70 protein-coding genes, 1 tRNA gene, 3 rRNA genes and 2 pseudogenes (2 of these 76 cut by a window edge) are annotated in these 115,343 nt (G+C 62.0%); 33 read left to right on the top strand and 43 right to left on the bottom strand.

The window, feature by feature from the left end; all coding sequences use genetic code 11:
* Window positions 1-71, top strand: partial view of an ATP-binding protein gene (locus tag BE0216_RS08060; protein ID WP_094637454.1) — the 3' end only. Its footprint begins 1,276 nt before the window's first position; 71 of the gene's 1,347 nt are visible here — the last part of the coding sequence; its start codon lies beyond the left edge, outside the window; it ends in the stop codon at window positions 69-71.
* A gap of 109 nt (window positions 72-180) precedes the next feature.
* On the opposite strand, the gene BE0216_RS08055 is transcribed toward BE0216_RS08060, so the two are convergent.
* A complete protein-coding gene (locus BE0216_RS08055) occupies window positions 181-2,739 on the bottom strand; it encodes a glycoside hydrolase family 31 protein (RefSeq protein WP_094637453.1) in 2,559 nt (852 codons plus the stop codon).
* A gap of 249 nt (window positions 2,740-2,988) precedes the next feature.
* On the opposite strand from BE0216_RS08055, the gene BE0216_RS08050 reads away from it, so the two are divergent.
* On the top strand, window positions 2,989-4,014 hold the full coding sequence (locus BE0216_RS08050) for a LacI family DNA-binding transcriptional regulator (RefSeq protein WP_094637452.1): 1,026 nt from the start codon (window positions 2,989-2,991) through the stop codon (window positions 4,012-4,014).
* 35 nt (window positions 4,015-4,049) lie between these two features.
* Here the strand turns inward: BE0216_RS08050 and BE0216_RS08045 are convergent, their stop codons facing one another.
* Complete coding sequence (locus BE0216_RS08045; protein WP_226805745.1) at window positions 4,050-4,850, bottom strand: HAD family hydrolase; 801 nt, start codon at window positions 4,848-4,850, stop codon at window positions 4,050-4,052.
* 45 nt (window positions 4,851-4,895) lie between these two features.
* Window positions 4,896-6,581 carry an alpha-amylase family glycosyl hydrolase gene (locus BE0216_RS08040; protein ID WP_094637450.1) on the bottom strand — a complete coding sequence of 562 codons (1,686 nt, stop codon included), beginning with the start codon at window positions 6,579-6,581 and terminating at the stop codon, window positions 4,896-4,898.
* 280 nt (window positions 6,582-6,861) lie between these two features.
* On the opposite strand from BE0216_RS08040, the pseudogene BE0216_RS08035 reads away from it, so the two are divergent.
* The 7 genes and pseudogenes from BE0216_RS08035 to BE0216_RS08005 all read left to right on the top strand — a co-directional run bounded on the left by BE0216_RS08035 (window position 6,862) and on the right by BE0216_RS08005 (window position 16,743).
* A pseudogene (locus BE0216_RS08035) lies at window positions 6,862-8,111 on the top strand (extracellular solute-binding protein).
* 25 nt (window positions 8,112-8,136) lie between these two features.
* A complete protein-coding gene (locus tag BE0216_RS08030; RefSeq protein WP_094637449.1) occupies window positions 8,137-9,537 on the top strand; it encodes a carbohydrate ABC transporter permease in 1,401 nt (466 codons plus the stop codon).
* Entirely contained in the window at window positions 9,534-10,439 is a 906-nt protein-coding gene (locus BE0216_RS08025) for a sugar ABC transporter permease (RefSeq protein WP_094637448.1), read from the top strand. Before BE0216_RS08030 ends, BE0216_RS08025 begins: the two co-directional genes overlap by 4 nt.
* 44 nt (window positions 10,440-10,483) lie before the next feature.
* Window positions 10,484-12,490 (top strand): type I pullulanase, encoded by a 2,007-nt coding sequence (gene pulA / locus BE0216_RS08020; RefSeq protein ID WP_094637447.1) that lies wholly within the window; start codon window positions 10,484-10,486, stop codon window positions 12,488-12,490.
* Between the two features lie 9 nt (window positions 12,491-12,499).
* Window positions 12,500-13,252, top strand: a complete 753-nt coding sequence (locus tag BE0216_RS08015; RefSeq protein ID WP_094637446.1) for a TraX family protein — start codon at window positions 12,500-12,502, stop codon at window positions 13,250-13,252.
* Window positions 13,253-13,431: 179 nt separating this feature from the next.
* Window positions 13,432-15,597 (top strand): 4-alpha-glucanotransferase, encoded by a 2,166-nt coding sequence (gene malQ, locus BE0216_RS08010; RefSeq protein ID WP_094637445.1) that lies wholly within the window; start codon window positions 13,432-13,434, stop codon window positions 15,595-15,597.
* A gap of 120 nt (window positions 15,598-15,717) precedes the next feature.
* Window positions 15,718-16,743: a LacI family DNA-binding transcriptional regulator gene (locus BE0216_RS08005; protein ID WP_094637444.1), complete on the top strand. Its 1,026-nt coding sequence runs from the start codon at window positions 15,718-15,720 to the stop codon at window positions 16,741-16,743.
* A gap of 173 nt (window positions 16,744-16,916) precedes the next feature.
* On the opposite strand, the gene BE0216_RS08000 is transcribed toward BE0216_RS08005, so the two are convergent.
* Complete coding sequence (locus BE0216_RS08000) at window positions 16,917-17,543, bottom strand: DUF624 domain-containing protein (RefSeq protein ID WP_094637443.1); 627 nt, start codon at window positions 17,541-17,543, stop codon at window positions 16,917-16,919.
* Between the two features lie 182 nt (window positions 17,544-17,725).
* Between BE0216_RS08000 and BE0216_RS07995 the strand changes: the two genes are divergently transcribed.
* On the top strand, window positions 17,726-19,498 hold the full coding sequence (locus BE0216_RS07995; protein ID WP_094637442.1) for a glycoside hydrolase family 13 protein: 1,773 nt from the start codon (window positions 17,726-17,728) through the stop codon (window positions 19,496-19,498).
* A gap of 202 nt (window positions 19,499-19,700) precedes the next feature.
* On the opposite strand, the gene BE0216_RS07990 is transcribed toward BE0216_RS07995, so the two are convergent.
* The gene (locus BE0216_RS07990; protein ID WP_094637441.1) at window positions 19,701-20,543 is read right to left on the bottom strand and encodes a carbohydrate ABC transporter permease; all 843 of its coding nucleotides are present in this window, start codon (window positions 20,541-20,543) and stop codon (window positions 19,701-19,703) included.
* Entirely contained in the window at window positions 20,543-21,397 is an 855-nt protein-coding gene (locus BE0216_RS07985) for a carbohydrate ABC transporter permease (RefSeq protein ID WP_094637440.1), read from the bottom strand. Before BE0216_RS07985 ends, BE0216_RS07990 begins: the two co-directional genes overlap by 1 nt.
* Window positions 21,398-21,791: 394 nt before the next feature.
* Here BE0216_RS07985 and BE0216_RS07980 point away from each other — a divergent pair, with 394 nt between their 5' ends.
* Window positions 21,792-22,808 carry a LacI family DNA-binding transcriptional regulator gene (locus BE0216_RS07980; protein ID WP_094637439.1) on the top strand — a complete coding sequence of 339 codons (1,017 nt, stop codon included), beginning with the start codon at window positions 21,792-21,794 and terminating at the stop codon, window positions 22,806-22,808.
* A gap of 275 nt (window positions 22,809-23,083) precedes the next feature.
* Here BE0216_RS07980 and BE0216_RS07975 read toward each other — a convergent pair whose 3' ends face one another.
* Together BE0216_RS07975 and BE0216_RS07970 are read right to left on the bottom strand one after the other, a co-directional pair.
* Window positions 23,084-24,427 carry an ABC transporter substrate-binding protein gene (locus BE0216_RS07975; RefSeq protein WP_169714293.1) on the bottom strand — a complete coding sequence of 448 codons (1,344 nt, stop codon included), beginning with the start codon at window positions 24,425-24,427 and terminating at the stop codon, window positions 23,084-23,086.
* A 406-nt stretch (window positions 24,428-24,833) separates the two neighbouring features.
* On the bottom strand, window positions 24,834-25,532 hold the full coding sequence (locus BE0216_RS07970) for a histidine phosphatase family protein (RefSeq protein WP_169714292.1): 699 nt from the start codon (window positions 25,530-25,532) through the stop codon (window positions 24,834-24,836).
* A 130-nt stretch (window positions 25,533-25,662) separates the two neighbouring features.
* Here BE0216_RS07970 and BE0216_RS07965 point away from each other — a divergent pair, with 130 nt between their 5' ends.
* Window positions 25,663-26,046 carry a DUF4235 domain-containing protein gene (locus BE0216_RS07965; protein WP_094637437.1) on the top strand — a complete coding sequence of 128 codons (384 nt, stop codon included), beginning with the start codon at window positions 25,663-25,665 and terminating at the stop codon, window positions 26,044-26,046.
* A 59-nt stretch (window positions 26,047-26,105) separates the two neighbouring features.
* Window positions 26,106-26,897 (top strand): annotated as a pseudogene (locus BE0216_RS07960) (nitroreductase family protein).
* A gap of 432 nt (window positions 26,898-27,329) precedes the next feature.
* On the opposite strand, the gene rrf reads toward BE0216_RS07960, so the two are convergent.
* The 3 genes from rrf to BE0216_RS07945 all read right to left on the bottom strand — a co-directional run bounded on the left by rrf (window position 27,330) and on the right by BE0216_RS07945 (window position 32,666).
* Window positions 27,330-27,446: ribosomal RNA gene (gene rrf / locus BE0216_RS07955) — 5S ribosomal RNA — on the bottom strand.
* A gap of 165 nt (window positions 27,447-27,611) precedes the next feature.
* Window positions 27,612-30,676: ribosomal RNA gene (locus tag BE0216_RS07950) — 23S ribosomal RNA — on the bottom strand.
* 463 nt (window positions 30,677-31,139) lie between these two features.
* A 16S ribosomal RNA gene (locus tag BE0216_RS07945) occupies window positions 31,140-32,666 on the bottom strand.
* The 16S, 23S and 5S rRNA genes sit together here, the layout of an rRNA operon.
* 690 nt (window positions 32,667-33,356) lie before the next feature.
* Between BE0216_RS07945 and BE0216_RS07940 the strand changes: the two genes are divergently transcribed.
* A complete protein-coding gene (locus BE0216_RS07940; RefSeq protein ID WP_094637774.1) occupies window positions 33,357-34,109 on the top strand; it encodes an SIR2 family NAD-dependent protein deacylase in 753 nt (250 codons plus the stop codon).
* Window positions 34,110-34,169: 60 nt separating this feature from the next.
* On the opposite strand, the gene ilvA is transcribed toward BE0216_RS07940, so the two are convergent.
* The 5 genes from ilvA to BE0216_RS07915 form a co-directional block, all read right to left on the bottom strand.
* Complete coding sequence (ilvA, locus tag BE0216_RS07935; protein ID WP_094637775.1) at window positions 34,170-35,435, bottom strand: threonine ammonia-lyase; 1,266 nt, start codon at window positions 35,433-35,435, stop codon at window positions 34,170-34,172.
* 135 nt (window positions 35,436-35,570) lie between these two features.
* On the bottom strand, window positions 35,571-37,391 hold the full coding sequence (locus tag BE0216_RS07930) for an alpha-glucosidase (RefSeq protein ID WP_094637776.1): 1,821 nt from the start codon (window positions 37,389-37,391) through the stop codon (window positions 35,571-35,573).
* A gap of 154 nt (window positions 37,392-37,545) precedes the next feature.
* Window positions 37,546-38,421, bottom strand: coding sequence for a carbohydrate ABC transporter permease (locus tag BE0216_RS07925; RefSeq protein ID WP_094637777.1), 876 nt, complete (start codon window positions 38,419-38,421; stop codon window positions 37,546-37,548).
* A gap of 18 nt (window positions 38,422-38,439) precedes the next feature.
* Complete coding sequence (locus BE0216_RS07920; RefSeq protein WP_404801811.1) at window positions 38,440-39,348, bottom strand: carbohydrate ABC transporter permease; 909 nt, start codon at window positions 39,346-39,348, stop codon at window positions 38,440-38,442.
* 20 nt (window positions 39,349-39,368) lie between these two features.
* Window positions 39,369-40,661 carry an ABC transporter substrate-binding protein gene (locus BE0216_RS07915; RefSeq protein WP_094637778.1) on the bottom strand — a complete coding sequence of 431 codons (1,293 nt, stop codon included), beginning with the start codon at window positions 40,659-40,661 and terminating at the stop codon, window positions 39,369-39,371.
* Window positions 40,662-40,847: 186 nt separating this feature from the next.
* Here BE0216_RS07915 and BE0216_RS07910 point away from each other — a divergent pair, with 186 nt between their 5' ends.
* A complete protein-coding gene (locus BE0216_RS07910) occupies window positions 40,848-42,056 on the top strand; it encodes an ROK family transcriptional regulator (RefSeq protein ID WP_094637779.1) in 1,209 nt (402 codons plus the stop codon).
* A gap of 12 nt (window positions 42,057-42,068) precedes the next feature.
* On the opposite strand, the gene BE0216_RS07905 is transcribed toward BE0216_RS07910, so the two are convergent.
* On the bottom strand, window positions 42,069-44,342 hold the full coding sequence (locus BE0216_RS07905) for an alpha-galactosidase (protein ID WP_094637780.1): 2,274 nt from the start codon (window positions 44,340-44,342) through the stop codon (window positions 42,069-42,071).
* Between the two features lie 113 nt (window positions 44,343-44,455).
* A complete protein-coding gene (locus tag BE0216_RS07900; RefSeq protein ID WP_094637781.1) occupies window positions 44,456-44,980 on the bottom strand; it encodes a nucleoside deaminase in 525 nt (174 codons plus the stop codon).
* 154 nt (window positions 44,981-45,134) lie between these two features.
* Here BE0216_RS07900 and BE0216_RS07895 point away from each other — a divergent pair, with 154 nt between their 5' ends.
* On the top strand, window positions 45,135-47,213 hold the full coding sequence (locus BE0216_RS07895; protein WP_094637782.1) for a cation:proton antiporter: 2,079 nt from the start codon (window positions 45,135-45,137) through the stop codon (window positions 47,211-47,213).
* A 284-nt stretch (window positions 47,214-47,497) separates the two neighbouring features.
* Here the strand turns inward: BE0216_RS07895 and BE0216_RS07890 are convergent, their stop codons facing one another.
* The 3 genes from BE0216_RS07890 to BE0216_RS07880 all read right to left on the bottom strand — a co-directional run bounded on the left by BE0216_RS07890 (window position 47,498) and on the right by BE0216_RS07880 (window position 50,994).
* Window positions 47,498-48,325: a sulfite exporter TauE/SafE family protein gene (locus BE0216_RS07890; protein ID WP_226805742.1), complete on the bottom strand. Its 828-nt coding sequence runs from the start codon at window positions 48,323-48,325 to the stop codon at window positions 47,498-47,500.
* A 25-nt stretch (window positions 48,326-48,350) separates the two neighbouring features.
* Complete coding sequence (locus tag BE0216_RS07885) at window positions 48,351-49,190, bottom strand: hypothetical protein (protein WP_094637783.1); 840 nt, start codon at window positions 49,188-49,190, stop codon at window positions 48,351-48,353.
* 529 nt (window positions 49,191-49,719) lie between these two features.
* Entirely contained in the window at window positions 49,720-50,994 is a 1,275-nt protein-coding gene (locus tag BE0216_RS07880; protein ID WP_226805655.1) for an integrase catalytic domain-containing protein, read from the bottom strand.
* A 173-nt stretch (window positions 50,995-51,167) separates the two neighbouring features.
* Between BE0216_RS07880 and dcd the strand changes: the two genes are divergently transcribed.
* Entirely contained in the window at window positions 51,168-51,749 is a 582-nt protein-coding gene (dcd, locus tag BE0216_RS07875) for a dCTP deaminase (protein ID WP_094637658.1), read from the top strand.
* 272 nt (window positions 51,750-52,021) lie between these two features.
* Here the strand turns inward: dcd and BE0216_RS07870 are convergent, their stop codons facing one another.
* The 6 genes from BE0216_RS07870 to BE0216_RS07845 all read right to left on the bottom strand — a co-directional run bounded on the left by BE0216_RS07870 (window position 52,022) and on the right by BE0216_RS07845 (window position 62,114).
* Complete coding sequence (locus BE0216_RS07870; RefSeq protein ID WP_094637659.1) at window positions 52,022-55,015, bottom strand: cation-translocating P-type ATPase; 2,994 nt, start codon at window positions 55,013-55,015, stop codon at window positions 52,022-52,024.
* A gap of 277 nt (window positions 55,016-55,292) precedes the next feature.
* Complete coding sequence (locus BE0216_RS07865) at window positions 55,293-55,931, bottom strand: YesL family protein (RefSeq protein WP_094637660.1); 639 nt, start codon at window positions 55,929-55,931, stop codon at window positions 55,293-55,295.
* A 106-nt stretch (window positions 55,932-56,037) separates the two neighbouring features.
* Window positions 56,038-56,988, bottom strand: a complete 951-nt coding sequence (locus BE0216_RS07860) for a carbohydrate ABC transporter permease (RefSeq protein WP_094637673.1) — start codon at window positions 56,986-56,988, stop codon at window positions 56,038-56,040.
* Window positions 56,989-57,064: 76 nt separating this feature from the next.
* Window positions 57,065-57,982 (bottom strand): ABC transporter permease, encoded by a 918-nt coding sequence (locus BE0216_RS07855; RefSeq protein WP_226805821.1) that lies wholly within the window; start codon window positions 57,980-57,982, stop codon window positions 57,065-57,067.
* 251 nt (window positions 57,983-58,233) lie between these two features.
* Window positions 58,234-59,715, bottom strand: coding sequence for an extracellular solute-binding protein (locus tag BE0216_RS07850; RefSeq protein WP_226805741.1), 1,482 nt, complete (start codon window positions 59,713-59,715; stop codon window positions 58,234-58,236).
* A gap of 545 nt (window positions 59,716-60,260) precedes the next feature.
* The gene (locus BE0216_RS07845) at window positions 60,261-62,114 is read right to left on the bottom strand and encodes a beta-L-arabinofuranosidase domain-containing protein (protein WP_094637662.1); all 1,854 of its coding nucleotides are present in this window, start codon (window positions 62,112-62,114) and stop codon (window positions 60,261-60,263) included.
* Window positions 62,115-62,393: 279 nt separating this feature from the next.
* On the opposite strand from BE0216_RS07845, the gene rlmB reads away from it, so the two are divergent.
* On the top strand, window positions 62,394-63,386 hold the full coding sequence (rlmB, locus tag BE0216_RS07840; protein ID WP_094637663.1) for a 23S rRNA (guanosine(2251)-2'-O)-methyltransferase RlmB: 993 nt from the start codon (window positions 62,394-62,396) through the stop codon (window positions 63,384-63,386).
* Window positions 63,387-63,542: 156 nt separating this feature from the next.
* Here the strand turns inward: rlmB and BE0216_RS07835 are convergent, their stop codons facing one another.
* From BE0216_RS07835 to BE0216_RS07810, 6 genes are all read right to left on the bottom strand, one after another.
* Window positions 63,543-64,958: a DUF4032 domain-containing protein gene (locus BE0216_RS07835; protein ID WP_404801829.1), complete on the bottom strand. Its 1,416-nt coding sequence runs from the start codon at window positions 64,956-64,958 to the stop codon at window positions 63,543-63,545.
* A 150-nt stretch (window positions 64,959-65,108) separates the two neighbouring features.
* Window positions 65,109-66,236, bottom strand: coding sequence for an ABC transporter ATP-binding protein (locus BE0216_RS07830; RefSeq protein WP_072727017.1), 1,128 nt, complete (start codon window positions 66,234-66,236; stop codon window positions 65,109-65,111).
* A 304-nt stretch (window positions 66,237-66,540) separates the two neighbouring features.
* Window positions 66,541-67,902: an ATP-binding protein gene (locus BE0216_RS07825; RefSeq protein WP_094637665.1), complete on the bottom strand. Its 1,362-nt coding sequence runs from the start codon at window positions 67,900-67,902 to the stop codon at window positions 66,541-66,543.
* 253 nt (window positions 67,903-68,155) lie between these two features.
* A complete protein-coding gene (locus BE0216_RS07820) occupies window positions 68,156-72,316 on the bottom strand; it encodes a hypothetical protein (protein ID WP_094637666.1) in 4,161 nt (1,386 codons plus the stop codon).
* A gap of 518 nt (window positions 72,317-72,834) precedes the next feature.
* Complete coding sequence (locus BE0216_RS07815) at window positions 72,835-73,389, bottom strand: GtrA family protein (RefSeq protein WP_094637667.1); 555 nt, start codon at window positions 73,387-73,389, stop codon at window positions 72,835-72,837.
* A gap of 131 nt (window positions 73,390-73,520) precedes the next feature.
* Entirely contained in the window at window positions 73,521-75,947 is a 2,427-nt protein-coding gene (locus BE0216_RS07810) for a glycoside hydrolase family 3 C-terminal domain-containing protein (protein WP_094637668.1), read from the bottom strand.
* Window positions 75,948-76,280: 333 nt separating this feature from the next.
* Between BE0216_RS07810 and BE0216_RS07805 the strand changes: the two genes are divergently transcribed.
* The 4 genes from BE0216_RS07805 (at window position 76,281) to BE0216_RS07790 (ending at window position 81,836) form a co-directional block, all read left to right on the top strand.
* Window positions 76,281-77,651, top strand: a complete 1,371-nt coding sequence (locus BE0216_RS07805) for an ATP-binding protein (protein ID WP_094637669.1) — start codon at window positions 76,281-76,283, stop codon at window positions 77,649-77,651.
* Between the two features lie 179 nt (window positions 77,652-77,830).
* Entirely contained in the window at window positions 77,831-79,285 is a 1,455-nt protein-coding gene (locus BE0216_RS07800) for an APC family permease (RefSeq protein WP_083570403.1), read from the top strand.
* Window positions 79,286-79,361: 76 nt separating this feature from the next.
* Window positions 79,362-80,162: an SDR family oxidoreductase UcpA gene (gene ucpA, locus BE0216_RS07795; protein WP_094637670.1), complete on the top strand. Its 801-nt coding sequence runs from the start codon at window positions 79,362-79,364 to the stop codon at window positions 80,160-80,162.
* Between the two features lie 396 nt (window positions 80,163-80,558).
* Window positions 80,559-81,836 (top strand): ATP-binding protein, encoded by a 1,278-nt coding sequence (locus BE0216_RS07790; RefSeq protein WP_094637671.1) that lies wholly within the window; start codon window positions 80,559-80,561, stop codon window positions 81,834-81,836.
* 133 nt (window positions 81,837-81,969) lie between these two features.
* Here the strand turns inward: BE0216_RS07790 and BE0216_RS07785 are convergent, their stop codons facing one another.
* The 8 genes from BE0216_RS07785 to BE0216_RS07750 form a co-directional block, all read right to left on the bottom strand.
* Window positions 81,970-82,122, bottom strand: a complete 153-nt coding sequence (locus BE0216_RS07785) for a hypothetical protein (RefSeq protein WP_158217249.1) — start codon at window positions 82,120-82,122, stop codon at window positions 81,970-81,972.
* A gap of 153 nt (window positions 82,123-82,275) precedes the next feature.
* A complete protein-coding gene (gene istB, locus BE0216_RS07780) occupies window positions 82,276-83,061 on the bottom strand; it encodes an IS21-like element helper ATPase IstB (protein WP_094637804.1) in 786 nt (261 codons plus the stop codon).
* Window positions 83,058-84,527 carry an IS21 family transposase gene (gene istA, locus BE0216_RS07775; protein WP_094637805.1) on the bottom strand — a complete coding sequence of 490 codons (1,470 nt, stop codon included), beginning with the start codon at window positions 84,525-84,527 and terminating at the stop codon, window positions 83,058-83,060. The genes istB and istA overlap by 4 nt, the downstream gene beginning before the upstream one ends.
* A gap of 112 nt (window positions 84,528-84,639) precedes the next feature.
* Window positions 84,640-86,679 carry a bilirubin reductase, long form gene (gene bilR, locus BE0216_RS07770; RefSeq protein WP_193042847.1) on the bottom strand — a complete coding sequence of 680 codons (2,040 nt, stop codon included), beginning with the start codon at window positions 86,677-86,679 and terminating at the stop codon, window positions 84,640-84,642.
* 102 nt (window positions 86,680-86,781) lie between these two features.
* A complete protein-coding gene (locus tag BE0216_RS07765; protein ID WP_226805740.1) occupies window positions 86,782-89,808 on the bottom strand; it encodes a glycoside hydrolase family 3 protein in 3,027 nt (1,008 codons plus the stop codon).
* A 566-nt stretch (window positions 89,809-90,374) separates the two neighbouring features.
* Window positions 90,375-93,269 (bottom strand): glycoside hydrolase family 3 N-terminal domain-containing protein, encoded by a 2,895-nt coding sequence (locus tag BE0216_RS07760; RefSeq protein ID WP_094637474.1) that lies wholly within the window; start codon window positions 93,267-93,269, stop codon window positions 90,375-90,377.
* A gap of 237 nt (window positions 93,270-93,506) precedes the next feature.
* Window positions 93,507-94,814: a sensor histidine kinase gene (locus BE0216_RS07755; protein ID WP_094637475.1), complete on the bottom strand. Its 1,308-nt coding sequence runs from the start codon at window positions 94,812-94,814 to the stop codon at window positions 93,507-93,509.
* A gap of 4 nt (window positions 94,815-94,818) precedes the next feature.
* The gene (locus BE0216_RS07750) at window positions 94,819-95,520 is read right to left on the bottom strand and encodes a LytR/AlgR family response regulator transcription factor (protein WP_143249331.1); all 702 of its coding nucleotides are present in this window, start codon (window positions 95,518-95,520) and stop codon (window positions 94,819-94,821) included.
* Window positions 95,521-96,357: 837 nt separating this feature from the next.
* Here BE0216_RS07750 and BE0216_RS07745 point away from each other — a divergent pair.
* The gene (locus BE0216_RS07745) at window positions 96,358-97,659 is read left to right on the top strand and encodes an ATP-binding protein (protein WP_226805739.1); all 1,302 of its coding nucleotides are present in this window, start codon (window positions 96,358-96,360) and stop codon (window positions 97,657-97,659) included.
* A 306-nt stretch (window positions 97,660-97,965) separates the two neighbouring features.
* Window positions 97,966-99,444 carry an ATP-binding protein gene (locus BE0216_RS07740; protein WP_094637478.1) on the top strand — a complete coding sequence of 493 codons (1,479 nt, stop codon included), beginning with the start codon at window positions 97,966-97,968 and terminating at the stop codon, window positions 99,442-99,444.
* Between the two features lie 392 nt (window positions 99,445-99,836).
* Here the strand turns inward: BE0216_RS07740 and BE0216_RS07735 are convergent, their stop codons facing one another.
* Complete coding sequence (locus BE0216_RS07735; protein WP_094637479.1) at window positions 99,837-102,734, bottom strand: glycoside hydrolase family 3 N-terminal domain-containing protein; 2,898 nt, start codon at window positions 102,732-102,734, stop codon at window positions 99,837-99,839.
* Between the two features lie 309 nt (window positions 102,735-103,043).
* On the opposite strand from BE0216_RS07735, the gene BE0216_RS07730 reads away from it, so the two are divergent.
* The 9 genes from BE0216_RS07730 (at window position 103,044) to BE0216_RS07690 (ending at window position 114,131) form a co-directional block, all read left to right on the top strand.
* A complete protein-coding gene (locus tag BE0216_RS07730) occupies window positions 103,044-103,760 on the top strand; it encodes a LytR/AlgR family response regulator transcription factor (RefSeq protein ID WP_094637480.1) in 717 nt (238 codons plus the stop codon).
* Entirely contained in the window at window positions 103,757-105,094 is a 1,338-nt protein-coding gene (locus BE0216_RS07725; RefSeq protein WP_094637481.1) for an ATP-binding protein, read from the top strand. Before BE0216_RS07730 ends, BE0216_RS07725 begins: the two co-directional genes overlap by 4 nt.
* A gap of 30 nt (window positions 105,095-105,124) precedes the next feature.
* Window positions 105,125-107,095, top strand: coding sequence for a serine/threonine-protein kinase (locus BE0216_RS07720; protein ID WP_094637482.1), 1,971 nt, complete (start codon window positions 105,125-105,127; stop codon window positions 107,093-107,095).
* A gap of 259 nt (window positions 107,096-107,354) precedes the next feature.
* Window positions 107,355-108,329 (top strand): DsbA family protein, encoded by a 975-nt coding sequence (locus BE0216_RS07715; RefSeq protein WP_094637483.1) that lies wholly within the window; start codon window positions 107,355-107,357, stop codon window positions 108,327-108,329.
* A gap of 165 nt (window positions 108,330-108,494) precedes the next feature.
* Window positions 108,495-108,568, top strand: a tRNA-Thr gene (locus BE0216_RS07710).
* A gap of 1,442 nt (window positions 108,569-110,010) precedes the next feature.
* Window positions 110,011-111,582, top strand: a complete 1,572-nt coding sequence (locus tag BE0216_RS07705; RefSeq protein ID WP_094637484.1) for an aggregation-promoting factor C-terminal-like domain-containing protein — start codon at window positions 110,011-110,013, stop codon at window positions 111,580-111,582.
* Window positions 111,583-111,638: 56 nt separating this feature from the next.
* The gene (rsmA, locus tag BE0216_RS07700; protein WP_094637534.1) at window positions 111,639-112,565 is read left to right on the top strand and encodes a 16S rRNA (adenine(1518)-N(6)/adenine(1519)-N(6))-dimethyltransferase RsmA; all 927 of its coding nucleotides are present in this window, start codon (window positions 111,639-111,641) and stop codon (window positions 112,563-112,565) included.
* The gene (locus tag BE0216_RS07695; protein ID WP_094637485.1) at window positions 112,562-113,470 is read left to right on the top strand and encodes a 4-(cytidine 5'-diphospho)-2-C-methyl-D-erythritol kinase; all 909 of its coding nucleotides are present in this window, start codon (window positions 112,562-112,564) and stop codon (window positions 113,468-113,470) included. The genes rsmA and BE0216_RS07695 overlap by 4 nt, the downstream gene beginning before the upstream one ends.
* Before the next feature lie 40 nt (window positions 113,471-113,510).
* Window positions 113,511-114,131: a LytR C-terminal domain-containing protein gene (locus BE0216_RS07690; RefSeq protein WP_094637486.1), complete on the top strand. Its 621-nt coding sequence runs from the start codon at window positions 113,511-113,513 to the stop codon at window positions 114,129-114,131.
* Between the two features lie 258 nt (window positions 114,132-114,389).
* On the opposite strand, the gene BE0216_RS07685 is transcribed toward BE0216_RS07690, so the two are convergent.
* Window positions 114,390-115,343, bottom strand: the 3' portion of a protein-coding gene (locus BE0216_RS07685) for a CCA tRNA nucleotidyltransferase (protein WP_094637487.1). Its footprint extends 465 nt past the window's final position; 954 of the gene's 1,419 nt are visible here — the last part of the coding sequence; its start codon lies beyond the right edge, outside the window; the stop codon is at window positions 114,390-114,392.

The following is a 115,343-nucleotide window of genomic DNA, read 5'->3' as shown; positions in this document are numbered from 1 at the left end:
TCGACGTCGTTTCCGGAACGGACGTGCCGCTCCACAGCCTGCCCCTGTACGCCGCCTTCGCCATCACATAAGGAAAGGCATACGCGACGCTACACCAATACGCCGTGTGGGGCGGTCTTCGATGACGCCCGGTGAACCGAACGAACACCGATGCGTCATCGAATTCCGATTCCGACGCGGCTATGAACGCAGCAGAATCTCCTCAAGAGCGCAGATCACGCCCTCGGGCATATGCGACTGCCAGAAGTCGCCTTCGCCGCGCTTGTCGCGTTCCAAGGCGCGCAGGCCCGCGAGCGCGCCCACACCGAGACGATCGACCATCTCCATGGCCTTGCCTTTGGTGAGGAACAGCATCTGCGCGCTGTTGAGCACTGCGAAAGCGTCGTCATGCACCGGATTGTCGGCCAACAGCGTCGTGCCGCCATCGGCGGGGGTGAACGTGATGACGACGCGCGCGGTGACGGGGATCGCGGGCAGCGTCACGCTGGCGCTCAGCGTCGCGCGATCGTAGAAGACCTCGACGTCGGTGTCGACGCCGTCCACCGCGACCCTGCAGGCCACCGGGGAGACGCCACGCAACACGACGGTCCATTCGCGCTTTTCCGGCACAGATGAGGTTTCGCCACGCACAGGTTCGATGGCGAATGTGCAGCCAGAACCATCCGCGTTCCAAGCCAGACGCATATCGGTTTGGGCGAGGCCCGCTTCGCGTGCGGCGGACTCGAGATCCTCGGCCTTTGTGAAGCGCCCGGCGTCCTCGCATAGCGTGAACGCGCCGTCCGCTCCGGGGAACGCCACCACATGCATGGCATACGGGTTGGCGACATCGTTGCAACGCGTGCCGGCTTCGATCGGGTCGGCCGCACCGCCCAGCGGCTGCATCGGCACGATCGCACCGGCTTTGGCGAACACAGGGATGCGGTCGAGCTCGCGCCATACGGACAGACGGCGACCGTTCTCGTCGGCGGAGACGTATCGGCGGCCGTCGAAGAAGTCGAACCATTCGCCTTGAGGCAGCCATACGTCCGCTTTCGCGCGGCGCACGTCGGCATCGGCGGGGTCCACGATGGGCGCGACCAGCAGTTCGCTGCCGAAGCGGAATTCGTTGCGGTAATCGTAGGCGCTGTCGTTGTTGGGCGCCTCCCAGTACATCGGCTGCACGATGGGTTCGCCTGCGAAGGCCGCGCGCCAGTTCATCGTGTACAGGTACGGGAGCAGCTCGTGGCGCAGGCGCAGGGCCTTGTTCATCGCCTCACGCGTGTTGCCGTCGAAGTTCCACGGCTCCTTGCCGTTGAATGGCGAGTCGGTGGAGTGCAGGCGGTTGATGGGACTGAACACGCCCAGCTGATACCAGCGCGCCTCGAGTTCGTCGTCGCGGTAGCCGAACATATGGCCGCCGATGTCGTGGCTCCACCAGCCGTAGCCGATATTCGAGGCGGTGGCGGTGAACTCGGGCTGGAATTTCAACGATTCCCAGGTCACCACGGTGTCCCCCGAGAAACCGACCGGGTAGCGGTGCGAACCTGGGCCGGCGTAGCGGGAGAAGGTGAGCGGCCAGCGACCGCCGCGCCCGGAATCCAGGTAATGCAGGTGGTTGAGCATCCACAGCGGGTCGAGACCGGGCATGCGGGTCACGCCACCCTGCTGCCAGTCCAGCCACCAGAAGTCGACGCCTTCGCCTTCCAGCCCATGATGCATGGCGAAGTAGGCTTCCATGAACTTCGGGCTGGTCAGATCGAATTCCACCGGCTCGCCCGCCTCGGCGTTCACGCCCATGGCGGCGGCCATGTCGGCGTATGGTTTTTCGAAGGCGCGCACGCCGTCGCGCGGATGCACGTTGAGCGTGGTTTTCATACCGCGACGGCGCAGCTCGCTCAGGAACCGCTCCGGATCGGGGAAGAATTCGGGATTCCATGTGTATCCGGTCCAACCGGAGCCGTACTTGGGGTCGACGGCATCGACCAGGTGCCAGTCCATATCGATGACGGCGGTGGTGAACGGCAGTTTCTCAGCTTCGAAACGGTCCATCAGGTCGAGGTATTCCGTCTCGGTGTAGCGATGGTAGCGGCTCCACCAGTTGCCCAACGCGAAGCGCGGCAACAACGGCGTCGGTCCGGTCAGACGATAGAGATCGCGCACGGCATCCTTGAACCGCAGACCATGGCCGAAGAAGTAGAGATCGGTCTCTTCATGACAGCGCGGCGCGACCCACATCCCGAACGGATTAGGTTCGCCGTTCACCCGTTCTGCGTCCACGACCACGTTCGAGGCGGAGTCGTCGATCACGGCCCACCCGTCGAGAGAGCATACGCCGAGCCCCATGTCGGTGCGGCCGTCGACCTCGTCCAAGGTACGGGCGGTGCCGCCCAGATTGCCGTGAGGTTCATCGCCGTAATGCCAGGTGTTGCGCTGCGAGCGCGGCACGCCTTTGACCACGACGCTCAGGCCCTCCTTGCTGAAAGGCCTGCGATCGTAGGTCAGCCGCAGGGCTTCGGTTTCGACGATAAGCAGTCCGTCTCGCTCGTCGACCGTGAATCGGGGCGCCTCCCCTCCGAAATCACGATTGAACGCCATCTGAGTGGCGTTGTCCTCGAACTCGCCGATGTCGGACCATTCGAGACGCAGCAGCGAGTCGGACAGCACGCCGACGCGCCAATGTTCGCCTTTCAGCGTGGCCGCCTCGTCCATCTTCGGGCGCATGGCGGGAGTGAACGTGGCTGCGGATACGGACGAAGTCATGATATGCCCTTCTAACCAGGAACCGGCCTGAGCGAGCGTCGCGACGCACGGCCGATTCTCAACGTGAACAGTGGATGCCGCCTGGAACATCATCGTAACGGCATCCACTTATCTAGATTATTATTTGCCGGATCCGACGTCACCACCGGCGCGACGCCCGCGAGCCGAACGTCCGCACGACCTTGCGAACGTATGCAGCGGAATGCAGTAGAATGAGCGCAGCATAGACGACGGCGTTCGGGAGGCGATATGGCACGAGCTGACATCCATGAGGTGGCCAAAGCGGCCGGCGTATCCATTTCGACGGTCTCCCGCGCCTTCACGCGGCCGGACATGGTCTCCGAGAAAACCCGGCGCAAGGTGCTCGAAGCAGCGAACCGATTGGAGTTCACGATCTCCCGTTCGGCCGGCTCTCTGAAGACCGGACAGGCGAACCGCGTGGCCCTGCTGATGAACGACACGATCACCAGCTGGTTCAACGTGCAGGTGTTCGCGGGGCTCAACGCGACGCTGCGCGACGAAGGCTACGACATCGCAGTGTACGACCATATCGACACGGCCGAGACCCGTCGCGAGTTCTTCGACACCATGCCCGTGCGGCATAACGTGGACGCGGTGTTCGTGGCCTCGATCGCCATCGACCCGAACGAGGTCGGGCAGCTCAAAAGCATGCATGTGCCGCTGATCGGCATCAACACCTCGGCCTCCGACAGTCTCGACGCCTCGATCCGCATCGACGACGAGGAGGGCATGTTCACGGCCACGCAGCATCTCATCGGTTTGGGGCACCGCCGCATCGTCTACGTGTGCTCCGCGGCCGCCGTCTCGTTGGACGCCAGCGTCGACGCCCGCGGCCGCGGGTTCATCCGCGCCTGCGAGTCGGCGGTGGAGGCGGGCCGCGACTTGGACTGGCAGACGATTACCGTGCCGCGCGGCCCGGAGTTCATCGACTCCGCGCTGGCCGAACTGCTGGCGCTCGACCGCTTTCCCGACGCGATCTGCTGTCAGATGGACATGCTCGCCATCCCTCTGGTCACCAGGCTGGCCCGATACGGGCACCGCGTGCCGCAGGACTATTCGATCATCGGCTTTGACGACATGCAGAACGCGGATTGGGTGAACCTCACCACCATGAGGCAGAATCCGCAGGACATGGGCCGTGACGCCGCGCACAAGGCACTGGCTCTTATGCGCGGCGAGACGCTCGACCAACCGCATGAGATCATCAGGCCGCGCCTGGTGCTGCGCGGCACCGACGCCCCGTTCCCGCGCTGACCGGAGATACCCCGGGCGGCCGCGCCGGCCGAAGCCTAGCCGAGGAGGAAAGCGAGCAGGGCGTCGTAGTCGGGATGATCGAGCGACAGCACGGCCTCCTCGGAACGCTGCGGATCATGTTCGGGCGAGATGCCCGAATTGATGTACACGCCGTCGATGCCGGCGTTCTTCGCGCCGATGATGTCGCACCGCTCGTCGTTGCCGATCATCACCGCACGGTCGGGGGTCGCGCCCACACGTTCCAGCGCTCGGCGGAAGATCTCGGGATGAGGTTTCTTGATGCCTTCCTCGCTGGAGATCACGATGGCGTCGAACAGCACGTCCAGCCCGAGCATCTCCAATTCCGGCACGGTATAGCAGGATTGCGCGTTGGTGACGAGCACCGTGCGCATGCCGGCCCCGCGCAGGTTCCTCAGCATCTCCAGCGCCCCTGGATACAGTCCGATATGACGGGTGCTGGCCTTGCGGAACACCCATGCGGCGCGCAGCGCCATCTCGTCGGCCTGGGCCTGCCAGACGGCGGGGATGCGCCCCTGCGGCGCCGCCACGGCGAACAGCGAGCGATATCCCTCGCCGCGGTTCGGCTCGACGCACTCGTCCGGGCAATCCTCGACGCCGGCCTCGCGCACGCGTTCGGCGGCGCGGCGCTGTTCGAGGATCAGCGCCTGGTCGAGCAGGTCGCGCAGGAACCATTGGTCGTCGTAGTGCACACCCATGCCCGAATCGTTGAGGAACCCGCGGAACTTCTCCCACGCCTTCTTGTCGTATTCGTCGGTGCGGATGTCGACCAGCGTGCCGTAGAGATCGAAGCACGCCACATCGTATCGTCTGTCCATCGTCATCGCCTTTGCCTGCCTGGTGGATGTTGCGTCACGACCGCGTCATTGCAGCCGCCACATCGCGAAGCTTTGCGGCCCCATCGTCGCCGAGCCGCGCTCCATACGGTGTTCGCCAAGTGATGCTAGCACATCGCCGACGACTCCACGCCCATCCGGCAATTCGAAACGCTCCTCGCCACGCCCCGGATTGACCGCGACGAGCACGCGCCCCTCCGATGGCGAGGCGTTATCGAACCGTTCGAAGGCGAACAGCCGCCCATGTTCGGGGGCGGCGATCACGCGCAGGCCGGCGTCGGCGCGCAACGCGGAAACCATGCCGCGCGTGCGCAGCATCGCGCGCACCCAGCACAGCAGCGAGTCGGGGTCGGCGTCCTGCGCGGCGACGGTCGGCGCGTCCGCGGACGGGTCGACCGGCAGATACAGATTCTCCGCGGGCGCGCTCGAAAAGCCGAGGTTGGCGGTCGCGTCCCACTGCATCGGCGTGCGCGAGCCGGTGCGCACATAGCCTCCCTCCTTGGCGGGGATGGGACGGTATCGCATGCCGATCTCGTCGCCGTAATAGAGGAACGGCGTGCCCGGCATCGTGAACAGGGTCGCGTAGGCGAGCTTGAGTTCGCGCTCGGTCAGGCGTTGGGCGGTGCGCAGGGTGTCGTGGTTGCAGGTGATGAGGTCGAAGCAGCCTCCGGCCCGTTCGGCTTCGGCCAGCTGCGGCAGGTATTCGTCGAGGAACGGCTTGATGGACGCGCCGGAATCGGCGTTGAAATAGCTGGAGTCACCCTCGTGGCGAAGCGGGGTGTCCGTGTTGCGCAGCAGCAGGTTGTACCCGTTGGGATTGCCGCCCCAGCGCCAGTCGAGGTAGAAGTCCATGTCGAATCCCGCGGCCATCGATTCACGCGGCCTGCCCCATTCGGAGACGAACGCGGCTTGGGGGAATTCGGAGCGGATGCGCGAGAGCATCCATCGCCAGGTGCGGATGGTGAACGGCTTGCCCTCCTCGTCGTGTTTGACGAGGCTGTCGGCCATATCCACGCGGAACCCGTCCGCCCCGAGGTCCAGCCAGAAGCGCATCACATCGAGCAGCGCCTCGCAGGTGGCGAGCGCGTCGGGGCCGAGCGCGGGCTTCTGCCAACCGTGCTTCGGGTGCGCGAATCCATAGTTGAGCGCGGGCTGGCATTTGAAGAAGTTGAGCACATAGGTGCCGTCGCGTTCGCTCTCCCCGCCGATGAAGGGCAGTCCGTCGGCGCCGGAGATCCACGAATCGGTCCAGAGGTACCGTTCGGAGACGTTCTCGACGCGGCCCGTCCCGCCATCGACGACCGTGCGCGAGTTCGGGTCCGGCCTCGCGCTGGCGAGGAACCAGTCATGCTCCTCGCTGGTGTGCCCGGGCACGAGATCGAGCAGCACATGCATGCCGCGCCGGTGGGCCGCGTCGAACAAGGCGACGAGGTCGTCGTTGGTGCCGTAGCGGGGCGCGACCTTCTTGTAGTCGCGCACGTCGTAGCCGGCGTCTTTGAACGGCGAATCGTAGCAGGGGTTGAGCCATAGGGCGTTGCAGCCGAGGTCCCGCACGTAGTCGAGCCGGGAGATGATGCCGGGGATGTCGCCGATGCCGTCGCCGTCGGAGTCGGCGAAGCTTTGCGGGTAGATCTCATAGAACCGGGCGTCGGCGAGCCACCGCGGGCGCGCGGGGAGTTCGGCCGGTTCGATCGATTCGGTCGCGTTGGTCATGTTCTTCCTCGATTCTTTGACGGACAGCGCGAGATGCTTTGCAGTATACCTGCAAAAAAGTTTTTCTGCGAACGCTGTCAATTCTTCCACATACAGTTTTTTCCCAGACAAGCCAAATATCAATGCTTTCAAGCCGCAACACACCCATCACACCAATTTGCATACGTTCGCAGAAATGCGCTACATTATGAACAGCAATCCGACTCGGACGCGCATGGACGCGCGGGCGGGCCGTATTGGACGCCGACGTCACGCCGGCGTGGAAGAAAGGAAATCAACGATGATTGCACGATGGAGATCAGCCGTCGCCGCACTCGCCACATGCGCTTTGCTCACCGGCGGACTGACCGCCTGCGGCTCCGGCGGCGACGTGACGGCCGGGGACGAAGGCAGGATGACGCTCGTGGTCTGGGCCTCGCAGGAGGACCAGCTCAACGAGGACTCATGGCTGCAGACGATGGAGAAGGAGTTCGAGGAGCTCCACCCCGAATACGACATCACCTGGAACAACCAGGTCGTCTCGTCCGCCGACGCCGCCACCATCGCCAAGCAGGATCCGACCGTGGCCGCGGACGTGTTCATGTATGCGAGCGACCAGCTGGGCACCCTCAAAGAGGCGAACGCCATCGCCGCATGAGCGACGACGCGGTCGAACAGATCGAAACGCAGTACGAGGGCAGCGAGTCGATGATCCAGTCGGTCACAGGCGATGACGGATACCTGTACGGCGCGCCGTTCGGCGGCAACACCTGGTTCATGTACTACCGCAAGAGCAAGTTCACCGAAGAGGACATCACCTCGCTCGACGCGATGCTCGCCAAGGGCAAGGTCTCCTTCCCGTTGACGAACTCGTGGTATCTGCCGGCCTTCTACATGGGCGCGGGCGGCACGCTGTTCGGCGAGGACGGCACCGACGGCGAGGCCGGCGTGCAGTTCGGCGGCGACATCGGCGAGGCCGTGACCAAATATCTGATCGACCTGCGCAACAACCCGAACTTCGTCAACGACTCCAACGGCTCCGGCCTGGCCGGCCTCAAGTCGGGCGCGGTGGACGTGGTGTTCTCCGGCTCCTGGGACGAGCCGACGGTCAAGGAGAACCTCGGCGACGACTACGGCGTGGCCGCCCTGCCGACGTTCAACCTCAACGGCACCCCCACCCAGATGAAGTCCTTCGCCGGCTCCACCGTGGTCGCATGGAACCCGTACACCAAGCATCCGAAGGCCGCGGACCAGTTCGCCGCATTCCTCGCCAGCACCGAGTCGCAGAGGGCCCACTATGAGATGCGCGGCACCATCCCTTCCGACATGACGCTCGCCTCCGAACCCGAAATCGCCGAGAACCTCGTGGCCAAGGCCCAGCTCGACACCATCGCCCGCACCTCCGTGGTGCAGCCCTCCATCCCCGAGATGTCGAATTTCTGGGGCCCGTGCGAGAACTTCGGCAAGTCGATCCTCGGCAACGAGGTGACCCACGACAACGCGCGAGAGCTGACCGACAAATGGATGGCCTCCTACGCCAGCCTGATGTAGGCCGCCAAGAAGAAAGGTTCCCAACATGGAAGCAACAACCAGCGCTCGCCCTGTTCGGTGCGCACTGATCCGCCGCAAAGCGGACTACATCCCGCCGTCGCGATACACCCTGCGCGCGGCCCTCACCGACGGCGACGCCTTCACCCGCCTGTCGTTCCTCATTCTGGGCGCGGGCAACATCGCCCGCAAGCAGATTCTCAAAGGCCTGCTGTTCCTCGCCGTCGAAGTCGCCTACATCGCGTTCATGGTCACCTCCGGCGCGGAGAACCTCGCGATGATCCCCTCGTTGGGCTGGCGCGAGCAGACCGCCGAGAAAATCGACGGATACTGGCACTACACCCCCGGCGACAATTCGGTGATCGTGCTGCTCTATGGCATGGCCACGATCTTCATCACCCTGCTGTTCGTCGTGTTCTGGGCGTACGCGGTGCGCTCCGCCTACAAGGCGCAGCTACTGGCCGCTGAAACCGGTGAGGCCCCGGACTTCATCCAGGATTGGCGCAACATCACCGACCGTGAGGCGCAAGTCTCGCTGATGGCGCTGCCGGTGCTTGGCATCCTCATCTTCTCGATCCTGCCGACGCTGTTCATGATGTGCATGGCGTTCACCAACTACGACTCCGACCATGTGCTGCTGTTCGACTGGGTGGGTCTGAAGAACTTCGGCCAGCTGTTCAGCGCCGACGGCGCCGTCAACGCCAGCCTGTTCGGCGAGGTGCTCGCATGGACTCTGGTGTGGGCGTTCTTCGCCACCTTCCTCAACTTCTTCCTGGGATTGTTCCTGGCGATGATCATCAACCGCCCCACCACCCATCTCAAGGGATTCTATCGCGCGGTGTTCTCGCTGTCGATCGCGGTGCCGCAGTTCGTCTCCCTGTTGGTCATCAACCAGATGCTCCAGCCGGAGGGCGCGATCAACCGCCTGCTGATGAACTGGGGTTGGATCGACGAGGCGCTGCCGTTCTTCACCGACGCCACCTGGGCGCGCGTGACCGTCATCGTCGTGAACCTGTGGATCGGCATCCCGTTCACGATCATGCAGATCACCGGCATCCTGCAGAACATCCCCGCCGAACAGTACGAGGCCGCGCGCATCGACGGCGCGAGTTGGTGGCAGACCTTCACCAGAATCACGATGCCGTACCTGGTGTTCGTGCTCACCCCGTACCTCATCACCACGTTCACGGGCAACGTGAACAACTTCAACGTGATCTACCTGCTGTCCAACGGCAACCCGACGCCGGTGGGCGCCACCGCCGGCAAGACGGACCTGCTGATCACCTGGCTGTACAAGCTCACGGTCGACAAGGGCGACTACAACCTCGGCGCCGTCATCGGCATCTTCACGTTCATCACCCTGGCGATCGTCTCGCTGATCACCTACCGTTCCAGCGCGTCCTACAAGGATGAAGGAGGCTTCCGATGAGCCATGCAATGCAAGCCGCGTCCACCGACTCCGGCAAGATCCCGTTCCTCCACGACCAGCGCAAGCGCCGCATCGTCGGCGATGTGCTGTCGCACCTGCTGCTGGCCGTGCTCGCCGTGGTCTGGGTGATCCCGATCGTGTGGGTGGTGCTGGAAAGCTTCAACAAGAACACTGGCCCCTACAACGAGACGTTCTTCCCCACGGAATACACGCTCGACAACTACGTGCAGCTGTTCACCGACAAGCATGTGCTCGACTTCCCCGCGATGTTCATGCGCACGCTGGTCATCGCCATCGTCGTGTGCGCGATCAACGTGTTCTTCGTGCTGTGCGTGGCGTTCTGCATGAGCCGCCTGCGCTTCCGCTTCCGCAAGACCTTCATGAACGTGGTGCTCATCATGGGCATGTTCCCCGGCATCATGTCGGTCGTCGCGATCTACTTCATCCTCAAGGCCATGGGGCTGACGCAGGGCGTCGGCGTCACCATCGCGCTGATTCTGGTCTATTCGGCCGGCGCGGGCGCGGGCTTCTACGTGATGAAGGGCTACATGGACACCATTCCGATGTCGCTAGACGAGGCCGCGTATCTCGACGGCTGCACCCGCTGGCAGGTGTTCACCAAAATCACGATTCCCGTCTGCAAGCCGATGCTCGTCTACCAGGCGCTCACCGCGTTCCTCGGCCCGTGGCTCGACTTCGTGATGGCCAAGGCGATCTGCCGCACTCAGGACAACTACACGGTGGCGTTGGGTCTGTACCAGATGCTCACGCGTGAGTACCTCAACGACTGGTTCGCCCGCTTCGCCGCCGCGGCCGTGGTCATCTCCATCCCCATCGCGGTTCTCTTCATCGTGATGCAGAAGTACTACCAGGAATCGATGTCCGGCGCGGTCAAGGGCTGACGTCCCGCCCGCCTTCGATTCGCGATACCGAAAGGAACAACGCCGTGTCCGAACCAATCCGCGCGCTGGCCCTGGCCGAGTGGACTCCCGCCGAGCCGGCCCTCCCCTGCCCCGACTATCCGGTCTACGCCGACGACGACCTCGGTGCGATCCCCGATGGCAAAGGAGCCACCTTCCGCGTGTGGGCTCCGACCGCCACCGGCGTCACGCTGCGCCTGTTCGCGGCCGGAAGTCCCGAGGAATGCGCCGACCCGCAGGAATGCCACGAGCTGACCCCGGGAGCGCAGGGCACATGGCTGGTGCGCTGCGACGGCATCGGACACGGCATCTACTACGACTATCTCGTCCGTTTCGCCGACGGCACCACCCACCGCACAGCCGATCCGTGGGCCCGCGCCGCCGGCGTCAACGGCCGGCGGTCCATGGTGGTGAATCTCGCGCTGACCGACCCGCAGGGCTGGTCGCGCGACAGCCGCCCGCACGTCGCCTCCCACGAGCTGGTGATCTGGGAGACCCATATCAACGACTTCAGCCATGACGAGCATTCCGGCGTGCCGGCCGAGCACCGCGGCACCTACCTCGCGTTCACGCACAGCGACACCAGTGTGGATGGCGAGGGGCGGTTCCCCACCTGCGTGGCCTATCTCAAGCGTTTGGGCGTCACCGCGGTGCAGCTGCTGCCCTTCTACGACTACGGTTCGGTGGACGAATCCGTTCCCCTCGGTTCCCCCGACCGCAGCTTCAACTGGGGCTACGATCCGCTCAACTACAACGTTCCCGAAGGCTCGTACTCCACGGATCCCTTCGACGGCGCGACGCGCATCAGGGAATGCAAGCGCATGATCCAATCGCTGCACGCCGCCGGAATCAAGGTCATCATGGACGTGGTCTACAACCACATGTTCTCCACCGACAACTGGTTCGAGCGCATGATTCCGGGCTATGCGCTGCGCCGCCGCGCCGACGGCTCGTTCGCCGACGGTTCCGCCTGCACGAACGATGTGGCCAGCGAGCATCCGATGATGCGCAAATACATCGTCGATTCGGTGACCTATTGGGCGAGCGAATACCACATCGACGGATTCCGTTTCGATCTGATGGGACTGATTGATGTGGACACGATGAACGCGATCCGCACCGCGCTCGACGCGCTGCCCGGAGGCGCGACGATTCTGATGCACGGAGAGCCGTGGGCGGCACGCGAAAGCGCGCTCGACCCGGTCGCGGGCACGATTCTGGCCGACAAGCGCGGCCTGGCCCGCCTCAGCCCCCGCATCGGCGCGTTCTGCGATTCGACGCGGGACGCGGTGCGCGGCCACGTGTTCTACCAGTGGGTGCCGGGCTATCTGACCGGCGCAGCCGGCGATTACGCCGACGACATCCGCTCCGCCGTGGACGCCTGGCGCGGGACCTCTCGCGAACTGGCCAGCGTGGGACAGGTGATCCAGTACGTCTCCGCGCATGACGATCTGACCCTGTGGGACAAGATGTGCGCCGCCACCCGCCGCATGCCCACCGCTGCCGACTACGATGCGCAAGGCGAGGACCGCGCCGACCTCAAAGCGGCGAATCTGCTGGCCGCCGGCATCGTGTTCTCCTCGGCCGGAGTGCCGTTCCTGCTCTCCGGCGAGGAGTTCGCCCGCACCAAACACGGCGTCTCCGACTCGTTCTCCAGTCCGGCCCAGCTCAATCAGCTCGACTGGCGTCGTGCCGAGCGGATGGCCGATTTGGTGGAGCACTACCGCGAACTCATCCGCACCCGACGCGAGAATCCCGCGTATTTCGGAGGGGCCCGCATGGTGATGCCCCGCGAGGACGCGGCGGTGGTGTTCCGCGTCGGCAACGACTGCATCGCCATCAACCCCACCGACGACACGCTCACGCAGCCCACAGAGCCGCTGGAGATCGCCGGTCCGTATGATGAGGTCGCGCAGATAGCGCCCAACGGCTGGGTCTGCGCCTACTGCGCCGGAGCGGAGAGGCCCGCCGCCTCCACCGACCGTCGCATCGTCCTGCCGCCGCACACCTTCGCCATCTGGCGCCGCGCCTAGGAGGAATCCATGAACCAGCAGCAAGCCGCCCACCCCGCGCGTGGGCTGTCCTATCTCCGCCTCAAAATCGTCGGCATCGTTCTCGTGGCGCTGTCGTGCGTGGGTGGGGTCGTGTTCCCCACCGGACTCTCCGGTCTGGACGCGGCCGACGTGGATATGACGAATCTCACCGTCGCCGTGCTGTGCGAGGCGGTCTCATGGGTGGCCGTGCCGGTGTACGCATGGCTGACGGTCGAAGGCTACCGGCATACGCGTGACGTGCGCTGGTATGCCGTGCGGCTGCTCGCGCTGGCCGTCATCTCGGAGGTGCCGTACGATCTGGCCACCACCGGCAAGGCGGTGGATTGGGGTTCGCAGAATCCGGTGTTCGCGTTGGCCATCGTTGTGGTCGCCTTGGCGCTGATCGACGCGTTCCGCGACCGCCCGGCCGTTACCCGCCGCGCCGTCGGCGTCGTCGTCGCGGTGGCCGCGCTGGCTTGGATGCTGCTGGGGCATATCGGACTGCGACAGCAGATCATGAACGAGGGCGTGCTGATTGTGGTATTGGCGCTGATCTTCCGCTACCTGTCCGCGCGGGAGAACACGATGATGATGCTCGCCGCCGCTTGCAGCGCCCTCTTCTGCATTCTGCCGGCGTTCGGCGTGGCCATCCTGCACTACCGCAACGGCAGGCTCGGATACGACCGCGCGAACAAGCCCTGGGTGCAGTGGCTGTTCTACGCGCTGTACCCCGCCGTACTGCTTGTGTTCGCCGCGTTCTGACGCACCTTCCCGCCATCGGCGCGCAACGCACACTCAATCATATTGTTTGCAATCGTTGTCAAAACAATGTATCTTTTAGATACCAAAGCATTCACAAACATCCGACAAGGTCAATGTCGAGGAAAATTGACGGACGTTTGCAACACATGAAGCGATATCAACCAGCATAGGAGCCACACATGGTCGATTCCGTTCCCCTTCTCGAAAACCCCGAGCGTCTCGCTCGCCCGCTTATCCGTTTGGCCAAGGCCTGCGGCGTCTCCACCTCGTACATCGATCAGGTGGGCGACTATGTCGAAAACACCGATGAGGCGCTGGTTGGCGTGCTCAAGGCATTGGGCGTCGACGCATCCTCGCCCGAAAGCATCGACCGGTCTCTGGCCCACGTCGAACAGGCCGCGAGCGAAAGACCGCTCCCGCCGACCATTGTGGCCCACGTCGGCGAGCCGCGGTCCATCACGGTGAACCTCGCCGCCGAGTCCACCATCGTCACGCTCACGCTGGACTCCCCGAACGGAGACGATGCCGTACGCGAGCTGAAGGCGACCGTCGACCCCAGCACCGGCGAAACCCGAATCACCCTGCCCGACGATCTGCCGGCGGGATACCATACGCTTGCCATCGATGCGAACGGAAAGAGCGCCTCTGCGACGGTGATCTGCGCCCCCGCACGCATTCCACTCCCCGCTACCGTGGCCGAGCATCGGCGTTGGGGCTGGATGACGCAGCTGTATTCCGTCCGCTCGCATGATTCGTGGGGCGTGGGGGATTACGGCGACCTGCGCCGACTGGCCGCCGACGCCGCGAAGAACGGCGCGGATTTCATGCTCATCAACCCGATCCACGCCTGCGCCCCCATCACCCCGCTGGAGCCCTCGCCCTATCTGCCTGAGTCGCGTCGATTCCTCAACGCCACCTACATCCGCCCGCAGGATATTCCCGAGTATGACGATCTCGACGAGGCGGAGCGCGCGCAGGTGGACGGCCTGCACGCCGGCATCGCCGCCCGCAACGACGACCCCAATCCCATGGATATCAACGCCGCATGGGATGCCAAACGCCAGGCGTTGCGCGCGATCTTCGACCACCCCCGCTCCCCCGAGAGAGAAGCGGCGTTCACCCAATTCAAGCGCCAGTCCGGCCCCGATCTGGATTCCTTCGCAACATGGTGCGTGGCCTTCGAGGTCTGGGGCGCGCCTTGGGGCGACAATCCTTGGTTCTCGACCATTGCGCCGGATTCCCCCGAGGTCGCCGAACTCGCCCGCGAGCACGCCGACCTGCTGGAGTTCAACCGCTGGCTGCAGTGGATCGCCTGCGAGCAGGTGGATGACGCGCAGCGCGCCGCGAAGGATGCGGGCATGGCGTTGGGCCTGATGCATGACATGGCCGTGGGCGTGCACGATCTCGGCGCGGACGTGTGGGCCAACCCCGAACGTTTCGTCACCGGCGTGACCGTGGGCTGCCCGCCCGATTTCTACAACCAGCAGGGCCAGGATTGGGGCCAGCCGCCGTTCAATCCGAATTACCTGGAGGAGACCGGCTACCTGACCTACCGCGAGATGGTGCGTTCGATTTTTGCCCACGCCGGCGCCGTGCGCATCGACCATGTGCTGGGCTTGTTCCGCCTGTGGTGGATTCCCGCCGGACACACGGCCAAGGACGGCGCCTATGTGACCTACGACCATGACGCGATGCTGTCGGTGCTGGCCATCGAGGCCACACGCGCGAACGGCATGGTCATCGGCGAGGATTTGGGAACCGTGCCGGATTATGTGCGGCAGGTTCTTGCCGAACGCGGCGTGCTGGGCACCGAGGTCGAATGGTTCGCACGCGTGGATAATTCCGGCACCGCGGGAGACCCGTATCTGCCGCCCAGTGACTATCGCCGGCAGGCGTTGGCGTCGGTGACCACGCATGACCTGCCGCCCACCGCGGGCTATTTGGATTTTGAGCACGTGCGCCTGCGTGAGCGGCTGCAGCTGCTCACCGAGCCGGTGGAGGTGTTCCAGCGTTCGGCCACGGCGGAACGCGATGCGATGATGGCACGACTGATGGATGAAGGCCTGATTTCGCCCGACGTCGCGGCCGACGTGAGCGCGCACGAGCAGCAGATCGTCGAGGCCATGCATGCGATGCTCACCAAGACGCCCTCGCTGCTGCTGCAGGCGGCGCTGGTGGATGGCGTGGACGAGCACCGCTCGCAGAACCAGCCGGGCACGTCGTACCAGTATCCGAACTGGCGGATTCCGCTGACCGACGAGCAGGGCCGGGTGGTGCATACGGACGAGGTGTTCTCGCTGCCGCGCATGCGCTCCCTGTGCGCGGTGATGCGCGGCGAGCGCTGACCCTCCGGTGGGCAGACGCGGTTTCCGAGACGCCTCCACTGATGATATCGTTGTCACAGCATGGAACGGCCTTGTCGCCGTTCCTTCTCACGCACAGCATCGGCGTCGAGAGGAGGGATGATGGCGAAAGCAAGCATTCAGGCGGTGGCGCGAGCCGCCGGCGTATCCGTCTCCACGGTGTCGCGCACCTTCGCCAAGCCGGACCTTGTGCTGCCCGACACCCGCGATAAGGTGCTGGCCGCGGCAGAACGGCTTGAATACCGCGTCTCACGTTCGGCGGCGGCGCTCAAATCGGGGCAGACCCTGCGCGTGGCGCTGTTGGCCAGCGAGCGCATCAGCACGTGGTTCAACGCGAATGTGTTCGCCGGCCTCGACGCGGTATTGCGCCCCGCGGGGTATGACATCGCGCCATTCCCCATGAGCAGCGTCGAGGAACGCCAACGCTTCTTCGCGGACTTGCCCGTACGGCGCAATGCGGATGCGGTGATCGTCAGCTCGTTCAACATCGAACCGGACGAGGTGGAGCGGCTCAAGAACATGCGTGTGCCGGTGATCGGCGTGAACATTCCCGCCTCCGAGGGTTTCGACGCGGGTGTGAGCATCGACGACCATGCCGCCTCACGCCGGGCCGCGGAGCATCTCATCGCGCTTGGCCACCGCCATATCGCCTTCGTCGGCGGCACCGCCACGCGCTCGGGGATGCGGTTCAGCGCCGAGGCTCGACTGCAGGGCATTATCGACGCGTGCGCGCGGCATGACGGTGTCGAGGCCGTTCCCCTGATGATCAACCGCAGCGAGCTGGACGTCAACTCCTCGCTGAATGCCGTGCTTTCCGCCTCACCCGAGCTGACCGCGGTCTGTTTTCAGGACGATGAGCTGGCGCTGCCCGTGCTCTACCGGCTGCGCGGCTACGGCAGGCAGGTGCCGCGGGATCTGTCCATCATCGGATTCGACGACATCGACTTGGCCGCGCAGGTGGGCCTGACCACCATCCATCAGGACCCCTTCGCCATGGGGTCGCTGGCCGCGGAGAAGACGCTGGCGGCCATCGCCGACGAGCCGATCGAAACACCCTTCGAAACGCCCGACGCCCCGCTTATTCTGCGCGACACCACCGCCCCACCACCCACCAGCCCGTCATCCTGAGCGGAGCGAACGTCGACACCTTGCAAACGGTGAGGCCCATGCCTCACCGTCATCCTGAGCGGAGGGAACGAGCGTACATCGGCCACCTTGCAGAAGATGACGCTCACACTCCGTCGTCATCCTGAGCGCAGAGAGCGAAGCGAACGCAGTCGAAGGATCTCAAGCCTCTTGCGTCACAAGCTGCTGGACGGACTCTCCTCGCCGGCGGTATAGCGACGCAAAGCGTATTCCAGAATCGGCACATGCAGCATGATGATGGTGCCGTAGCCGAACACCAGCAGCAGGAACAGCCCCTGCGGCATCAGGAACCATGAGGCGACCAACAGCCCGACGAACACGGCGTCGATGGCGGCGAGTGCCAGCGTGTAGCCGATTTTGGAGACGCCGAACACGTAGGCATTGCGCAACGTAACGCCTACGCCGTTCTCGAAGCGCGCCTGCAGGGCGAAGGTCCATTCGAATCCGATCACCCACAGGATGGTGAGCGCGAATTTGGGGATGAGCAGCGGCGTGATCTGCAGCACGACCCATGCGTACGCCAGTCCGACGGCGACAATGAGATACGGCAGCCACAGCAACGTGGCTTTGGGAAGGTTCTCTTTGAACGCCTTGAAGTAGTTGGAGGTCACGTGCCCCTCACCGTCGAGGGAGCGTCGCGCCGCGTCATGTCCGGCGGCGAGCGCCGCGCCGATGGTGACGATGGGAATTGAGGTGACCAGCATCAGGATGTTGATCCATACGGCGTCGACGGCGTCGCTGATTCCTCGCATCAGTCCGGAATCCGGTGATAACCAGCCCATGGTCCTCCTCATGTCGCCCAGCGTTCCGCGTTCCATTCTACCCATGACCAAGTTTGACCAAGAATGACCATAATATGACCACGTTACCATCATGATTTTAGCGTGTTTTTAGTTTCATTATGATTTCGCATGGTATCGTTGTCATCACAACCGCAACACCCGACCACAGGAAAGGAAGCATGATGACCGCCAACAATCTCAACGACGACTGGTGGAAGCAGGCGGTGGTCTACCAGATCTACCCGCGCAGCTTCAAAGACGTCAACGGCGACGGTCTCGGCGACATCGCCGGCGTCACCGAGAAAATCGACTATCTGAAGGATCTCGGCGTCGACGCGATTTGGCTGAGCCCCTTCTATCCTTCCGACCTGGCGGACGGCGGTTACGACGTGATCGACTACCGCAACGTCGACCCGCGGCTGGGCACCATGGACGATTTCGACCGCATGGCCGAAGCCGCGCATGAGGCGGGCATGAAGGTGATCGTCGACATCGTGCCAAACCATACCGCCGACAAGCATGTGTTCTTCCAGGAGGCGCTGGCCGCCGGACGAGGATCCGCCGCACGCGACCGCTACATCTTCCGCGAGGGTCGCGGCGAGAATGGCGAACTGCCGCCCAACGACTGGCAGGGAATGTTCGGCGGCCCGGCGTGGGAACGCGTCGAGGACGGCCAGTGGTATCTGCACCTGTTCGCCAAGGAGCAGCCCGACGTCAACTGGAACAATCCGGACATCCACGAGGAATTCAAAACCACGCTGCGTTTCTGGTCCGACCACGGCACCGATGGCTTCCGCATCGATGTGGCGCACGGCTTGGCCAAGGATCTCGATTCGGCGCCGCTGGAGGAGCTCGGCCGCAAGTATTCCGTGCAGCGGTGCCTGTGCCACGACTTCTCCGACCCGCTGTGGGATCGGCGCGAAGTGCACGACATCTACCGTGAATGGCGTGAGGTGTTCAACGAGTACGATCCGCCGCGTTTCGCGGTGGGCGAGGCGTGGGTGGTGCCCGAGCACCAGCATCTGTACGCCTCCACCGACGAGCTGGGGCAGGTGTTCAACTTCGAGTTCGCCAAGGCCAACTGGTCCGCGGATGAGATGCGCGCCGCCATCGCGGAGGGCTTGGAATCCGCCGCCCAGACCGGCGATTCCACCACTACATGGGTGATGAACAACCATGACGTGCCGCGCAGCCCCTCGCGCTACGGCCTGCCGCAGGTGAAGGCCCCCGCGCATCATCAGCTGGCGCACGATTGGCTGACCCGCAACGGCGAAAGCTACACGGAGGACCGCGAACTCGGCACGCGCCGCGCCCGCGCCGCCGTGGTGATGGAGATGGGCCTGCCCGGCTCGGTGTACGTCTACCAGGGCGAGGAGCTTGGCCTGTTCGAAGTCGCGGATATCCCGTGGGACCGTTTGGAGGATCCAACCGCGTTCAACACGCACCGCAACTACACAGATAAGGGACGCGACGGCTGCCGCGTGCCGATGCCGTGGACCGCCGCCGACCTGCCCGAAGTGGCCGAGTGGAGCCCCTCCGACGAGCATCAGTTCGGCACCGGAGCATCCTTCGGATTCTCCCCCGCCACGCGCGCCGACGGCACGCCGTCCGCCGATCCGCACCTGCCGCAGCCGCTGTGGTATCAGCAGTATGCGGCGGACGTTGAAGACGGAGATCCGGATTCCATGCTCAGCCTCTACCGTGAGGTGATCGCGCTGCGCGCCCGGCTGCTCACCACCACTGGAGACACCACGGCCGAGGTGCTCGACATGGGCGCCGACGCGGTGGCGTACGAACGCGCGAGCGCCGATCCGGACGGCCGCAAGCTGGTCTGCGTGACCAACTTCGGCAAGGAGCCGATCGCCTTGCCGCAAGGCGAGGTCGTACTGGCCTCCGTCGCCTTGGGCGAGGACGGCACACTCCCCACCGACGCCGCCGCCTGGATTCTGAAGTAACAGCTTCCATCCACAAAAGGCCGTCCTCCGCACCCAAGCGGAGGACGGCCTTCTCAGTCGTCACCCCTTGACAGCTCCGTCCTGCAATTATGGACCGCCTCCGGCGGGCTCAATGCTACCTTCGCTCGGCTGCCGCCTCGCTCAGGCGGGAGCCTGTGGACGCCCCACCGGGGCGTCCACCAAAGGTTGACGACGCCAGTCGTCAACCTTTAACGGCTCCCGCCATTACCCCGCTGACGATGTGCTTTTGGCAGATGAGATAGAAGACGATGATGGGGATGATCGCCAGGACGAGGCAGGCCATCATGGCACCCATGTCCACGGAGCCGTAGCCGCCCTTCAGGTATTGGATGGCCACCGAAATGGTTTTGTAGTGACGCAGATCCAGCGTGAGGTAGGGCAGCAGGTAGTCGTTCCAGATCCACATGGCCTGCAGAATCGCCACCGACACGATGGACGGCCGCATAATCGGCACCACCACCTGGAAGAAGATGCGCGGCACGGAGGCGCCGTCGATCATCGCGGCCTCCTCCAATTCGACCGGAATGCCCTTGACCACGCCGGTGAAGATGAACACCGCAAGTCCCGCCCCGAAGCCGAGATACACGAAGCACAATCCCCACGGGGTGTTGAGCCCCAGCATGTCGGCGAGCTTGGAGAGGGTGAACATCACCATCTGGAAGGGCACGATCATATTGAACAGGAACAGTACGTACAGCAGTTTGGCGGCCCAATTGTTCACGCGCACGATCCACCACGCGCACATCGAGGTGCACAGCAGAATCAGCAGCACCGAACCGACGGTGATCATCACGGTCCAGCCGAAACTGGCGAAGAAATCCGTGACCTCGATGCCGCGTGCGTAGTTCTCGAAGCCGACGAAGGCCTTGCCAGCCGGAATCGAAAACGCGTTCTTTGAAATATAAGCCTTCTGCTTGAAGGAGTTGATCACCACCAGCACGATGGGGAACACCCACGCCAGCGAGATCACCGTGAACAGCGCGGTCCATAGTCCGCCGTGCTTGAACTTCTTGCCCTCGTTCATCACGCGGACACCTCCTTGCTTGTCGTGAGCTTGTTCTGGATCAGCGCGACCACGGCCACCAGCACGAAGAACAGCACCGCCTTGGCCTGTCCCACGCCTTCCCAGCCCACACGGCCGTAGAAGGTGCGGGTGATGTTCATGGCCAGGCCTTCCGACATATTGCTCGGCGCGCCGTTGGTCAGTGCGAGGTTCTGGTCGTACAGCTTGAATCCGTTGGTTACGCACAGGAAGGAGCACACGGTGATGCTCGGCATCATGAGCGGGATGATGATGCGGAACATGGTCTGGGTGCCGGACGCGCCGTCCACGGCGGCCGCTTCGAGCACGTCGGTGGGCAGGGACTGCAGGCCGGCGATGTAGATGATCATCATGTAGCCGATCTGCTGCCAGCAGACCAGAATGACCAAACCCCAGAAGCCGTAGGTGGCGGAGTAGGTCAGCGACTTGGCCCAGTGCGCGAGCACGCCGTTGAGCAGCAGCATCCAGATATAGCCCAGGATGATGCCGCCGATGAGGTTGGGCATGAAGAACACCGAACGGAAGATATTCGATCCCCTGATTTTCTTCGTAAGCATGTAGGCCACGGCGAACGCGGCCACATTGATCACGATGGTGGTGACCACGGTCAGGGCGGTCGAGAAGCCGAGCGCATGCACGAACTCACTGTCTTGCAAGGCTTTGGCGTAGTTGCCCAAGCCGATGAATTCGGCGTCGGTCACCGTGGTGAAATCGCAGAAACTCAGGTATACGCCCATGATGAATGGGATGACGAATCCTATGATGAACGCCGCGAATGTGGGAAGCGCGAAAAGCGCCCACCACCTTCGCACCGCTTTGCCGGCCATGCTGATCATTGCGTGCCTTCCTCCTCGTTGAGCCTTGCCACGCACGGCATCGTGCGAGGTGGCGTCCGTACGGTTCGCCCCGCGGCCCACCGGTGATACGGCAGCCGAGGAACAACCGGTTTATGCTCATGCTAGTTGCCTGCAACTCATCTGTCAAACGTTGTCATTTTTTCAGCTGAAAAAATGACAAAACACGATCATTTGACACTGTTGCAATGCGCCAAAATTACCCAAATGACGCGATTTTTTCCCATTATTCGCGTATTGCAAACGTTTGTATATCAATCGTTTTCATATTCAGCGATTCTCGTATTGCCATGTATGCTGGAACAATCCGCTCGCAGGGCCGCCGCACAGCCGCCCGCGAGCGCACCCACCGTTCATACAGCACACAGAGGAATCGATGAGCTCAAGCATTCAGGATGTGGCGAAGGCCGCCGGGGTTTCCATCTCCACCGTCTCCCGCTCCTTCACCAGATCCGATCTGGTGTCGGCACGCACGCGCGAGCGCGTGCTGAGCATCGCCGACGAGCTGCATTTCTCCCTGTCCCGATCCGCCGCCGCGCTCAAATCCGGCCGATCCTTGCGCGTCGCGCTGCTGATGAGCGACCATATCCGCCTGTGGTTCAGCGCTTCGGTGATCGAGGGATTGAATCAGGTGCTGCATGCGAACAGCTACGATATTTCGATTTTTCAGATTTCCAGCATCGAGGAGCGCAAGGAGTTCTTCGAGATGCTTCCCGTGCGCCGCAACGCCGACGCGGTGATCGTCGCCTCGTTCGATATCGACAACAACGAAATCGCCAAGCTTTCGTCCGTGGGAGTGCCGATTGTGGGCATCAACTCGGTGCTGCCCCAAGAGCGCGGGTTCACCGCCGCGGTGAACATCGACGACGTTCAGGGATCCACGCTGGCCGCCCGGCATCTTATCGCGCTCGGCCACCGCAACATCGCCTATGTGCGCACCAACCGCGACGTCTCGCTGCATTTCAGCGTGCAGCAGCGTTTCGACTCCTTTATGGAGGTGTGCGCCAAGGAGGGCATCACACCGCATGTCATCGACGTGCATGAGGGCGAGCACCGCATCGCCAACGCCGTAACGCAACTGATGAGCATGGATTCCATGCCCACCGCCATCGCCTGCCAGGAGGACGGCATCGCCCTGCCGCTGCTGTTCCAGCTGGAGCGCAACGGATTCTCCGTGCCCGGCGACGTGTCGATTATCGGTTACGACGACAGCTTCTACACCGACGACATCGGCCTGACCACCATCCGGCAGGATCCGGTTCTGATGGCCCAGGAGGCGGCACGCACCACGCTCAAGCTCATCGACGGCGAAACTCCGGACACCCCGTTCCGCGTGTTCCCCGCGCAGCTAGTGGTGCGGGCGAGCACCAGCCGAGTCCGCGCAGGAGCATAACTGCGCTCGGGGAAGGTGGCACGCTTCATATTGCCCAGTCGGGTCCGCGCAGGAGCATAGCCGCCGTCACCCTAAAAGGGCGCTCTCTAGCCTCCGCTCGGGGCGACGTCGCCAATGATTGTTCGTCACGCTGCGCGGAGTGCAGCGAAGCCGAAATCTCCACGAGATGACGAGACAAGACGGCCTCATCAAGACGACGAAAGGGGGAGGCGGTTCAGATTGAACCACCTCCCCCTTTTTTAGGCGGGATTCAGCGAATCAGCGGACTCGCTTGATCAGCTGTTGGCGTTGGCGTACTCGGTGGCCCAGTTGTCCACGAAAGCGGATTCCACAGCGCTCCAGTCACCGGTTCCCTGCGCGTATTCGAGCAGTGCGGAACCGAGCTGGTTCTTCCACTCCTCGGACGGCATCATCGTGAAGTTCCAGCTCACCTGGGTCTTGCCGGAAGCCTGATCCTCCACGGCGGCGGCGGTCAGCGGGTTGGCGGTTTCCACGTCGTCAAAGGTCTTGAACGGGGTGGTGAAGCCCATATCCTCGCTCAGCGCCTTCTTGCCGGTGTCGGAGGTGATCACCCAGGCCAGGAAGTCGGCGGTGGCCTTCTGGTCGGCTTCGGAAGCCTTCTCGTTGATGCACCAGTAGTTCTCGGAACCGGTCACAAGACCCTCGTTCGCGTCGTCCACACCGAAGTAGATCGGCATGATGCCCACCTGGTCGGCGGTCATGCCGGCCTTCTCGAGGTCGGTCCACGCCCAGGTGCCGTTCTGGTAGAAGGCGGCCTCGCCGAGCGCGAACTCGGAGTTGGCGTCGTCGCCGGTCTTGGAGCTCAGCTGCGTGGGTTCGGTGGTGGAGTCGGTGATGTACAGGTCGAAGATGTTCTTGTAGTTGTTCAGATACGTGCCCTTGATGGTGGCCGGCTGCTCCGTCACATCATCCTTCTGGAACTCGTAGTACAGCGGCAGGTTGGCCAGATGGGTCTTGAAACGCCAGTCGGAGGAGGAATCGAAGCCGGCCGAGGTGAACGCGCCCTGGATGCCGAGCTCGTCCTTGCGCGACTGCATGTCGTCGGCCACGGCCTTAAGCGCGTCGAAGGAGTCGATGTCCTCGATGGAAGTGGCCTTGGCGCCGTCCAGCGCGAAGTACTTGTTCAGGATGTCCTTGTTGTAGATCAGACCGTAGGTTTCCATCACATACGGAATGCCGACGACCTTGTCGCCGTCGGTGAGCGCCACATCTTGGTTCTGCAGCTGCTTATAGACCTCGGTGTCGCTCATGTCGGCGGTGTAGCCCTTCCAATTCTGGTAGCCGACAGGGCCGTTCACCTGGAAGAGGGTGGGGGCGTCCGTTTTCGCGATCTCCGACTTCAGCGTCTGCTCGTAGGTTCCGGATGCCGCCGTCTGCACTTCCACAGTGACGCCGGTCTCATCGGTGTACGCCTCGGCCAGCGCGGTCCACTGATCGGCGGCCTCCGGTTTGAAGTTCAAGAAGTAGACCTTGCCTTCGGAGTCGCTGGCGGAGCTGCTTCCGCATGCCGCAAGCGCGCCGATGGACATGGCTGTGATCGCGATCATGCTGACCGCCGCTTTGACTGTACGATTCATCGTCGAACCTTTCTCTATCAAGTTGCCCGGCTGTTGCCGGAACCTGGCGCCGAGGCGGCACCATTACAACCCTCGACAGCATCTATTGTGCACCACAATCGACGATTTTGCAAACGATAGCAATAATTTCTGCCCACAAACACAGAACATCGGCACCAGCCCATCCTATTTTCCTTGATTTTTCAACGTTTTTCCAAACATAACCAAATACAAACGTTGGCAAAGATTTCGACGTTTCCCCATCGAATGTCTATAGTCCGCAGCAACCGTTTGTCTTTACCCCACCAGGCGGGACCAGCCCCTTCATCGTCCGATGACGCCAGACCAAATCCGCAGCGCATAAACGAACGGCCGCAAGGCGAGCCGCCCAGCGCGCGATAACGCTGCTGCGGACCGAAATACCCTGCGGCCGTTTCTCGATTTCAGATTAGCTATTCCAACGCTCGATGACGTTGTCGCCCTTGTATTGCCCGAGCACCGAATAATGCGCCGTGTCCAAACGCAGCTGCCGTGCGAACTCGGGTTCCACGCCCAACCATTGCGAAGTGAGGATGCGCAGAATATGCGCATGAGCCACCAACAGCACATCCCGTCCGGATTCGACCAACGGCAGCACTTCGGCGATCGCGCCACGAGCGCGGGCAGCGGCCTCATCCAGAGTCTCCCCCCTGCCATTGTGCACGGCGATCCGCTCGCCGCTGGGCAGCGTCTCCTCCCAATCGCCCTCAAGCGACTCAGGCAGCGCGAGCGAGCCATCACGCCACACATCCCATGCGAAGCCTGCGGCCTCGCTCACCTGTTGGCGAGTACGCCCCTCGGCACGGCCATAATCCCATTCGGCGATGCCGTCCAGCGTGGCGCGCTGCGTGAATCCCGCCAGATCTGCGGTCTGCTGGGCGCGGCGCAGAGGGCTCGCGAACACGCATCCCTGCGCGAACCCGTCGGGAAACGCCTCCCGCAGGCGGTCGCCGGCAGCTATGGCCTGGCGCTCCCCTTCGGAGGTCAACGGGATATTCGTGCGACCGGTATGCTGTCCGGATTCGCTCCAAGCGGTCTGTCCATGGCGCAACAGCACCAGACGACCGGATTTCGCGGCTGCTTTGCCGTCAACGTTCTGTGTTGTCATACGCTCCACTGTAGTCCACTCTCACGCGTCGGCTTATGAGGAACGGCGTGGTGTCGCGTGGTGTCGCGCCTATCAGTGAACACGGGCTCCCTCAAGATGTTTTACGTGCCACGAACTACACTAGGAGTCCATGACTGACGTGTACGCGGATTACCAAGACGACTACGAGGGTTCTTCGGCGGACCGCATCGTCGCCCAGTTCCATGCCATAGACGACAAGGTGAACGCCATGCGAGACCAACGACTCAATGATCCCGATTCCTTGGGCGATAAGCTCATCAAGTTCGCGCTGCCCACACTCGCCGGCCTGGTCGCGGGCAAGGCCTTCCAGCTGCTGTGGGATCGCGGCCCGGGGCGCAAAGGCAAAACCGTCGACGATGCAGCCCAGCAAGGACTGGTGATGAGTCTGGCGTTCGCCGCGGCCTCCGCCGCTTTCGGCGCCATCGTCTCTCAGCTCTCTGATCGCGGCTCCCAAGCGCTGGTCGACCGTAGGCATCGCAAAACCCGCCGCTGACTTTTCCTGATAGCGATATTCGCTTGGCTTTTTCTTCTCGCTCCTGCAACAATTAGCGCATGAGCGAACATATCATTGATAACCCGGTTATCAGCACCCTGCTGAACCGCCGTTCCATCCGCAAGTTCAAGAACGAGGCCATCGACGCCGATACCGTCGCCACGTTGGAAACCGTCGCGCAGCATGCCGCATCCAGCCAGTTCCTCAACGACTGGTCGGCCATCCGCGTCACCGATCCCGAGGTCAAAGCGAAGCTCGCGGCGATCGGCCATCAGCATTACATCGCCTCCGCGCCGCTGCTGTACGTGTTTGTGCTCGACGAGCATCGCAACGCTCGCATCGCCGCCGGTAAAGGCGTGGACGTCGCCGCAGACGAGTACACACTGACCTCCAGCTACCGTTACACGCAGGCCCAGAACGACGCCGTGCTGGCTCTGCATGCGATGGAAACCGCTGCCTACGCCCTCGATTTGGGTTGCGTGATCCTCGGCTCGCTGCTGAACGATGTTCCCGCGCTTATCGAATTGCTTGAGCTGCCTGAGCACACCTACCCGGTGTTGGGCCTGGCCATCGGCAAACCCGATCAGGAGCCGGAGGTCAAGCCTCGCATGCCGCGTTCGATGCAGTTCTTCGAGAACACCTATCCCGCGGACGCCGCGAACGAAGAGTCCTTCCGCACCGACCTCGCCGCCTTCGACGAGACGCTGCACCGCTACTACGATTTGCGCGCGGCGGATCGTCCGGTCGATGCGTTCAGCGATTAGATCGCCGGCGTCGCCAATGACCAGGGCGTGCTGAACAAGCCCGTACTGCCTCCTTCCGAGACCCAAGGCTTCCGTCTGGACCGATAGTTCCATCGGTTAGGTTCCGCAAGGTTCAGCGCATATAACAAACCCTCCGATGAATGGATGCCTCGCTGAGAGCGTCCGTCCATCGGAGGGTTTTGTTGTTGGCGCTGGGATTCCTCGTGTGTTGTTGGTTCTGGGATCCCTCGGCTGCGCTTCGCTGCGCTCGGGATGACGGGGAGAGGCCGTCCCGCAGTCCCCGAACGCGACCCGACGGACCGGACGCGCATCCGTCGTCCCGAGCGGAGTCGAGGGATCCCCGGCGTCTTGGAACAAGGAGGCGGGGTTCCGGTTCGTCGCGGGTCGCGGGTTGGGGCCCGGTTAAAGCGGGCCCCGGGCGTCTTGCGTGGCGGCCGGGATCCCGCCGTGGGTGTTTGTCCGGGGGTATGGCAGGACCCCGGGAGCCGTGGGGCTCGACCGGGGTCCTGTGTTCGTGTAATGCGGCGGCGTGCTACTCTCCCACACCCTGTCGGGTGCAGTACCATCGCCGTGCTGGGCCTTAGCTTCCGGGTTCGGAATGGGACCGGGCGTCTCACCCAGGCCATGGCCGCCGCAAATCTTCTCTTATACCCTCGCGGGGGAGGTTTCCGTCGGTTGTTTGGGAACCGGCTAGCGGACGCGTTGTTTCGTGTTTGATCGCAGTGTCGGACCGGAATAATGCTCCTTGTCGTCCGGCGGTCTGCCGGATCGTTCTCACGGCTCCCTCCCAAGGGGAGGGATGTGATGTTGCCTTTCGCCCGTTAGTACCGGTCAGCTCCACCCCTCGCGGGGCTTCCACATCCGGCCTATCGACCACGTGTTCTGCATGGGGGCTACAGCGGCTCGAAGGCCGCATGGAATCCTAATCTTGGAGCAGGCTTCCCGCTTAGATGCTTTCAGCGGTTATCCCTTCCGAACGTAGCCAACCGGCCGTGCCGCTGGCGCGACAACCGGCATACCAGAGGTTCGTCCACCCAGGTCCTCTCGTACTATGGGCAGGCCTCCTCAAGATTCCAACGAGCGCAGAGGATAGAGACCAAACTGTCTCACGACGTTCTGAACCCAGCTCGCGTGCCGCTTTAATCGGCGAACAGCCGAACCCTTGGGACCTGCTCCAGCCCCAGGATGCGACGAGCCGACATCGAGGTGCCAAACCATCCCGTCGATATGGACTCTTGGGAATGATCAGCCTGTTATCCCCGGGGTACCTTTTATCCGTTGAGCGATGCCGCGTCCGTGCGCCGGCACCGGATCACTAGTTCCGACTTTCGTCCCTGCTCGACCCGTCAGTCTCGCAGTCAAGCTCCCTTGTGCACTTACACTCGCCACCCGATTGCCAACCGGGCTGAGGGAACCTTTGAGCGCCTCCGTTACTCTTTGGGAGGCAACCGCCCCAGTTAAACTACCCGCCAGGCACTGTCCCTGACCAGGATGACTGGTCGAGGTTAGACATCCAATGCGAACAGAGCGGTATTTCAACGACGGCTCCACCACGGCTGGCGCCGTGGTCTCGTAGCCTCCCGCCTATGCTACACAATCCGCACCGAATGCCAATACCAAGGTATAGTAAAGGTCCCGGGGTCTTTTCGTCCTTCTGCGCTTAACGAGCATCTTTACTCGTACTGCAATTTCGCCGAGCTCCTGGTCGAGACAGTGGGGAAGTCGTTACGCCATTCGTGCAGGTCGGAACTTACCCGACAAGGAATTTCGCTACCTTAGGATGGTTATAGTTACCACCGCCGTTTACCGGGGCTTGAATTCACCGCTTCGCAAAAAGCTGACGGATCCTCTTAACCTTCCGGCACCGGGCAGGCGTCAGTGCATATACAGCGACTTACGTCTTCGCATGCACCTGTGTTTTTGGTAAACAGTCGCTACCCCCTGGTCTGTGCCACCCCCCAACGCTCCACGGGCAAGCCGCTTCACGCGAGGGGGTCTCCCTTATACCGAAGGCACGGGAGCAATTTGCCGAGTTCCTTGACCAGGATTCGCTCGATCGCTTTGGTATTCTCTACCTGACCACCAGTGTCGGTTTGGGGTACGGGCGGCCAACAGCCTAACGCCGAAGCTTTTCTCGGCAGCCAGGATCACCGGATTCGGCCCCTTACGGGCCCCATCATCGCGCCTCGCCCTCATGCCCCCCGGATTTGCCTGGGGGACGGGCTGCACGCTTGACCACGGAAAACCACCTCCGCGGCCGGCTACCTCTCTGCGTCACTCCTGCGCTGACCTACTACAAGGATCGGTCCCAGACGAAACGGGCATCCCACCCCCGAAGGGGAAGTAAGCCCGAGACGCAAGGTTAGTACTCCAAGCCTCGGTTTGGGCGGCTGAAAGCCGGTACGGGAATATCGACCCGTTCTTCCATTCGACTACGCCTGTCGGCCTCGCCTTAGGACCCGACTAACCCGGGGACGATGAACGTGGCCCCGGAACCCTTAGTCATCCAGCGGCGGGGATCTTCACCCCGCTTTCGCTACTCATGTCTGCATTCTCACTCCCCTGCAGTCCACGGCGCGTTTGCACGGCCGCTTCGCCCCGCAGGGGACGCTCTCCTACCCAGTGGAATAATCCACTGCCGCGTCTTCGGTGGTGTGCTTGAGCCCCGCTACATTGTCGGCGCGGAACCACTAGACCAGTGATCTGTTACGAACTCTTTTAAGGATGGCTGCTTCTAAGCCAACCTCCTGGCTGTCTATGCGACTCCACATCCTTTCCCACTTAGCACACGCTTAGGGACCTTAGACGACGATCTGGGCTGTTTCCCTTTCGACGACGGAGCTTATCCCCCGCCGACTCACTGCCGGAATACGCATCACGGGTATTCGGAGTTTGGTTGCTATTGGTACCCGATATGGGCCCGCAAGCATCCAGTAGCTCTACCCCCCGGATGTAATCAACCGACGCTGCACCTAAATGCATTTCGGAGAGAACCAGCTATCACGGAATTTGATTGGCCTTTCACCCCTAACCCCAAGTCATCCCCTCAGTTTTCAACCTAAGTGGGTTCGGTCCTCCACGCGGTCTTACCCGCGCCTCAACCTGCTCAGGGCTAGATCATCCCGCTTCGGGTCCAGGGCACGCGACTAACAGACGCCTTATTCAGACTCGCTTTCGCTACGGATCCCCCACGACGGGTTAACCTCGCCACGTACCACTGACTCGCAGACTCATTTTTCGATAGGCACGCCGTCACCCCGAAAGGCTCCGACGGATTGTAGGCGCATGGTTTCAGAGACTGTTTCACTCCCCTCCCGGGGTACTTTTCACCTTTCCCTCACGGTACTCGTTCGCTATCGGTCAGACAGGAATATTTAGGCTTACCCGACGGTCCGGGCAGATTCACACGGGATTCCACGAGGCCCGTGCTACTTGGGAGACGCGGCCGGGAGACCATGCGCGTTCAGGTACGGGGCCATCACCCTCTGCGGCCCGGTATTCAACCCGGTTCCCCTGACACATGGTTTTATCACTCCCGCCGGGCCCGTCGGAGCCCGGAGGCGCGTTCCCGCGACACCGCCCGCGCAACCCCCGACGGGTATCACGCGCGGACGGTTTAGCCTGATCCGCTTTCGCTCGCCACTACTCACGGAATATCCTTTCCTGCAGGTACTGAGATGTTTCACTTCCCTGCGTACCCCCCGCTTGAAAGCGGTGCCAGCCCATGACGGCTGGCGGGTTTCCCCATTCGGAGATCCTCGGATCAAAGCCCAGTCGGCGGCTCCCCGAGGCCTATCGCGGCCCCTGACGTCCTTCATCGGTCCTGTCTGCCAAGGCATCCACCATACGCCCTTGCAAGCAACACCCAACACCCAACAGGACTGTTAGGCGTGCCGCAAGAACACCAGCAAACTCCTAGACAACAAATCATCACACTAAACGATCAACAAAACGATCAAACGAACACCCTCAAACAAAAATTGAGGAGTTCGATCGAAATCAACAGCGAGACGGAACACAACGTGTCCCATACTCGCTCGCGTCCACTATCCAGTTCTCAAACCACCGACGCACACGCCAGACCATCACACGATCCCCCTTTGGGGACGGGACGGACCCGACGGGCGCGGACCCACGCCCACGACATTTCGTCGCGGGTGGCGGTCCGGGAGCCCAAAAGCATGCCCGCACCACAACCCCACGCCCCCGAAAGGACATGGAAGCCAACAATCGTTTCCACACCAGCAAGCCCCCACCCGACGCCACACGCGCCGGAAAGAATGGAGGCGTTCACACCGGCCAGCAGACACTGGCCTGAATTCTCCGTAGAAAGGAGGTGATCCAGCCGCACCTTCCGGTACGGCTACCTTGTTACGACTTAGTCCCAATCACGAGTCTCACCTTAGACGGCTCCCTCCCAAAAAGGGTTGGGCCACCGGCTTCGGGTGCTACCCACTTTCATGACTTGACGGGCGGTGTGTACAAGGCCCGGGAACGCATTCACCGCGACGTTGCTGATTCGCGATTACTAGCGACTCCGCCTTCACGCAGTCGAGTTGCAGACTGCGATCCGAACTGAGACCGGTTTTCAGGGATCCGCTCCATGTCGCCATGTCGCATCCCGTTGTGCCGGCCATTGTAGCATGCGTGAAGCCCTGGACGTAAGGGGCATGATGATCTGACGTCATCCCCACCTTCCTCCGAGTTAACCCCGGCGGTCCCTGATGAGTTCCCGGCACGACCCGCTGGCAACATCAGGCGAGGGTTGCGCTCGTTGCGGGACTTAACCCAACATCTCACGACACGAGCTGACGACGACCATGCACCACCTGTGAACCCGCCCCGAAGGGAAACCCCATCTCTGGGGCGGTCGGGAACATGTCAAGCCCAGGTAAGGTTCTTCGCGTTGCATCGAATTAATCCGCATGCTCCGCCGCTTGTGCGGGCCCCCGTCAATTTCTTTGAGTTTTAGCCTTGCGGCCGTACTCCCCAGGCGGGATGCTTAACGCGTTAGCTCCGACACGGAACCCGTGGAACGGGCCCCACATCCAGCATCCACCGTTTACGGCGTGGACTACCAGGGTATCTAATCCTGTTCGCTCCCCACGCTTTCGCTCCTCAGCGTCAGTAACGGCCCAGAGACCTGCCTTCGCCATTGGTGTTCTTCCCGATATCTACACATTCCACCGTTACACCGGGAATTCCAGTCTCCCCTACCGCACTCCAGCCTGCCCGTACCCGGCGCAGATCCACCGTTAAGCGATGGACTTTCACACCGGACGCGACAAACCGCCTACGAGCTCTTTACGCCCAATAATTCCGGATAACGCTTGCACCCTACGTATTACCGCGGCTGCTGGCACGTAGTTAGCCGGTGCTTATTCGAAAGGTACACTCACTTGCGCTTGCTCCCCAACAAAAGCGGTTTACAACCCGAAGGCCTCCATCCCGCACGCGGCGTCGCTGCATCAGGCTTGCGCCCATTGTGCAATATTCCCCACTGCTGCCTCCCGTAGGAGTCTGGGCCGTATCTCAGTCCCAATGTGGCCGGTCGCCCTCTCAGGCCGGCTACCCGTCGAAGCCATGGTGGGCCGTTACCCCGCCATCAAGCTGATAGGACGCGACCCCATCCCATGCCGCGAAAGCTTTCCCACAATCACATGCGATCATGTGGAACATCCGGCATTACCACCCGTTTCCAGGAGCTATTCCGGTGCATGGGGCAGGTCGGTCACGCATTACTCACCCGTTCGCCACTCTCACCCCGGCAGCAAGCTGCCAGGGATCCCGTTCGACTTGCATGTGTTAAGCACGCCGCCAGCGTTCATCCTGAGCCAGAATCGAACCCTCCACAAAAAAACTAAGCGAAGAGAACCATTAATGACCCTCAAACTATTTTCATAAAAAGAAAATGACGAGAAAATCCTATAAGGAAGGATTACTCTCACAAAAACCTCACCACCCATTAACCGCTCCCGCGGACCCGGCAAAACCGGGCGGGCAATGAACTGGCAATCATTGACTATAAAGAAGTAGTACAAACACGCTCTTGAGTTCTCAAACCACCACCACATCAGCGCTTCGACCAACCCCGAGGAGTTGAGCGCCGTGCTGAGCAGCAAGAGATAAACTTACACGCCTTTGCCCTTTTACGCAAATCGCAAGGCGCAGAAAAGCGAAGAACCGTTGCAATCACACGGTTCTTTCGGCGTGTCACAAAAGGGCTTTTTGCCCGTATTGAGACCAGAATATCGCGGATAAGACGCTCGGAAAGTAATGAAATCAATTCCGATACGGCGTGTCGCGCCTTTCGTCCGCCAATGAACCATCTTTCGCCGCGCTCTCTTGTGAAATGCGACGCGAATGGCGTCGCAATCAACCAGACACAACTGACCCGCATCACTTCACACGCGTCATATGCCTATGCACGCATGGCATCCTCTTCAGACGAAGCGAACATCCACGCGACCGACAGACATCACCCGCACCATATGCAATCCAAACATCCGGTTGTATGAGCAACAGCGGGCGCGTATACCTATAGACATGACGAAAACAATCGCAGTACTGACCGGCGCGGGAATCTCCACCTCCGCAGGTATCCCCGACTTCCGCGGACCGGACGGCGTATGGACCAAACATCCGGAACAAACCAGCGTCTACGACATCGACCTGTTCCTACGCGACCCGCAGGCGCGTGCCTACTCATGGCGATGGCAGAAGGAGTCGCCAGTCTGGAACGCCCAGCCGGGGACCGCGCATGCCGCGCTGGCAAAACTCGAACAGGCGGGCATGCTCAGCCTGCTCGCCACGCAGAATTTCGACGGACTGCATGAGAAGGCGGGTAACAGCGATGAGGTGATCGTGAATCTGCATGGCACCATCGGCACCTCGCATTGCATGAAATGCCATCAGAAATATGACACGGCAGACATCATGGACCGCTTGGACGAGGAGCCCGACCCGCACTGCCGCAGGCGGCTGCCGTATTCCGGCGATATGCCCTGCAATGGTCTGATCAAAACCGACGTGGTGTATTTCGGCGAGATGCTTCCGGAGGGTGCGATGGAGAAATCGTACCGTCTGGCCGCGCGGGCGGATGAACTGTGGGTAATCGGCTCCACGCTGGAGGTGTATCCGGCGGCGAGCATCGTGCCGGTGGCCGCCGAGGCGGGCGTGCCGATCACCATCATGAATATGGGACGCACGCAGTACGACCGACTGGCCACGCGGCTTATCCATGAGGATATCGCCGTCGCCTTGCCGCAGCTGGTTGAGGAGACCCTCGCCTCCGACTGAATTTGCGCCTGAATACGGACTCGCCTCCGCTCAGTGGACTGAACGGAGGCGGGAGGAGGGTCAGTAGATGCGGTTGGGGGTGAAGCCGGCCTCTTTGAGGGCCGCGAGGATGCGGTCGATGTGGTCGGGGCCGTTGGTCTCCACCGTGACGCCGAGCGCCACCGCGTTCGTGTAGTGGCCGGACGCCTTGAACTGGTCGTGGTCCAGGGCGATGACGTTGGCGCGTTCGCGGGCGAGCAGCGTGGCCACCTTGACGAGCTGGCCGGGGGTGTCGGGCAGTTCGACTTCGAAGTTCATGATGCGGCCGCGGGCGATCATACCCTTCTGGATCACGGCACCCATGGTCACGGTGTCGATGTTGCCGCCCGACATGATCGGCACCACCACATGGGGGCCGTGGGCAGAAGCGAACTTGCGCGAACGCAGGTTGAGATGCTCCAGCGCGGCGAGCGACACCGCGCCGGCCGCCTCCACCACCAGCTTGTGCTTTTCGAGCATGAGCAGAATCATCTCGTTGATGTCGCGCTCGGTGACGGTGACGAGGTCGTCGAGGAACTCGTTGAGCAGCGCGAAGGTCAGGTCGCCCGGATGCTTGACGGCGACGCCTTCGGCGGAGGTGACCACCTGATCGGCGGGCACCACGCGGCCCGCGGCGAAGGAGTTCTTGAAGGCGGGGCTTCCCTCGGGGATCGCACCGATCACACGCACCTCAGGTTTGAAGGTTTTGATGGCGAGCGCGACGCCGGCGCCGAGGCCGCCGCCGCCGAGCGGCACGATCACGTCGGTGACGTTCGGCACGTCTTCGAGAATCTCCAGGCCGATGGTGCCCTGTCCGCACAGCACCTCATAGTCGTCGAAGGGCGGCACATAGACCATGCCCTGCTCTTCGGAGAGCTTGGCGGCATAGGCCGCGGATTCGTCGAACACGTCGCCGTGCAGCACGACTTCCGCGCCGTAGGCCTTGGTGGCGTCGACCTTAAGCGGCGGGGTGATGGTCGGCATGCAGATCGTGGCCTTGGCACCACGTTCGCGGGCCGCGTAGGCGACGCCCTGGGCATGGTTGCCTGCGGAGGCGGTGACGATGCCGCGCGCCAGCTCCTCTTCGCTTAAGGAGGCGATTTTGTTGTAGGCTCCGCGAATCTTGAACGACCCGGTGACCTGCAGGTTCTCCGGCTTCAAAATGATCTCGTGGCCGGTCATCTCGGACAGGGCGGGCGACGGAATCGGTTCCGTGCGACGGGCCGTGCCTTTCAATCGCTCGGCGGCGAGCTTCAATTCGGCCGCATGGTCACGCTGCAATGCTTTAAGGACGTCCTTTTGTTCCATAGTGTGCATTGTAAGCGGCGGTCGGCCAAACGGCGGACGAACGCCCGACGGATGGGATGGCCGACCGATATGAAAAGCCCCGCACAGCACGTGTGCGGGGCGAGAGGTCTGCCACAAGCAGACAATCCATGTGGCTTACAGGGCGATGACCACGCCCTCCCAACCGGCCAGCTCGTTGTTGGCGATGGAGACGACGGCGTGAGAGGCGCCGCGCGTGGCGATCACGATCTGGGACTCGTCGACTCCGGCAGCCAGCAGGGCGGCGGATTCGGCGGGCAGATCGACCGGACGGCCGGAGAGATTCACCATCACCAGCAGACGACGTCCGTCAAGCTCGCGTACGAAGGCGTACACATGCTCGTCCGCACCGTCGACCGGATTCCAATCGCCGGCGGAGACGATGGGATTGTCGTGGCGCAGGGCGATGAGCTGCTTGTAGAAGCCGTACACGGAGTCCGGATCGTCGAATTCGGCGGCGGCGTTGATCGCGGCATGGTTCGGGTTCACGCTGATCCACGGCTCGACGTCCGCGTCGGGCGCGGTAAAGCCGGCGTAGACGGAGGCGTCCCACTGCATCGGGGTGCGCGCGTTGTCGCGGCTGATGGCGGCCAGCGACTCCATCATCGACTCCGGGCTCTGAATCTTCGCCTCCTGAACACGCTGGCGGAAGGCGTTGATGGACTCCAAGTCGCGGTATTGGTCGAGCGAGGTGAAATGCGCGTTGGTCATGCCCAGCTCCTCGCCCTGATACACATACGGGGTGCCGCGGTGCATGTGCAGCAGCAGGCCGAACGCCTTGGCCGAACGCACGCGGGCCTCTTCGGTGGAGTCGTCGCCCCAACGGGACACCACACGCGGCTGATCATGGTTGCAGAAGAACAGGCTGGCCCAACCGGCGTTCCTCACCGCGTCCTGCTGGGCCGCAAGCTTGTCGCGCAGCCAGGACGGCTGGAAGGGCACCAGCTCCCACTTGGAGCGGCCCTCGCCCTCGCCGACATGGTCGAAGAGGAAGAGCATATCCAGCTCTTTGTTCGCGGGATTGGTGATGTGCTCGTTGCGTTCGGGGGTGATGCCGGGCGCCTCGCCCACGGTCAGGAAGCCCTCGCGTCCCTCGAACACCTCGCGACGCATCTCGGCGAGGAACTCGTCCTGGCGAGGGCCGTCCGCGCAGAAGGGATTCGGGCTGGAGTAACCCTCCTCACCCACCGGCAGATCCTCGGTCAGGGCGCCGGCGATGCCGGGCAGCTCGCCGTTCGCGTCCACATGCTTGGAGATCAGGGTGATCACGTCCATGCGGAAACCGTCGATGCCGCGATCCATCCACCAGTTCATCATGTCGTACACGGCCTTGCGCACGGCCGGATTCTCCCAGTTGAGGTCGGGCTGCTTCTTCGAGAACTGGTGCAGATAGTATTCGCCGCGCTCGGGGCAGTACTCCCACGCCGAGCCGCCGAAGTAGGAGCCCCACTGGTTCGGTTCCGCGCCGGGAGTGCCGGGCTCGTGGCCGGGCTTGGCCGGGCGCCACCAATACCAGTCGGCATGCGGGTCGGTTTTGTCTTTGGAGGCCTCGAACCACGCGTGCTCGTCGGAGGTGTGGTTCACCACCAGATCCATCACGATCTTCAGGCCACGCTTGTGCGCTTCGGCGAGCAGCTCGTCCATGTCTTCGAGCGTGCCGAACAGCGGGTCGATGTCCTGGTAGTCGGAGATGTCATAGCCGTTGTCGTCTTGCGGGGATTTGAACACCGGGGAGAGCCACAGCACATCCACACCCAGGTCCGCCAGATAGTCGAGACGGGAGGTGATGCCCTTCAGATCGCCGAAACCGTCACCATTGGTGTCTTGGAAGGATCGGGGGTAGATCTGGTACACCACGGCGTTCGACCACCACGGATTCGCAGTCGCGCCGTTGGTGCGCACGGAGTCGGCAAGGGCGGGTCGATTCAAAGAAGTCATCGTCGAGTTCCTTTCTGTGTTCTACGTTTTCGTTGGGCCAATGAGAGGCGGCATCGGATGGATGAGGACACCTTCTTTGGCTTGATGTCTTTATGCTAGAAGCCCGATGGGTTTGTTTCCCATCGGGCTTCTGGATTGGCGCGTCGGAAAGTAATTACTTAACGGCGCCGCGCATTACTCCACCAACGACCCACTTTTGGGCGAAGATGTAGACGACTAGGACGGGGGCCATGGCCATGAGGTAGCTGGAGAACGCCATCGGGTAGTTGGTGGCGAACTGCGAGCTGAACACGTACTGGGCCAGCGGGATCGTCTGGTTGCTTTGGTCGGTGAGCACGATCAACGGCAGCAGGAAGTCGTTCCACGCCCACAGGCAGGTGGTGATCGCGATGGTGGCGTTGATCGGTCCCATCAGCGGGAAGATGATCTGCCAGAAGATGCGCCAGGTGCTGGCGCCGTCCATGCGGGCCGCCTCTTCCAGAGAGACGGGAATCGACTTGATGAAGCCGGTGGCGATGAACAGGTTCGTGCCGAGGCCGAGAATCGTGTACAGCACGATCAAGCCGAGCTGGTTGTCGAGATGCAGGGTGCCCATCTGCTTGGCGATCGGCAGCATCACCACCGAGAACGGCACGAACATGGCGAGGATGAAGAAGTAATACAGGAAGCGGAAGAACCGCTTGTCCTGATTGCGCGCCACGGCGTAGGCCACGAAGGTGTTGGTGATGAGCGTGAGCACCACCGCGGCGACGGTGATGATCGCGGAGTTGAGCGCCGCCTTGGGGTAGTTCACCTTGTTGGAGGCGTCGAGGAAGTTATGCCATTCCCAGCTGGTCGGCAGGGCGAAAGTGCCGGCCTCGGCCGGGGTTTTCAACGCCGTGACGATGGTGAAGTACAGCGGGATCAGAATGGTCAGGGACAGGACGGCCACGACGGCGGTGAGCCACCAGTTGATGTTGCGGTCCTTACGGAATTTGAGGCTTGCCGACTCCGTGGCGGAGGCGACGGAGGTGTTGGTTGCGCTGGTCATAATGCTTACCCTCTACTCTCAGATCTTTTCCTGGCTGTTGGAGATCTTCAGCTGGACGATGGCGATCACGGCCAGCACGACGAAGAACAGCACGGCGTTCGCGGTCTGGTAGGCGTATTCGCCGCCGGTCAGGCCGCCCTTCCAAATGAGATAGGTCACCGTTTCGGTGGAGGAGTTCGGACCGCCTTCGGTCAACGCCACCACCTGGTCGAAGGTGTTAAGCGCGTTCTTGAGGCTGATCACCAGATTGATGGTGAAGAAGGGGCCGATCAGCGGGAAGGTGATCTTCCAGAACTTCTGCCAGGAGTTCACGCCGTCGATCGCGGCCGCCTCGTAGATCTCCTCGTCGATGGTCTGCAGGCCGGCGAGGTAGAGCAGCACCGAATAAGCGACGGACTGCCATACGGCGAGGAACACGATCGGAATCCACGCGAGCTGCTCGTTGGTGAGCAGCGAGCTGGACAGCCACTCGATGCCGAGCGCCTTGCCGAGTTCGGGCAGCGGGTTCATGAAGATGTATTTGAACACGTAGCCGATCACCAGCACCGACAGGGTGTAGGGGATGAAGAAGATCGCGCGGAAGCCGTTCTTGAACGCGATCTTGCCGTTGAGCGCGACCGCGAGGAACATGGCGATGATGTTCACCAGAACGGTGATCACGATGGCGATCGCGAAGGTGAACAGGTAGGCGTGGCCCACGCGATTGTCCTGGAACAGGGCGAAGTAGTTCTTCAGTCCGATGAACTTGTAGTCGCCGTAGCCCTGGGAGTTCGTGAACGAGTAGAACACGCCCTGCAGGAACGGCACGTACAGGAAGATCGCGAAGATGATCGCCGCGGGCACGGCCATCCAATAATAGGCGCGGTCGACCTTGCGGGTGGAGAAGGCGGAGACCTTCTTCTTGGCGGATTTGACGTTGCTCATCATGTCTCTTCTTTCTTCGTCGCTCACTCGAAGGTCCTGGCCTGGACCTTGTCCCATTCGCTCTGCATCTGGTTCAGGAAGCGGTCGGTGTCGCCGCTGGTCACCATGGTCTGCAGGTAGCCGCCGATGTTGATGGACGAGGGGATGTAATGGTCGCAGAAGTCGGCCAGACGGTTCTCCTCGAAGAAGGAACGCACGGTTTCCAGCGCCTCGTTGCCGAAGTGGGTCTCCTTAAGCGGGGTGATGGCGGACTGCGCGTCGGCGTAGGCGTTGAGCTGTTCCTCCTGCATGAGGAATTCGACGAGCTTCATCGCCTCTTCGGGATATTTGGTGTCGGCTCCGATGGTGAGCATCACGTCGTCGCCTGCGGTGAGGATCTGCTCGTCCGGATCGTCGGAGGCGGGCATCTGCGCGAAGCCCAGCTCGATATCGGGGTTGATGAGCAGGATCTGCGGGATGGCGTAGGTGCCGAGCGGGATGATCGCGGCCTCGCCGTTGGCGAAGTTCTGCGTGCCCTGCTGGTAGGTGACGCCTGTGTCCGCGGTGGAGTAGGTGAACAGTTCGGCTTCCTTCTCCACGGCCTCCGTCCAGATCTCCTGGAAGGTGGTCTCGCCGGTTTTCAGGCCCGTGTATTCGCTTTCGGGAACCAGCGTGCCAGCCAGCGAGGCGAGCGGCGCCTGCGTGGTCCATGCGTCGGCGACCGTGCCCTGCAGCGGGTTGATGCCGGCTTCTTGGAAGGTCTCCAACATGACGGTGAACTCGCTCCAAGTGGTCGGCGGATTTTCGGGATCCAGCCCCACCTCGCGCCACAACGCCTTGTTGTAGATGTATCCGGAGGCATTGCCGGCGAACGGCAGGCCGTACAGGCGCTTCTTGGACTGGTCGGTGGTCTGCACGAGGTTCTTGGCGATCTCGACCATGCCGGGGTTGAGCTCATCGACGATCTCCTCGTCGGTGAAGTCGTAGAACACACCGGAGGCGGCGAAGTAGCCGAAGCTGATGTCGCCGTTGAAGGTGATCACATCCGGGATGCGGTTCTTGACGAAGCGGGTGCGCAGGTCGGTCTGCGCGTTGGCGGAGTTGTTGATGGTGACCTTGATGGTCGGGTTCTCCGCTTCGAACTCCTCGATCATCGTTTTGAACTGGTCGGCGGCCTCGGACTTGAACTGGAAGAAATCCAGCGTCACCGTGCCCGCGGTGCTCGAACCGCACCCGGCCAGGCCGACGCCCACGGCGACGGTGCAGGCCACGGCCGCGGCGCTGCGCAGCACGGCATGCAACCGGCGGCTTGTGCGAGTGGGGGAATCCTCTTTCATTCGTTGACTCCTTTGTTCCTATCCTCCGCTTCCGATTGCTGCGGCTTCAATGCCTCAGGAGGGAAGCTCACCCCACCATAACGATTCGCGGTTTTCATTCCCAGCGCTTGCGCGCCCCGTTGCGCTGGCAACTAAAACCGCTGTATTTTTGTACAGCAGGAAACAAAATGTCATCGAAAGGGCGATATGGCCGACGAAAATGCGATTCCGCAATGGTTTTCCGGTTCCGAACACACGCATAAGGTGGCGGCCGCCATTGCGAAATACGGCCCCATCGCCCGCACGACGCTCGCCCAGATGCTGGGGCTGTCGCAAGGCGCACTGTCGCGCATCACCAGCGACCTCATCTACGCCGGCGTGATTGAGGAACTGCCTGCCAGCGCCGACGGGCCCAAAGGCCGACTGCCGGAGGGGTTCACCCCGAAGGAAAGCGCGGATCGACGCGGACGCCCGCAGACCTCGTTGGCCTTATGCGCGAACGCCCGCACGTTTGTGGGATTGAAGGTGCACGGGCATTACGCTGTGGCCGCGGCGGTCAATGCGCATGGCGAGGTGGTGTCGGGGCGTTATGAGGAAACATTCGAGAATCAGTCGCCGGATTGTGTGACCGCGACAATCGCCAAGCTGGTCGCCGGATGCGCCGCCGATGTCGTCGCGTCAGGACTCCCCTCGCCTCTGGCGGTCGGCGTCGCGGTCGGCGGCCATGTGCAGGAGGATTCGGTGGTGACGTTCGCGCCGTTCCTGCATTGGACCGAGGACATCGACCTCGGCAAGATGGTTCATCAGGCCACCGGACTGCCGTGCGGAGTGTTCAACGACATCGACTCGCTGCTGGTGGACGCCTGCTGGTTCGGCCCCGGCGTGGGCTATGAGATGTTCGCCGTGCTCACCATCGGCGTCGGCGTGGGGTATTCGCTGGCCGTGCGCGGCGAGCCGGTCACCTACCCGGACAAAAGCTACGGACTGATCGGGCATATCCTCGTCGACCCCGAAGGGCCGCGCTGCATCTCCGGCCATGTGGGATGCGCGCAATGCTTCACCGACGATTCCATCGCGGAACAGTACTCGGCGATTATCGGACGGGCCGCCTCATTCGAGGATTTCGCCGACGATGCGCGCCGTGGCGTGCCGCAGGCCGCGCAGCTGCTCAACCGCACCTGCTTCCGGTTGGGCACGCTGATCGCCACCATAGCGAATGTGGCGATGCCCGGCATGGTGATGGTCGCCGGAGAGTCGGCGTTCCTCGCCAAAATCGGCATCGATTCGATTCGCGACGGCATCAGCCGGCACCGGCACAATCAGGCGGCACCGGTGAAATTCGTCGTCGCCGACCACGACTGGCAGCTGTGGGCCAAAGCCGCCGCCAGTCGCGTCATCGTCAACCACATCGGCTGAAATCCTTGCGTCTCAGGCCTTAACGACGTAGAACAGGACGGCCTCCTCCGGCTGGATCGCCGGCGGACGGATGCCATAGGTGCGCAGAATCTCTCCGGGCAGCACCACGCCGTTATCATTCCACCAGCCGAGCTCGCTCTGCCCACAGTGGATTTCGGGATTCGACTGCCTACGCGTCCCCAGCGGCAGCACACGGTACGTCTCCCGCGGATCAAGCCCCGGCAGATGCACGGGCGCGGACGGATAGGTCTGGCTTGTGGTCAGCTGCGTGAAGCGATACACGGCGGCCGAACGGTCCGGCTTGACCATGCCGTCGAGACGGACGGACTGGTCGGCGGAATCGGCATGCACGCAGTCACCCTGCGCGAACCAGCCGCGGTGCTTCTTGAACTCGCTCACCCACGCACCCAGCAGGTCGAGGGCCTCCTGCGGCTCCTTGTTCAGGTTCCATTCGATGCCCATATGACCGAAGAACGCCGTCGCCATGCGCATCTCCTGACTGGTGGAACGCTTGGTGGAATGCGCGGGACTGGCGCCCACATGCTCGCCCATCATCATCGGCGGCACCAGCAGCGAGGTGTAGCGCTGGATGTCGGCACGCTCGACCGGATCCACACAATCGGACACCCAGATGCGGCTGGCGTATTCCAGGATGCCGAGGTCCACGCGGCCGCCGCCGGAGGAGCAGCTTTCGATTTCCAGCCCGGGGTGGCGCTGGATCAGTTCGCGGAAGATCTCATACACCGCTTCGGTCTGCTGATGCACGGCCGGGCGGCCCGTACTGCGGGAGGCGGCTTCGGTGACGAGCTTGTTGTGGTCCCACTTGATGTAGTCGATGCCCAGTTCGCCCACCAACTGGTCCATGCATCCGAGAATGTAGTCGAACGCCTCCGGATTGGTCAGATCGAGCACCTGCTGGGTGCGCCCCTGCATGGGCAGGCGGTTCGCGGTCGGCGCGAGCACCCAGTCGGGATGGGCGCGGGCCACGTCGGAATCGGGGTTGATCATCTCGGGCTCGAACCACAGGCCGAACTCCATGCCCTTGCCATGCACGTAGTCGGCGAGCGCCTTCAGCGACTTGTCGCCGTCCGGCCAGACTTCAGGCGAGATCTGCCAGTCGCCGAGGCCGGAGGTGTCGTCGCGGCGGGAGCCGAACCAACCGTCGTCCACCACGAAGCGTTCCACGCCGGATTCAACCGCCTTGTCGGCGAGCGCGGCGAGGGTGTCGAAGTTATGGTCGAAGTAGACGGCCTCCCACGTGTTGAGGATAACCGGACGCGGCTTTTCGATGAGGCGCGGGTGGCGGGAGCGCAGATGGTCGTGAAAGCGGGCGGAGACTTCGTTGAGGCCGTCGCCGTAGGATCCGTAGACCCAGGGGGTGGTGTAGACGTCGTCCGCTCCGCCCAGGACGATTTCGCCGCCGAACAGCAGTTCGCCGCCGCCGATCACGCCTTGCGTGTAGGGCAGGCGTTCCGCGGACAGCACGGAGTTGCCGCTCCAGCCCACATGCACGGAGTAGACCTCGCCATGTTCGAAACCGAAGCCGGGCACGCCGACGCTGAGCAGCAGGCTGGCGTCGAAGTCGGGGCGGCCCACGAGCGAGGACTTGGCGAAGCGGCCGATGGTGAGCGGCTGGCGCTGCGGGGAGCGTTCGCGCAGGTGGCGGCCGGTGGTGGTAAGGATTTCGCTCATCTGCGCGGGCAGCGGGAAGCCGAGTTCCACATGGCCGACTTCCAGCGGCGCGGCTTCTTCGGCGATGTTGCGCACGGCGGCCTGCTGGCGGATTAGACCGCCGGGCAGCAGTTCCATGCGCCATGCGATTTCCACGCCCTGCTCGTCGTCGCGGGCGATGACGCGGACGCCGGGAACGGGCTGCGCCGGGGCGACGTGGCTGCCGTCGGCGTTGAATTCCCAAGGCGCGTCCAACGTGCCCATATCGTCGGCCACGGCGATGTCGGCGACGGTGAACTTGCAGAACATCTCCACTCCGTCGCGACGCAGCACCAGACGCGGCTCCCCGATCCAGGATTCCGCCTGCGTGGGCAGGATGGAGGGCCAGGCGACGTCGTCGAGCGCACCGGAGACGCGCTGCGGTTTGAGTGCGTCATACAGCGCGATCACGGTTTCGGGATCGGCGAGGGGCCGCCCCCAGTGGACGAGGCGCGGCAGTTCGCCGTCGGGCGACACCAGCGCGAACGCGATGTTGGCGTCCGTCTGTTCGACGTAGGCTGCGGTAAGTGCGGTGCCGTTGGATGAAGCGCCTTGGATTCGTGTGATGTGCGACATTGCATACCCCCTGTGACATGGTTGGCTGGCTGATTCCGATGGTACGTGAATCAGGATTAGTTGCCTTGCCGCGGAGTGTCCGCCCAAGCTGGAAAGTAATCCGGAATCTGCGATTACCGGCGCGCGGCGAAGAAGTCGGTGAGCAGCGCGGCGCAATCACGCTCGCTCACACCGCCCACGACCTGCGGGGTGTGGCCGACGTGCGGGTCGCGTGGGATATCCCATATGGAACCGCAGGCTCCCAGCTTGGCATCCCACGCGCCGAATACGATGCGGCCGATATGGGTTTGCAGGCACGCGCCCGCGCACATGGGGCAGGGTTCCAGCGTGACGACCAGCGTGCAGTCGGCGAGATTCCATGCGGTGAGATCCCTCGACTTCGCTTCGCTTCGCTCGGGATGACGAGGGAAGGGCGGCTCGGCCTCGGGCTGACGAAGGGAACGGGACTGGGCGGCTTCTCGCATGGCGAGGATTTCGGCGTGGGCGAGCGGATCGCCTTGCGCCTCGCGGGTGTTGTAGCCGCGGCCGATGATCCGGCCATCCGCATCAAGCACCACCGCGCCGACGGGCACATCGCCGGCGAGCGCGGCCTGCCGGGCGAGGTCCAAAGCCTGTCTCATGGCGTCCTGTGGGGTCATGGGGTCCAGTGTAGTGGACCAGCGGCGCACGGCCGCGCCGCAAACCCGCCCACGTGCGACCCTCCCGTCCCACATGCCGCTATCTCAGCGGCGAGCGTAACGTGAGTTTTCTATAATCGAACAATCGCCATCCAACACCCCCGAGAAGGAACCCATGGAAGTTCTTGAGCTGATTCTGTGCATCGTCGCCGCGGTGGTACTGTCGTCGTTTCTGAGCCGGTTCATCCCCAAGGTATCGACGCCTCTGGTGCAGATCGCTTTGGGTGTGCTCTTCGCGCAGCTGCCGTTCATTCCGGACATCCAGCTCAACCCCGAACTGTTCATGGTGCTGTTCATCGCCCCGCTGCTCTACCTCGAGGCGCATGAGATCGATAAGTCGGCGTTGCTTAAAACGTTGAAACTCAGCCTGAGTCTCGCCATCGGCCTGGCCATCGCCACCATGGTGGCGGTCGGTTTCGCGCTGCACACCGCATGGCCCGCCGTCCCGTTGGCGGCGGCGCTGGCGCTCGGCGCGGCGCTCGGCCCCACCGACGCGGTGGCGGTCAGCTCGCTCGGCAAGGAGGCCTCGCTCACCCAACGTCAACGCAGCGTGCTCAAAGGCGAATCGCTATTCAACGACGCCTCGGGCATCGTCGGCTTCCAGTTCGCCATCGCGGCCGCGGTGACCGGCGATTTCGCCGTCGGCGAGGCGACCGTGGAGTTCATCTTCTCCTTCATCGGAGGCACCGTCTTCGGACTTATTGTCGCCGTCATCGCCAACAAAGTCTTTGAAACCGTGCGCTCGATGGGTTTGGAAACCACCACCACCCGCGTGCTGATGGAACTGTTCCTGCCGTTCCTGCTCTACTTGGGCGCGGAGCAATGCCACGTCTCCGGCATTCTCGCGGTCGTCGCCGCGGGCCTGACCATCCGCTTCGACCGCACCGGCATCGGACCGAATGTGGCGCGCACGAACATCGTCTCATCCAGCGTGTGGGGCGTGCTGTCGTTCAGTCTCAACGGCGCGGTGTTCATCCTGCTCGGCATGCTGCTGCCCGACGCGATGCAGGCCAGTTGGGACGATCCGTACATCAGCAACGGACTGCTTATCGGCATCATTCTTATGGTCACCGGCGTGGTTATCGTGATGCGATTCTGCTGGATCTCCGGCATGCTGCGCATCGCCCGTGACGTGAACACCGGCCTGCGCCGCAAGATGACATTCGAACGCTGGCGAAGCGCGGCGATTATGACCTTCGGCGGGCCCAAGGGCACCATCACCCTCTCGCTGATGTTCACCATCCCCTACGCCATCTCCGGCGGAACCTCGTTCCCCATGCGCGACGAACTCATCTTCATCGCTTCGGGTGTGATCGTCTTCACCCTGCTGCTGGCGAACTTCCTGTTGCCGCTGCTCGCGCCCAACCATAGCGGAGACAAGGCCGCGGAGCTCATCCCCATCACCATCGACGTGCTGCGCGCCACCGTGGAGGAACTCACCGGACGCATCACCCCGGAGAACCGACGCCCGACATTGATGGTCATCGACTCGTACACCAAACGCATCTCCCGTCTCAAGCAGCGCATCGGCGAAGGCGACCCGCAAGGCTTTGAGCGGCTGCAGATCGAGGCGTTGCACTGGGAGAAGGAATTCGTGCGCGACCATCTCGCCGAGATCAAGGCCGACGCTTCGATGGACAAGGCCGAACAGGAGCTCGAGGTGGAAGCCTGCGAGCGTATGCTCGACCAGATCATGAACGCACTGCGGCACGCCTCCACCGACGCCGATGCCAACAGCGGGCACACGGTGTCGCAGGTGCGCGGCCGTCTGCGCATGTTCCAACGCCGCACCGGCACGCTGGCCAAGCGCACGATGAGCAAGATTCGCCATACGACGCCGCTGGTGAGCGAGGATGATATTTTCGCGCGCACCAGGCAGTTGCAGGTGGACGCCATCGAGCATGTGATCGACCGGCTCGAAGAGGAGATGAGCCACGACACGTACGACACCGAGCACTGCTCGGCGCTGATCGTCGAATACCGGCGCGCGGACGGTATGCTTCGCTCGCGCCCGAATATGGAGGGCAGCGCGGCCGCCATCCGGCAGGCGGAGGACGTCAAACGCGAAAGCTACGGCATCGAGCTCGGCATCGTGCAGGATATGCTCGAAAACGGCGACATCACACGCGCCCAAGCGCGAGCGCTGCGACGGAATATCTATGTGATGCAGGTCGATGCCGATTCCGGCATCTAAACCTGCATCCTTCGCGGCACACCAGCAAGAAAGGACCGGCTACGCCGGACCCAACCCACCTCATCGCTGCCGCTCTTCGGCCTCGCCTACAGACAGCCCACCGGGCTGCCTGCTTAACGGCTCAGCCACTCACTTCACCTATGGAAAACCCCTCCGTACGGAGGGGTTTCGAGTTTGGTGTGTCGGGTTTGGCTGACAGGGCCGTTTTTCCACACCGAACTTGCGAATCAATCGTTTTACATGAGCGAGGCTCGAAGAGCCGACACACCAAACTCGCAATCCGTTTAATGGCGGGTGGCTTTGATGGCTACCCAGAGGCTGCGGATAAGCAGCGCTGCGAGATATAGGGTGAAGAGGATCGCTCCCACGCGGGGGCTCACCGCGCCGGCCAGCCACGTGCCGAACGGGGTGATGCAGGCGGCGATCACACCGATGATCAGCGCGGCCTTGACATGCACCATACGACGCTTGACGTTCGCCACCGTGGTGGTGATGGCGTTGGGGAACATCGCCAGCAGCGACGTGCCGCGGGCGATCAAATCGGAGGCGCCGAAGAGAATCGAGAGCGCCGGCACGCAGATCGCGCCGCCGCCGATGCCCAACAATCCCGCGAGAATGCCGGCGACCACGCCGAACGCCACCAGTCCCACGCCGGTGATCGGTGTCAGCACGATCTGCGAGTCACGCGAGGGCACGAACATCATCTGGTTGGCGATCACGAACACCAAAAACACCACGAACGCCCAGCGCAGCACCAGTTCCGGCAGGCGCGAGAGCAGCCACGAACCGATTTGCCCGCCGACGAACATGCCCAGGAACACCAGTAGGGCCGTGATCCAATCCACATTGCCGTTCACCGCATAGGAGATCACGCCGGAGATGGAGGTGGGCACGATGGCCAGCATGGAGGTGGCGGCCGCATGGCGCTGCGTCAGCCCCAGCCACACCAGGGCCGGCACGATCACCGTGCCGCCGCCGATGCCGAACAGACCGGAGAGGATACCGACCGCCACACCAACCGCCGCCAGTATCACCATGCCGCGGGGCGATTCGTCCATTTGATTGTCATCGGCGGGTACCGTCACCTGCGAGCCGTTGCTTTCCTGTGCCATATCACGCTCCTCTATTCGCTACTCATCATTCTGTAGCGGCGGCGGACACCACCGCCGGTTCCAGCGAGCCGCCCCACAATTGCTGCAGCGCTTCCATCTGCGCCGCGTCGCCAAACGCCACCCACTGGGCGCCGCTGAGCAGGCGCCAGTCGCCTTGCGTGCGCTCGTCGTCGGCGTATTGCGCCAGCAAATCAGCGACCCTTGTTTTCAGCAAAGCCTTCGACATCGCGGCGGAGGTCTCCGTGTCGAAGGACACGAACGCCACCCGCGTATCGGCGCACATTTCGATGGTGGTGATGCCGGGATAGCCGCCCGCATCCAGACCGTTCCAACCGGATTCGCAAGTTCCGGCGGCTTGTTCGATGCCGGCTTCCATCTGGCCGTTGCTCGTGATCGGCGCCTCATCGCGCAACCGCGGCTGGATCAGTCCCTGCGGGAACAGCACGCCGACCGATATGCCCAGAATCAGCAGCAGCACCGACAGCACCAGCGTGATGATGCCGGCCGCCGCAACGCCATGGTGGCTTGCCCGACGAGGCAGCGCCTTTCGCGCCGCGATGACCAGTACTACGGTGAGCGCGACCAGCACCGCCGCTGATAAGGCGATGTATCGGCCGGGCACCACGCCGCCGGGGTCGATGATATTCGGCGCGAGTTCGTGCGCGGCGGAGGCGGCACCGACGGCGATGGCGAGAACGCCGGTGCACGCCGCGAAACGTCCGAGAAGCTTCGAACGCGAAGCACTCGCCCGTATTGTTCTTACGCTGTAGCCACTGCTGTGGGCACTCCGTGTGCCGCGCAGTTTCTGAGTACCGACGGCGCGGTTTTCGTCGTCATCGTCGAAAAACCCGAAATCGTCTCCCATCGAGCCCCCTTGGTCTATGCCGTTTCCACCAGTGTAGTCCCCGGCCACCGTGTATGAGCGTTGCCTACGCGGGAAAGCGCACGGGCTCGGCAAAAAAGAACCCCGGCGGGGGAGCCGCCGGGGAGAGAAAGGAGAGAGAAGAAGAAAGGGGTTCAATTGTCGGGAACTGCTGCGGTTCCTGGTCAACTTGTGCTGACAGTTATAGATAACCATGCCATCCTGTGCCTAGTGATAATTTTGTCTGGGAATAACCTGAAAGTCACTGACCAAACGCGGAAAACGGCTGCGTAGCGCGTGCGATCGCGGTTCCATGGGGCCGCACGGAAGATGGAGCCAGCGTGGCGGCACTGGCCGGAGGGGCCCGTAATCGCAAACGGGAGACGGGGCTGAGACGACAGGAATCTCGACCTCCGCCACCGCGGAAAACGGCGGCTTCCTCATTAAGGGGAACGAGGTTCGTCATTAATAAGTGAGCGCGTAATCGTTGTTCGTTTGTCGTAATGGGTGAGCGCGAAACGGTGCCTGCGATCTATTTGTCGTTTTGTCCGGCGTCGGCGCGCATGCGTTCGATCGCCTTTCCCAAGTATCCCATGTCCAGGCCGGCGCGGCGGGCCATCGCCTCGGTGCGGTCCCGGCTGACGCGTTCGAGTTCGTCCTGGATGACGGCGATCTCGCGGTTGAGGCGGGCGGGGTTGGTGGCGGCGATGATCCCCTCGATGCGGCGGCGGGCGTCGTCGACGACGTATCCGCCGCCCCCGGCGGCGCGGTCGGCGGCGTCGTGCTCCAGCACGCGCGCCCACGGGGTGCGGGGCTCGTCGTACACGGTCTTCCTGCGCCCGTCGCGCCCCTGGTCGACGCGCACGGGCTTGCGGGTGGGCGTGAACAGGTTCAGCAGCACGTAGGTCTTCGCCCACAGCCGGTTGAGCAGCTCGCGCTGCTGCGCGGTGTCGTAGCGCCAGTGGAACGCGTATTTCCTGACGACGTGGTTGTTGCGCGACTCGACGGTGGCCTGGTCGTTCTTCCTGTACGGGCGGCTGCGGGTCTGTTCGATGTCCTGTTCGAGCAGCCAGTCGACGAGCTCGTCGTTGATGAACTCGACGCCGTTGTCGGAGTCGAAGCAGGTGACGGGAAACGGGAAGAGCGGCAGGGCGGTGGCGACCGCTGCCTTGATGTTGGATTTGGCATTGTTGCGGGCGGTGACGTTCACGGTCCAGTTCGTCGCGTAGTCCACCATCGTCAGGGTGCGGGCGAACTCGCCCTTCATGCTGGGCCCGCAGTGGGCCACGGTGTCTGCCTCGGCCAGGCCGGGAACGCGGATTGTCTCGTCGGTGCATTTGCGGATCCTGATCGAGTTGCGCATGTGCTCCGCGGCCGGCCGGGTCAGCGACGCGCCCTTCGGCATGGCGGCCTGTTTGAGCGGTCTGAGCCGCCGGTCGATGGTCGACGGACTCATCGCCAGCACCTGGTCCAGCGCGTCGCCGTCGATGCCGTCGAGCTCGCCGTTCGCCAGGAGCGCGGGAATCCACTGGTCGAACATGGCCTTCATGTACGGGCCGCACGGCATGCCCATGAGCAGCCACAGGCGCTCCAGCAGCCGCTGCGCGCCCGCGTCGTACTTCGGCCGCCTGCCCCGCGCCGCGCCTTTCACGGGTTTCTCCCTCTCCGCCTGCGTGAGCAGCCGCCGGGCGGTGGACCTGCCCATCCCGACGGCCTCGAGGCGGTCGAGGATCTCGCCCTTCTGTTTCTTGTCGCCCTTGGCGTACTCCGCCTTGAACCTGTTCGTCAGCCGTTTTCTCGTGGCCATGTCCAGTCTGCCTTCCATAAGGCAAGCATCCCCGCGAACGACGCGGGCCGCGCGGGATTTCGCGCTCATTATTTATGACGAACGGAATCCAATTTCGCGCTCAAACATTACGACGAACGTCGGGAATTTGGCATTAGACTGGCTTGTAGTTAAAACACATACGAGGAGTTGTTATGCTGCTGTCCGACCGCGATATTCTGGCCGCGCAGGCCGAAGGCCATATCTCGCTCGACCCGTGGACCCCTGAAATGGTGCAGCCCGCGTCCATCGACGTGCGTCTTGACCGCTTCTTCCGACTGTTCAACAATCACGCCTACACCTACGTCGATCCGGCGGAGAACCAGGGCGCGCTCACCGAACAGTTCGAAGTGGCGCCGGACGAGCCGTGGATCCTGCATCCGGGCGAGTTCGCGTTGGGCGCCACGTGGGAATACGTGAAGCTCGATCCGACCATCGCCGCGCGTCTTGAGGGCAAAAGCTCGCTGGGCCGCCTCGGCATCCTCACCCATTCGACCGCGGGATTCATCGACCCCGGTTTCGAGGGGCATATCACGTTGGAGCTGAGCAATGTGTCGACGTTGCCGGTCAAGCTGTGGCCCGGCATGAAAATCGGCCAGATGTGCTTCTTCCAGCTCAGCTCACCCGCCGAGCATCCCTACGGCTCGCGGGAAACCGGCTCGCATTATCAGGGCCAGCGCGGCCCGACGCCCAGCCGCTCCTACGAGAACTTCTACCGCGCGCAGATCAACGACTGACGCGGCGTTCCACGAAGAAGCCCCATCCCGTTCTGTCAATGGGATGGGGCTTCTTCGTTCTGAGCGGAGGGTTCTCTGCTCGTCATCCTGAGCGAAGCGGAGCCTCTCACCCGTCATCCTGAGCGAAGCGGAGCGGAGTCGAAGGATTCCTTGGCGAATAACGATAAGAGATCCTTCGACTCCGCACTCCGTGCTCCGCTCAGGATGACGAGAGGAGAGCGCTGCGCCCGTCAGGATGACGAGCACGTCCGCCTATCAGAGTGACGGGAGGGTTAACGCTTCGCGATCGCGCGCAGCACAACCTTGCGCAGTTCGGAGGCGATGAGCACGATCGCGGCGAGGCCGATGCATTCGAGCCAGGCCATCGCGCTCAACGGCGTGGTGCCGAAGGCCGAGTTGAGGAACGGCACGTAGATCACCACAAGCTGCAGCACGATGGACAGGCCGATCGCGCCCCACAGCCACTTGTTCGAGAACAGGCCGACGAATGCGGACTGCAGGTGCGAACGCGAGGCGATCGCGTTGAACAGCTGGGCGAACACGAGAATCGTGAAGCCCATGGTGCGGGCCTCCACCATCTGCGCGTCATGGCCGAGCGCGCTTACGGAACGGTCGGTGAACAGGCCACCGGAGAGGTGCATGTCCATGCCGATCAGCGTGACGACCGCCATGATCAGACCGATGTAGATGATGTCGCCCCACATGGAGGCATCGATCACACGGTCGGTGAGCTTGCGCGGCTTGCGGTTCATCACGTCTTCGGTCTGCGGATCGACGCCCATCGCGAGCGCGGGGGCCGCGTCGGTGAGCAGGTTGATCCACAGCAGCTGCGTGGCGAGCAGCGGCACGGTGACGCCCTGCGTCTCGGGCTGGGTGATGCCGAGGAAGCCGGCGAACACCACGCCGAAGAACACGGTGAACACCTCGCCCACGTTGGAGCTCAGCAGGTAGCGCAGGAACTTGCGGATGTTGTCGAAGATCACGCGGCCTTCGCGCACGGCGGCCACGATGGTGGAGAAGTTGTCGTCCGCGAGGATCATCTTGGCGCTTTGCTTGGTGACCTCGGTGCCGGTGATGCCCATGGCCACGCCGATGTCGGCGGTTTTCACGGCCGGAGCGTCGTTGACGCCGTCGCCGGTCATGGCCACGATATTGCCCTGACGCTGCAGCGACTCGACGATCTTCAGCTTGTGCTCGGGCGCCACGCGCGCGTAGACGGAGACTTCGGAGGTGGCCTTGTCGAGCGCGGCCTCGTCGGTCAGCTGGTCGAGCTGGTCGCCGGTGAGCGCCTTGCCGTCCTTCTCGATGATGCCCAGATCGGAGGCGATGCGGGCGGCGGTGAGCGGGTGGTCGCCGGTGATCATCACGGCGCGGATGCCGGCGCGATGCGCCTCGGCCACCGAATCGCGCACTTCGGTGCGCGGCGGATCGATGATGCCCACCATGCCCGTCCAGATCAGGTCGGTTTCGATGGCGTCGGACTGTTCCGCGATGTCGGAGATCTGCCCGGCGGCGTTGGACTTGATGCCGGGGACTTCGCTCAGGTTCGCGACGCCCAGCGGCCGGTACGCCTGGCCCAGCGTGCGGTAGGCCTCGCTGGAGAGGCGTTCGACGGTGGCGAGGATGTCCTGACGGTCGCCATCGGTGAGCGGACGGACCGCGTCGCCCACGGCGATACGCGAGCAGTAGCCGAGCAGCACGTCGGGAGCGCCCTTGGAGAATACGGTGAGGCTGCCGCCCTCCGCATTGTCTTTGGCGATGATCGACATGCGCTTGCGCTCCGAGGTGAACGGCACTTCGGCCACGCGCTGGAATTGCGCATAGGCCTTGTCGGCGTGGGTTTTGCGGGCGGCGACGATCAGCGAAACCTCGGTCGGATCACCGACGATCTCCCACTTGCCGTTCTCCTGGCGCAGGTCGCCGTCGTTCGCGAGCGCGCCGACGCCCAGAGTGGCGAGCGCTTCGGACTTCAGCGCGGGCTGGTCGGCCAGCGACGAGCCGTCCGCGCCGACCATCTTGCCTTCCGGCGTGTAGCCGGTGCCGGTGATCTCCACTTCGCCGCTGGGGGTGACCACGCGTTCGATGGTCATCTCGTTGCGGGTGAGGGTGCCGGTTTTATCGGAGCAGATCACGGAGGCGGAGCCGAGGGTTTCGACCGAATGCAGCTTCTTGACGATGGCGTTGTGCATGGCCATGCGCTGCACGCCAAGCGCGAGCACCACGGTCAGGATGGCGGCGAGGCCTTCGGGCACGGCGGCCACGGCCAGCGACACGGCGAGCAGCAGCGAGTCGATCACGTCGTGGATGTCGTTGAAGCCTTCCAGAAGGGCGAGCGCCGCGAGCACGATCACCGCGATCACGCATACGGCGATGCCCAGGATCTTGGAGACGTAGTCCATCTCCTTCTGCAGCGGGGTTTTCTCGTCTTCGGTGGCGGAGAGCATGTCGGCGATTTTGCCGACCTGCGTGTTCATGCCGGTGCCGGTGACGATGGCGCGGCCGGTGCCTTGGGTCACGGAGGTGCCGTTGAAGATCATGTTGGAGCGGTCGCCGAGCGCCTTGGCTTCGGCGAGGGTGTCGGGCTTCTTGCCCACGGGCACGCTCTCACCGGTCAGGCTCGCCTCCGCGATGCGCAGGGACGCCGCGGCGAAGAGTCGGCCGTCGGCGGAGACGGAGTCGCCTTCGCCGAGCACGATCACGTCGCCCGGCACCACTTCGGAGGTGTTGATGCGCACGACTTTGCCGTCGCGCAGCACCGAAGTCTGGGGCGCGGTCATCTGGGCGAGCGCCTCGACGGCCTGTTCGGCGCGGGCCTCCTGGATATAGCCGAGCACCGCGTTGACGATGAGGATCAGCACGATAACGATGGCGTCGAAGGGCAGCGCTTCGCCGCCTTCCGCGCCGGGCACCGCGTTGGCGCGTTCGATGAACCATGCGATCACGGAGATCACGGTGGCGGCGAGCAGCAGGTAGACCAGCGGGTCTTGGAACTGCTGGAGGAACTTCTTCCACTTGGGCACGGGGGGCGCGCCCGCGAGCTCGTTGGGGCCGAACTGTTCGAGTCGGCGTTTCGCTTCGGCCGAGCTCAGGCCGGTGTTCGGGTCGACGCCAAGCGCTTCGGCCACTTCGGCCGCGTCGGTCAGGCTTGGATCTGCGTCATGGAGCAGCGCCGACTGGGCCGCGTTCGGGCCGTCGGCGAGGTCGCTCGCGGAATTCGGCGTGGCGCCGTTCACAGGTTTGGATTGATCGGCGTTCTGATCAACCATATTCTCTCCTTGGGAATGCCGCGGAGTAGTCAGCCTTCGCGCCGGCGCGGCGGCGATGTGGTCGCCATTGCCTATGGCGTCCATCGCACGCCCTCGACGATGCGGCAAGACTGCGCGGTTGCGGGCATCGGGGCAAGCCGCGCCCGATGCATACGATTGCCATTATTCCACAGACCCCTTCCCGCAGGGCGTAACGACGGTGTCTAATACCCGCAAATCGGGCGGTTCGCGACCAGTCGCCGCATTTGCGCATAGCATGACGCGCACGTACGTCCGGCTACGTGTTGCGATCGGGCGCAAATCCCGGCAGCTTACCGTACTGCCATACGGCCCATGATGCGACGGCGACAGGAATGGACCAACCGAATGTCATTAGCAGTCCCGGCCACTGCCAATAAGCCGCCAACGCCGCCAACTCACCGCATGCCAGCACCAGAGTCATCACGGGCCGCGCGATGATCATCTGAATCGCCATACGCACAATCCAGATCAACGATTCATTGAAATGGGCATGCAGCACCCACGACACGACGGTCGCCAGCAGCAGGAATACCATCAGAAAAAACAGTATCCCCGCCACGAACGTACCGAACACGGTGGTCACGTGACAGTTGACCACCCAATAATCAAACAGCAATAGACCCCATACCGCGCACTCGGCCCACCCCAATGCGTTGGCGCGACCTAACTCGGAACGCCACAGACCATGGAATAGCAACCATGTTTCTTTGATTGTCCATGTGCGGTCGTCGGCGAGCGCCCAACGGCGAAACACACCGGCCGTGGCCGCAAGAGACGGGAACAAACCGACGACCACGACCCCCAGCAGCGTGTGGGCAATGGATGCCACAAACGTGATGAAAACAACCAACACCAGCCGGGCGGCAGTGACATACCTGATGGCAAATGACGACATAACGGACCTCTCTTGGCGTGCGGATCGGACCACATATGATGATCGGTGGAGAACCGCAAGAAAGTAAGGAGAAAAAACGGCTCTCCACCGATCACATCAACAATGATCAGCCCTTGATGGCACCGATCATCACACCCTTGTTGAAGTACTTCTGGATGAACGGATAAATCACCAGAAGCGGCAGGGTGGAGGCGATGATCACGCCATACTTGATCTGATCCGCGAGCTCCTGGCCGTATCCCGCACCCGCGGTGGATCCGGACCCACCGGCGAAAGCGCTATTGGCCAACAGGATGTCGCGCAGCACCATCTGCAGCGGCTGCTTGTCATAGGTATTGATGTAGATCAAGCCTGTGAAGAAGTCGTTCCAATGCTGCACCAGATAGTACAAGCCGATCACCGCGACGATGGCGGAGCTCAACGGCAACACGATTTTGAGGAAATATCTGAAGTATCCCAGGCCGTCGATTTGGGCCGCGTCATGTAGCTCCTCAGGTATGGAGGTCTCGAAGAACGAGCGGGCGATGATCAGATTGTACACATTGACCGCTGATGGAATCACGAAGACCAACCAGTTATCAATCAGCCCCAACTGCTTGTACAGCAGGTACGTGGGAATCAGACCACCGTTGACGAACATGGTGATGGTGAAAAACAGCATCACCAGGCGACGACCATGGAATTCGTGTCGACTCAACGCGAATGCTGCAGGCAGCGTCACCACAAGGTTGATCAGCGTGCCGACGAGCGAATACACGATGGTGTTCATGTAGCCGTTCCAAATGCGATCATCGGCGAAGATCTGTTCATAGCCGTACCACGAAAAACCTTTGGGCACGATGAAGACCTGACCATTGTTCACCAACGTCTGATTGGAGACGGAGGCGATGATCACGAACCATAGCGGATACATGATGGCCACGATCACGAAGGCGACCAGCAGCCAAATCACAATGTCGACCACCCAATCGGTGGGAGTACGCTGCTCTCGGCGATGCTTGTTCTCGGGGATGTTGGCGCTTCCAGATGCCTGGATCTTGCCGTTGGCGGAACCCATGCCTTTCGCGGCGTTGGGTTGCGGAGTAAATGTGGTAGTGCTCATATCAATCTCACTTTCCTAGATGCCATTCGGATTAGAAGATGCCCGAATTTGACACCTTCCTCGATATCTGGTTCGCGATTACCAGGAACGCGAAATTGATGAGCATGTTGAACAAGCCAATGGCTGTGGAATAACTGAACTGGCTTTGCAGAATGCCTATCTTGTAGGTGTAGGTCGAGATGACCTCAGAAGCATCAAGGTTCAGAGTGTTCTGCATCAGGAATACCTTCTCGAAACCGACATTGAGCACATTGCCCATATTCAGGATCAACAGCACACCACAAGTTGGCATAATCGCCGGTAGATCGACATACCGGATGAGCTGCAGCCGTCCTGCACCATCGATCTTCGCGGCCTCGTACAGCGCGGTGTCCACCGAGCTCAACGCGGCGAGGTAGATGATCGAATTCCAGCCCACATGCTGCCAGACCTCGGTGATCCAGTAGATCGGAGTGAACAGGTTTGGATCGCCCATGAAGTTGTCCGATTGAATACCGATCACTCCAAGCACGCGGGTAAGCACACCAGCATCCGGCTTAAGGAACAGGTTGATCATCGAGACAATGACCACAGTGGAAATGAAATGCGGCAGATAGGTGATGGTCTGAACGAATCCCTTTACCTTGCTTGAACGAATCTGGTTAATCAGAAGCGCCAGAATAATCGGGAAGATGAATCCCATCACCAACGTCCACAGACTGATGCGCACCGTATTCGCCATCAACGTGCCAAACAACGGCGAATCGAAGAATTGTTTGAAATATTTGAGACCAACCCATTCTCCACCAGTCAGTCCCTTGGTGAAATCGAATTCTCGGAACGCCAGCTGGATTCCATACATCGGTCCGTAGTTGAAGATGGCGACAAATACTATAGCGGGAAGCGCCATCGCCCATAGCTGCCAATATCGTTTTACAGTACCGATGAAACCAAGCTTGCGCGGTGCCATCTGCGTCTGCAATACGGCGGCACGCTTCTCTTTCGCCTTTCGTTCCGCACGCTTTGCACGTGAGGACGTGCGAGCGGATTGAGTGGCTACACTCATGGTTATTCCCCTTGCATTGAGCATCATTGCTTCGATAGGATGCGCCGCGCTTGGCAGGACATCTGCCAAGCGCTAGACGCATCCATAACCGCCACCGGAATCATTCTTCCGGCGGCCTGACAGCCGGATCGATAAATCGACTCGGCCTAGCGCCATTACTCCGCCATATACGCGTCGTAGGCTTTCTGGTACAGTTCGATGTTCTCATCGATATTGGCGTCCTTGAGCGTCTGAACATAGTCATCCCACTCATCCTCGACGCCGCCCTTGGTGACCCAGCTTGAGAACTTGGTCATGGCAGTGTTCAGAATCGTGGTGTTGTTCAGCTGGATCGTCTTAAGATCATCCGAGGACAGCTGAAGGAACGCCGGCATGATGTCGTTTTCCGTATCAACGGCATCGAACGCAGACTGCATGGGCACCTCATCCTCTTGAACCTCAATCAGGTCCGCGGGGTACTCGATCTCCGAGTCGGGGCGAATCCAACCCGGGGAATCGTCAGCCAAGGTCTCGGTCCACTTCCACGTAGAGGAGTCCTTGCTGGAATCAGCAGGATCAAGCACCTTGTAGGAGTGATCACCAGTCTTCTCCACGTCGACCCCCAGATCACCCCACAGCAGCTCGACAGACATGTCCTCTCCATAGAACGCATTAGCCACCTTAAGCGCGGCCTCTTTGTTCTTGGTGGTAGCGGAGACCACCAACGCGATAGTGTTGTACGACAGAGAATCCGCAAGGTATTCGCCAACGACGGGCTCCGTCTGATCGGCGGAGGCCTTCAACGGACCGACAGCCACATACTGGTCCGCAAGCTCAGCACCAAACCGGTCGGAGGCAGTCCAACCCCAAGTCACACCCACCTTGGCGGTATCACCATCACCACGCGCGGTCGACTGGGCAGTGGAGTAATCGTGGGTGAAGGCTTCCTTGTTGATCAGGCCAGCGCTCCACAGCTTGTTGAGATATTCGATGACTTCCTTGTATCGCTCGTCAGTAAAGAAATTCTGCACTTCGTTGTCGTCAACAAAATATCCGGTGCCTGACTTATTGCTCAGGGTTAAGCCTAGGCTGCCCAGTAGCAAATGCGGCTCATAGTTGCCGAATCCATCGGTGCTGGGTGCGTGGAAATCGAATGGAATCTCATCGGCCTCACCGTTGCCGTTGGGGTCCTGTTCTTTGAAGGCCACCAGAACATCGTAGAGTTCGTCCCACGTGGTGGGCATATCCATACCGACCGCGTCCAGCCATTGCTGGTTGATGTACAGGTGGCTGACGGTAGTGGGCCACCCTTTCTTGACCGATGGAAGGATATGAATCGAGCCGTCCGTTTCGGTAACGATCTTCTTTGACGTCGGATCAGTCTCAAACATCTCCTTGACATTCGGCATCGCATCAAGATCATCAGACAGATCCTCGAACAACGAACCGTATGTGGCGATGTCGGTCATGTCGATGCCCTTGAGAATCAAGTCGGGGACATCGCCAGACGCAAGCATAGCCTGCTTCTTCTGATCCCAGTCCGAGCTGACCTCCTGCCATTCGATGACACAGTCGCATTCCGCTTCAAGATCGCTGACCCAGTTCATCTCCGACATGTTTTTGGTCAGGGAATGCTTGGATACCGCGATGGTCAGCACAGGCTTACCATCCGCAGTGGTCGCGCTGTCGTCGGCCCCACAACCAGCCACACTGACCAGCATCGCAACGGCTGCGCCCGCGGAGATGGCCGCCCTCAACCTTTTAGAGGCAAAAGAGGAAGCCCCCCCCCCTATGGTGCATTTTCTTCATATTGTTACTCCTCACTGAGTCACTTCGTGGCTGTTTGGAACGGCAATCAGCAACCGCGCCTAATGCCACTGTTATTGTTTACCACCCATGCAGACCAGCGACGACGCCATCCGCTCCTTCACGGTCATCATGAGTGATGCGGCCTACGATATATCACTCTTCCGCACCTCGTCAAGCGACAGAATCTCACAAAAGTTAACATTGCATAAACGTTGCACCCCAACAAAGTTAGCGCTCACAATACTTTTCACCCGCTTATGAAATGTTCTCTTTTACCGCTGTAATTTTTTTGGTTTCCGCGTGTCATACGATAGCGTGTCTAACGATGTAAAGAGTCATCGCCCAACGGGACCGCACCCGAGGGCGATGACACTATCCAAACCGGACAGAAGACTCACCCCATATTGGCGCCGCGCGTCACATCCTTCTCCTCGGCATCGTCGCGATAGATGCGGTGGTACATGAAGTACCACCGGTCCTCCGGATACAGGTAATACGGCTCGAAGGTGCGGCATACGAAATCCAATGCCCCCGTATGGCCCGGCAACGTACGGAAAACCATCGACTCACCTTCAACCGGTATGATCCAGCTCTCAGGATGGTCACGATCCCCCACCAACATCGTCATCTCGCTACTGACCAACACGACAGGCCCGTACATCAAAGCCACCAGATTCCTATTCCGCCTGTCCACCGGCACGAAACGCAATCGCCGAGGAAAATCAAGCTCCACCACATCACCCGAACACCACTCGCGTTCAAGATTCAGCCAAGTGTTCGGCGTGGCCTGCACATCGACCACACGACCATTGATTCGCACCACATTATGGCCGTCGGCCCAGTCAGGCACACGGAACCGCAGGGCGAAGACGCCGGGGATATCGGGGGCCACACGGAATCTGGCCACATTATCGCGCGGCCAGTCGGAGAAGTTCTCCACACGCACTCTTCGACCGTCGATCGAACATTCGACGCTCGACGGCAGGTATTGCGAAACGTACAGCGCCGAGCCGTCCGAGTAGTAGAGCATATTCGCATATTCAGCGACATCCTGCGGGAACGTGCCCGAACAGCATTGCCACTGGAAATTCTGCCCCTCACGCTGCAGACGCCGATCAACCGTGGATTTGATGCCTCCATCGGCGAAATAATTCGAGTAGTACAGCAGCTCACCGTTGGGCTTGATATCCGGCTGCCCACCCACACAGTTGAGCAGCACGCGTTCGGCCCAGACGCCGTATTTCGCCTCACCGGTGAACCGCAGCATATAGTTGCAGAATTTGAATACCGCCCAGGAGCAGCAGGACACCTCACAGCTCCCCCAAGCGTCGCTACGAGCCACCCGCTCCCCCGCGAAGTTCACGAAAGTCGGGTCCTCACCGGCCAAATCCCACGGCGACATCAACATGAAGCCCATATACCCGTCACGATCCACGAACAGGTTCTCACCGGGGCCATAACCGCCGGTCGCGTACGTGTGGTTCGCCAACAACTCGTCATAGGCGATGCGCAACACGTCCAAATCGCGCTCATCGCCATCAACCTCATACGCTCGAGCCAGACTTGATAATGCGTTGACATGGCTGTAGGCATGTCGAGCGCCGATTTTCGAGTCGTGCGCACGTAGCTTGTCCCACAGATAGTCGTAGCGCCACTCATCGGCGTAATTTCTGTATTTCTCGTCGCCATACCGCTCGTAGGCCCTGTACAGATTTTCAGGCAGCGTATACCATTCGATTTGCCCCTTCATGCCGGCGTCCTGCAAACCATCACGCGGAATACCTCTGTCGAAGGTGTCGACCGCCTGATCGGTCAGCCGGGAGATGTAATCCTTTACGCGCCCACACCCCATGAACTCATCCATGTCAAGCAATCCGCCGAGCATCTTCTCGTAGTCGTAGGTGCCAAGCCTAAGCAGTTCGGGGTTCTCATCCACAAGCTCAGCCCAGCGTTCGAACAGATCGATGGCTTTGACCCGGAGCCGGAAGTCGCCGGTGACAGCGTGCAATTTGGCGAAAGAGGCGAGCATCTGTCCGCATGTCCCACCCCAGCCAGGCAGCCCATGCGCCTGCGTATGCACATCAGTGCCACGCAACGCGCTTTTGAGAATATCTTCGTCATCCAGCGACAAATACAGCTCAACAACATAGTCCCGCTGTCGTTTCCAATGCCCGTCCGCGAGTGTGACGTTGGCATAGTCGAAGGCATGCAAACTCAAACGAGCCTGACGCTCAATGGTTGTACTCATGAATCACTCCATACAATTGAAAATGTAGGCATAATCGAATACACGCTTCGGATGGCAGCGCGTTGCCCACCGCAGCAAAGCCGACCAGCCACAGCTTTCGGTGCCGTGACCGCTGATTGAGTACAACGTTGCATTAGGTGCGTGAACCATGCTATCCGATTCCAGTTCGACCCGCAACGCAACACTCCACCATCGAGTGAGATATGCGTCTTTCTCGCGCCCACAGCCCACACACAAGCATTCGACTATTTGGGGCGGGGTGCTGGGACAATGGCGGGTATGGCTATGAAAAAAGGACCGACCAAGGGGTCGGGTGGCAAGCATCGCAATGCCCTGAGGGGCCACGGCCCGACGCCCAAGGCTGAGGACCGCGTGTATCACAAGGCGTATTTCGCCAAGAAGGAGGCCGATAAGCGCAAGGCGGCCGATCCGCGTCTCGCGGCCCGTCGCCGCGCCGACAAGTTCGCGGCCGACGCGACCGACCTGGTGTTCGGCCGCAATTCCGTGCTGGAGGCGCTACGTGTGGGCGTGCCGTCGAACACGCTGTACATCCTTTCGCGTCTCGAGCATGACGACCGCACGCGCGAGATCGTGAAGATCGCCAGCGCGAACGGCCTGCATATGCTGGAGGCCGACCGCTTGGAGATGGATCGCATCGCGCGTTCCGGCAACCATCAGGGCGTGATCCTCAAAGTGCAGCCCTACCAGTATTCCTCGCTGGCCGAGCTCGCCGACCGCGCCGAGAAGAAGGCGCGCGCCATGGAGGCGGCGAATTCCGCAGCCGCGCGTATCAAGGCCCGTCCGCTGTTCATCGCGCTTGACGGCGTGACCGATCCGCAGAACCTTGGCGCGGTGATCCGTTCCGCCGCCGCTTTCGGCGCGAACGGCGTGATTCTGCCCGAGCGTCGTTCCGCTTCGGTGACCGCCGCCGCATGGAAGGTGTCGGCCGGCGCGGCCGCGCATCTGCCGGTGGCCCGCGTGGTGAATCTGACCAAGGCGATCGAAAGCCTGCGCGAACGCGGCTACTACACCGTCGGCCTTGACGGCGGCGGCGACAAGCTCGTGGGCGAGACCGGATTCGAGGCTGATCCGCTGGTGATTGTGCTCGGTTCGGAAGGCAAGGGGTTGAGCCGTTTGGTGCGTGAGGCGTGCGACGCCATCGCCGGCATTCCGATCTCCAGCTCGGTGGAATCGCTGAACGCCTCGGTGGCCGCGGGCATCTCGCTGTACGCCGTCGACCGCGCCCGCCGCGAGGCCGCAGCCAATAGCTGAGCGGAACACCTCTCTCTCCTCGTCATCCTGAGTGGAGGGCGAAGCCGAGGCGCAAGGATCTCCAGGCATCCAACGCTATGAGATGCTTCGACTCCGCTGCGCTCCGCTCAGCATGACAGGAAGGGAACAGCGCTCCGCTCAGGATGACGGAGAGCGCTAGTGGCTCCAGACGGCCGCGTCGGGGTCGTCGTCGGGGTTGTAGCCGTCGTCGTCCGGGTCGTTGTAGGTGTATTCGTCGTCCACCACGCCGGAATCGGCCTCTTCATTCAACGCGTCGACGGCCTTCTGGTCGAGCTTGTACTTCGGCAGGGCGGATTCGATATAGCTTTGCACCGCTTCGGCCATCGGCACGTCATGACCGACCTGTTCGGCCAAATACCACCGATGGGTGAGCACCTCGTGGAAGAACTGCGCGGGTTCGATCTGCGAGCGGTATTCACGCGGAATCATACGCGTGGTGGGTTCGAACACCTCACGCATCCAGTCGGTGGCGACGATTTCGATCTCCTCGCCCTCACGCCATGTGGAGGCGCGGTAGGCGTCCAAATCGTTGAGCAGACGGCGGGCCTGGTTCTCCTGCACGTCCAAGCCTGTCAGGCGCAGCAGCTTACGGGAGGCGTAGCCGGCGTCGACCACGCGGGGGCGTACCAGAATGCGCTTGCCATCCTCCGCGGTTTTCATCTCCAGCTCGTCCACGTCGAAGCCGAGCTCGTTAAGCTTGTTGACGCGCTTCTCGATCTTCCACATCTCGTCCGGATTGAACTTGTCAGTGTCGGTGAGCGCGCTCCACAGCGAGTGGTAGCGGTCGACCAAACGGTTGCCCACCTCGATCTCGTCCACATCGCCCGGCAGCAGCTTGCCGGAGCTCAGATCCATCAGTTCGCCGATGATATTCGTGCGGGCCAGATCGATATCGTATTCGCGCTGGCCTTCGGTCAGCGTCATCTGCAAATCGCCGGTTTCGGCGTCCACCAGGAATGCGGAGAACGCGTCGGCGTCACGCAGGAACAGCACGTTCGACAGGCTCACATCGCCCCAGTAGAAGCCGGCGAGATGCAGGCGCACCATCAGCACTGCCAGCGCGTCGATCAGACGCTCGGCGGTGTCGGGGCGCAGGTTGCGCGCGAACAGGGCGCGGTACGGCAGCGAGAACTTCAGATGCTTGGTGACGAGAATCGCCTCCAGCGGCTCGCCTTCCCGATCATGACGGCCGGTGACGACCGCGATCGGCGTGACGCACGGCAGTTCCAGCTTCTCCAAGCGCCGCAGCATCTCATACTCGCGCTCGGCGACCTGACGGGTGATCTCCTTCATGGCGTACACCTCGTCGCCCACGTGTACGAAACGCACGACGTGGCGGGAGATGCCTCGCGGCAGGTTGGCCAGCAGCTCCTGCGGCCAGGTGGCCAGCGGCATATGCCACGGCAGCGTGAACATCTTCGGATTGGAGCTTGCGGCGGTGATCTTCAACGCCTGGGGCTCGACGTTAGTGGCGCTTTCGTCCAGCGCCTGAACTGAAGTTGCTTTGGCTGCGCGCGGATCCAACTGCGACAAATCCATTCCTGATTGCATCATGTGTACCAATCTACCCGACCGCGCGGTCAGAATACACCGGAAAACGAAGAAAAGCCCCGCAGCAACGCGGGGCTTTTCCAACGAGACGGTTAGAGAGGAAGAGAAACGTCTCGTTTAATGGTTGACAGGACTCTCATCCCGCCAAGCTTAGTTCAGACGCAGCTCGGTCGACGGAGCGAAGAGGTGCATCTTGGCCGGATCGATCTTGATCTTGACCGTCGCGCCGACCTTCGGCAGCGCACGCGGGTTCACGCGAACCGTGGTGAGCTTGTTCTGGTCGGACATGAGCTGGGCTTCCTGGGCGGAGGAACCATCGGTGATGATGTTGCCGTAGATGTAGCCGTCGGAACCCAGATCCTCGACGTTGACGACCTTCAGCGAGAACGCGTTCGGATCATCAGCGGCGGCAAGGTCGGCGTCTTCCGGACGGAAGCCGACGACGATCTGGCCGTTGTCCTCGGCGGTCAGCTTGCTGACGGCCTCGGTGGGCAGCTGGACAGTGTCTTCGCCGATCTGCGCCTTGCCGTCGACCACCGGGTGGGTGTTGAGGTTCATCGACGGGGAGCCGATGAAGCCGGCGACGAAGACGTTGGCCGGGCGATCGTACAGCTCGGTCGGAGCGCCGACCTGCTGCAGGATGCCGAGCTTGATGACGGCGATGCGGTCGCCCATCGTCAGAGCCTCGGTCTGGTCGTGGGTAACGTACAGGGTGGTGACACCCAGCTGACGCTGCAGTGCGGCGATCTGAGTACGGGTCTGCACACGGAGCTTCGCGTCGAGGTTCGACAGAGGCTCATCCATGAGGAACACCTTCGGCTCACGCACGATGGCGCGGCCCATGGCCACGCGCTGACGCTGGCCGCCGGACAGAGCCTTCGGCTTGCGGTCGAGGTATTCGGTGAGGTCGAGGATCTCAGCGGCCTTCTCGACGCGCTTGCGGATCTCTTCCTTCGGGGTGCCGGCGATCTTCAGGGCGAAGCCCATGTTGTCGGCGACGGTCATGTGCGGATACAGCGCGTAGTTCTGGAACACCATGGCGATGTCGCGGTCCTTCGGCTGCATGGTGGTGACATCCTTGCCACCGATGAGGATGCGGCCCTTGTTGACCTCTTCGAGGCCAGCCAACATACGCAGCGTGGTGGACTTACCACAACCGGAGGGACCAACCAGGACGAGGAACTCGCCGTCCTTGATTTCAAGATTCAGATCATCCACAGAGGGCTTATCGTTGCCCGGGTAGACGCGAGTGACGTGGTCGAATACGACTTCTGCCATAATATTTCCTTTCATGAGCAGGTACGTGCTCAACGATCCGTAGTAAAAGGGATTTTTACTGTTTCGGTGCTTCAGCGCATTGCCTACCGCCAACTACATCATCAACGGCATGCCGCAAACTTCGGCGTTTACTTGTCGTGGTTCTCGGAAGAGCTCTCTTCTTTGAGCCACGTTCCACTATACACGCGGATGCGACGTTGGCAAGGGCGTGTCCACGAAATACGGCGAGTCCCTACAACGATGCACTATTTCTTCACGGGCAACACGGTCGTTCGGTTTCATCAGGCGGCCGCCTTGGCTTCGGTCACAGGCATCCGCTCATGTAAAGAGGTAGGCTGATGCGATCCCCATCCACTTGGAGCTGTCTTGGATGCAATACGTATTCCTTGCCCAGCCGTTGGCCGTATGCCTTGCGGAACTTGTTCAGCGAAGACGTTCCATACCGTTTGGTCGACTTCACCTCCACCGGGCTCACGCGCGGTTTCATGGCGGCGTTGTCATACTCGCGTACGATGAGGAAGTCGATTTCCATGGTGTTCGCCGCATCGCCTTTCGCGTAGCGAGAGAAGAAGAACAGGCGCCGGCCGGCGGCTTTGAGCTGCTGGGCCACCGCATTCTCCACAAGCATGCCTTCGTTCAAGGAGAGTTTGTCGAATAGGATATCGCGATAAACCTCATCAGGAGTGGATTGCCGGTCTGCGAACGTCTGAGACACCAGCAGGCCGGTATCCGCCATATAGCATTTGAACGACGCATTGTCCTCGTACAGTCCAAGGCCGACGGTCGGGTCGGTCGAATTGCGGCATATGTTGACCAGCCGAGCGTCGTCCAGCCAGAAGAAGGCGGAATCGTAATCCCGGGAACGCGCGTCGGCGTCGATCGAGGCGAGTGTGAATTTCTTCTCATGCTTGGACAGCTGACCGGGAATCCGCGCAAAGATGTCGCGCACACGCCCCGCGTCGCCGTTCGCAAACTTGCCGATGTCGTCACTGTACAGGCCCAGGATATTGCGCTTGATTCGATCCGCCTCGCCAAAATCCCGGTTCGCCACGTACGCATCCACGACCTGCGGCATGCCTCCGACCAGCATGTATTCTCGCCACATCCTCATCGCGCGCTTATGCAGCGCGTCCGGCAGCGGCTTCAATTTGGTAAAAGCCTCTCGTATCGCATCGGCCAGCAGATCCTCCTCCATCGCCCAACAGAATTCCTCGAAATCCATCGGCCCCATCTGAAGCTTCGACTCCTCGGATGGGATCAGGATGTTTTCGACGTTGCGTTTGATGGAGATCAGCGATCCGGTCTCCACATAGTCATAACGCCCATCCGCCACCAGATGTTTGATCATCTCACGCGCGGGTGGGTACAGCTGAACCTCGTCAAAGATGATCAGGGAGCGCCGCCGCACAAGTTGGGTTCGGTAATAGACGGAAAGCATCATGAAGAACGTATCCAGATCGTCTTTCTGCTCCTCAAAAATCGACCTGACATCTTTAGGGAACCGGGAGAAATCCACGAGAATGGTGGATTCATACTCGCTTCTTCCGAATTCCTGAGCCACAGTGCTTTTCCCCACACGACGGGCCCCTTCAATCAACAACGCCTCTTTGCCATTCGCGCAGTTTTTCCAAGAGACAAGCTCCTGCAACGCTTTTCGCTTCAACATACCGAACCTCTTATCACGATGCCGCCGTGTGGTGATTGCCAGATTTACACGATGCCGCCGTATGAACATACTCAATATTACACGATGCCGCCGCGTGGGGGTGGTCGAATTTACACGATGCCGTCGCGTGGGGATGGGTGGAGGAGCTCCGACACCGACGGACGAGACGGAAGAACAAAGGCCGCGACCTCCGCCCGAAAGCGGTGGGACGCGGCCTCTGCCTGTTGTGATTGATTGGGATGGTAAGTATTACTTATGCGTGGTTGCTCCACAGTTGCGAGCCCTTGCGCCAGCGCAGCCATGCGGCCAGGCCCAGCAGGGCGACCGACACCGCCGGCACGATCACCTGCATCCACCACGGCTTGGTGCCGGTCAGAGGCAGTTGGCTGACGGGCGGCATGCTCGCCTTCCACACACCGAACCAAGTGGCCGACGACGCGGGATCGCTCCCGTTGGCCGCAGTGTACGTGGAGGCGCGTCGCACCGTGCTATTCGGCGTGACCTCAGACCCCTCAGCCGTGGTGGCCGAATCGCCCCAGCCCAGGAAACTGACCGTGCGCGAACTGGTATCTTTGACCACCCACTGCAGCGTCGCGCTCGCATCCAGCGAGGTCTTATCCGCTTCCGCGCTCACCGTGGGCAGACGGTAGTTGTCGAACAGATATCGGCCCGTGTATTCGGGGTACGCCTGCAGCGTCGACGCGATCGACGTCTTGTCCACGTCCGCGCCTCTGCTGTCGGTCAGACTCGCGCTCGACAGCGAGGAGATGTTGTCGTCATAGGAGACCTGCGCCTCGACACGATACACCGCGATACGCAGCGACTGCGAATGAACTGACAAGGTGCCGTCCGCGGCGACCGCGTCGCTATTGTCCGTAGGATTGGCGATAACGCGCGAGCCGATGTCATTGCCCAGGCCGAGGACCTTCGTCACGTTGTCGGCCAACATCACCTCGCCCGACTGGCAATATACCTTCTTCTGGTCGTCGGACACGGAATCGCCCAACAGGCCGGCGCAATTCAGCTCGGAAACCAACGTCAGGGTCACCTCACTCTGCGTGCCGGTGCCGTCCGTCTTCACAGTCGTACCGGTCAGCGTCGCCGGCGCCGCACCGAACGAGTACGTGGTCGCGACCTTGCCACTGTCATACATGTTGGGAACCGGTTGGATGAACTTCGGAGACGTCTCCCGGAACGCCGCCAAGGCGCTCTTGCCGGCCGTGTCGGACACGGCACTCTCATCGAACTCCACCCACGACACGTTCCCGCTCGAGTCAACGTAATAGTAGTATGCCTTACCCAAGGACGTGTCAATCAGCTGCACTGTGTTGTCATCATCCCACTGCGCTTCCAGGATCACGCCGTACGCGCCGTCCGGAATCGTGAACTTGCCCAGTGGAATCACATCACCCGGCTGAAGCAACCTGCCTAGCAAGTTCTCGAGCAGCGTGATCTCATCGCCCGGCGTCGTGCATGCAAGGTTCGTGCACCAGTAGGCTTTCCATCCCTGGAAGTAGTACTGCGTGTTGTTGACCTTGCTGCGCTTGGGCATCTCGCTCTGCACCTCGATGCTCAAATTCGTCTGCGACTGGGAAGCCAGATTGAGCGTGATATCCGACGGCATCGAGCTTGCGTCGACCTGACCATCACTCGTACCCACGCTCACACCCTTGCCTGCGGAAAAGTGCGCCTTGTACACGACTGGGGTCGCCGTGACGTCAATCTTATAAGTGACATTGCCTGTCTTGCTGGAGTTGTCGTATATGTAACAGTACAGATAGGGATCGGTCGTAGAGGCGTAGCCGCACTCGTTCCTATGTTGGCCCCAGACCTGCGAGTGGACGGTTTCGCTACCGTTGTCCGCATTCCAGTCCTTCGTGGACGGCAAGTACTCTCTGTAGTCAGCCATCATCGTCAACTTTTGGTTCACGCCGTTCGAAGTCCTGTAATATATCGCATGGTTCGTGTAGCCCGGTGCCAGTTTCAGTCGTATCAGGAACCCGTTGCCAAATTGTCCGCCGTTCGTAGGCAGGGCAGTCTGGATAGCGTTCGTGTAGGCTCTCCATTCGACACTGGCGGACGAGTTCCACCCCGTCATCGCAGCCCATTCCGATGATCCGGTGGCGTGTTCAAACTGGTTGTTCCTCCACGCTGCCTTATGCAGCGACATTTCCGAGATGCCGACGGCCGAACCCGCAACCAGCAAGGGGTTCAACACCTTCGACCAGTTCAGCCTCACGGTCACGTCCGCCGTCACGCCTTCCAGAACAACGTAGTACGGATGCATCGACTGCAACGACTGATGCTGGGACGAATCGCTCGCGCGATAGTAGCCAGGCGACTCGCACACCGTTACCTTCACCCCTCTGAGGGCACCCTTCGTCAGCTCGATGGTGGAACCGCAGTAATGAACATTAGGCTCCTTGCCGCCGCTGGGTTCAGTGCCGCTAGTAGGGTCACCTCCGCTAACTCCCTGGTACGGAGGGATCTCCACACGCTCCGCAGTCGCATCGCATGCGGCCGTCGCGCACAATGTCACATGCGTCAACACCTGCGACCAGCCAAAGTTGGGCACGCTGCCTCCGACAGAGATGTCGTTGTGTGTCACGATCATCATCGTGCCGCCGTTGTACACACTCAGGCTCTTGTTCTGCAAATCTGTGTACTGAGACTCGCCGTAACGGCCACGACCACCGGATCCCAACCCATATAATTCGGTGTTCTCATACTTACCATCCCTGGTCGTCAGCCAATAGTAGTTGTTCGTCCAGCGCGCGCCAGTTCTATTCACGACCTTTTTGACAGCGTCACGTATCTCTGTTGACGAGTTATATCGTCTCGCTTCCGAGCCGATCGACTCGTTGAGGTTAGTATTATCGGAGGCGTAGCGCAGCATATCCGAGCTGGACACATGGATCTCCCCTCTCTGGTGCTTATTCTGATCCCAGTTATGCGTCGCCGTAACCAGGCCTAGGACCTGCTGACCGTTCGATGTGAGGCTTGCATTATCGATTTCGCCACCCGCCATAAGAGCGGAATGGGAGCTGACCGTCACTGTGTGGTCCGAGCCGGTCAGACCGTCTGCCGCGGTCGTGGTGTTGTTTTTGCTGATGGTTTCCTTCGCGCACAGCACAAAATTGTTCGGATACGCCTGCTTCAACGTCGTGTTACCGGTGGAGGTCAGGGTGAACGTCTGGACGTTCGTGCTCGGGCTGAGAGTCCCCGCATTCAGAGACACATTGGTGGGAAGATTGTTGGAGACGACACCGGTCGAGCTGGAGTATATCCACTTAGAGTCTTCAGTGCAGGTATCCGAATTGCTGGAATACTTGTCGCCCACAAAGATATCCAACTGACTTCCCGCGAACCGCTTCGTCACCTGGAAATTCACCGTGTCGCCGACGCCCTGCGCGAGCGTGTCGCCCTCGATGGCTGTCGCCGCGTTTGTATTGTAGCTACTTTGGCTAAGGCCAGTGTTTGTGCCGTTGAAAGCCAGCGCTTTGTACCCTACCTTGGCCTTATTCGTATTCACGAACGACACCACGACCGTCGCGCCCTCCGGCACCTCGGTCAGCATGCACTTGTTGGCCTCGCTCGTCTCCACCCACGGCTTGCACTGACTGGCTGAATCCTTCTTGTCGTCGTAGGCCAGCACATACCGTTTGTTGTTGACCGTGCCCACCCATGACAGGCGCATGCGCAGCTGGCCCTTGTACTTCAGCCACACGCCGTCATACACATACCCCTCGTTCGCCGGCAGACCGATATTTTTCACATAATACGGGAGGTTGTTGGAATTCGTCGCCCGCTGTCCATCCACACGCCACACATAGGGTGAGTTCTCGAACGTATCAGGGCTCTGAACAGTCCACGATTCACTGCCGAAACAGTTGGACGCCAGAAAATAATAGGCTGCCTTCTGGGTGCTTGCGCCCGCAACCGCCATCAACTCGGTCTCGTTCTGGGCCAGCGTCAGGTTGTGCTTATTGCTCTCAGTCGCCAGATTGGAAATCGAGCACTTGAAATTCGCCTTCACCACGGCTTTACGAGCTTTCTCGCTGGTGACGTCTATTTTTTGGAACCCTAAGCTATAGTCATAGCCACTGTCGGTGGCAACATTGGACGTCGCAGTGGCATCCTGGCCATTCAGCGTGATGCGCATATCCGTCAAACCGCCCTGCACATCGGCCGGATTGTACTCCGTGAATGCCGTTGCGTTCGCCGGATCCCAATCAGCCGTCTGCTGCGCTGTGGACGCATTCGTCTGCGCCGCAGGTTCATTCTCCTCGGCGGATGCGGTGGATGCGGTCACACCCACGCCGACCATCATCGCCAGCGCGCACACGCACGGCAATAATCGCTCCGCCACGGCGCACGCCGTCCTGCCGACGACCTCAAGCCAACGAACAACCATGAGTGGCTTCTCCCATTCAACACATCCGCGGGCCAGCCGGCGGCCCGCATACGCTCTCCACTGTCTTCCAGCCACCCCAGCCGGGCCGCCAAGTCCATACGGACCGGGAACCGGGACGAGCCATCGCGAAATCACGTACACGACCCCTGTAACGGTATGCATGCCGGCGAGGAGGGCATTAGTTCCGTCCATGTTGCCCCCCCCCCGCTCACGAAGTCAAATAACGGGGATTAGGGTGGTTAAAAATGGGCATTTCGGAGGTTATTGGGGAATCGCGTTGACATGGCGTAAAAGAAAAAGGGGACGCGAAGCAGCTTTTCGTGGGGGTTTAGAGGGGGTGCCTTGATATCAGAATAATCGGATTACACAATGCCGCCACGCAACAGGGCATGCGAAACCCGGCATACCCGACCAGCGAACATACGGGCGCATAAGCGAAGCCGCCGCGCGGCTTGTGGCTGCGCGGCGGCTTGCTGTCGAGGAAAGGAGAAAGAGAAGTCGAAAAGGGTTACTCGGGATTACTTGGCGTCGTCCGCCTTGGCGTCCTTGTTCTTGGGCATGATCCAGAACTTGAGCAGCGGGTAGCTCACGATAACCGCGAGCAGCGTGTTCACCACGGAGGCGATGGTTCCGGCGATGCCGGCGCCCATGCCCCAGCCCTGGCACAGCGAGGTGACGTAGCCCGGCAGCACGAGGTTGACGACCACGATGACCACGGCGAGGATCGCGTACTTCCAGGCGGCATCCTTGAAGCTGGAGTCGGACTTGAACACCCACTTCATCTGCACGAAGAAGTTCACGACCTGCGCGATCACTTCGGCGAAGAGGAAGGTGAGGAAGCCGCCCAGACCGTTGCCGGATTCGGGATAGTTGAAGATGAGGAAGTAGAACGGCGTGGTCAGGCCCATGCCCGTGACGAAAATCGCGGTGCCGATCCAGGTGACCACGAAGCGGGAGATCGTGGAGACGTTCGACAGGACGTTGAACAGGATGAACTCCCAGATGGTCGGATGGTCCTTGATCCACTGGCGGATCGGGCCAAGCTGCTTGTTGTCGGCGGTGGTTTCGGTCATGATGCGCTCCTTAGCGTTCTTCAGTTGATCTCGTTGTCTCTCATAGACGTCGGCCGCCCGGCGGCTTGGTCGGCCGGCCGACGCATGTGTTGGTTATCGGGTCGAAGCCTGGGCGGATAGGCGCCCGTCGGTCACGACTCCAGTTCTTTCGCGGTCTTCTTGTTGGCGGACTGGTTGCGGAAGAATCCGGAGATCACCGTGCCGAGCCCGCGGAAGGTATGGCCGTTGGAGATTTTGACGATGCCGTCGACCATGGCCGCGTCGACCATGCCTTGGGTCATCTTGCTCATGGCGCGAGGCGGCATGTTGAGCAGGAACAGCGCGTTGAGGTCCGGCTGGCCGGTCTTCTCGCGAACCTTGCGTTCCTGGTTCTTCAGCGTCTTGGCGACGGTGCGCGCCACGAAGCCCTTCGAATCCTCCCAGGAGGAGATCGGGTCGTTCACGCCGAACGTCGTCGGCTTGCCGGGGGCGACCACGTCGTGACCGAACAGCACCACCATCTCGGCATCGGTCACTTCCTTGACCTTGCCGCTCAGGTAGGCGCCCAGCGCGGGGTTGGACGGCTTCGGTTCCACGGTGCCCGCGACGGCGTGCGTGGTAGTGAGCGCGATATCGTGCGCGTTGGTGCCGACCATCAGCGTCCATTCGCCCGACTCGACCTGCCAGGAGTTGCTCGCCGTCTCGAAGTGACGGAAGGTGTAGCGGTCGAAGTCGATGCGGACGGTCTGGGTCTCATGCGCGTCGAGCTGCACCTTGACGAATCCCTTGAGCTCGTGGTCCGGACGGAGCGTGCCGCCCTGGGGTCCGCGCACGTACAGCTGGGCGACGGTGGCGCCCGGCACGTCGGAATCATTGGTGATGGTGAAGCTCACACCCTGCTCGTCGGCGGTGAGATCGGCGTACACGAAAGTCGAATAGCTCAGACCGTAGCCGAACGGGAAACGCACGGGCACGCCGGCGGTCTCGTAGTAACGGTAGCCGACGAACGGGCCCTCACGGTAGATGGCGTCGCGGCCGATCGCAGGATACCAGCCGGCGCTCGGGCAATCCTCATAGCGGATCGGCCAGCTTTCGGCCAGATGCCCGGAGGGGTTGACCGCACCGGTCAGCGCGCGGGCGGTGGCGGAGGCGCCGGCCTGGCCGGACAGACCGATGTAAAGCACGGCGTCCACGTCGGCAACCCAGTCGGTTTCGACCGGGGAACCGGCGACCAGCACGACGACGATCGGCTTGCCGGCACCCTTGAGCGCCTTGACCAGATCGGTCTGCACATGCGGGATGGCCATGGTGGAGCGGTCGAGGCCCTCGGATTCGCTGCGCTCGTCGAGGCCGATCACGGCGACCACGACATCGGTGTCCTCGCGGGCCGCCAACGCGACCGCATCCTCGATCAGCGCGCGGTTCTCGCCGCCCTGACGCTCGTAGCCCTGCGCGTAGCCGGCCACGGTCACGCCGTCGATGGCGGTGAGCTCGTCGAGGATGTTCTCCTCGCGGGTGGCGTTCACCTTGGAGGAGCCGGAGCCCTGGAAGCGCGGGGTCTTGGCCATGTCGCCGACGACGGCGACGCGGGTGCCGGGCTTGAGCGGCAGCGCGCCGCCCTCGTTCTTGAGCAGCACAGAAGCGTTCTCGGCCACACGACGGGCGACCTCGTGATGGTCGGCGATGACGTCGTCCTTGAGCAGGTCGTTGCGGCCGACGCCGGTGGTCTTGGTGAGCTGCGCGATCTTGGCGACCTCGGCGGCGCGGGCGTTGAGATCGGCCTCGGCGAGGGTGCCGGCGTTCACGGCGCCGACGAGCTCACGCACGGAGGTGAAGCCGGGGCTGGGCATCTCCAGCGTGCCGCCGGCCTTGACCGCGGCGACGGCGGAGTTGGAGCCGCCCCAGTCGGAGACGACCATACCGTCGAATCCCCACTCGTTGCGCAGGATGTCGATGAGCAGATGCGCGTTCTCATGCGCGTACACGCCGTTGATCTCGTTGTAGGCGGTCATGATGGTCCACGGCTTGGCATCGCGCACGGCGATCTCGAAGGCGGTGAGGTAGATCTCGCGCATGGTGCGCTCGTCGATCACGGAGTTCGAGGCCTGACGGCGCAGCTCCTGGCTGTTGACCGCGAAATGCTTGGGGCAGGCGGCGATGCCGTTGGACTGGATGCCCTTGATCAGACCGGAGGCCATACGGCCGGCGACCTGCGGATCCTCGGAATAGTATTCGAAGTTGCGGCCGCACCACGGGTTGCGCTTGATGTTCATGCCCGGGCCGAGCAGCACGTTTACGTCGAGGTCGTGCGCCTCGCGGCCCAGCGCCTTGCCCATGTCTTCGGCGAGCGCGGGATCCCACGAATTGGCCACGGTGGCGGCGGTCGGGAAGCAGGTGGCGGGCTTGGATTCGCCCAGACCCAGATGGTCGCCTTCGCCGAGCTGGCGACGCACGCCGTGGGGGCCGTCGCTCATCACGAAGCTGGGGATGTCGGCACGTTCGATGCCGCGCGAGTCCCATTCGGAAGCGCCGGACAGCAGTGACGCCTTTTCCAGTACTGAGAGGTTTTCGATCTCCATGGTTCTCCCTTGCACTCGAGGTCTTGTCGATGAGTCGAGGTGTGTGCTGCGGCGCACGACCGTCTACGATTCATCGCTAATGTCGATTGAACCAGACCTTGGCCGCGGCATGAGAGCGGTTTTCACAACCTGTCGTTTTCGCCGCACAATCGGTCGGCGATTCAATGCCCGCCCGATACGCGGTCCCTCCGCACTGGCGCGGGCCGTGCACGTCTTCTCTCCCATCAGCATCCACCCACACAAACTTCTCAAAATTTTTGAGAAGTTTGCGGCATAACTTCTCAAAAATTTTGAGAAGTGTATGATGGAAGAAGCTGGGCAGGGAGGTGCGTTATGGTTCCGGAGAATCCACGGGAGACATATGCCGCGCTGGTGCGCGAGGCGATGCGGTTCGACATGCCCACACCCGTACGGCGTGATGAGGCGATACGCGAACTGGCGCAGCCGGCCCCCTTCAATATCGTGCACATCATCACCGGCGTGCGCCGCTGCGGCAAAACCTTCTACCTGTTCCAGAAAATCCACGACCTGCTCGACGCAGGCGTGCCACGGAGCCGCATCTTCTACTTCAATTTCTCCGACGACCGTCTGCGCCCCATGCCAGACGACATCCTCGACGACATCGTCAACGAGTACTGGCGGCAAGAACCCGACGCGAGGGAGGAAGGCACCTACCTCTTTCTCGACGAGGTGCAGGAGTGCGAGAACTGGCAGGGGTTCTGCCAGCGTCTCGCCGAGCGTGAGAAGGTGACGCTGACCATCACCGGATCATCATCCAAACTTTCCAGCGACGAAATCGCCACCACCTTCCGCGGGCGGTCGCACCCCCACGAGATGATGCCGCTCTCCTTCCGCGAATACTGCCTGTTCCACGACCTGGTGACCCCGGATCCAAGCGATGCGAGCGCGGCGTTCTCCCCGCAGGAGACCATCGCCTTCGAAAGCGCCTACGAGCGGTATCTCATCGACGGCGGATTCCCCGCGGTGCAGCACACGCTCGAGCCGGATCGCATCGAACTGCTACAGGGCTACCTGCGCGACGTGGTGGCGCGGGATGTCGCCGAACGCTTCGGCCGGGAGAACATAGCCCTCGCCACACAGACCGCGCTGTACGCCTTGCGTAACACCGCATGCGAACTGTCGGTAAACGGCCTGGTCGAAGCGCTTAAAACCCAAGGCTGGAAAGTCTACTGGGAAAAGATCAACACCCTGCTCGCCCTGTTCAAGCAGGCGTATTTGGTCTACGAATTGCAGGAATACCAGACCGCGCTCAAACCCGACAGCACCTCGGTGCCGAAACTGTACGCGGTGGACCCGGGCATGGCGTACGCGGTGTCGCGGGCCAACCAGCAGGATGTCGGCAAACGATTGGAGACGGCCGTGTTCGGCGAACTGCGCCGCCGCACCTCGGGCAAGCGCACCGAAGCGGTCACCTCATACACCATGCCCACGGTGCGACAGGAGAAAGTGGACTTCCTCGTCGGCGACGCGATGGCCGCCGAGCCTTACGCGCTCTATCAGGTCACCGCCGGCATGGAGGCGGAGAAAACCCGCGCCAGGGAGATCGGCTCGCTTGACGCGGTGATGCGGCGCACCGGATTGACAGAAGGCACCGTCATCACCCTGCGCGAGGAGGGCGTCGAAACCACTGAAGCCGGCCGGATCCGCATCGTTCCGGCATGGAGGTGGGCGCTGCTGGGCTAGTCGCCGTTCCGTCGCCGCGTCCAGACGCCGCAATCTTCGGGGCGAACCCAGTATGCGGCAGAAACGCCATGTCGTTCGCGGTTTTTCCTCTGCGACTCTAGTATCGTGCGTATTGGCGGCAGGAGAGAGACAGCGGAGTCCCCCACCCCGTCATGAACCCAGAGGTTAAGGGGTGATCTATGGCAGATCAGCAACAATCCACAGAACAGACATCCACCACACCGGCGCCGCCGGGGGCGGGCGGAGGTCTGCAGAAAAGCCTGAAACTCGTCTTCGTCTACACGGTGGCCACCGGTTCGATCTTCACGTTCGTGAGCTACTGGGATTCGGTGTTCTTCAGCTATTGCGGCGCGGGCACGTTCCTCGCCTTCGCGCTGATGACGCTGGCGATCCTGCCCGTCGCGCTGGTGTACAGCGAGATATCGCCGCTGTTCAAAACGGCCGGCGGCGAGCTCATCTACAACACGGTCGGATTCAACAAGCACGTCGGATTCCTGGCCTCATGGCTGATCATGGCGGCGTGGATCTCCGTGCCGCCGGCCGTGGTGATGGCCATCGCCACATACATCAGCAAACTGTTCGGCCTGAACCTGAGCTTCGGCACCACCGTGCTGATCGGCGTGGTGATTCTCGTGCTCGTGTTCATCATGAGCCTGCAGGACATCCAGTTCCTCGTCAAGGCGCAGGCCACCTGTCTGTTCGCCAACATCGCCACCACACTGATCACTGCGGTGCTGCTCCTCACCTGCGGGCATTGGAGCATCTCGAATCTCGCGGGCATGTTCTCGTTCTCGTCCATCGATTCCACGTGGGCCATCCCTGGGTGGATCATCGGCATGGCGCTACTCATCACCCCATACTTCGGGTTCGAGACCGTGCCACAGATGGTCGAGGAGGGCGACTTCCCCATCGCGAACACCAAGAAGGCCATCTGCGGGTCGGTGATCACCTGCGGCGTGATCTACACGATCTTCTTCTTCTGCGTGGCCGGTCTCGCGCCCGCGGAGGAGCTGCTCGCCGGGGATTCGGCCAACGGATTCATGACCATCAACGCCATGGAGAACATGCTCGGCTGGCGATTCTGGCCCGTGGTCTACGGCCTCATCTCGATCCTCATGGGCATGACCGCCTCGATTCTGGGCTTCTGGATGTCGACCGTGCGCATGCTGTACTCGATGGGCAAGAAGAACTTCCTGCCTGAGGTGTTCACCAAGGTGAACAAGCACCAGCAGCCGATCCTGCCGAACATCTTCCTGCTCGGCGTGAGTCTGACGTTCATTCTGCTGCAGAACGCGGGCAGTTTCATGAACGACTTCTTCAACCTGATGTCGTTCGGCTGCGCCTGCGCCTACGCGCTGACCATGGTCTCGGCCGTGCGCATCCGGCACAAGCATCCGCAGTGGTATGAGAACAACAAGAACGTGGTGCGCGGCGGCGACGCCCTGCGCATCCTCGCCATGGTGATCATGATCGCGATCGCGTTCTTCTGCACGCTCGGCCAGGGCATCGGCTCGTGGATCTCGTTCGGCGTGTATCTCGGCATCGGCGTGCTCATCTGGGCATGGATGGTGCTGGTGCGCTGGAAGCAATCCACCGTGACGATCGAAACCCCCGACGGCGAGCAGACCTTCTAGCCTGCCCGCGACCTGAACTAACCAATCAACCAACTAACCAGTCCTCACAACAATCCCCAACAATAAGGAGAACATCATGGCAAAGCTTGACGGCAAAGTCGCCCTCATCACCGGCGCGGCGGCCGGACTCGGCGAAGGCATCGCCGAAGTGTACGCCAAATACGGCGCGAAGATCTGCATGGTCGATCTCGACCCGGCCGTGGAGGCCACGGCCGACCGCATCCGCGGCATGTACCCGGACGCGCAGATCATCACCGCGATCGCCAACGTGGCCGACCGCGCCCAGGTCGATGAGGCCGCCGCACGCACCATCGCCGAATTCGGCACCATCGACGTGGCCTGCGCCAACGCCGGCGTGTGCCGCCTCGCGCCATTCGAGGAGATGCCGGACGAGATGCGCGACTTCCATATCGACGTGAACATCAAGGGCGCGTGGAACACCTGCAAGGCGGTGATTCCCGCCATGCTCAAGGCCGGCAAGGGCGCGATCGTGATCGCATCCTCCGTGACCGGCGACATCGTGGCCGACGCTGGCGAAGCCGCCTACGCGATGAGCAAGGCCGCGCTGGTGGGTCTGACCAAGTGCCTGGCGGTGGAGTACGCGGACCGCAACATCCGCGTCAACTGCTCGCAGCTGGGCTACGCGCGCACGCCGATGGTAGAGAAGATGGCGGTCGAATCGAATCCGGACGATCCGGAGTCGGCGATCAACGACATCGCCGTCGGCGTGCCGATGAAGCGCCTGGCCAAGCCGACCGAAGTGGGCGAGCTGTTCGCGTTCCTCGGCTCCGACGAGGCGAGCTACATCACCGGTGAGCAGGTGGTCATCGACGGCGGCAGCACCCTGCCCGAGACGATGAGCATCGGCACCAACTAAACGCGATTCAACGGATACGAAGGGCGTGCGACGGATTCCAGCCGCACGCCCTTCGCTATGTTCCGAGCGGAATGATCCAACCGTCATTCCGAGCGCTCTCACCGTCACTCGTTATTCCGAGTACCCCACCATCACTCGTCATTCCGAGCGTAGTCGAGGAATCTCGGTCTTTGAGATCCCTCGACTCCGCTACGCTCCGCTCGGGATGACGGAAGAAGTGCGTTCCGAGCGGAATGGCGAGAGAACAATATAGCCAAATGAGGAAGTCAAAACCGTCCAAATGAGGAAATGAAAACGGTCCAAATGAGGAAGTAAAATAGGTCCAAATGAGGAAATGAAAACGGTCCAAATGAGGAAATAGCCTCTGTGAGACCTACAAACGTAAGGATTTTCACTATGGCAACATCGTACCTTTCCCGCATCTATGACCACATCATCACCAAACGACTGAAGGCAAAAGGAGCCCTTCTGGTCGAAGGCACCAAATGGTGCGGCAAAACCACCACATGCGAGCAAATCGCCAACAGCACGCTGTATATGGCCGACCCATCCGACCGCGAACAGAATCTGTTTCTTGCGCAGACCCAGCCATCCATCCTCCTCGACGGCCCCACACCTCGTCTTATCGACGAATGGCAGCTGGCACCCAGCTTGTGGGATGCCGTGCGTTTCGAAGTCGACCATCGCGATGAATTCGGGCAGTTCCTGCTCACAGGATCCAGCGTCCCACCGGATTTGAACCAATTGGCCCATACCGGCACCGGACGTATCGCGAGGGTTCGCATGCGCCCGATGAGCCTTTTTGAATCCGAAGATTCCACCGGCAGCACTTCCCTGCAATCCTTGTTCGACGGAGATCGACTGCAACCCGCGAAAGCGGAAGCAACGATTCAGAGCATCGCATTCCTCCTGTGCCGCGGAGGATGGCCGAGAGCAATCAACACCGACCGCGAAATCGCTCTGCAGCAAGCGTTCGACTATGTGGATGCGATTGTGGAATCGGATATCTCACGCACGGATGGAGTGGAGCGAGACCCGCATATCGCGCGACGGCTTCTTCGCTCATATGCGCGTATGGAATCCTCTCAAGCCTCGATAGCTCAAATCACCGGCGATATCGCCAACAACGACGAAGCCGGACCGACATCAAAAACGGTGCAGACATATCTTCGCGCCTTGGAACGCATATTCGTCATCGAAAACATGCCCGCATGGAACCCCAACCTTCGTTCAAAAACAGCCATACGTGCGGCGGAAACACGGCATTTCGTCGACCCCTCAATCGCGACGGCGGCGCTCGGAGTCAACCCCGACGGCCTGCTGAACGACATCGAAACCATGGGATTGCTGTTCGAAGGCATGTGCGTGCGAGACCTGCGCGTATATGCCGACGCGCTTAACGGTGAAGTGTTCCATTACCGAGACAAAACCGGCCTGGAATGTGACGCGGTTATTCACCTACGTGACGGACGCTACGGGCTGATCGAAGTGAAACTCGGCGGCAAGCACCTCATCGAGGAAGGTGCCGCGAACCTCTTAAAACTCGCTTCCAAGATAGACACCACACGAATGCCGGCACCAAGCTTCCTTATGGTGCTCACCGGTGTGGGCTCCTACAGTCTGACGCGCCCCGATGGTGTAATCGTCGCGCCGGTAACCACGTTACGGCCGTAGGCTGTACGACGTGTAGCGCGGCAATCCGTATTCATCCGCCTATCCACCGAACGCCAACATCGATGGTGTCGAATGAGGAAAGGGCCTGAACTGGGGTGGTTCAGGCCCTTGAGTCAGTTGCCGTTTCGTCAGGCTAGGCGGCGACGGCGGCCAGATAGCCTTCTTCGACGGCGCGATTGATGTCGGCGGCGCGGCCGTTGCAGTCGCCGGCCAGAGTCACCTTGATGCCGGCGGCCTCAAGCGGGGCCGTGTCGAAGGCGACCGGGGCGGTGCCGAGCGCCAGCACCACGCAATCGCAGGGGATGGAGACGGCCTGCGTTGTGTTTTGTCAAGTTCGTGTCGGCTGGATATTCATGTTGTTTTCCGCAGGTTGTGCAGCGGGTTTTCCGCGGGATGATCGTTCCGTGGGCCCGCCCGCCGCCTTGGTCTGGTTTGTTGGTTATTTGGTCATGAGGGCGTTGCGGCTGCGGTAGCTTTCGCCCTTGAACCGGATGAGCCGTCCGTGGTGGACGGTGCGGTCGACGACCGCGGCGGCCATGTTCGGGTCCCCGAACACCCTGGCCCATCCGCTGAATTCGATGTTGGTGGTGTAGACGACGCTCCTTGTCTCGTAGGAATCGGATATGACCTGGAAGAGGAGGCGGCTGCCCTCCTCGTCGATGGGGATGTAGCCGAGCTCGTCGATGATCAGGAGGCGGGCCTTGGCGATGGCGGCGAGCTCCTTGTCGAGCCGGTTGTCCTGTTTCGCGCGTCTCAGGCGCATGACCAGGCTTGAGGCGGTGAAGAACCTTACCGGTATCCCGGCCCGGCACGCGGCCCGTCCCAGCGCGATCGCGAGGTGCGTCTTTCCGGTGCCGACGTTGCCGTAGAGCACGAGGTCCTCGGTCCTACCGACGAATTCGAGGGATTCGAGCTGGCTCCGTCCCCAGTCGGCGGGCATGTCTAGGTTGGTCCAGTCGTATCCGTCGAGCTCCTTGTCGGACGGGAAGCCGGCGGTCTTCATCAGACGGGCGCGTTTGGCATGGTCGCGTGATTCGAGTTCGGCCTCGAACCAGCGTTCGATGAAGTCGAGCTGGGCGGGCGTGGCCCCGGCCAGCGTGTTGGCGAGTACGCTGCGGGTGAGCGTGAGCTGTTTGCTCATCTCCATGATGCGCTGGCTCTTGGCGATGGTGTCGGCCCTGCGGCGGCGGGTCTCGGGGATCTGCGGTTCGGGTCTCGTGCTCATGCGTCCTCCTCGCCGGGACGGTTGAACCTGTCGTAGGAGCCCAGGTCGGGCAGGTCGCCGCCGTGGTCGGCGTCGCCGTCCGCGAACCGTCTGGCCAGAATCGCCATGTCGGCCTCGGCGAGGGGCCAGCCGCGGTCGACGAGATGCGAGGCGGCCCGCATCGCCGGTTCGAAGCCCGCGGCCTCGCACGCCCCTGCGATGGCCTTAAGACTGGCCTTGAGGGTCTTGTCGTCGGCTTGGTCGAGCCGTTCCCTCACGTCGTCGGGCACGTCGGGACGGATCGAGCAGTCGCGCCACGCCCCGGGTTTGCGCGCGAGCAGCGGGAACACCGTGGCGGGATCCTGGATCGTGCGTGGTGATCTGCCGTAGACGCGGGAGAGCTCGGCCACCGTGCGCCCGTCCTTGTCCTTGACGGTGACGCTCGTGGCGCGCACAGCGACGTCGACCCTTCTGCCGTGCAGCGCGGGGCCGACCTGGTAGCGGTTGGAGTCGATCTCGACGCAACCGTATTTATCGGCCTTGCGGGTCTCCCACCTCACCGCGTCGAACCGGCACGACGGCAGGGGCCGCAGCGCCTTCAAATCGTCGGAGAACAGGTCATCGACCGGCACGAGCGCGCGGTAGTGGACGGACCTTCCCAGCCCGTCGCATTTGGCGAGCATGAGCCGGGTGAGCTGCTCGTGGGTCTCGGCCGCCATGGGCGGGACCATGAGGTTGCGCCGCAGGAATCCGACCGCGTTCTCCACGCTGCCCTTCTCGTTGCCGGAATACGGATTGCAGAACCGCACGTCGAGCCGGTGGTGACTGACGAACGCCTCGAACACGCGCGACATGGTCACGTTCCCCTTGGAATCCCGGTGGCCCGCGCCGGACGCGTTGTCGATCACGAGCGTGTGCGGGACGCCGCCGATGTGCTCGAAGATCGCCGTCAGGCCCTCGCAGATGCACTCCGCGTTCTCCGCGGGCAGGCTCGCCGCGTACCGTTTGTTCGAATGCGGGAACGTGACGACCAGGCAATGGTCGTCGACCCACTCGCCAGCGATCCTGGCCTTGGCCAGGCCGAAGTCCATCTGCATGCTCCCCGGCGTCCACTCCAGCTCCACGTAGCCGTCGGACGGCTCGCGGTTCGCCGCGCGCCACTCGTCCACGTAGCGCAGCACGGTGGAGTACGAGCCCGTGAACCCGTGCTCGGCCACGAGCCGGTCATGCACGCGCCTGGCGGTGTGGCGCTGCTTGCCGGGCATGAGCCGGTCCGCCTCCAGCCAGCCGTCGACGATCGGCTTGTACTCGTCGAGAATCGACTTCACCCCGCGCCTGGCGGGCGGTTTCGGCGAGCAGTCCTCCATGCCCGCGTACTTCGCGACCGTGCCCCGGTCCACCCCGAGCCTTCTGGCGATCTCCGCGTGCGGCAGGCCCTTCGCGTCGAGCCTCCTGATATCTTGCTGTTGGGACATGGGTATCGTCACTGTCCTTTCCTTCCCCGGGCCGGCGGCAACCGGCCCTGGCTGCTATTTGGTTTGCAACCCGGGAATCTAACAGGCGGAGCGAACCCATGTCTCCTCTCAACATCAGGGATGACTATTCTGCGGAAAAACAGCTGCACATCAAGCGGGAAACACCATGACACTCCTGCCTAAAGAACATTGAACATAAACACTGCGTTTCCGGCTCGGGCGCGTCGGCGGGAGCGGCACCGGGAGCACCAGGACCACCAGGAGCGGCGGGACCGCCGGGACGCACGCCAGCGCCGGGCGCACCGGCGCCCGGACGAGCTCCGCCAGCACCCGCGCCCGGGCCTGCGGGACGTCCGCCGGGAGCGGCACCCGGAGCACCAGGACGGCCGGCGGGGGCCGGCGGGTTCAGGGTTTCGGTGGCCTCGACCGATTCGGCGGTGATGCGGTCCACCTTGGTGTTGGTTTTCAGCGCAACGCCATGCTCGGCGAAGTCGGCCATCATCACCGGCTTGATGGTCTGCGATTCCTCGGCGGCGATCTGGCCCATCATCTCCACGATGGTGACCTCGCAGCCGTAGTCATCGCCGGCGATCAGTTCGGCGGTTTCCGCGCCGACCAGGCCGCCGCCGATCACGACGGTGCGGCCGTGGGGCTTGACCTTGCCCTCCAGCACCGACCATGCGTCCATCACATGCGGCTGATCGAGCCCGGGGATGGGCGGGGCGGCGTTGCGGCCGCCGACCGCGACGATCACCTCGTCATAACCGCCGGCCACCAGCGATTCGGGTGTGACATCCGCATTCAGACGCACGTCCACGCCCGCGGCTTGAAGCGCGCGCCCATACCATGCGGTCGCACGGCGCATGTTCTCCTTGCGCGGCGGCACGCTGGCGATGCCGAGCTGACCGCCCAGCTCGCCGGCCTTCTCGAACAGCGTGACCGTGTGTCCACGCAGGGCGGCCACGCGGGCGGCCTCCATGCCGGCGGGGCCCGCGCCGACCACCGCGACGCGATGCGGCGCTTCGGCCGGCTTGATCACACGCTCGTACTCATGGCCGTTCTCGGCGTTGAGCACACAGGAGATGAACCGCCTGCTGGCGATGGCGTCCGTGCAGCCGCGGTTGCACATGATGCACGGGCGGATGAGGTCCTCCTCGCCGGCTGCGACCTTATTCGCGTAGTCCGGATCGCACAGCATCGGGCGGCCGAGGCCCACGTAGTCGCAGGCACCGGATTCGATCAGCCGTTCGGCCTCGGTGGCGGTGGGGATCGCGCCGACCGTGGAGACCGGGACCGGAACCACGGCCTTGACGCGCCGCGAATACTCCTCCATGAAGCAGTTAGGACGCGTGCCCATCGCGGGGATGGTGTCGTTGAGGTTGCCGGTGTGGTTGGCCTGGCCGACGTGGAAGGTGTCGACGCCGTCCTCGACGAGCAGTTTCGCCAATTCCACGGCCTCGTCGATGAACAGGCCGCCGCGGCCGATCTGCGGGTTCTCGGTGATGATCGGCAGCTTGTAGTCGATGCAGATGTCGGGCGAGCCCTCGCGGATCGCGCGCACCACCTCGCGGGCGAAGCGCGTGCGGTGTTCGAAGGTTCCGCCATATTCGTCGTCGCGCTGGTTGATCAGCGGCGAGCACAAGGAGCCGACCAGACGGTCGCCGTGCACTTCGATCGCGTCCGCGCCGGCGAGGGTCGCGCGGCGGGCGAGCGCCTTGATGGATTCGAGGATCTCGCCGAGGCGGTCGGCCGACACTTCGTTGATGTAATGCGCCATGTCGTGGTGGAGTTTGGCGCGGGCGCCCATCATGTCGCCTTTGGCGAAGAGTTCGGCGACGGCGACCGTGTCGTATTCAGGGTGGAACACCTGCAGACCGAGCTTGCAGTCGAATTCATGCAGGGCGTCGGCGAGCGCGCGGAAGCTGGGGATCTGTTCGTCGGTGACGAGTTTGGGCGTGGGCGAGATCGTGTGCACGGGCGTCACGTCGCCGAGCACGATGTAGGCGGCGCCGCCTTCGGCCACGCGCTTGTAGAAGTTGATGCTCTGGTCGGTGATCGATCCGTCGCGGGCCTCGTAGCCGGTGGTCATCGGCGGGAACATCATGCGGTTCTTCAGCCGCATATGGTTGATCTCCAGTGGTTCCAGCAGTCGCTGCAGTGTCATGCGTACCTCCTTGTAGTTGCGACGCTTGTTGACTTCCGTTGCCGCGGGTCGGCGCGGCACGCCGGTTCGCGGCAACGGAAGAAAGGTTGGTTCGGCCGTTTGTCAGGCGGTCGGCGGCTGGTCGCCCAGCGCGGACGGCATATCCGCGACGGACTGCGATGAGGACGCGGACACGGCGGCATCCATGCCTGCGGTCGAGCCGGGCAGAGGAGAGCCGGCCTTGACCCACTTGCGCCAACGATGGCGGCGAATCACACCGCGTGTGGTGAGGAACACGAGTCCGACGATCAGCAGCGAGACCACGACTTCGATGCCCCACAGCCACTTCTGCCAGGTGGGGGTGATGTGCCTGACGCCGCTGTCCGCGCCCATGGTGTTCATGGCGTTGGAGTTGGCGATGGCGTACACCACGTTCTTGGCGGCGCGCTGGAAGTCCGCCTGCACGGCGGGCGTCATCTCCTCGTCGGACAGCTTCCACAGGGTGGAGCTGGAGTTGAGCCACAGGTCGGTGCCGGCGGCCAGGCCTTCGCGCAGGTCGGAGTAGCCGAAGTTCGGGAAAGAGGTCTGGTCGGTGATGGCCATGCCTTCGAAGCCCCATTCGCCGCGGATCACGTTGGTCATCAGGCCCTTGTGGCCGCCGGACCAGCGTGCGCCGATGCGGTTCATCGAGGTCATGAGGCCCATGCAGTCGGCGTCGCGGATGGCGGTTTCGAAGGGCTTGAGGTAGATGTCGCGCACGGACTGCTCGTTGGCGAACATCGCGCCGCCCGCACGGTTGGTCTCCTGGTCGTTGACCACGAAGTGCTTGAGGAAGGGGATCACGCCCTTGGCCTGAGCGGCGGCGACGATCTTAGCGGTGAGCTGGCCGGAGAGCATCGGATCTTCGGAGAAGTACTCGAAGGCGCGGCCACCGTAGGGCGAGCGGTGGATGTTGGCGGCGGGGCCGTACCAGCCGGCGACGCCGAGCGCAAGCGAATCCTCGCCGATGGCGTTGCCGAAGCGTTCGGCGAGCTCGTCGTTCCATGTGGCGGCGATCACGACTTCGGGCGGGAAGCCGGTGCCGGACGCGCCGCCGACCAGGGTCGAGGAGATGCCGGCGGGGCCGTCCTTGTCGATGGTGCCGGGCAGGGAGATGGATTCGATGGCGTTGGTGGTGTAGCCGCCGTTGCGCACGAGGGAGTCGATGTCGGCCACGCTCATGCGTTCGACCAGCTGGGTCCAGCCTTCGTCGTCGTAGTCCTCGCCGATCATCTCGACCACCTTGCTCGGGCCTTCGGTTCCTTCGGTGGTGACCTCGGTCGCGTCGGAGCCGGGCGTGGTGTCGATTTCGAGCGCGTCGACGAACTCCTGGGGAGCGGTCCACTCGCCGTCGGCGTACACCTCGGGCCAGGTGCCGGTCCAGTCGGAGCGGCTCAGGTAGGTGAAGGAGTCGTCGTAGGCGCGGATGTCCACGTCGTCGAACTGATTTTCGATGGTTTCGCCGGTGGCAGCGGAGGTGGCGTAGGTGGTGGTGTCGAGTTCGGCGACGGTGACTTTGGCGGTCATGGCGGCGTTACCGTCGGCGTCCATGCCGTCGGCCGTGGTCTTGCCCTTGGCGGCGAGCACGTTGTTGAGCGCGGCGTGCGCGTCGGTGCCGGCGGCGAAGTAGTAGTCGTCCGCGTCGACGATGTAGGTGCCGGCGCCGTCGGCGTCGTAGGCCTTCATCGACTCCTTGGCGACGGTGACGGTGACGGTCTGGCTTTCGCCGGGCTCAAGCGTGTCGGTTTTCGCGTATCCGACGAGTTCGACCGCGGATTTCTCGATGCCGTTGGCCTTGTCGTAGTCCGTGTAGGGCGACTGCATGTACAGCTGCACGACGTCCTTGCCAGCCACATCGCCCGTGTTGGTCACGGTGGTGGTGAACTCGTAGGAGTCGCCGGCGTCGCGCATCGTGAAATCGCTCCAGTCGAAGTCGGTGTAGCTCATGCCGTAGCCGAAGGGATACTGCACGAGTTCGCCGTAGTCGAAGTCGCCCACGTTGCCTTGGTTCAGCACCATATCCTCATAGCGGGTCTCGTAGTAGCGGTAGCCCACGTAGATGCCTTCGGCGTACACCATGTATTTGTCGCCGGAGGTCACGTCGGAGTTGGCGATGGTGTAGTCGCCGGTGTTCACCACGCTGGGGGCGGAGTCGAGGTCGTAGGCGAAGGTGTCCACGAGATGGCCGGAGGGGTTGATGGAGCCGTCCAGCAGTTCGCCGATGGCGTTCGCGCCGGTTTCGCCGAACGCGCCCACCCAGGCGACCGCGCCTACGCCGGTGTCGGCCAGGGGGCCGAGCTCGACGGGGTTCTGCGTGTTGAGCAACACGACGACCTTGTCGAAGTTCTCGCAGGCCATGTTGATCATGTCGAGCTCATCGGGGTCGAGCTGCAGGTATTCGACGCCGGATTCGAGCGTGCCGATCGGCAGGTCGGAGCTTTCGGAACCGGAGCGGCCGATCACCACCACGGCGGCGTCGCCGTAGTCGGCGAAGCTGGCCTTCACTTCGTCGGTGTAGACGCTGACGGGCACTTCGTTGACGGCGAAGGAGCCGACGCCGGTTTCGCCGGGCAGGACGCGGCGGTAGTCCTTGCCCGCGCCGTTCGTGTAGAAGTCGGTGAGGGTGGGGTTGACGGCGAAGCCGTCCTCCTTCAGGGAGTCGATCAGGGTGTCGGCGTTGCTCACGTCGATGGAGCCGGCGCCGCCGCCGCCATGGATGAGGTCCACGGAGCCCTGGCCGAAGACGGACAGCCTCGCGCCCATGGACAGGGGCAGGGTGTCATCGTCGTTCTGCAGCAGGGTGACGCCCTCGCGCATGATGTCGGTGCCGATCTCGCGGTTGGCCTCCTGGCGTTCCGCGTCCGACGAATAGTCGGAGGCGAAATAGGTGGCCGACTCGTCGGGGTTGGTGATCTCGGAGTTCACCTGGCCCGCGAACGAGGTGATGAGATTCGCGTAGCTGCCGGTCAGCACCATGACGGCGACGAGGATAACCGTCAGCAGCAGCGCCAGCAGATAGGTCAGAATGGGCCAGACGATGAACCAGCCCTTATAGGGTTTGCCGTTCTTTTTGAACCGCATCTTCAACTTGGGTGTTGCGTTCCGTGACATGGTGATGCACTCCTTGCATGCCGCGCCCGGGACGGCGTCGCCCCGGGTCGTGTTCTCTCTACTCGTGTCGCTTTCTCGTGTGATCGCGCATGGATGATGAACCACTGATTTCCGAGGACTTCAGCGGGAGTTCCGAATCGTCAACGCTTCGGAACCCGTTTTTGCATTTTTGTTAAGTGTCTTAACAGTAGTGCATACGCTCGACAAATCGCTTCATTCGAGTCGCCCCACGCCCGACGCGCATCACCCGGTATGCGATTCACGCCACCCAGCGAACATTCTATCGCCGTCGCTACCGCTACCGCATACAGCAGTAGGAATGAGATTCCTCGACTACGCCCTGCGGGCTTCGCTCAGAATGACGATTTTCTGTCATGTTGAGCGGAGCGCAGCGGAGTCGAAACATCTCAGAGATCCCTCGACTCCGGCTATGCCTCCGCTCGGGATGACGAGAAGGATTCATCTGGGGGGGGGGCAACGAAAACGGGCGGCATCCGGATTGCTCCGGATGCCGCCCGTATGGCTATTGGGTTGGATTCCCGACCGTTAGGGGCGGGAATTCAGGCTCAGCCCTGGACCTCGATGGTGGCGGCCTTCTTGCGATCGAGGAACTTCTTGATCGCAAGGGCGCTCAGGCCGAGGAACAGGACCGCGGTCATACCCCAAGCCACATACATGGCCGTGCGCCAGATCGGAGTCGTGGTCTCCGGCTCGCCATTCTCATACGCCCAGCTGTGCACCGCAGTGTAGAGGATGTTGTGGGCGGCGGTTCGCATCGCCTGGACCGAGGTGGCCGAGCGGTCGGTCACATGGTTGGTCAGCTCCATCGTCGCCAGCATGGCGTCGCCGCCGTTGCGGATCTCCTGATCGGCGTTCTGGTAACCGTAGCCGCCGAAATAGTCGGTGAGCACGAAGCCGCGGAAGCCCCATTCGTCGCGAAGCACGGTGTTCAGCAGGTTGGGGGACGCGCCGGCGTAGGTGGTGCCGATGTAGTTGTAGGCGCTCATCACGGCCTGCGCGCCGCCGTCCTTCACCGCCATTTCGAAGGGCTTCAAATAGATCTCACGGATCGCCTGCTCATTCGACCAGGTGCACAGCATCTGCGTGCGGTTGGCCTCCTGGTCGTTGAGCGCGAAGTGCTTGATGAAGGAGTACACGCCCTTCGAGCGGGCACCCGCCACCTCATTCGCGGCCATCACGCCGGAGAGCAGGCTGTCTTCGGAGAAATATTCGAAGTTGCGGCCCGAGAACGGGGAACGATGGATGTTCATGGCCGGGGCGTACCAACCGGTCACATGCATCTCACGCGCCATGTCGCCGATCGCCTCGCCGAATTCCGTCGCCAAATCCTCGTTCCAGGTGCAGGCGAACGCCACCGAGGAGGGGAACGCGATGGAGCTGACTCCGGTGAAGTTGTTCACGAAGCTGGCGGGGCCGTCCAAGTCGGTGAGTTCGACCTTGCCGATGCTGTCGATCGCGCGGGTGCCGTAGCCGCCCATGGCGATGAGGTTGTCCATCTCGTCGACGGTGAGCTCGTCGAGAAGCTCGTCCCACAGCGGGTCGTCGTAGTCCTTGTCGCGCAGCTCGTACAGCTGGACTCCGTTGTCGGCGCCGGTGGTCGGCATCTCGTCCGAATCGTCGTTGTGGTCGGCGGGATCGTAGTTCGCATTGTTGGTGAAGGTCGCCTTCGCCTCTTCGCTCATCGACAGGCTCGCCGGAGCAGCGACGGCCTCGGCGTAGTTCGCGAAGCCGTCGGCGCGGGACAGATAGGTCACGTCGCCGGCCGCGTAGTCGAACTGGTTGGTGGCCACGGTCTGGTCGCCGTCGTGGGTGTTGCTTTCGGTGTCGTAGGTGATGGTCTCGGCCACGTTGACGGTCTGCTCGTCGATCACCGTATGGGAATCCGAATTGATGGACACCACATAGTCACCAGCCTCAAGCACATAGGCTTCGGCGTTCTCGGAATCGTAGGACGCCATGTCGTCGTCCTCGAACTCGACCGTCAACGTCTGGCTCTCGCCCGGCTCCAACAGATCGGTCTTGTCGAACTCGACCAGGTTGGCGGTGGCCTTCTCAATGCCGCCGTTGGTGTACGGCGGGTTGTAATAGACCTCGACCACATCCTTGCCCGCGGTGTCGCCCGTGTTCGTCACCGTCACATCGAAGGAGACCGTGCCGTCGGAGTAGGTCACATCACCCATCTCCTGCTCGAACGTGGTGTAGGACAGACCGTAGCCGAAGGGGAACTGCACCGTGGCGTCGTAGTCGATCAGACCTTCGTCGGCGGCCGTCTCATAGAACTTGTAACCCACATAAATACCCTCGTTGTAGTTGACGAAGGTCGGCGTGGTGCGGCCCTCGTTACCCGCGAAGGTGAAGGTCGCGGCAAGGTCGTCCACATTGTCGTAGGCGAAGCGGCCGAAGTTGTTGAACGACGGCGAGGCGCTCACGTCACGCAGGAAGGTGTCGGCGGTTTTGCCGGAGGGGTTCACCTCGCCGGCAAGGATCTCGCCCAGCGAGTTGAAACCGGACTGGCCTGCCGGCGGGCACCACAGCACGGACTTGATCTGCGGATAGTCGTCGAGGAAGTCGAACTGCAGCGCGTTGGAACCGTTGTAGACCAGCGTGACGTTGTCGAAGTTCTCGGTGACCAGCGTGAGCAGGTCGCGCTCCGTGCGGCTGAGCTCGAGCAGGCTCTCCCCCGCCTCGAAGTCCTCGTAATCCTCGGAGTTATTGGTGTAGACGATGCCTTCGGCCTTCATGTCGGTGGGCAGGTCGGCGTTCTCGCCGCCGAAGCGGGTCAGCACGATGATCGCCTCGTCGGAGAAATCCCGGGCATCCTGGATCAGCTCATCGGAGTATTGTGCCGCGGGCACCTCGGGCAGCGTCCAATCCTGGTAGAACATGGTGAGTTCAGGGCGCTCGGCGCGATAGTCGGTATACAGGTCGGTCAGTTCGGTGTTGGTTTCGAATCCGGCGTTATGCAAACCGTCCAGCAGCGACACCATCGGATGCTCGTTGGACATGGAGCCCGAACCGGAACCGCCCAGCACCGGCTGCGTGGAACCCCAGCCGAACACGTTGACCCGCGAAGCGGCCATCGGCAGATTGCCGTCGTTGTTCTGCAGCATCGTCACGGCCTCGTCATACACCTGCTTGGCCTGCGCGTTGGTCCGTTCGATGGTGGCTTCCGAAAGCTCATACTTCGTCGCGGTCGCGTTGGTCAGCAGTGTGGCCAGCGGGCCGGTGAGCATCATGGACACCGAGGCCACCACGGCCACCAGCACCACAAGCCACGACTCGGAATGCACCAGTTTGCGAACGCCGACGTTCTTCACGGTCTTCTTGTTCACCGCGACCGTCACCACTATCGCCAGCACCAGGAACACGCCGATGGCCACCAAATAGGGGATCAGCGAGTCCAGCACGGCGTACACGTCCGACATATTGATATCTAACATGATCCGTCTCTTCCTTGTACTCGGTCATCTTCACGACCACGTCGGCCGGGGCCTCAACCCCTACGCCTCACGTCGTCACTCACGCCGTTTTCGTTGTCGCAGCCGCAGCTTCACCGCTGGGCGACGGCATCTTGAACAGGTGATGCGTCCACTGTATGAAGATCGACCCCGACCACGCGGGGGAGATTGCGCGAAAGGTCGAATCGCACTCGCGAAGCGCACCGACCGAACGCCCGGCTACCGATATGCCGGTGGGATGGGGATCACAATCGATACGGAGAACACCCCGTCACGCGCCTCCATGGTCATCTCGCCATGGTATTTGCGCACCTGCATCGCAATCGAACGCGTGCCGAATCCATGGTGGCGCGTGTCCGATTTGGTGGTCACCGGCAGGCCGTCGCGGAACACCGGCGCATGTTCGGGCGCGAAATAGTTCTCTTCCTGAATCACCAGCAGGTTCGCGTTGGCCTCGACATTAAGGTCGATCACTCGATGTCCGGCGTCATCCACCTGCTGCGCGCTCTCTATGGCATTGTCCAGAAGATTGCCGAACAGCGAATACAGGTCCGAATCCTCCATAAACCCCAAAGCATGACCATCGGCCAGACAGGTCAGGGTGATGTCTTTGGCCGAGCAGTAGAGGCTTTTCTCCGTCAACAGCACGTCCAAGGAGTCGCTACCGGTGTGGAACACCGAGTCGTAGACGCGGATGCTGTTCTCGATTTCGCGAATCGAAGCCTCGGAAGGACGCCCACCCGTTTGGGCATAGAGCTCGGAGAACGATTTACGGATGTCATGGCATTTGATGTTGATCAGCTCGATATTCTCCTTGGCCAACTCGTAATGCTCCGCCTTCAAGCGGTCGGCCTCCTGCATCACTACCAAATCACCATGCAGACGGTCGTTGGCGGAACCCAACATCAGCACCGCCAACGCGAGCATCATGCACAAGGCGTCATAGAACGAACCCACGAACTGGGTCTCTTCAAGCCGACGCTGGACGAACACCAGACTGAACACGTTCGCGAACACCATGATGCCGATGCCGGCGCACACCCATACCCATCGGCTGCGAATCTTATCTTCAGCGAACGCGAACCGTCGTCCCAACAGCAGATACGCCGCCCCATACACTGCGGCGAACACCGCCAAGGTTGCAATATCGTCGAGCACGGAACCATCCGACCATGCCAAACGCCGGGGATTGACGATACTCACCACATCGTAGGCGATATGCTGCACCGCATATCCGGCGACCGCCGTGATCAGGGATTCCAGCCACGTCATATCCGTGCACCACCGCACCAAGGCGACCACTGTCAGAAAACACAGGCCGAAATACACGGATTTGATCAGCACGCCCAACACGGTCGGAGCGTCGACGTCCCAAGGCATCACCAGCGGCGCATAGACGCATCCATACGCCAGCACGGCCGCCGGTACCGCCAACAGACGCCACGACCTGCGCCATACGTGGCCTTGACAGAACAGCGCCGCTCCCACAACCAGCAGCAGCATGAACAGATTGAATGAGGCGATCATCGGTTCACCTTCTGTAATAGGCGGCGAGCGCCTGCATCAGCGACTTCTTCTTAGACCGGCTTACCGGCAACGAGGTCTCCCCCACCACAATCGTGTTGTCCACCACGGCCTTGACCCATTCCAGATTCACCAGACAATACCTGCTGCACAAAGCGAAATGGACGGGTTCCAGCAGCGTGGCGGCCTCGCGAAGGCTCCCCCATACCTTCCACGCGCCGTCTGCGGTGTGGTAGACGACCTCATGGCCGAGCACCTCCACGTATTGCACGTCGTGTGAGGAGAGGAAATGCGTCTGGGTGCCGATGGTCAGGGACAGGGTCACGCCCTGGCGCTTGGCGACCAACGCCTCCGCCTTGCGCATCTTCAACGCGAAATCGAAATAATCGAACGGCTTGACCAGATAGCCGATCGCATCCACGTCATAACCCATGGCCGCATACTGCGCCATCTTCGTCGTGAACGCCAACACCACCTGACCGTCGAGTTCGCGCAGCCGGCGCGCCACGCCCAGACCGTCCGTGCCCGGCATCTCCACATCCAGAAACACCACGTCGAACGCGGCCCTGTACCCCTCGAGGAACGAATCGCCGTCCGTGAACCGGGTGACGGCGTAACGCGACGCGTCGCCCCCGTAATACCGGCCGACCGCCCCCGCGGTGCGGGCCGCGTCCTCATCGTCGTCATCGACGACCGCAATGGAAATCACCACCACTCCTTCCACGGCCAACAACTCACTGACACCAAGCCTAACGCCTCCAAGCCAAGCAAACGGCACGTTCCACCACAAAACCGAACACCCGACGGACAGGAGATCCCTCGACTACGCTCGGGATGACGACGGACGGAAGATTCCTCGACTACGCCCTGCGGGCTTTGCTCAGGATGACGGAAAGCATGTTTGAGACGATGCTCTTTCGTCATGTTGAGCGGAGCGCAGCGGAGTCGAAACATCTTGGAGATCCCTCGACTACGCTCGGAATGACGGAGGGAGGATTGTCAACGCAGGACGGGATTAATATACTTACGGTTAGTATACTAATCGTGAGTATACTAACCGTAAGTATATTGATCTCTGAAAAACATTGGGGAATCTTTCCTGGTGGAGCGGCAGGTGCCGTTCGGCGAGTTGCTTACCAAATCACACAAGGCACGCTACGTTATCCGCAACCTGCTCTTCGCCCATTGGATACCGATTCATCAGCAACCGCGCCACCTCACCGACTAACGAACGACGAACAGAAGGAACGCCCAACCGGAGAGACGAAACCGGATAGCGCCCGAAGGATTCCGAATGTCGCTCGACTTTATCAAGCGACCACCCATGCCGCATAGGGATTTCCTCAGCTTTCTATCAACTTAATACTTAATACATCAACTTGATAGAAAGTATTAAGTTCATTGGTATGTTGGCCATCAAGTCGACGCACATAAAACATGTTCCATCCTAAAACGTGTAGGTTTACACATTTTAGGATGATAAAATGTGTAAACCTACACGTTTTAGGATGAAAGGGCGGAGATAATGGCGTTGCAAAGAGCCTTGATGAACGACCTCATCGCTTGGAAGAGCTCCCCCGACCGCAAACCTCTGCTGCTGCGCGGAGCAAGACAAGTCGGAAAAACATGGATCGCCACGGAGTTCGGACGGCAGGAATTCGGCAGCGTTCTTCGCCTCGATTTCATGAACGACCAGAGCGCCTCGTCGTTGTTCGAAGGCAGCCTGAATCCTGCGCAGCTCATTCGCAAAATGGAGGTGCTCGCCGGCCAAACCGTCGAAACAGGCAGGACTCTGATCGTTTTCGACGAGGTACAGGAATGCCCGCGCGCCCTCACCGCGTTGAAATACTTCTGCGAAGACGCACGCGAACAGCACATCATCGCCACGGGTTCGACCATGGGAGTGGCGTTGCATCCAGGCACATCCTTCCCCGTGGGAAAAGTGGACATGATGACGCTACATCCGCTCAGCTTCACGGAATATCTTCGGAATGCCGGCGAAACGAAAATCGTGGACGCGATAGAGACAGCGGCACTTGACGATCTCGAATGGATATCGCCACTGTTCTCCGATATGGCGACAAGTCTGCTTAGGGAGTACATGCTGGTCGGCGGCATGCCGGAAATCGTGGACCGCTATCTGCACGACAAGGATTTCACCGCCGCGAGGCAGCGGCAGCTTGAAATCCTCACCGCCTACGACAACGACTTCTCCAAACACTCGGACAGCCCCAACACCGCGGAACGGACGAGACGCACCTGGCAATCGTTGCCCGCACAGCTCGCGAAGGAGAACCGCAAGTTTGTATACAACTTGATACGAACCGGTGCCCGAGCCCGGGAGTATGAGTTCAGCCTGCAATGGCTGACCGATTATGGAATCGCCCATCGTGTTCCCTGCGTGAACGCCATGCGCAAACCGTTGCGGGCGTATGAGGATGCCCACGCCTTCAAAATCTACGCCCTTGACGTCGGACTGATGGGAGCCATGGCCGGAATCGACGCGTCGACCGTGCTCTCCGACGATTCGCTCTTCACCGAATTCAAGGGCACGCTCACCGAGCAATACGTCTGCCAACAACTTATCGCCCAAGGATTCCAGCCATACTACTGGGCGAATCCTGACGGTCGCGCCGAAGTCGATTTCGTCATCAGCAGCAACGGCATGATCCTGCCCATCGAGGTCAAGGCGGAGCGCAATCTGCGAGCGAAAAGCCTGCATGTCGCCGTGGCCAAATACGACATCCCCATGTCCGTCCGGACCAGTCTCGCCGAATACCACCGCGAGGATTGGCTGACCAACGTGCCGCTATGGGCCATCGGATGTGTGAATCGCATACGGCAGTAAGGGACGAGATTCCTCGACTTCGCTCGGAATGACGAAAGGGATTCGCTTGGAATGACGGCTTCCGTCATGTTGAGCGGAGCGTAGCGGAGTCGAAACATCCCGGAGATTCCTCGACTACGGCTGCGCCTCCGCTCGGAATGACGGAAGGAGGATTTCGAATGTCGCTCGCCGTTGTCAAGCAACCCCATCCTGAATAGGACTTTCTATCAACTTTCTACTTACTTAATACTTATCATGTTAAACCGATAGAAAGTATTAAGTTTGTTATTATGTTGATTATCAAGTTGTCACACGCAGGAGTATGCCATGGGCGAGCAAGAATTGAACAAACTCATAGCTCACATGAGACAGATAGGCAACGACACACAGACTTGCGAGGTTAAGGAATCGGTCGGCGGAATACCAAGGACGCTTACCGATACCCTATCCGCCTTCTCGAATGAGGGTGGTGGCACGGTGGTGCTTGGCATCTCCGAGAAAGAAGGATTCATCCCCGCCAAGGGCTTCGACGCCCGACGCGCACAGGAAGGATTTGTGGCAGCGTGCGGAAAACTGACGCCAGTGGTACGCCCGTTGTTGGAAATCGTTCCTTTTGAAGGCTCTGACGTGTTGGTGGCCCATATCGACGAGATGCCGGCAAAAGACAAACCGTGCTATGTCACAGAACGCGGCCGTTACCAAGGATCGTTCATTCGCAGCGGCGACGGAGACCGCCGTCTGACGGCATACGAGGTTGACAGGCTACTTGAATCACGCCAACAACCGACTTATGACGATGAAGTCGTGCCCGGCGCAACCATCGACGACCTCGATGCCACGCTCGTCAACGGACTGCTCGTACGACAGCGCACTCTACATCCACGCGTATTCGCAACGCGAGACGACCAATCGATTCTCACCAGTCTGCATGTGCTGCGCAACGATAACGGAGCGATGCGCCCGACGCTGGGAGGATTGTTGGCGTTAGGGACATTTCCTCAGCAATTTTTTCCACGTCTCAACATCACGTTCACTGCGTTTCCGGGGGTGACCAAAACCGAAACCGTGAGTGACGAGAGACGTTTCCTAGACGCACGCACATTAATCGGTCCCATTCCGGTCATGATTGACGATGCAATCGCCGCCGTGACCCGCAATATGCGCACTGGAGCCGTGATCGGAGGCACGTTCCGCCGCGATGTGCCGGACTACCCGCAAAAAGCGGTACGCGAAGCAGTTGCCAACGCGTTGATGCATCGTGATTATTCGCCTGACGCACGAGGGGCGCAGGTGCAGGTCAATCTTTACGCAGACCGTTTGGAAATCCTTAATCCAGGCGGATTATATGGTGCCGTCACCATAGAAAACATCGGCACATTCGGCCTCTCCTCCTCGCGCAACCAATTCCTCTCCACCATTCTGGAAAGCACCCCAGATCCAGACGGTGGATTCATCGTGGAAAACAAAGGAACGGGATATCAGGTCATCACTGCGGAACTGGCCGCCGCGCTCATGCCACCACCACAACCACGCAATAGCTTGACGGCATTCAGTTTGACGTTCGAAAAACGTCGCCTGAGCGCCTCCGAACGCAATCCTATGGCGGCCAACAATCTGGACGAGGCAATCCTGACACTGCTCGGCGAACGCAGCTCGGCATCGTCGCGCGAGATTACGGCGGCCTCCGGCATGTCACGCCCCACCGTCATCAACCATATCAATGCATTGATCGAACAGGGGCTAATCGAACCGACCGAACCCAATCGCAGCCCCAAACAGAGATATCGGCTGGTTCGAAAGGAATAATCTGAAAGAGATTCCTCGACTTCGCTCGGAATGACGAAAGGGATTCGCTTGGAATGACGGCTTCCGTCACGTTGAGCGGAGCGTAGCGGAGTCGAAACATCCCGGAGATTCCTCGACTTCGCTCGGGATGACAGAGGATTGGAGATCCCTCGACTCCGGCTGCGCCTCCGCTCGGGATGACGGAGGGATTACTTGGGATTACAGGCTCCGCATGACATGGCGCAAGCCATGTCATGGAATATAGACGGCCCGTCAGGGCCGACCTAGGCGGAGCGAAGATGACGAACGAAAGGGCCAGATAGCAACGAAACGGGCGGCACCCGGATGGTTCCGGATGCCGCCCGTATGGCTACTGGGTTGGATTCCCGACCGTTAGGGGCGGGAATTCAGGCTCAGGCCTGGACCTCGATGGTGGCGGCCTTCTTGCGATCGAGGAACTTCTTGATCGCAAGAGCGCTCAGGCCGAGGAACAGGACCGCGGTCACGCCCCAAGCCACATACATGGCCGTGCGCCAGATCGGAGTCGTGGTCTCCGGCTCGCCATCCGCGTACTGCCAGCCGTTAGCGGTGGTGTACAGGATGTTGTGGGCCGCGGTGCGCATCGCCTGGACCGAGGTGGCCGAGGTGTCGGTCACATGGTTGGTGATGTCCGTGGTGGCCAGCATGATGTCGTTGCCGTTGCGGATCAGCTGATCGGCGTTCTGGTAGCCATAGCCACCGAAGTAGTCGGTGAGCACCATGCCGCGGAAGCCCCACTCGTCGCGCAGCACGGTCTGCTGCAGGGCAGCGGTCGCGCCGGCGTAGTTGGTGCCGATGTAGTTGAAGGAGCTCATGACGGCGGTAGCGCCACCATCCTTCACGCTCATCTCGAAGGGCTTGAGGTAGATCTCACGGATCGACTGCTCGTTGGCCCAAGTGCACAGCATCTCGGTACGGTTGGTTTCCTGGTCGTTGAGCGCGAAGTGCTTCATGAACACGTACACACCCTGTTCCTGAGCACCGGCGGTCTGCTCGGCGGCCATCACGCCGGAGAGCAGGGCATCCTCGGAGAAGTACTCGAAGGTACGGCCCGAGAAGGCCGAGCGGTGGATGTTCATGGCGGGAGCGTACCAGCCGGCCACGTGCATGTCGTGGGCCATCTGGCCGATCATGTCGCCGAACTGGCGGGCAAGATCACGGTTCCAAGTGCAGGCGAATGCCGTGGAGGCCGGGAAGCCGATGGAGCCCACGCCGGTGAAGTTGTTGTTCAGCGAGGCCGGGCCGTCGGCGTCGGTCATCTGAATCTTACCGATGGAGTTGATGGCCGGGGTGCCATAGCCGCCGTTGGCGATGAGGTTGTCCATATCGTCGACGGTGAGCTGGTCGAGCATCTCGTCCCACAGCGGATCGTCATAGTCCAGACCGTACAGGTCGGCCAGACGCACGCCGTTGTCAGCACCGGTGGTCGGCATCTCATCCGAGTCGTCGTTATAGTCGGCCGGATCGTAGATGTCGTTGTTGATGAAGGTCGCCTTGTCCTCATCGGACATGCTGTAGTTGGTCGGCGCGGCGGTGGCCTCGGCGTAGTTCGCGAAACCGTCGGCGCGGGACAGATAGGTCACGTCGCCCTCGGCGTACTCGAACTGGTTGGTGGCCACAGTCTGGTCGCCGTCGTGGGTGTTGTCCTCGGTGTCATAGGTGATGGTCTCATCGACCGTCACGGTCTGCTCATCGATCACCGTGTGGGAATCCGAGTTGATAGACACCACATAATCGCCCGCCTCAAGCACATAGGCCTCGGCGTTCTCGGAATCGTAGGACGCCATGTCGTCGTCCTCGAACTCGATCGAAACGGTCTGGGACTCACCCGGCTCAAGCAGGTCGGTCTTCTCGAAGTCCACCAGGTTCACGGAGGACTTCTCGATGCCGCCGTTGGTGTACGGCGGGTTGTAGTAGACCTCGACGACTTCCTTGCCCGCGGTGTCGCCCGTGTTCGTGACGGTCACATCGAAGGAGACGGTGCCGCCGGAGTAGGTCACATCACCCATCTCCTGCTCGAAGGTGGTGTAGGACAGGCCATAGCCGAACGGGAAGGCGATCATCTCGTCGTAGTTGATCGCGCCCTCGTCGGCAGCCGTCTCATAGAACTTGTAACCCACGTAGATACCCTCCGTGTAATTCACGAAGTTCGGGGTCACCTCGGTGGTCTCGCCGGTGAAGCCGGTCACGGAAGCGGCCAGCTCGTCGACGTTGTCGTAGGCGAAATCGCCGAAGTTGTTGTAAGTGACCTGCTGGGTGAGATCCTTCACGAAGGTGTCGGAGGTCTTGCCGGAGGGGTTCACGTCACCGGCGAGAACCTCGCCCAGGGCGGAGAAGCCGGTCTGGCCCGCCGGCGGCACCCACAGCACGGAAGAGATCTGCGGATAGTCGTCCAGGAAGCCCAGCTGGAAGGTGTTCGCGCCGTTGTAGATCAGCGTGACGTTCTCGAAGTTCGAGGTGACCAGATCGATCATGTCCTGCTCGGTCTGGCTCAGCTGCAGGAAGTGCTCGCCGGCCTCGAAGTCGGCGTAGTCCTCGGAATTGTTGGTGTAGGTGATGCCTTCGGCGGTCATATCCATCGGCAGATCGGCCCCCTCGCCACCCACACGGGTGATGACGACCACGGCCTCATCGGAGAACGCCTTGGCGTCCTCGATCAGAGAATCGGAGTACTGGGCGGCCGGAACCTCAGGCAGGGTCCAATCCTGGGCCCACATGCCCACCACCGGGCGATCGGCGCGGTATTCGGTGTACAGGTTGATCAGATCCTCGTTCACCGTGAAGCCGGCCTCGTCCAGGCCCTGCAGAATCGAGGTGGTCTCGTACTGGTCGGACATGGAGCCGGAGCCGGTACCGCCGTAGACGGGCTGGGTGACGCCCCAGCCGAACACGTTGACGTTCTTGTCGGCCAGAGGCAGGGTGTCGTTCTCGTTCTTCAGCATCGTGATGGCCTCGGCCTCGACGTCCTTGGCGAGATCGTTGGCCGCGGCGACGGTGTCGTCCGAAAGCATGTACTTGGTGACGGTGGCGTTGTTGAGCAGCGTGGCCAGCGGACCGGTCAGCATCATGGACACCGAGGCCACCACGGCCACAAGCACCACGAGCCAGGACTCGGAATGGACCAGTTTGCGAACGCCGACGTTCTGCACGGTCTTCTTGTTCACAGCGAACGTCACGATGATGCCGAGCACCAGGAACACGCCAATGGCGATCAGGTACGGCGTCAACGATCCGATGACGTTCATGACATCAGCCATGTTGATGGAAAGCATGGTATGTCTCCTCCATTTCTCATTGCATTGCAGGGGCAGAAGGAACATGCATCCTCGCTGTTCTTGTGGAAGTCCGCAATGACGACACATCCTCATGCCTTGGTAACGATTCAAACAAATTCCACGTTCGGTTCACCAAAGACACGCCCAACCTGTCGGTTCCGATGCATAATCTGTCATCAAAACGACCACTTATGCCATAACGCATGCGTATCGGCGCGTTCATGCTACACAACCCCGTCCCGCACCCGTTGCGGCCCTGTATCGGCAGGCCATGGCCTAGGCTTAGTGGAGGCAGAAAGGAATGTTATGCGCGCGATACGTATTGGTGTGGTCGAGGACGACCCCACCCATTGCCAGCGTCTGCTGGACTATCTCAACCGCTATCAGGAGGAATCCGGCGAGCGGTTCACCGTATCCGTCTTCGACGACGGCGCGAAGATCGCGGAGAACTACGTGCCCATGTACGACATCCTGCTGATGGACATCCAGATGAAGCAGATGGACGGCATCGACGCCGCCCGCGAGATCCGCAAACGCGACGACTCGGTGGTGATCGTGTTCATCACCTCCGCCCCCCAATACGCCATCAACGGCTACGAAGTGGGCGCGCTGAGCTTCCTGCTCAAGCCCGTGCCTTGGTTCGGATTCCAGCAGGAGATGGCGCGTTCCATCGCCCAGGTGAGGCGCAACACCGACGAATCCATGCTGGTGGACACCGGCACGTCGTCGCTGCGGCTGGTATTGGCCGACATCGTCTATTTCGAGTCGATCCGCCATACCATCGTCATCCACACGCTCAGCGGCAAGCTCTCCATCTCCTCCAGCCTCAAAAAACTTGAGGAGCAGTTGGAGGGCCGTAGCTTCTTCCGTTCGAACTCGTGCTATCTGGTGAACCTCGACCATGTGACGGGCGTGCAGGAATCCGACTGCGTGATGTCCACCGGCGAGACGCTGCGCATCAGCCGCCCACGTAAGAAGGAGTTCCTCGCCGCGCTCACCAATCACGTGGGTACCGGACGATGACCGTCGAAATCACCAACGCCCTGCCGGACATCCCCCGCATCTACACGGCCATCAGCGAATGGCTCGCCTGCATGGTGTACGTGGCCGTGGTGCCGCGCACCGTCTCATTGCGACGCACCCTGTGCATGGGCGCGCTCGGGCTGGCGGTGCTGATCGGCCTGCAGTATTTCGCCGGCACATTGCCCATCACATTCTGGATCCTCGGCATGTGCCTGGCGTTCGCGGCGATGTGGGCGATTGTGCGCTTGGCGTCGGGCATCGGCAAACGCACCGCGCTGTTCCTCACCGCCCGGGCCTTCGTGCTCGCCGAGATGGTCGCCTCGCTGCACTGGCAGATCGACTCGTTCATCCGCCCCAGCAGCGCGCCGCTCTGGCGTCTGCAACCCGTTCTGGCGCTTATCGGCATCTACGGCATCTGCTTCGCCGGCGCATGGCTGGCGGAACGACACAGCTTCCGCGGCGATGAGACGATAACCCCCACCATGCGCGATGCGGTCACCACCAGCATCATCACCATCATCACCTTCGCGATGAGCAATCTGAGTTTCGTCTCCACCAACACTCCGTTCTCCGGCACCGTGGGCCAGGAGGTGTTCTATATCCGTACGCTGGTGGATCTGTGCGGATTCCTCATCCTCTACGCCCAGCAGGAGCAGATCCGGCAGACCCGAGCCACGCTGGAGCTCGCCTCCATCAACGCCAGTCTGCAAAGCCAGCATGCCGAATATCTGCAGTCCAAGGAGAACATCGAGGCGATGGGAAGGCTGGCGCACGACCTCAAACACCAGATCGTCGCCCTGCGTGCGGAACTCGATCCGCAGCAGGCCTCGGCCCAGTTCGAACGGCTGGAGGCCTCGGTGAACGAATACAGCGCCCAGCAGCATTCCGGCAATCCGGTGCTCGACGTGATCCTGACCACCAAAACACGCACCTGCGCCGATCGCGGCATCACCTTCACCGCCGTGGCCGACGGCAAACTGCTCGCCGGTATGGATTCGATGGATATCGCCACCTTGTTCGGCAACGCGCTCGACAACGCCATCGAGGCGGCGAGCCGGGTCGCGGACCTCGAACGGCGCATCATCAAGCTCGCGTTGTTCCAACAGGGCCAATTCGTGGTGGTCCGTGTGGAGAACTACTTCGAAGCGCCGCTCAAACACGACGCCATCGGCAATCTGACCACCACCAAACGCGACAAAACCGCCCACGGCTTCGGCGTCAAATCCATCCGCCATATCGCCCGCTCCTATGGCGGCGAACTGACCATCACGCCACAGAACCACTGGTTCGAGCTGCATGTGCTGATTCCTCTGCCTCTGGCCAGAATCAGCTGAAATTCGCACCGACGGTGCAACAATAGAGGCATGAGCGATCTCAGTGCGTTGAATCTCGAACCGGGCGACATGGTCGGCGGCTACACTCTGGTCTCCCGCTTGGGGGCGGGTGCCATGGGATCGGTGTGGCGCGTCGTCGACGGCGGCGGGCAGTCCTATGCGATGAAGATCCTGCGCGACTCGCTGGCCGATGACGACGCGCGGTCGGCCGCTGTGCAGGATCCGAATCTCAAGGAGCATGTCACCGCGCGCGAGCGACTGCGACGCGAGGCGATGGCGCTGCGCAAGGTCTCACACCCCGGCGTGTGCGGCATCGTCGATATGGAATTGGACGACTCGCTGGCGTTCATCGTCACCGAACTCATCGACGGCCGCAACCTCAGGGACGACGTGGCCGTCAACGGCCGCTACACCGGCGACGACCTCGAACGTCTGGCGCGCAAGCTGATCGAGGCGGTCAAGGCCGTGCATGCCGCCGGACTGGTGCACCGCGACATCAAACCCACGAATGTGATGGTGAGCGCCTCCGGCCCGGTGCTGGTTGATTTCGGCATCGCCATGGGCGCGGGCGAAAGCCATGTGACCCGCACCGGTCTGGTGATGGGCACTCCCGGATTCATCGCCCCGGAGATCATCGACGGCGCGGAATCGGACGAGCAGACCGACTGGTGGTCGGTGGCCTCGGTGTTGGCGTTCGCCGCCACCGGTGCCCCCGTATTCGGCACCAAGCCGATGATGGCGGTGCTGGAGCGCGCCGCCTCCGGCAACCCCAATCTCACCGGGCTGCCCGCGAACACGATGGCCGCGTTCCGCTCCGCCCTCGCGCCGGATCGCACGCAACGGTGCTCCCCCGACCAACTGCTGCACGCCATCGCCGTGGACGCTTTGCGGCCGCTTGACGGAGGCGACCGTACCGGCGAGTCTGCGGAGGTGGTGCACCCTTTTGAGCATTCCGCGGCAGGTGCCGCGGCCTCTGCTCTCGTATCGGACGTCAATCCCCGCATGCTGTGGCGCGACGAGGACGACGCCGACATCATCCGCACCGAGGCGATGGGCGAGACGGCCGCGACCCATGCGACCCACACTGGCGATGCGGGCGATGCGGACACCGTCACGCTGGAAGAAACGGCCGCGACCACCGCGATGGACCCGCGGGCGCGACGGCTCGAGGGAACGGCGGTGATGCCGCGCGCGACGACACCACTCGAACAGGCCGGTGCCACCGCCGTGCTGCCGGCGGCGCAACCGCCCGCGTCGATACCGGTACAAGGGCAACAGTCGTGGAATCCCGCCGATCCCGCACCCACGGCGGTGGATCCGACGATCCGACCGGCCCTGCAGCGCGTGATCGATCAGGCCGCCCAATCGGTGCCCACCGAGGCGATCGCCCTCGCTCCGGCCGTCAATCCCGCCGACGTGCGGCGTGGCCGTCTGCTTAAGCGAGGCGTTCTGCCTCTTTTCGTGCTCGCGCTGCCCTTGGCGGTGTTGGCCATGCCGCTGCCGCAGGCCGCGCTGATCGCGGCCGCGGCGCTGCTGTGGCTGCTGCTCACCGCCGGATACAACACCGCATCCCAGCTGGAACGCGAGTCCAAACGCGGCGGCGCGCGTAAAGGCACCGATACGATGCTGCGCGTGGCCGCTCTGCCCTGGCATCTGCTCAAGGGGCTGCTGGCCGCCATACCGCGCGCGCTGGCGATGGCGCTGATCGTCGTGGCGCTGACGGCCGCAGGCGTGTGGGCGCTGGATCTGCCGTACGCCATGGTCGACCTGTCCGTGGGCGGATGGGTGATTCCGCTGCCGACCCTCACCGACACCGCGTTGTCGTACACCGGACTGACGCTGGCCTGCGCCACGACGGTGGGATGGCTGCTGACCGTGTTCGGTCCGCGTTCCATGATGGTGCGGCTCGGCGCCGGCGCGCTGCGCGGCGGGCGGCGAGCGGACAAGACCACGACGGGAACAGCGGCCACGCAAGCCGCGCCGCCCGAGTCCTCGCTCTGAAGCGCCCCGTCCGACCACCCGTTCCCTTGCCGCGCTATGCGTCACGCCATTCTGCCGGACCATCCTGCCAGACCATCCCGCCGCCCACAGATCCCCTTGCGCACCACAACCCATATCCTTCCTTCTCGTACCCGCCCCACTGCCAACCCGGAATTCACACGATTTCCATACCATATTCACACCGTGCACGCGTTCGGCCGAGGCATAATACGGCATCTGCCGTTATCATGGGGGCGAACAGACGTACGGGAGGAATGTCATGGCAGATCAGAAGCGTCAGGCGAAGCGCGCCACCCGCGCCGAACGTCGCGCGGCCGAGGCGGCCGCCGAACAGGCCCGCGCCGAACAGGCGGAAAGGGAACGCAAGCAGCAGACCATCATCGGACTGGTGGTGGTCATCATCATCATCGTGCTGGTGGGCATCGCCGGATTCGCGGTCTGGCGCGCCACCCACTCCAGCGACGCCGACGCGCAAAGCTCCAGCGTGACGGTCGAGGAGGCGTACGACGCGCTGCAGCAGGTGAGCGACAAGCCCGCGAACGCCGACGACCAGGGAGGATTCCTCATCTCCCAGAACGGCTACGGCACCAAGGTCGATAACGTGCCGACCCTGTCGATCTACATGGAGCCGCTGTGCCCCGGCTGCGCCAGCGTGAACCGCCAGCTCGACCCCACCCTGATCGAACTGATGAACGCCGGTCAGCTCAACCTTGATCTGCATTTCATGACCTTCCAGGATTCCAAGAGCACCGACGAATACTCCACCCGCGCGTTCAACGCGGCCGTGTACATCGCCGAGCATGACGACGACCCCGACCATCTGCTGGGCTATCTGGCCAACATCTACGCCGAGGACTTCCAGCCCGGCGAGCTGGACGACTACACCTCCGTCAGCGACGAGCAGCTCAAGGAGCAGGCCATCAACGCCGGCGTGAGCAGCGAGGTCGCCGATGCGGCGTTCAGCGGCGAATACGAGTATCAGGAGTGGCTGAAGGCCTCGGATACCTACACGATCCGCCGCGAGGAGCTGTTCTCGTCCTCCGGTTCGTTCTCCTCGCCCACCTTGACGATCAACGGCACCTACTGGTCGTTAAGCGATCTGTCGCTGGCCGATATGAGCATCGTCGACGGATTCCTCAAGTCGATCGGACTTGACGCCGACCAGGTCGGCGTGGCCGGCGAGCTGCCATCCATCGGCGCCGATGGCGAACCCATCTCCGTCACCACCGAGTGAGTTCGCGCACAGCGTCAAGCTTCACCACGGTTTCTACCGTAAACGGGTACTATCAGCCGCGGGCGCGGACAATCCGCCAACGCCACGGCGCAACGGAATTGACCGCGCGCCATCTGCTGGTATGCTAGTCATTTGTTCGGTCGACTCCATGTCGGCGGAACAGCCGCCTCTTTAGCTCAGATGGCCAGAGCGGCCGCCTTGTAAGCGGCAGGTCGTCGGTTCGATCCCGACAAGAGGCTCGTCGCGCGGGAAAACGGCGTATCATGAAGGTACGTAGTGATTCTGCGTGAGATTCTTACCTTGGGTAAGTGGTCCAGGAGCCTTCCCCCCAAATTGTATGGCTTCCTGGATAGGGCAAGGCATCCCCCCAACCAGTCCTTGCCCACACAGGGGGCGGGACATCCCCTTCTCTCCCGCCCCCTTTTTCTTCGCCCTTCATACTCTTTTTCTATGGGTTAACGGCAAATGTGCGCCTAACCGTTCGTCCATACCAGGCGCGATCAGTGTGGACGGAATGACAGTCACCGACCATTCATCCACGGTGACACATTCTTAAGTGTGGATGGATTGATAGCTGCTGACGGTTCATCCACGCCGAGCGCGTTCACCGTGGACGGAGCGGCAGTTGCTGGCCATTCGTTCACTGTGACGCTTCCCTCACCGTGGACGGAATGATGGTTACTGACAGTTCGTCCACGTCTGGCGCATTCTTCAGCGTGGATGGATTGGCGGGTATGGACCAAATTGTGTGTCTGGCTGTTCCTGTTGTTCGGTGGTGTCAGGGTATCGGGTACGGGGTGCGGGGTATGGGCTGTGGGGTGCGGGCTGTGGGATTCGTTCCGGTCTATGCCGGTGCCGCAGGCCATTGACGTGTTCGATACGGGGTATCTGCGTTAGCGGTAGTGGATTTGATGGGTTGCGGATGTCGATCTGCGTTAGCGGTAGTGCCGCATCGACGTCATAGCCGCCATCGTCGTTGGTATTCCGCCACGCATACTCGGCGGTAGGACATAAGGCCACTACCGCTAACGCAGATCGAGTTTCGCAAAGGCCCAAATCCACTACCGCTAACGCAGTTGGACTCAATCCGACCAGCCTCACCCTCGGCCCCACAACGTCGCATCCGGCTTCTCGGGGGACGACGGCCAGATGGCCGCGGATCCGCTCGAGAAAGATCACGGTCCGCTCCTCAGGCTCCAGGGTCTTCCGGGGTTATGGGCCAAATTGCGCGTCTGGTGGCTCTCAGTATTCGGTGGCACCGGGATAAGAGACACGGGTGTGGAATTCTTTCCAACCTGTGCCGGCACCGTACCGGTTGGAGATGCCGGACTCCTCTCCCACGCACGCCCGTAGAGCGCCTTTGGCGCAGTTCTTCTGTGTCTTGTTGCGGTTCGCTCCCACGCGCGCTTGTAGAGCGCCGGTTTCGAACAGATCGTCTAAGGTGAGGTCTGTTCGTTCCCACGCGCACTTGTTATAGCGCCTCGACCGGTTCGTCCGTGACGGCTTTGGCGACGCGCCACGCCACGCTCCGCTGGCGTTCGGTGTGTTGGCGGCGAAAGCGCGGATATGGCGAAGACTCATGGGTTGTGGGCACATTGGGGACGCTGGCGCGATTATCCGGCGTCGGACAGCCCCGGCCATTACGATGTAAGCCGTACCGCTCGCGAATGGAAAGAGGACTATGGCACGGCGATGGACCCCGCAACGGTTTGTGCGACTGCGACGGGCGCGCGTGATGGCATGCGTGGCCGCCGTGGTGTTGTCGTCGGGAACCGTATTCGGCATCACCGCGCGCAAAGCGGTGGCGCTGAACGTCAACGGCGAGACGACCACGGTCATCACCTATGCGACCACCACCGCCCGACTGCTCGAGGAGCAGGGCATCGACGTGAAAACCCATGATCTGGTGGAGACCTCATCCGGCGAGACGCTCGCCAACCACGCCGTCGTCACCGTGCGCAGCGCCTACCAGACCACCATCACCATCGACGGCACCGAAGTGCCGTTCTGGACCGTGGCCACCAGCGCCGACCAGCTGCTCGGCTTCTTCGAGGAGAACAACGCCAACGCCGCCAAGGTGACGGTGAATATCGACAACGTCTACAACCAGCTCACCGGCGGCCTGGTGATCAACGAATCCGGCCCCGTCACCGTCATCGCGGACGGCACGAGCTCCGTGGCGCCCAACGGCAAGCTGCCCGCCATCTCGATCCTGGATTCCAAAGGCATCACGCTGAACAAGGAGGATCGCGTCAGCGTCGAGAGGAACGATGGCGAGACGATTCTGCGCGTGCAGCGCGTCACCCACGGCGAGGAGACGCGCACGGTGGAGATCCCCTTCGACACGCAGACCATCATCGACTCCAACCTCGCCTCCGGGCAGAGCGAAATCCGCCAGCAAGGCGAAAACGGCGAGAAACAGCAGGTCTACGACGTGACTTATGTGGACGGTGTGGCCGAATCGGAAACCTTGAAGTCGGAAACCGTCACGCGTATGGCCGTCGACCAGATCATCGCCGTCGGCCCGCAAACCACCAGCGATCCGACCGACACCGGCAACGGACAGACCGACTCCGGTTCGAACACCACACAGGACGAGTCCGACGCCGGGGACAGCGACTCAGGAAGCGGCGACGCCTCTGGCGGAAACGGCGGTTCCGAAACCGGTGGAAGCGACTCGGACTCCGGAACCACAGGCGGCTCCTCATCCGGAGGCACATCCTCCGGCGGGAATACGGGCGGATCGTCGTCCGGCGGTTCCTCGTCCGGCGGATCGTCGTCCGGCGGATCGTCGTCCGGCGGATCGTCGTCCGGCGGATCGTCGTCCGGCGGTTCCTCGTCCAGTGGTTCCTCGTCCGGAGACTCCTCCAGCGGTTCGTCATCCGGGGGTTCGTCGTCCAGCGGCTCCACAAGCGGCGACGCGTCGCAGGGGCGTCTGTGGCATCCGACCCCGGCGCAGGCGCAGACCTATGCGGCGGGCGCGGCGGCGCAGCGCGGCTGGACCGGCAACGAGTGGACCTGCCTGTACAACCTGTGGATGCGCGAATCCAGCTGGCTGTGGTACGCCGAAAACCCCTATTCCGGCGCCTACGGCATCCCGCAATCCCTTCCCGGCGACAAAATGGCCACGTTCGGCGCGAACTGGCGTGACGACGCCGCCGTGCAAATCGACTGGGGACTGGCGTATATCGCCCAACGCTACGGCAGCCCATCGCAGGCATGGGCCCATTCCGAAGAGGTCGGCTGGTACTAGCCGACCGCCCGCAGCAACGAAACAGCACGTCGCCCAAAGGAACGCAAGGCATGAGCATGAACGATCTTCACCACGATGACGCCGCGGCCGCCGGCCCGCAGGAGGCCGGCCGTCTGCTCGGCGCGGCCGACATCCGCCGCATCGCCGCGGACGCGGGCATCAGCCCCACCAAGAAGTTCGGACAGAACTTCGTGATCGACCCCGGCACGGTGCGCCGCATCGTGCGCGAGGCCGGCGTCACGGCCGACGACCTCGTGATGGAGGTCGGCCCCGGATTGGGCTCGCTGACCCTGGCGATTCTGGAAACCGGCGCGACGATGACCGCCGTGGAGATCGACCCGCCGGTCGCCGAGCGTCTGCCCGGCACCATCGCCGAATTCATGCCCCAGGCGGCCGGGCGGCTCACCGTGGTCAACCGAGACGCGCTGGCCGTCACGCCGGAGAATCTGCCCGACTTCGCCGGCGAGAGGTCATTCACGCTGGTGGCGAATCTGCCGTACAACGTGGCCACGCCGATTGTGCTCACCCTGCTGGAACGCTTCGCCAACCTCGATTCCTTTCTGGTGATGGTGCAGAAGGAGGTGGCCGACCGTCTGGCCGCCGCGCCCGGCAATAAGATCTACGGCACTCCCAGCGTCAAGCTCGCCTGGTACGGGCGGGCGGAACGCGCGGGCGTCATCGGCCGCAACGTGTTCTGGCCCGCGCCGAATGTGGATTCCGCACTGGTGCGCTTCACGCGATACACGCCGGCCGAGGCGGCCGAGCTGGGATTGGACGGCGACGAGGAGATGCGCGCCCGTGTGTTCCACCTGATCGACGCGGCCTTCGGACAGCGGCGCAAAACCCTGCATGCCGCGCTGAAGCATGAGGTGCCAGGCGAGGCCTTCGAGTCCGCCGGCATCGATCCGACCCGCCGGGGCGAGACGCTCACCGTCACCGAATTCGCCGCGCTGGCGGCCGCGGCGCAGGAGGCGGAGCGATGATCGACACTGATATCATCGGCCGCACGGTGCGTGTGGACTGCCCGGCGAAAACCAATCTCACCCTGCATGTGGGAGCGCCCCGGGCGGAATGGGGTGGGCGGCACGAACTCGACACCATCTATTGCGCCATCAGCGTGTGCGATACCGTCACCGCCACCGCGAAAGCGCCCGGCACTGGCTTCTCGCTGTCCATCGAAGGCGCGCATCTGGGCGACCTGGCCTCGTCGGGCAGCGACATGCGCCGCAACCACGCCGTACTGGCGTTGTTCGCCATCGCCGAGGCCGCGGGGCGAGATCCCGATGTGGGGCTGACCATCACCAAGCGTATTCCAGTGGGCGCGGGATTGGGCGGCGGTTCGGCCGATGCGGCCGCCACCCTGCTTGCCGTGAACCGTCTGTGGGAGTTGGATTGGCCGCTGGAACGACTCAGCGAGATAGCCGCCACCTTGGGCGCGGATATGCCGTTCTGCCTCTTTGGAGGCTATGCGCGTGGAACCGGATTCGGCGAGCGGCTGGAAATCTTCGCACCCGACGGCGAGCAGGCGCGTGAACTGGCCGCCCAAGGATTCCGCGGCCACGTGTTGGTCGGCGCCTATCAGGCGCAGTTGAGCACGCCGGAGGTGTACGCCGCCTTCGACCATCTGGGAACGGACGGCACGTTGAGCAACCATCTGCAGCGCGCGGCCATCAGCCTGCATCCGCGCAGCGGACAGGCCATCGACGCGGCCGCGGGCGCCGGCGCCTCGCATGCCTTCCTCTCCGGTTCGGGGCCGTCTGTGGTCGCTTTCGCGCCCGACAATCGGACCGTGCGGGCCATCACCGACGTGTGGAGGAACGAACGGCTGGTCGACCGCATCATCGTCGCCACCGCGCCGGCCGCCCCATCGATCAGCGTCACCCAGTGACGCTAAGGTTACAAGCAAAGCGGGATGCAAAGGAACGAATATGACGCAGCATGATGAACGTCAGGCGCGCAAGGAGTATGTGCGGCAGCGCCAACGACTCGTATTCACGGTCAGCGGCGCGGCATTGGCCGTGGCTCTGGTGATCGCGCTGCTGTTCTTCTTCCATGTGTTCGGACTCGGACTGAAGGAATCGCCCGTGGTCCAACCGAATTACGGCAACACCGCGCCCTGCGCCGTCGACGGCGAGGACGGCACCAAGGCCACCTATGTGGCCAACGGCCAGGTGACCGTGCGCGTGCGCAACGGCACCGACCATATGGGTCTGGGCAGCGCGGTCGGCAACGCGTTGGCGAACCGCAACTTCACCATCCAGGTGGTGGACACCTATTCCAGCAGCAACGTGACGCGCACCGTTCTGTATTTCGGCAAAAACGCCATCAACGAAGCGTATACGCTGGCCGCCAACTTCACCGATGCGACCATGGTGATGACCGCCCGCGAGGACAAGCTCATCGACGTGGTGATCGGCGCCACCTTCAACGATTTGAGGGATACGGACGAAGTGCCGCAGGCCGGCGCTGAGATCACCAGCATCGAAGGCTGCGTGGCCGCCGACTCCATGACGGATCTGCCCGAAGACACCGAGCACACCGCCGTCTGAACGGATTTCGCCACCCTGAGCGACAACCGGCCGATAGGCACGTCATCCTGAACGAAGGCCGTTGGGCCGGAGTCGAAGGATCCCGTAATCCGTAACGCCGAAGGTTGAGGAGATCCTTCGACTCTGGCTTCGCCTTCGCTCAGGACGACATAAAAAGGACCGACTCGGCTTCGCTCAGGATGACATAAAAAGGGCCGACTCCGGCTTCGCTCAGGATGACATTCAAGAGGACCGCGCCGGGAGAGGCATATAGGGTGTCTATGACTGGACCGAGGCGTACCAGGATTTGAGTTCGGCGACGGCGACGTCATGCTCGACCGGGCCGTTATCCAAGCGGTATTCAAGCATATGCTTGTAGGCGCGGCCGACCATGGGGCCGGGCTCCAATCCGAGCAGCTCCATGATCTCGTTGCCATCCACATCGGGGCGGATCGCGTCGAAATCCTCCTGCTCCTTGAGCACGCGCACGCGCTCCTCCATCTCGTCCATCGCATGCGCGAACACCGCCGCCTTGCGACGGTTCTGCGTGGTCGCGTCGGCGCGCGTCAGACGGTTCAGACGCTCGTAGAGATGCCCCGCGTCCTTGACGTAGCGGCGCACGGCCGAATCGCTCCACGGCTCGTCCACATAGCCGTGGAATCGCAGATGCAAATTCACCAGCTCGCTCACATCCTCGACCATATGGTGGTCGAAACGCAGGGCCTTAAGCCGTTTGCGGGTCATTTTGGCGCCCACCGCGTCGTGGTGGTGGAAACTCACCTTGCCGCCGGGTTCGAAACGTCGGGTGCGCGGCTTGCCGATATCATGCATGATCGCGGCCAAGCGGAGCGTCAGATCGGGCCCGGGCACCGGACCGTCCGCGTCGGTTTCGAGCGCGATGGCCCGCTCCAGCACGATCATCGTATGCTCGAAAACGTCCTTATGGCGGTGCTTCTCGTCGATCTCCAACTGCAGGGCGGGAATCTCCGGGAACACCAGGTCGGCCAGGCCGGATTCCACCAGCGCCTCAAGACCGGCGCGCGGGCGGTCGGACAGCAGCAGTTTGACCAGTTCGTCGCGCACGCGTTCGGCGGAGACGATCGCGATGCGCTCGTTCATGCGGCAGATCGCCTCGGCGGTTTCGGGGGCGATGGTGAAGCCCAGCTGGGCTACGAACCGCACGGCGCGCATCATGCGCAGCGGATCGTCGGCGAAGGACTGTTCGGGATCGAC

Source organism: Bifidobacterium eulemuris (genome assembly GCF_014898155.1).
In the GTDB taxonomy this organism is placed as follows: Bacteria; Actinomycetota; Actinomycetes; order Actinomycetales; family Bifidobacteriaceae; genus Bifidobacterium; species Bifidobacterium eulemuris.
Note: the sequence above shows the minus strand (reverse complement) of the source record. Positions and strands in the feature narration are given on the sequence as shown.

Coding starts and splice junctions, on each gene's coding strand:
- BE0216_RS08025 (WP_094637448.1), top strand. CDS start 9,534: ATGAGCCATGCAATGCAAGCCGCGTCCACCGACTCCGGCAAGATCCCG.
- BE0216_RS07930 (WP_094637776.1), bottom strand. CDS start 37,391: ATGACTTCTTTGAATCGACCCGCCCTTGCCGACTCCGTGCGCACCAAC.
- bilR (WP_193042847.1), bottom strand. CDS start 86,679: ATGACACTGCAGCGACTGCTGGAACCACTGGAGATCAACCATATGCGG.
- BE0216_RS07845 (WP_094637662.1), bottom strand. CDS start 62,114: ATGAGTACAACCATTGAGCGTCAGGCTCGTTTGAGTTTGCATGCCTTC.
- BE0216_RS07885 (WP_094637783.1), bottom strand. CDS start 49,190: ATGGGAGACGATTTCGGGTTTTTCGACGATGACGACGAAAACCGCGCC.
- BE0216_RS08030 (WP_094637449.1), top strand. CDS start 8,137: ATGGAAGCAACAACCAGCGCTCGCCCTGTTCGGTGCGCACTGATCCGC.
- BE0216_RS07695 (WP_094637485.1), top strand. CDS start 112,562: ATGATCGACACTGATATCATCGGCCGCACGGTGCGTGTGGACTGCCCG.
- BE0216_RS07835 (WP_404801829.1), bottom strand. CDS start 64,958: ATGCAATCAGGAATGGATTTGTCGCAGTTGGATCCGCGCGCAGCCAAA.
- BE0216_RS07815 (WP_094637667.1), bottom strand. CDS start 73,389: ATGACCGAAACCACCGCCGACAACAAGCAGCTTGGCCCGATCCGCCAG.
- BE0216_RS07890 (WP_226805742.1), bottom strand. CDS start 48,325: ATGGCACAGGAAAGCAACGGCTCGCAGGTGACGGTACCCGCCGATGAC.
- BE0216_RS07865 (WP_094637660.1), bottom strand. CDS start 55,931: ATGTCGTCATTTGCCATCAGGTATGTCACTGCCGCCCGGCTGGTGTTG.
- BE0216_RS07735 (WP_094637479.1), bottom strand. CDS start 102,734: ATGCTTTCCATCAACATGGCTGATGTCATGAACGTCATCGGATCGTTG.
- BE0216_RS07985 (WP_094637440.1), bottom strand. CDS start 21,397: ATGATCAGCATGGCCGGCAAAGCGGTGCGAAGGTGGTGGGCGCTTTTC.
- BE0216_RS07905 (WP_094637780.1), bottom strand. CDS start 44,342: ATGTCGCACATCACACGAATCCAAGGCGCTTCATCCAACGGCACCGCA.
- rlmB (WP_094637663.1), top strand. CDS start 62,394: ATGGCTATGAAAAAAGGACCGACCAAGGGGTCGGGTGGCAAGCATCGC.
- dcd (WP_094637658.1), top strand. CDS start 51,168: ATGCTGCTGTCCGACCGCGATATTCTGGCCGCGCAGGCCGAAGGCCAT.
- BE0216_RS07715 (WP_094637483.1), top strand. CDS start 107,355: ATGGCAGATCAGAAGCGTCAGGCGAAGCGCGCCACCCGCGCCGAACGT.
- BE0216_RS07910 (WP_094637779.1), top strand. CDS start 40,848: ATGGCCGACGAAAATGCGATTCCGCAATGGTTTTCCGGTTCCGAACAC.
- BE0216_RS07860 (WP_094637673.1), bottom strand. CDS start 56,988: ATGGGTTCCGCCAACGGCAAGATCCAGGCATCTGGAAGCGCCAACATC.
- BE0216_RS07895 (WP_094637782.1), top strand. CDS start 45,135: ATGGAAGTTCTTGAGCTGATTCTGTGCATCGTCGCCGCGGTGGTACTG.
- BE0216_RS07925 (WP_094637777.1), bottom strand. CDS start 38,421: ATGACCAGCGCAACCAACACCTCCGTCGCCTCCGCCACGGAGTCGGCA.
- BE0216_RS07740 (WP_094637478.1), top strand. CDS start 97,966: ATGGGCGAGCAAGAATTGAACAAACTCATAGCTCACATGAGACAGATA.
- BE0216_RS07800 (WP_083570403.1), top strand. CDS start 77,831: ATGGCAGATCAGCAACAATCCACAGAACAGACATCCACCACACCGGCG.
- BE0216_RS07755 (WP_094637475.1), bottom strand. CDS start 94,814: ATGATCGCCTCATTCAATCTGTTCATGCTGCTGCTGGTTGTGGGAGCG.
- BE0216_RS07990 (WP_094637441.1), bottom strand. CDS start 20,543: ATGAACGAGGGCAAGAAGTTCAAGCACGGCGGACTATGGACCGCGCTG.
- BE0216_RS07690 (WP_094637486.1), top strand. CDS start 113,511: ATGACGCAGCATGATGAACGTCAGGCGCGCAAGGAGTATGTGCGGCAG.
- BE0216_RS07820 (WP_094637666.1), bottom strand. CDS start 72,316: ATGGTTGTTCGTTGGCTTGAGGTCGTCGGCAGGACGGCGTGCGCCGTG.
- BE0216_RS07725 (WP_094637481.1), top strand. CDS start 103,757: ATGACCGTCGAAATCACCAACGCCCTGCCGGACATCCCCCGCATCTAC.
- BE0216_RS07830 (WP_072727017.1), bottom strand. CDS start 66,236: ATGGCAGAAGTCGTATTCGACCACGTCACTCGCGTCTACCCGGGCAAC.
- BE0216_RS07965 (WP_094637437.1), top strand. CDS start 25,663: ATGACTGACGTGTACGCGGATTACCAAGACGACTACGAGGGTTCTTCG.
- BE0216_RS07825 (WP_094637665.1), bottom strand. CDS start 67,902: ATGTTGAAGCGAAAAGCGTTGCAGGAGCTTGTCTCTTGGAAAAACTGC.
- BE0216_RS08000 (WP_094637443.1), bottom strand. CDS start 17,543: ATGGGCTGGTTATCACCGGATTCCGGACTGATGCGAGGAATCAGCGAC.
- rsmA (WP_094637534.1), top strand. CDS start 111,639: ATGAACGATCTTCACCACGATGACGCCGCGGCCGCCGGCCCGCAGGAG.
- BE0216_RS07870 (WP_094637659.1), bottom strand. CDS start 55,015: ATGGTTGATCAGAACGCCGATCAATCCAAACCTGTGAACGGCGCCACG.
- BE0216_RS07745 (WP_226805739.1), top strand. CDS start 96,358: ATGAACGACCTCATCGCTTGGAAGAGCTCCCCCGACCGCAAACCTCTG.
- ucpA (WP_094637670.1), top strand. CDS start 79,362: ATGGCAAAGCTTGACGGCAAAGTCGCCCTCATCACCGGCGCGGCGGCC.
- BE0216_RS07760 (WP_094637474.1), bottom strand. CDS start 93,269: ATGTTAGATATCAATATGTCGGACGTGTACGCCGTGCTGGACTCGCTG.
- BE0216_RS08040 (WP_094637450.1), bottom strand. CDS start 6,581: ATGACCAACGCGACCGAATCGATCGAACCGGCCGAACTCCCCGCGCGC.
- BE0216_RS07805 (WP_094637669.1), top strand. CDS start 76,281: ATGGTTCCGGAGAATCCACGGGAGACATATGCCGCGCTGGTGCGCGAG.
- BE0216_RS07970 (WP_169714292.1), bottom strand. CDS start 25,532: ATGACAACACAGAACGTTGACGGCAAAGCAGCCGCGAAATCCGGTCGT.
- BE0216_RS07940 (WP_094637774.1), top strand. CDS start 33,357: ATGACGAAAACAATCGCAGTACTGACCGGCGCGGGAATCTCCACCTCC.
- BE0216_RS07810 (WP_094637668.1), bottom strand. CDS start 75,947: ATGGAGATCGAAAACCTCTCAGTACTGGAAAAGGCGTCACTGCTGTCC.
- ilvA (WP_094637775.1), bottom strand. CDS start 35,435: ATGGAACAAAAGGACGTCCTTAAAGCATTGCAGCGTGACCATGCGGCC.
- BE0216_RS07855 (WP_226805821.1), bottom strand. CDS start 57,982: ATGGCACCGCGCAAGCTTGGTTTCATCGGTACTGTAAAACGATATTGG.
- BE0216_RS08015 (WP_094637446.1), top strand. CDS start 12,500: ATGAACCAGCAGCAAGCCGCCCACCCCGCGCGTGGGCTGTCCTATCTC.
- BE0216_RS07995 (WP_094637442.1), top strand. CDS start 17,726: ATGACCGCCAACAATCTCAACGACGACTGGTGGAAGCAGGCGGTGGTC.
- malQ (WP_094637445.1), top strand. CDS start 13,432: ATGGTCGATTCCGTTCCCCTTCTCGAAAACCCCGAGCGTCTCGCTCGC.
- BE0216_RS08055 (WP_094637453.1), bottom strand. CDS start 2,739: ATGACTTCGTCCGTATCCGCAGCCACGTTCACTCCCGCCATGCGCCCG.
- BE0216_RS07765 (WP_226805740.1), bottom strand. CDS start 89,808: ATGTCACGGAACGCAACACCCAAGTTGAAGATGCGGTTCAAAAAGAAC.
- BE0216_RS07730 (WP_094637480.1), top strand. CDS start 103,044: ATGCGCGCGATACGTATTGGTGTGGTCGAGGACGACCCCACCCATTGC.
- BE0216_RS07790 (WP_094637671.1), top strand. CDS start 80,559: ATGGCAACATCGTACCTTTCCCGCATCTATGACCACATCATCACCAAA.
- BE0216_RS08050 (WP_094637452.1), top strand. CDS start 2,989: ATGGCACGAGCTGACATCCATGAGGTGGCCAAAGCGGCCGGCGTATCC.
- BE0216_RS08045 (WP_226805745.1), bottom strand. CDS start 4,850: ATGGACAGACGATACGATGTGGCGTGCTTCGATCTCTACGGCACGCTG.
- BE0216_RS07720 (WP_094637482.1), top strand. CDS start 105,125: ATGAGCGATCTCAGTGCGTTGAATCTCGAACCGGGCGACATGGTCGGC.
- BE0216_RS07705 (WP_094637484.1), top strand. CDS start 110,011: ATGGCACGGCGATGGACCCCGCAACGGTTTGTGCGACTGCGACGGGCG.
- istB (WP_094637804.1), bottom strand. CDS start 83,061: ATGAGCACGAGACCCGAACCGCAGATCCCCGAGACCCGCCGCCGCAGG.
- BE0216_RS07880 (WP_226805655.1), bottom strand. CDS start 50,994: ATGGCCACGAGAAAACGGCTGACGAACAGGTTCAAGGCGGAGTACGCC.
- BE0216_RS07915 (WP_094637778.1), bottom strand. CDS start 40,661: ATGAAAGAGGATTCCCCCACTCGCACAAGCCGCCGGTTGCATGCCGTG.
- BE0216_RS07900 (WP_094637781.1), bottom strand. CDS start 44,980: ATGACCCCACAGGACGCCATGAGACAGGCTTTGGACCTCGCCCGGCAG.
- BE0216_RS07980 (WP_094637439.1), top strand. CDS start 21,792: ATGAGCTCAAGCATTCAGGATGTGGCGAAGGCCGCCGGGGTTTCCATC.
- BE0216_RS07920 (WP_404801811.1), bottom strand. CDS start 39,348: ATGATGAGCAACGTCAAATCCGCCAAGAAGAAGGTCTCCGCCTTCTCC.
- BE0216_RS08005 (WP_094637444.1), top strand. CDS start 15,718: ATGGCGAAAGCAAGCATTCAGGCGGTGGCGCGAGCCGCCGGCGTATCC.